This window comes from Pseudogracilibacillus sp. SO10305 (assembly GCF_037072005.1).
In the GTDB taxonomy this organism is placed as follows: Bacteria; Bacillota; Bacilli; order Bacillales; family Amphibacillaceae; genus Pseudogracilibacillus; species Pseudogracilibacillus intestinigallinarum.
This window is the reverse complement of the sequence record NZ_JAXHDE010000002.1, coordinates 1-115,343: the sequence shown is the minus strand read 5'-3', so window position 1 is coordinate 115,343 and position 115,343 is coordinate 1. Positions and strand designations below refer to the sequence as shown.

General features: G+C 37.5%; 111 protein-coding genes, 6 pseudogenes and 3 riboswitches (1 of these 120 running past the window's edge). Of the genes and pseudogenes, 95 read left to right on the top strand and 22 right to left on the bottom strand.

Going from position 1 to position 115,343, the window contains the following annotated elements; genetic code table 11:
• The 26 genes from SPD45_RS03180 to SPD45_RS03055 all read left to right on the top strand — a co-directional run.
• On the top strand, window positions 1-1,855 hold the 3' portion of the coding sequence (locus tag SPD45_RS03180) for a 3-hydroxyacyl-CoA dehydrogenase/enoyl-CoA hydratase family protein (RefSeq protein ID WP_336266202.1). The gene continues 545 nt to the left of window position 1, outside the view; only the last 1,855 of its 2,400 coding nucleotides appear in the window; the start codon falls outside the window, past its left edge; its stop codon occupies window positions 1,853-1,855.
• A 38-nt stretch (window positions 1,856-1,893) separates the two neighbouring features.
• Entirely contained in the window at window positions 1,894-3,069 is a 1,176-nt protein-coding gene (locus tag SPD45_RS03175) for an acetyl-CoA C-acetyltransferase (RefSeq protein ID WP_336266201.1), read from the top strand.
• A 231-nt stretch (window positions 3,070-3,300) separates the two neighbouring features.
• Window positions 3,301-5,085, top strand: coding sequence for an acyl-CoA dehydrogenase family protein (locus tag SPD45_RS03170; protein ID WP_336266387.1), 1,785 nt, complete (start codon window positions 3,301-3,303; stop codon window positions 5,083-5,085).
• A gap of 110 nt (window positions 5,086-5,195) precedes the next feature.
• Window positions 5,196-5,597 carry a hypothetical protein gene (locus SPD45_RS03165; RefSeq protein ID WP_336266200.1) on the top strand — a complete coding sequence of 134 codons (402 nt, stop codon included), beginning with the start codon at window positions 5,196-5,198 and terminating at the stop codon, window positions 5,595-5,597.
• 76 nt (window positions 5,598-5,673) lie between these two features.
• A riboswitch (TPP riboswitch) is annotated at window positions 5,674-5,782 on the top strand.
• 163 nt (window positions 5,783-5,945) lie between these two features.
• Window positions 5,946-6,557: a thiamine phosphate synthase gene (locus SPD45_RS03160; RefSeq protein WP_336266198.1), complete on the top strand. Its 612-nt coding sequence runs from the start codon at window positions 5,946-5,948 to the stop codon at window positions 6,555-6,557.
• Between the two features lies 1 nt (window position 6,558).
• Window positions 6,559-6,762 (top strand): sulfur carrier protein ThiS, encoded by a 204-nt coding sequence (thiS, locus tag SPD45_RS03155; protein ID WP_336266196.1) that lies wholly within the window; start codon window positions 6,559-6,561, stop codon window positions 6,760-6,762.
• Window positions 6,763-6,804: 42 nt separating this feature from the next.
• Window positions 6,805-7,569: a thiazole synthase gene (locus SPD45_RS03150; protein WP_336266194.1), complete on the top strand. Its 765-nt coding sequence runs from the start codon at window positions 6,805-6,807 to the stop codon at window positions 7,567-7,569.
• Complete coding sequence (locus SPD45_RS03145) at window positions 7,566-8,588, top strand: ThiF family adenylyltransferase (RefSeq protein ID WP_336266192.1); 1,023 nt, start codon at window positions 7,566-7,568, stop codon at window positions 8,586-8,588. Before SPD45_RS03150 ends, SPD45_RS03145 begins: the two co-directional genes overlap by 4 nt.
• A gap of 173 nt (window positions 8,589-8,761) precedes the next feature.
• Window positions 8,762-9,757 (top strand): thiamine pyrophosphate-dependent dehydrogenase E1 component subunit alpha, encoded by a 996-nt coding sequence (locus tag SPD45_RS03140; protein ID WP_336266191.1) that lies wholly within the window; start codon window positions 8,762-8,764, stop codon window positions 9,755-9,757.
• A complete protein-coding gene (locus SPD45_RS03135) occupies window positions 9,754-10,749 on the top strand; it encodes an alpha-ketoacid dehydrogenase subunit beta (protein WP_336266190.1) in 996 nt (331 codons plus the stop codon). The genes SPD45_RS03140 and SPD45_RS03135 overlap by 4 nt, the downstream gene beginning before the upstream one ends.
• 212 nt (window positions 10,750-10,961) lie before the next feature.
• Complete coding sequence (locus SPD45_RS03130) at window positions 10,962-11,873, top strand: nuclease-related domain-containing protein (protein WP_336266188.1); 912 nt, start codon at window positions 10,962-10,964, stop codon at window positions 11,871-11,873.
• A gap of 1,321 nt (window positions 11,874-13,194) precedes the next feature.
• The gene (locus SPD45_RS03125) at window positions 13,195-13,551 is read left to right on the top strand and encodes an arsenate reductase family protein (RefSeq protein ID WP_336266187.1); all 357 of its coding nucleotides are present in this window, start codon (window positions 13,195-13,197) and stop codon (window positions 13,549-13,551) included.
• A gap of 17 nt (window positions 13,552-13,568) precedes the next feature.
• Window positions 13,569-13,952, top strand: coding sequence for a glycine cleavage system protein GcvH (gene gcvH / locus SPD45_RS03120; protein WP_336266186.1), 384 nt, complete (start codon window positions 13,569-13,571; stop codon window positions 13,950-13,952).
• A 90-nt stretch (window positions 13,953-14,042) separates the two neighbouring features.
• The gene (locus tag SPD45_RS03115) at window positions 14,043-14,396 is read left to right on the top strand and encodes a toprim domain-containing protein (protein ID WP_336266185.1); all 354 of its coding nucleotides are present in this window, start codon (window positions 14,043-14,045) and stop codon (window positions 14,394-14,396) included.
• Between the two features lie 6 nt (window positions 14,397-14,402).
• The gene (locus SPD45_RS03110; RefSeq protein WP_336266183.1) at window positions 14,403-14,711 is read left to right on the top strand and encodes a thioredoxin family protein; all 309 of its coding nucleotides are present in this window, start codon (window positions 14,403-14,405) and stop codon (window positions 14,709-14,711) included.
• Between the two features lie 71 nt (window positions 14,712-14,782).
• Window positions 14,783-14,891: riboswitch (SAM riboswitch) on the top strand.
• An 82-nt stretch (window positions 14,892-14,973) separates the two neighbouring features.
• Window positions 14,974-16,005: a methionine ABC transporter ATP-binding protein gene (locus SPD45_RS03105; RefSeq protein ID WP_336266182.1), complete on the top strand. Its 1,032-nt coding sequence runs from the start codon at window positions 14,974-14,976 to the stop codon at window positions 16,003-16,005.
• Window positions 15,995-16,660: a methionine ABC transporter permease gene (locus tag SPD45_RS03100; RefSeq protein ID WP_336266180.1), complete on the top strand. Its 666-nt coding sequence runs from the start codon at window positions 15,995-15,997 to the stop codon at window positions 16,658-16,660. Before SPD45_RS03105 ends, SPD45_RS03100 begins: the two co-directional genes overlap by 11 nt.
• Window positions 16,661-16,675: 15 nt before the next feature.
• Window positions 16,676-17,530 (top strand): MetQ/NlpA family ABC transporter substrate-binding protein, encoded by an 855-nt coding sequence (locus SPD45_RS03095; RefSeq protein WP_336266179.1) that lies wholly within the window; start codon window positions 16,676-16,678, stop codon window positions 17,528-17,530.
• 211 nt (window positions 17,531-17,741) lie between these two features.
• Window positions 17,742-18,878: a hypothetical protein gene (locus SPD45_RS03090; protein ID WP_336266178.1), complete on the top strand. Its 1,137-nt coding sequence runs from the start codon at window positions 17,742-17,744 to the stop codon at window positions 18,876-18,878.
• Between the two features lie 212 nt (window positions 18,879-19,090).
• The gene (gene sufC, locus SPD45_RS03085; protein ID WP_336266176.1) at window positions 19,091-19,879 is read left to right on the top strand and encodes a Fe-S cluster assembly ATPase SufC; all 789 of its coding nucleotides are present in this window, start codon (window positions 19,091-19,093) and stop codon (window positions 19,877-19,879) included.
• 20 nt (window positions 19,880-19,899) lie between these two features.
• Window positions 19,900-21,207, top strand: coding sequence for a Fe-S cluster assembly protein SufD (sufD, locus tag SPD45_RS03080; protein WP_336266174.1), 1,308 nt, complete (start codon window positions 19,900-19,902; stop codon window positions 21,205-21,207).
• Window positions 21,207-22,430, top strand: a complete 1,224-nt coding sequence (locus SPD45_RS03075; protein ID WP_336266172.1) for a cysteine desulfurase — start codon at window positions 21,207-21,209, stop codon at window positions 22,428-22,430. Before sufD ends, SPD45_RS03075 begins: the two co-directional genes overlap by 1 nt.
• Entirely contained in the window at window positions 22,417-22,848 is a 432-nt protein-coding gene (gene sufU / locus SPD45_RS03070) for a Fe-S cluster assembly sulfur transfer protein SufU (RefSeq protein WP_336266170.1), read from the top strand. Before SPD45_RS03075 ends, sufU begins: the two co-directional genes overlap by 14 nt.
• A 22-nt stretch (window positions 22,849-22,870) precedes the next feature.
• Window positions 22,871-24,268: a Fe-S cluster assembly protein SufB gene (gene sufB, locus SPD45_RS03065; RefSeq protein WP_336266168.1), complete on the top strand. Its 1,398-nt coding sequence runs from the start codon at window positions 22,871-22,873 to the stop codon at window positions 24,266-24,268.
• Window positions 24,269-24,615: 347 nt separating this feature from the next.
• Window positions 24,616-24,969: a DUF2200 domain-containing protein gene (locus SPD45_RS03060; RefSeq protein ID WP_336266167.1), complete on the top strand. Its 354-nt coding sequence runs from the start codon at window positions 24,616-24,618 to the stop codon at window positions 24,967-24,969.
• Window positions 24,970-25,153: 184 nt separating this feature from the next.
• Window positions 25,154-25,618: a DUF2306 domain-containing protein gene (locus SPD45_RS03055; protein WP_336266166.1), complete on the top strand. Its 465-nt coding sequence runs from the start codon at window positions 25,154-25,156 to the stop codon at window positions 25,616-25,618.
• A gap of 72 nt (window positions 25,619-25,690) precedes the next feature.
• On the opposite strand, the gene SPD45_RS03050 is transcribed toward SPD45_RS03055, so the two are convergent.
• Window positions 25,691-27,445 carry a CocE/NonD family hydrolase gene (locus tag SPD45_RS03050; RefSeq protein WP_336266164.1) on the bottom strand — a complete coding sequence of 585 codons (1,755 nt, stop codon included), beginning with the start codon at window positions 27,443-27,445 and terminating at the stop codon, window positions 25,691-25,693.
• Window positions 27,446-27,758: 313 nt separating this feature from the next.
• Window positions 27,759-27,862, top strand: a riboswitch (TPP riboswitch).
• A 142-nt stretch (window positions 27,863-28,004) separates the two neighbouring features.
• Between SPD45_RS03050 and SPD45_RS03045 the strand changes: the two genes are divergently transcribed.
• From SPD45_RS03045 to SPD45_RS02965, 17 genes are all read left to right on the top strand, one after another.
• Window positions 28,005-28,610, top strand: coding sequence for an ECF transporter S component (locus SPD45_RS03045; protein WP_336266163.1), 606 nt, complete (start codon window positions 28,005-28,007; stop codon window positions 28,608-28,610).
• Complete coding sequence (locus SPD45_RS03040) at window positions 28,600-30,252, top strand: ABC transporter ATP-binding protein (RefSeq protein ID WP_336266385.1); 1,653 nt, start codon at window positions 28,600-28,602, stop codon at window positions 30,250-30,252. The genes SPD45_RS03045 and SPD45_RS03040 overlap by 11 nt, the downstream gene beginning before the upstream one ends.
• Entirely contained in the window at window positions 30,249-31,025 is a 777-nt protein-coding gene (locus tag SPD45_RS03035) for an energy-coupling factor transporter transmembrane component T family protein (RefSeq protein ID WP_336266162.1), read from the top strand. The genes SPD45_RS03040 and SPD45_RS03035 overlap by 4 nt, the downstream gene beginning before the upstream one ends.
• A gap of 90 nt (window positions 31,026-31,115) precedes the next feature.
• The gene (locus SPD45_RS03030; protein WP_336266160.1) at window positions 31,116-32,000 is read left to right on the top strand and encodes a LysR family transcriptional regulator; all 885 of its coding nucleotides are present in this window, start codon (window positions 31,116-31,118) and stop codon (window positions 31,998-32,000) included.
• 225 nt (window positions 32,001-32,225) lie between these two features.
• The gene (locus tag SPD45_RS03025; RefSeq protein ID WP_336266159.1) at window positions 32,226-33,221 is read left to right on the top strand and encodes an MsnO8 family LLM class oxidoreductase; all 996 of its coding nucleotides are present in this window, start codon (window positions 32,226-32,228) and stop codon (window positions 33,219-33,221) included.
• Window positions 33,222-33,288: 67 nt separating this feature from the next.
• A complete protein-coding gene (locus tag SPD45_RS03020; protein ID WP_336266158.1) occupies window positions 33,289-33,960 on the top strand; it encodes an amino acid ABC transporter permease in 672 nt (223 codons plus the stop codon).
• 73 nt (window positions 33,961-34,033) lie between these two features.
• Window positions 34,034-34,825 carry a transporter substrate-binding domain-containing protein gene (locus SPD45_RS03015; protein WP_336266157.1) on the top strand — a complete coding sequence of 264 codons (792 nt, stop codon included), beginning with the start codon at window positions 34,034-34,036 and terminating at the stop codon, window positions 34,823-34,825.
• A 117-nt stretch (window positions 34,826-34,942) separates the two neighbouring features.
• Window positions 34,943-36,274 carry an LLM class flavin-dependent oxidoreductase gene (locus tag SPD45_RS03010; RefSeq protein ID WP_336266156.1) on the top strand — a complete coding sequence of 444 codons (1,332 nt, stop codon included), beginning with the start codon at window positions 34,943-34,945 and terminating at the stop codon, window positions 36,272-36,274.
• A gap of 30 nt (window positions 36,275-36,304) precedes the next feature.
• Entirely contained in the window at window positions 36,305-36,847 is a 543-nt protein-coding gene (ssuE, locus tag SPD45_RS03005) for an NADPH-dependent FMN reductase (protein ID WP_336266154.1), read from the top strand.
• A gap of 109 nt (window positions 36,848-36,956) precedes the next feature.
• Window positions 36,957-37,847, top strand: a complete 891-nt coding sequence (locus tag SPD45_RS03000) for a DUF6612 family protein (protein WP_336266152.1) — start codon at window positions 36,957-36,959, stop codon at window positions 37,845-37,847.
• A 205-nt stretch (window positions 37,848-38,052) separates the two neighbouring features.
• Window positions 38,053-38,628: a hypothetical protein gene (locus tag SPD45_RS02995; RefSeq protein ID WP_336266151.1), complete on the top strand. Its 576-nt coding sequence runs from the start codon at window positions 38,053-38,055 to the stop codon at window positions 38,626-38,628.
• Between the two features lie 247 nt (window positions 38,629-38,875).
• Window positions 38,876-39,106 carry a transposase gene (locus SPD45_RS02990; RefSeq protein WP_442961985.1) on the top strand — a complete coding sequence of 77 codons (231 nt, stop codon included), beginning with the start codon at window positions 38,876-38,878 and terminating at the stop codon, window positions 39,104-39,106.
• A 321-nt stretch (window positions 39,107-39,427) separates the two neighbouring features.
• Entirely contained in the window at window positions 39,428-40,558 is a 1,131-nt protein-coding gene (locus tag SPD45_RS02985; RefSeq protein WP_336266149.1) for a winged helix-turn-helix domain-containing protein, read from the top strand.
• 315 nt (window positions 40,559-40,873) lie between these two features.
• Complete coding sequence (locus SPD45_RS02980; RefSeq protein ID WP_336266148.1) at window positions 40,874-44,386, top strand: adhesive domain-containing protein; 3,513 nt, start codon at window positions 40,874-40,876, stop codon at window positions 44,384-44,386.
• Between the two features lie 92 nt (window positions 44,387-44,478).
• Window positions 44,479-46,182: a hypothetical protein gene (locus tag SPD45_RS02975; protein ID WP_336266146.1), complete on the top strand. Its 1,704-nt coding sequence runs from the start codon at window positions 44,479-44,481 to the stop codon at window positions 46,180-46,182.
• 259 nt (window positions 46,183-46,441) lie between these two features.
• Window positions 46,442-49,729 (top strand): CapA family protein, encoded by a 3,288-nt coding sequence (locus SPD45_RS02970; protein ID WP_336266145.1) that lies wholly within the window; start codon window positions 46,442-46,444, stop codon window positions 49,727-49,729.
• 266 nt (window positions 49,730-49,995) lie between these two features.
• Complete coding sequence (locus SPD45_RS02965; RefSeq protein ID WP_336266143.1) at window positions 49,996-51,147, top strand: winged helix-turn-helix domain-containing protein; 1,152 nt, start codon at window positions 49,996-49,998, stop codon at window positions 51,145-51,147.
• A 12-nt stretch (window positions 51,148-51,159) separates the two neighbouring features.
• Here SPD45_RS02965 and SPD45_RS02960 read toward each other — a convergent pair whose 3' ends face one another.
• Both SPD45_RS02960 and SPD45_RS02955 read right to left on the bottom strand, forming a co-directional pair.
• Window positions 51,160-51,315, bottom strand: a complete 156-nt coding sequence (locus SPD45_RS02960) for a lmo0937 family membrane protein (protein WP_336266142.1) — start codon at window positions 51,313-51,315, stop codon at window positions 51,160-51,162.
• A 43-nt stretch (window positions 51,316-51,358) separates the two neighbouring features.
• The gene (locus SPD45_RS02955) at window positions 51,359-52,159 is read right to left on the bottom strand and encodes a sulfite exporter TauE/SafE family protein (protein ID WP_336266141.1); all 801 of its coding nucleotides are present in this window, start codon (window positions 52,157-52,159) and stop codon (window positions 51,359-51,361) included.
• A gap of 228 nt (window positions 52,160-52,387) precedes the next feature.
• Between SPD45_RS02955 and SPD45_RS02950 the strand changes: the two genes are divergently transcribed.
• From SPD45_RS02950 to SPD45_RS02935, 4 genes are all read left to right on the top strand, one after another.
• Window positions 52,388-53,077, top strand: coding sequence for a FadR/GntR family transcriptional regulator (locus SPD45_RS02950; RefSeq protein ID WP_336266140.1), 690 nt, complete (start codon window positions 52,388-52,390; stop codon window positions 53,075-53,077).
• A gap of 27 nt (window positions 53,078-53,104) precedes the next feature.
• Window positions 53,105-54,322, top strand: a complete 1,218-nt coding sequence (locus SPD45_RS02945; RefSeq protein WP_336266139.1) for a CynX/NimT family MFS transporter — start codon at window positions 53,105-53,107, stop codon at window positions 54,320-54,322.
• A 115-nt stretch (window positions 54,323-54,437) separates the two neighbouring features.
• Window positions 54,438-55,334, top strand: a complete 897-nt coding sequence (locus SPD45_RS02940; RefSeq protein ID WP_336266137.1) for an AEC family transporter — start codon at window positions 54,438-54,440, stop codon at window positions 55,332-55,334.
• A 232-nt stretch (window positions 55,335-55,566) separates the two neighbouring features.
• Entirely contained in the window at window positions 55,567-56,580 is a 1,014-nt protein-coding gene (locus tag SPD45_RS02935) for a nuclease-related domain-containing protein (RefSeq protein WP_336266136.1), read from the top strand.
• 172 nt (window positions 56,581-56,752) lie between these two features.
• Here the strand turns inward: SPD45_RS02935 and SPD45_RS02930 are convergent, their stop codons facing one another.
• The gene (locus tag SPD45_RS02930; protein WP_336266134.1) at window positions 56,753-57,691 is read right to left on the bottom strand and encodes an LCP family glycopolymer transferase; all 939 of its coding nucleotides are present in this window, start codon (window positions 57,689-57,691) and stop codon (window positions 56,753-56,755) included.
• A 267-nt stretch (window positions 57,692-57,958) separates the two neighbouring features.
• On the opposite strand from SPD45_RS02930, the gene galU reads away from it, so the two are divergent.
• The 10 genes and pseudogenes from galU to SPD45_RS02885 all read left to right on the top strand — a co-directional run bounded on the left by galU (window position 57,959) and on the right by SPD45_RS02885 (window position 65,335).
• On the top strand, window positions 57,959-58,825 hold the full coding sequence (galU, locus tag SPD45_RS02925) for a UTP--glucose-1-phosphate uridylyltransferase GalU (protein WP_336266133.1): 867 nt from the start codon (window positions 57,959-57,961) through the stop codon (window positions 58,823-58,825).
• A 14-nt stretch (window positions 58,826-58,839) separates the two neighbouring features.
• A complete protein-coding gene (locus SPD45_RS02920) occupies window positions 58,840-60,006 on the top strand; it encodes a nucleotide sugar dehydrogenase (RefSeq protein ID WP_336266132.1) in 1,167 nt (388 codons plus the stop codon).
• 117 nt (window positions 60,007-60,123) lie between these two features.
• Window positions 60,124-60,278, top strand: a pseudogene (locus SPD45_RS14385) (ATP-binding protein); the annotation flags it as partial.
• A gap of 112 nt (window positions 60,279-60,390) precedes the next feature.
• Window positions 60,391-60,642 carry a hypothetical protein gene (locus SPD45_RS02915; protein WP_336266131.1) on the top strand — a complete coding sequence of 84 codons (252 nt, stop codon included), beginning with the start codon at window positions 60,391-60,393 and terminating at the stop codon, window positions 60,640-60,642.
• Window positions 60,643-60,759: 117 nt separating this feature from the next.
• Window positions 60,760-61,077: pseudogene (locus SPD45_RS02910) on the top strand (ATP-binding protein); the annotation flags it as partial.
• 414 nt (window positions 61,078-61,491) lie between these two features.
• Window positions 61,492-61,848, top strand: a complete 357-nt coding sequence (locus SPD45_RS02905; RefSeq protein ID WP_336266130.1) for a RidA family protein — start codon at window positions 61,492-61,494, stop codon at window positions 61,846-61,848.
• A gap of 47 nt (window positions 61,849-61,895) precedes the next feature.
• Window positions 61,896-62,264: a Rid family hydrolase gene (locus SPD45_RS02900; RefSeq protein ID WP_336266129.1), complete on the top strand. Its 369-nt coding sequence runs from the start codon at window positions 61,896-61,898 to the stop codon at window positions 62,262-62,264.
• Between the two features lie 76 nt (window positions 62,265-62,340).
• Window positions 62,341-62,727: a Rid family hydrolase gene (locus SPD45_RS02895; RefSeq protein ID WP_336266128.1), complete on the top strand. Its 387-nt coding sequence runs from the start codon at window positions 62,341-62,343 to the stop codon at window positions 62,725-62,727.
• Between the two features lie 275 nt (window positions 62,728-63,002).
• Window positions 63,003-64,259, top strand: a complete 1,257-nt coding sequence (locus SPD45_RS02890; RefSeq protein ID WP_336266127.1) for an NRAMP family divalent metal transporter — start codon at window positions 63,003-63,005, stop codon at window positions 64,257-64,259.
• A gap of 188 nt (window positions 64,260-64,447) precedes the next feature.
• Complete coding sequence (locus SPD45_RS02885) at window positions 64,448-65,335, top strand: alpha/beta hydrolase (RefSeq protein WP_336266126.1); 888 nt, start codon at window positions 64,448-64,450, stop codon at window positions 65,333-65,335.
• Window positions 65,336-65,543: 208 nt separating this feature from the next.
• Here the strand turns inward: SPD45_RS02885 and SPD45_RS02880 are convergent.
• Window positions 65,544-66,662 (bottom strand): annotated as a pseudogene (locus tag SPD45_RS02880) (IS3 family transposase).
• 60 nt (window positions 66,663-66,722) lie between these two features.
• Here SPD45_RS02880 and SPD45_RS02875 point away from each other — a divergent pair.
• The 5 genes from SPD45_RS02875 to SPD45_RS02855 all read left to right on the top strand — a co-directional run bounded on the left by SPD45_RS02875 (window position 66,723) and on the right by SPD45_RS02855 (window position 74,512).
• Window positions 66,723-67,370, top strand: coding sequence for a DUF6119 family protein (locus SPD45_RS02875; RefSeq protein ID WP_336266384.1), 648 nt, complete (start codon window positions 66,723-66,725; stop codon window positions 67,368-67,370).
• Between the two features lie 408 nt (window positions 67,371-67,778).
• Window positions 67,779-69,512 carry a phospho-sugar mutase gene (locus tag SPD45_RS02870; RefSeq protein ID WP_336266125.1) on the top strand — a complete coding sequence of 578 codons (1,734 nt, stop codon included), beginning with the start codon at window positions 67,779-67,781 and terminating at the stop codon, window positions 69,510-69,512.
• Window positions 69,513-69,590: 78 nt separating this feature from the next.
• A complete protein-coding gene (locus tag SPD45_RS02865; protein ID WP_336266123.1) occupies window positions 69,591-70,916 on the top strand; it encodes a glucose-6-phosphate isomerase in 1,326 nt (441 codons plus the stop codon).
• 513 nt (window positions 70,917-71,429) lie between these two features.
• A complete protein-coding gene (locus tag SPD45_RS02860; RefSeq protein ID WP_336266122.1) occupies window positions 71,430-72,812 on the top strand; it encodes a GntP family permease in 1,383 nt (460 codons plus the stop codon).
• 14 nt (window positions 72,813-72,826) lie between these two features.
• On the top strand, window positions 72,827-74,512 hold the full coding sequence (locus SPD45_RS02855; protein ID WP_336266121.1) for a dihydroxy-acid dehydratase: 1,686 nt from the start codon (window positions 72,827-72,829) through the stop codon (window positions 74,510-74,512).
• Between the two features lie 463 nt (window positions 74,513-74,975).
• On the opposite strand, the gene SPD45_RS02850 is transcribed toward SPD45_RS02855, so the two are convergent.
• Together SPD45_RS02850 and SPD45_RS02845 are read right to left on the bottom strand one after the other, a co-directional pair.
• Window positions 74,976-75,464, bottom strand: coding sequence for a competence protein ComK (locus tag SPD45_RS02850; protein WP_336266119.1), 489 nt, complete (start codon window positions 75,462-75,464; stop codon window positions 74,976-74,978).
• A 71-nt stretch (window positions 75,465-75,535) separates the two neighbouring features.
• Complete coding sequence (locus tag SPD45_RS02845) at window positions 75,536-76,105, bottom strand: sigma-70 family RNA polymerase sigma factor (RefSeq protein WP_336266117.1); 570 nt, start codon at window positions 76,103-76,105, stop codon at window positions 75,536-75,538.
• A 317-nt stretch (window positions 76,106-76,422) separates the two neighbouring features.
• Between SPD45_RS02845 and SPD45_RS02840 the strand changes: the two genes are divergently transcribed.
• The 4 genes from SPD45_RS02840 to SPD45_RS02825 all read left to right on the top strand — a co-directional run bounded on the left by SPD45_RS02840 (window position 76,423) and on the right by SPD45_RS02825 (window position 80,745).
• Complete coding sequence (locus SPD45_RS02840; RefSeq protein WP_336266116.1) at window positions 76,423-77,259, top strand: helix-turn-helix domain-containing protein; 837 nt, start codon at window positions 76,423-76,425, stop codon at window positions 77,257-77,259.
• A gap of 293 nt (window positions 77,260-77,552) precedes the next feature.
• Window positions 77,553-78,203: an SDR family oxidoreductase gene (locus SPD45_RS02835; protein ID WP_336266115.1), complete on the top strand. Its 651-nt coding sequence runs from the start codon at window positions 77,553-77,555 to the stop codon at window positions 78,201-78,203.
• A gap of 245 nt (window positions 78,204-78,448) precedes the next feature.
• A complete protein-coding gene (locus SPD45_RS02830; protein WP_336266114.1) occupies window positions 78,449-78,592 on the top strand; it encodes a hypothetical protein in 144 nt (47 codons plus the stop codon).
• Window positions 78,593-79,296: 704 nt separating this feature from the next.
• Window positions 79,297-80,745, top strand: coding sequence for a bifunctional metallophosphatase/5'-nucleotidase (locus tag SPD45_RS02825; RefSeq protein ID WP_336266113.1), 1,449 nt, complete (start codon window positions 79,297-79,299; stop codon window positions 80,743-80,745).
• Between the two features lie 216 nt (window positions 80,746-80,961).
• On the opposite strand, the gene SPD45_RS02820 is transcribed toward SPD45_RS02825, so the two are convergent.
• Entirely contained in the window at window positions 80,962-81,189 is a 228-nt protein-coding gene (locus SPD45_RS02820) for a hypothetical protein (protein WP_336266111.1), read from the bottom strand.
• A 325-nt stretch (window positions 81,190-81,514) separates the two neighbouring features.
• Here SPD45_RS02820 and SPD45_RS02815 point away from each other — a divergent pair.
• Both SPD45_RS02815 and phnX read left to right on the top strand, forming a co-directional pair.
• A pseudogene (locus tag SPD45_RS02815) lies at window positions 81,515-82,630 on the top strand (2-aminoethylphosphonate--pyruvate transaminase).
• Between the two features lie 50 nt (window positions 82,631-82,680).
• Window positions 82,681-83,457: a phosphonoacetaldehyde hydrolase gene (gene phnX / locus SPD45_RS02810; protein ID WP_336266110.1), complete on the top strand. Its 777-nt coding sequence runs from the start codon at window positions 82,681-82,683 to the stop codon at window positions 83,455-83,457.
• Between the two features lie 66 nt (window positions 83,458-83,523).
• Here phnX and SPD45_RS02805 read toward each other — a convergent pair whose 3' ends face one another.
• A complete protein-coding gene (locus SPD45_RS02805) occupies window positions 83,524-83,991 on the bottom strand; it encodes a hypothetical protein (protein ID WP_336266109.1) in 468 nt (155 codons plus the stop codon).
• Window positions 83,992-84,435: 444 nt separating this feature from the next.
• Here SPD45_RS02805 and SPD45_RS02800 point away from each other — a divergent pair, with 444 nt between their 5' ends.
• From SPD45_RS02800 to SPD45_RS02775, 6 genes are all read left to right on the top strand, one after another.
• Window positions 84,436-85,254 (top strand): sulfite exporter TauE/SafE family protein, encoded by an 819-nt coding sequence (locus SPD45_RS02800; RefSeq protein WP_336266108.1) that lies wholly within the window; start codon window positions 84,436-84,438, stop codon window positions 85,252-85,254.
• 16 nt (window positions 85,255-85,270) lie between these two features.
• Complete coding sequence (locus tag SPD45_RS02795; RefSeq protein WP_336266107.1) at window positions 85,271-86,659, top strand: bifunctional metallophosphatase/5'-nucleotidase; 1,389 nt, start codon at window positions 85,271-85,273, stop codon at window positions 86,657-86,659.
• Window positions 86,660-86,859: 200 nt separating this feature from the next.
• On the top strand, window positions 86,860-87,045 hold the full coding sequence (locus tag SPD45_RS02790; protein ID WP_336266106.1) for a hypothetical protein: 186 nt from the start codon (window positions 86,860-86,862) through the stop codon (window positions 87,043-87,045).
• Between the two features lie 230 nt (window positions 87,046-87,275).
• Window positions 87,276-88,037: a sporulation protein YunB gene (yunB, locus tag SPD45_RS02785; protein WP_336266105.1), complete on the top strand. Its 762-nt coding sequence runs from the start codon at window positions 87,276-87,278 to the stop codon at window positions 88,035-88,037.
• Between the two features lie 316 nt (window positions 88,038-88,353).
• Window positions 88,354-89,874: a sodium-dependent transporter gene (locus SPD45_RS02780; RefSeq protein WP_336266104.1), complete on the top strand. Its 1,521-nt coding sequence runs from the start codon at window positions 88,354-88,356 to the stop codon at window positions 89,872-89,874.
• The gene (locus SPD45_RS02775) at window positions 89,861-89,974 is read left to right on the top strand and encodes a methionine/alanine import family NSS transporter small subunit (protein ID WP_336266103.1); all 114 of its coding nucleotides are present in this window, start codon (window positions 89,861-89,863) and stop codon (window positions 89,972-89,974) included. Before SPD45_RS02780 ends, SPD45_RS02775 begins: the two co-directional genes overlap by 14 nt.
• Before the next feature lie 71 nt (window positions 89,975-90,045).
• Here the strand turns inward: SPD45_RS02775 and SPD45_RS02770 are convergent, their stop codons facing one another.
• Complete coding sequence (locus SPD45_RS02770; RefSeq protein ID WP_442961979.1) at window positions 90,046-90,990, bottom strand: M23 family metallopeptidase; 945 nt, start codon at window positions 90,988-90,990, stop codon at window positions 90,046-90,048.
• Window positions 90,991-91,103: 113 nt separating this feature from the next.
• Here SPD45_RS02770 and SPD45_RS02765 point away from each other — a divergent pair, with 113 nt between their 5' ends.
• The gene (locus SPD45_RS02765; protein ID WP_336266102.1) at window positions 91,104-91,379 is read left to right on the top strand and encodes a YutD family protein; all 276 of its coding nucleotides are present in this window, start codon (window positions 91,104-91,106) and stop codon (window positions 91,377-91,379) included.
• Between the two features lie 71 nt (window positions 91,380-91,450).
• Here the strand turns inward: SPD45_RS02765 and SPD45_RS02760 are convergent, their stop codons facing one another.
• Together SPD45_RS02760 and SPD45_RS02755 are read right to left on the bottom strand one after the other, a co-directional pair.
• Window positions 91,451-91,783, bottom strand: coding sequence for a cytosolic protein (locus SPD45_RS02760; RefSeq protein WP_336266101.1), 333 nt, complete (start codon window positions 91,781-91,783; stop codon window positions 91,451-91,453).
• Window positions 91,784-91,876: 93 nt separating this feature from the next.
• Window positions 91,877-93,334, bottom strand: coding sequence for an amidase (locus tag SPD45_RS02755; protein WP_336266099.1), 1,458 nt, complete (start codon window positions 93,332-93,334; stop codon window positions 91,877-91,879).
• A 138-nt stretch (window positions 93,335-93,472) separates the two neighbouring features.
• Between SPD45_RS02755 and SPD45_RS02750 the strand changes: the two genes are divergently transcribed.
• From SPD45_RS02750 to SPD45_RS02740, 3 genes are read left to right on the top strand one after another with little or no spacing between them, the layout of a single operon-like run.
• Window positions 93,473-93,916 (top strand): DUF86 domain-containing protein, encoded by a 444-nt coding sequence (locus SPD45_RS02750; RefSeq protein ID WP_336266097.1) that lies wholly within the window; start codon window positions 93,473-93,475, stop codon window positions 93,914-93,916.
• An 11-nt stretch (window positions 93,917-93,927) separates the two neighbouring features.
• Window positions 93,928-94,569 (top strand): helix-turn-helix transcriptional regulator, encoded by a 642-nt coding sequence (locus SPD45_RS02745; RefSeq protein WP_336266096.1) that lies wholly within the window; start codon window positions 93,928-93,930, stop codon window positions 94,567-94,569.
• A 51-nt stretch (window positions 94,570-94,620) separates the two neighbouring features.
• Window positions 94,621-95,400 (top strand): TIGR01457 family HAD-type hydrolase, encoded by a 780-nt coding sequence (locus SPD45_RS02740; protein WP_442961978.1) that lies wholly within the window; start codon window positions 94,621-94,623, stop codon window positions 95,398-95,400.
• A 56-nt stretch (window positions 95,401-95,456) separates the two neighbouring features.
• Here the strand turns inward: SPD45_RS02740 and SPD45_RS02735 are convergent, their stop codons facing one another.
• Window positions 95,457-95,960, bottom strand: coding sequence for a phosphatidylglycerophosphatase A family protein (locus SPD45_RS02735; RefSeq protein ID WP_336266095.1), 504 nt, complete (start codon window positions 95,958-95,960; stop codon window positions 95,457-95,459).
• 205 nt (window positions 95,961-96,165) lie between these two features.
• Between SPD45_RS02735 and SPD45_RS02730 the strand changes: the two genes are divergently transcribed.
• Both SPD45_RS02730 and SPD45_RS02725 read left to right on the top strand, forming a co-directional pair.
• Entirely contained in the window at window positions 96,166-97,134 is a 969-nt protein-coding gene (locus SPD45_RS02730) for a 2-hydroxyacid dehydrogenase (protein WP_336266093.1), read from the top strand.
• A 50-nt stretch (window positions 97,135-97,184) separates the two neighbouring features.
• The gene (locus SPD45_RS02725) at window positions 97,185-97,610 is read left to right on the top strand and encodes a hypothetical protein (protein WP_336266092.1); all 426 of its coding nucleotides are present in this window, start codon (window positions 97,185-97,187) and stop codon (window positions 97,608-97,610) included.
• Between the two features lie 355 nt (window positions 97,611-97,965).
• Here SPD45_RS02725 and SPD45_RS02720 read toward each other — a convergent pair whose 3' ends face one another.
• On the bottom strand, window positions 97,966-98,190 hold the full coding sequence (locus SPD45_RS02720; RefSeq protein WP_336266381.1) for a NifU family protein: 225 nt from the start codon (window positions 98,188-98,190) through the stop codon (window positions 97,966-97,968).
• 186 nt (window positions 98,191-98,376) lie between these two features.
• Between SPD45_RS02720 and SPD45_RS02715 the strand changes: the two genes are divergently transcribed.
• From SPD45_RS02715 to SPD45_RS02705, 3 genes are all read left to right on the top strand, one after another.
• A complete protein-coding gene (locus SPD45_RS02715) occupies window positions 98,377-98,733 on the top strand; it encodes a HesB/IscA family protein (protein ID WP_336266090.1) in 357 nt (118 codons plus the stop codon).
• A gap of 236 nt (window positions 98,734-98,969) precedes the next feature.
• On the top strand, window positions 98,970-100,463 hold the full coding sequence (locus tag SPD45_RS02710) for an amidase family protein (RefSeq protein WP_336266087.1): 1,494 nt from the start codon (window positions 98,970-98,972) through the stop codon (window positions 100,461-100,463).
• Window positions 100,464-100,484: 21 nt separating this feature from the next.
• The gene (locus SPD45_RS02705) at window positions 100,485-102,416 is read left to right on the top strand and encodes a bifunctional metallophosphatase/5'-nucleotidase (RefSeq protein ID WP_336266085.1); all 1,932 of its coding nucleotides are present in this window, start codon (window positions 100,485-100,487) and stop codon (window positions 102,414-102,416) included.
• A 547-nt stretch (window positions 102,417-102,963) separates the two neighbouring features.
• On the opposite strand, the gene SPD45_RS02700 is transcribed toward SPD45_RS02705, so the two are convergent.
• Entirely contained in the window at window positions 102,964-103,956 is a 993-nt protein-coding gene (locus SPD45_RS02700; RefSeq protein WP_336266084.1) for an NAD(P)/FAD-dependent oxidoreductase, read from the bottom strand.
• A 183-nt stretch (window positions 103,957-104,139) separates the two neighbouring features.
• Between SPD45_RS02700 and SPD45_RS02695 the strand changes: the two genes are divergently transcribed.
• The 8 genes from SPD45_RS02695 to SPD45_RS02670 all read left to right on the top strand — a co-directional run bounded on the left by SPD45_RS02695 (window position 104,140) and on the right by SPD45_RS02670 (window position 107,774).
• On the top strand, window positions 104,140-104,451 hold the full coding sequence (locus tag SPD45_RS02695; RefSeq protein WP_336266083.1) for a YuiB family protein: 312 nt from the start codon (window positions 104,140-104,142) through the stop codon (window positions 104,449-104,451).
• Entirely contained in the window at window positions 104,343-104,768 is a 426-nt protein-coding gene (locus tag SPD45_RS14380) for a replication initiation protein (RefSeq protein WP_442961984.1), read from the top strand. Before SPD45_RS02695 ends, SPD45_RS14380 begins: the two co-directional genes overlap by 109 nt.
• Window positions 104,744-104,857, top strand: coding sequence for a hypothetical protein (locus SPD45_RS14375; protein WP_442961983.1), 114 nt, complete (start codon window positions 104,744-104,746; stop codon window positions 104,855-104,857). The genes SPD45_RS14380 and SPD45_RS14375 overlap by 25 nt, the downstream gene beginning before the upstream one ends.
• 96 nt (window positions 104,858-104,953) lie before the next feature.
• Complete coding sequence (locus tag SPD45_RS02690) at window positions 104,954-105,187, top strand: hypothetical protein (protein ID WP_336266082.1); 234 nt, start codon at window positions 104,954-104,956, stop codon at window positions 105,185-105,187.
• Between the two features lie 26 nt (window positions 105,188-105,213).
• Window positions 105,214-105,693, top strand: a complete 480-nt coding sequence (locus SPD45_RS02685; protein WP_336266081.1) for a DUF3967 domain-containing protein — start codon at window positions 105,214-105,216, stop codon at window positions 105,691-105,693.
• A gap of 91 nt (window positions 105,694-105,784) precedes the next feature.
• Window positions 105,785-105,970 carry a DUF6366 family protein gene (locus SPD45_RS02680; RefSeq protein ID WP_336266080.1) on the top strand — a complete coding sequence of 62 codons (186 nt, stop codon included), beginning with the start codon at window positions 105,785-105,787 and terminating at the stop codon, window positions 105,968-105,970.
• Between the two features lie 109 nt (window positions 105,971-106,079).
• Window positions 106,080-106,742 (top strand): hypothetical protein, encoded by a 663-nt coding sequence (locus SPD45_RS02675; protein WP_336266078.1) that lies wholly within the window; start codon window positions 106,080-106,082, stop codon window positions 106,740-106,742.
• Window positions 106,743-107,135: 393 nt separating this feature from the next.
• Window positions 107,136-107,774 carry a 3D domain-containing protein gene (locus SPD45_RS02670; RefSeq protein ID WP_336266076.1) on the top strand — a complete coding sequence of 213 codons (639 nt, stop codon included), beginning with the start codon at window positions 107,136-107,138 and terminating at the stop codon, window positions 107,772-107,774.
• A gap of 56 nt (window positions 107,775-107,830) precedes the next feature.
• On the opposite strand, the gene SPD45_RS02665 is transcribed toward SPD45_RS02670, so the two are convergent.
• The 3 genes from SPD45_RS02665 to kapB all read right to left on the bottom strand — a co-directional run bounded on the left by SPD45_RS02665 (window position 107,831) and on the right by kapB (window position 109,509).
• Window positions 107,831-108,304 carry a divergent PAP2 family protein gene (locus SPD45_RS02665; protein ID WP_336266074.1) on the bottom strand — a complete coding sequence of 158 codons (474 nt, stop codon included), beginning with the start codon at window positions 108,302-108,304 and terminating at the stop codon, window positions 107,831-107,833.
• Window positions 108,305-108,390: 86 nt separating this feature from the next.
• A complete protein-coding gene (deoD, locus tag SPD45_RS02660) occupies window positions 108,391-109,098 on the bottom strand; it encodes a purine-nucleoside phosphorylase (RefSeq protein WP_336266073.1) in 708 nt (235 codons plus the stop codon).
• Between the two features lie 15 nt (window positions 109,099-109,113).
• A complete protein-coding gene (gene kapB, locus SPD45_RS02655; protein ID WP_336266072.1) occupies window positions 109,114-109,509 on the bottom strand; it encodes a sporulation phosphorelay system protein KapB in 396 nt (131 codons plus the stop codon).
• Window positions 109,510-109,643: 134 nt separating this feature from the next.
• Here kapB and SPD45_RS02650 point away from each other — a divergent pair, with 134 nt between their 5' ends.
• Window positions 109,644-109,844, top strand: coding sequence for a hypothetical protein (locus SPD45_RS02650; protein WP_336266071.1), 201 nt, complete (start codon window positions 109,644-109,646; stop codon window positions 109,842-109,844).
• Window positions 109,845-110,009: 165 nt separating this feature from the next.
• Here the strand turns inward: SPD45_RS02650 and SPD45_RS02645 are convergent, their stop codons facing one another.
• The 4 genes and pseudogenes from SPD45_RS02645 to SPD45_RS02630 form a co-directional block, all read right to left on the bottom strand.
• Complete coding sequence (locus SPD45_RS02645) at window positions 110,010-111,182, bottom strand: MalY/PatB family protein (RefSeq protein WP_336266070.1); 1,173 nt, start codon at window positions 111,180-111,182, stop codon at window positions 110,010-110,012.
• 256 nt (window positions 111,183-111,438) lie between these two features.
• Window positions 111,439-111,771 carry a tyrosine-type recombinase/integrase gene (locus SPD45_RS02640; RefSeq protein WP_336266380.1) on the bottom strand — a complete coding sequence of 111 codons (333 nt, stop codon included), beginning with the start codon at window positions 111,769-111,771 and terminating at the stop codon, window positions 111,439-111,441.
• 13 nt (window positions 111,772-111,784) lie between these two features.
• Entirely contained in the window at window positions 111,785-112,186 is a 402-nt protein-coding gene (locus SPD45_RS02635) for a site-specific integrase (RefSeq protein WP_336266379.1), read from the bottom strand.
• A 51-nt stretch (window positions 112,187-112,237) separates the two neighbouring features.
• Window positions 112,238-112,330: pseudogene (locus tag SPD45_RS02630) on the bottom strand (hypothetical protein); the annotation flags it as partial.
• Between the two features lie 88 nt (window positions 112,331-112,418).
• Here SPD45_RS02630 and SPD45_RS02625 point away from each other — a divergent pair.
• From SPD45_RS02625 to SPD45_RS02615, 3 genes and pseudogenes are all read left to right on the top strand, one after another.
• Window positions 112,419-113,593, top strand: a pseudogene (locus SPD45_RS02625) (IS3 family transposase).
• 396 nt (window positions 113,594-113,989) lie between these two features.
• On the top strand, window positions 113,990-114,496 hold the full coding sequence (locus tag SPD45_RS02620) for a hypothetical protein (RefSeq protein WP_336266069.1): 507 nt from the start codon (window positions 113,990-113,992) through the stop codon (window positions 114,494-114,496).
• A 249-nt stretch (window positions 114,497-114,745) separates the two neighbouring features.
• A complete protein-coding gene (locus SPD45_RS02615; RefSeq protein WP_336266068.1) occupies window positions 114,746-115,177 on the top strand; it encodes a hypothetical protein in 432 nt (143 codons plus the stop codon).
• The last annotated feature ends 166 nt before the right edge of the window (window positions 115,178-115,343 follow it).

Below are 115,343 nucleotides of genomic sequence, written 5' to 3'. Positions count from 1 at the left end.
TGTATTAAACTTCATGAAACAATTTGGGGAAGATGTATTAGGAAAAGGTGTCGTCGTAGCAAAAGATACACCGAACTTTATCGGAAACCGAATTGGAACATACGGTTTATTAGTTACAGTACAAGAAATGTTGAAACAAGGATTAACGATTGGAGAAGTTGATTCTATTACTGGTCCATTAATCGGACGTCCGAAAAGTGCTACATTCCGTACATTAGATGTTGTCGGATTAGATACATTCATTCATGTTGCAAATACTGCATATGAAAAAGTAGAAGGCGATGAGAAGAAAGTATTCGAAATTCCATCGTTCATGAAAGAAATGAATGAGCGCGGTTGGCTAGGTGCAAAAGCGAAGCAAGGATTTTTTAAGAAAGAAAAAGGGGAAAAAGGCAGCGTCATTTTAGAGCTTGACCCAGAAACTTTCGAATATAGCGAACAAAAGAAATTAAAAACTGCTGCGGTGGAAATGGCGAAACAACAAAAAGGAACACGCAAGAAAATTAAAGCAGTCGTATCTCAACAAGGCGACAAAGCAAGTGATTTCTTATGGAGTATCTTAAAGCCAACATTATTATACAGTGCAGAGTTATTAGGTGAAATTGCAGATGATCTAACACAGATCGACAATGCGATGAAATGGGGCTTCGGCTGGCAATATGGTCCATTTGAAACATGGGATGCAATCGGTGTTCGTAAATCGGTTGAACGTATGAAAGCAGAAGGCGAAACAATTCCAGCTTGGGTAGAAACATTACTTGAAAAAGGAAATGAAACGTTCTATAAGGAAGGAAATGGAAACGTTTACTATTTTGATCAGGAAGATTATGCACAAGTTGAATTTAATGAAAAAGAAATTAATATTCGTCGTTTAAAAGAAACGAACGACGTCATTATGAAAAATAGTGGAGCAAGTTTAGTTGATATCGGAGACGGAGTAGCATTATTAGAGTTTACTTCGCCGAACAACTCCATCGGGCTTGACGTCATTCAAATGATTAATAAATCTATTGAAGAAGTAGAGAAAAACTACGAAGGACTTGTAATTGGTAACCAAGGGAAAAACTTCTGTGTTGGTGCGAACTTAGCATTAATGTTAATGGAAGCACAAGACCAAAACTTCTTTGAATTAGATATGGTCGTTCGTCAATTCCAAAACATGACACAAAATATTAAATATAGTGAGAAACCAGTAGTAACAGCACCATTTAATATGTCTTTAGGTGGTGGAGCAGAAGTCACTTTACCAGCTGCAAGCGTTCAAGCTTCTACAGAAACATATTTAGGATTAGTAGAAGTGGGAGTTGGATTAATCCCAGGTGGTGGAGGAACGAAGGAATTATATTTAAAGATGCTTCGTGACATGCCACAAGGTGTTAATTTTGACTTAATGCAAGTAGCGAATACAGTGTTTGAACGTGTGGCAACAGCTGCGGTATCCACTTCAGCAGAAGAAGCACGTGAAAATGGATTTTTAAATCGTTATGACGGCATTAGTGTGAATCCTGACCATCAGTTATATGATGCCAAACAACGTGTATTAGGCTTAAGCAAATTAGGTTATAAGGCACCGAAACCAGAAATGATTCCAGTTGTTGGTGATGCGGGATATGGAGCAATGGTGTTAGGAGCGAAAAACTTACACTTAAGCGGATATGCATCTGAACATGATTTAAAAATTGCGGAGAAATTAGCATATGTTATTTCTGGTGGCCGAATTAATGAAGGATCACTAATCGACGAAGAAACAATGTTAGCACTAGAGCGTGAAGCATTCCTAAGCTTAATCGGTGAGCCGAAGACGCAAATGCGTATGCAACATATGTTATTAAAAGGAAAACCATTACGTAACTAATCATAGATGAAAGTTTTGAAAAAGAAGGAGGAATTTTCGTGAGAGAAGCAGTCATTGTTGCAGGAGCAAGAACCCCTGTAGGACGTGCGAAACGAGGGTCACTTGCACATGTTAGACCAGATGATTTAGCTGCGATTACAGTAAAAGAAACATTGAAGCGTGCAAGAAATTACGACGGAAATATCGATGATGTAATTTTTGGTAATGCGATGCCAGAAGCAGAACAAGGAATGAATATGGCAAACAATATTGCCGGACTTGCTGGATTGAAAGAAGAGACACCGGCACTGACGATTAACCGTTATTGTTCGAGTGGATTACAAAGTATTGCATTCGGTGCAGAACGTATTATGTTAGGACATAGTGATACGATTTTAGCTGGTGGAGCAGAGTCGATGAGTTTAATACCGATGGGTGGACATGTCATTAAACCGAACTCTTCCCTAGTAGAAAATGCACCAGAATACTATATGGGAATGGGACATACGGCAGAAGAAGTTGCAAATCGATACGGTATTAGCCGTGAAGAACAAGACAGTTTTGCTGTAGAAAGTCATCGAAAAGCAGAAGCGGCAATTAAAGCTGGAAAGTTTAATGACGAAATTGTCCCTGTGGAAGTAACGAATCGCTTCGTCGGTGCGAAACATAAAATTGAAGAAACGACACGTATGTTTGAAATGGATGAAGGTGTTCGTCCAGGAACAACAGTAGAAGTATTAGGGAAATTACGACCGGCATTTAATGTTCGTGGTTCAGTAACAGCTGGTAATGCCTCACAAATGAGTGATGGTGCTGCATCTGTTTTATTAATGGACCGCGAGAAAGCAGAAGCTGAAGGTTTAAAACCGTTATTAAAATTCCGCTCATTTGCAGTTGCCGGTGTAGCACCTGAAGTGATGGGAATTGGTCCTGTTGCAGCTGTGCCGAAAGCGTTAAAATTAGCTGGTTTAGAACTATCAGATATAGGCTTATTTGAATTAAACGAGGCGTTTGCATCTCAATCGATTCAAGTAATGCGTACGTTAGACTTAGATCCAGAAAAAGTTAACGTAAATGGTGGAGCAATTGCACTTGGTCACCCACTAGGAATGACAGGAACGAAATTGACGTTATCGATCATGCATGAAATGATCCGTCGTAACGAACAATTCGGAGTTGTCACAATGTGTATCGGTGGCGGAATGGGTGCTGCTGGAGTATTTGAATTACTTTAATTTTGTGTAAAACTTTCCGCAAAAACCGCTGTTGCGTCTTATAACTCCCATTATCGATAGACCGTAATTTTTGCGGAAGTTTTCATATATGAAAAACCTCTTAAATATTTTCATATTATTCGTGGGGATTGTTGTGCCTTGCACACATCTCCCACACCCTTTTTTATAAAAATGGATGAAATGAGAGGAAACTAAATTTTATTGTATACATGAATCATGAAAACAGAAAGGATGTTAACGATGACAGAGAAATTAATTAAAGGTGGAGCATTTTTAATTGAAGACTTAACTGGTGAGGATGTCATCACACCAGAAGATTTCACAGAAGAACATAAAATGATTGCTAAAACGACAGAAGATTTCGTACAAGGAGAAGTTGTTCCTTTAATCGATAACTTAGAAAATCATGAATTCGAACATTCGGTAAAATTATTGAAAAAAGCTGGGGATTTAGGACTTTTAAGTGCTGATATTCCAGAAGAATATGGTGGGCTTGCATTAGATAAAATTAGTTCATCTTTAATTACGGAAAAATTTGCTCCTGCTGGTGGATTTTCAATTACACATGGTGCACACGTCGGAATTGGGTCCTTACCGATTGTATTTTTCGGAAACCATGAACAAAAGGAAAAATATTTACCGAAATTAGCGACAGGGGAGCTTATCGCTGCGTATGCATTAACAGAGCCTGGTTCGGGTTCAGACGCATTAGGGGCAAAAACGACAGCAAAGTTAAATGATGCTGGAACTCATTTTATTTTAAACGGGGAAAAACAGTGGATCACAAACTCTGATTTCGCTGATGTGTTCGTTGTATATGCTAAAATTGATGGCGAACATTTTTCTGCATTTATTGTAGAGCGTGAATTCCCAGGAGTTTCTGTCGGACCGGAAGAGAAGAAAATGGGAATTAAGAGTTCATCGACACGTACATTAGTATTAGAAGATGCGGAAGTACCGGTAGAAAACTTATTAGGAGAAAAAGGCCGCGGACATATTATTGCGTTTAACATTTTAAACGTTGGTCGTTATAAGTTAGCAATCGGTGGTGTTGGTGGTGCGAAGCGTGGTTTAGAATTAGCGACGAAATATGTTAATGAGCGTAAACAGTTTGGTACACCGATCTCGAGCTTTACTTTAACACAGGAAAAATTAGGAACAATGGCAGCAGAAACATACGCAAATGAAAGTGCTGTATATCGTACAGTAGGGTTATTTGAACAACGTATGGGATCACTGTCAGATGAAGAGTTAAAAGACGGTCGTGAAATTGCAAATGCGATTGCTGAATATCAAATCGAATGTTCCATGAACAAATATACAGCAACAGAACTATTAGACTATGTTGCAGATGAAGCGGTTCAAATGCATGGTGGATATGGTTTCATGGCAGAGTATGAAGTCGAGCGTATGTACCGTGACTCACGTATTAACCGTATTTTTGAAGGAACGAACGAAATTAACCGTTTAATTGTTCCTGGTACATTATTGAAAAAAGCTATGAAAGGTGAATTACCATTATTACAAGCAGCTCAAGGGTTACAGGAAGAGTTGTTAATGATGATGCCAGAAGAAGTTGGCACAGAGCCTTTAGAGCAAGAAAAATATTTATTGAAAAATGCGAAGAAAATCGTATTACTAGGTGCTGGATTAGCTGCTCAAAAATATATGCAAAAGCTAGATGGCGAACAAGAAATCTTAGCAAACTTAGCAGATATGGCGGCAGAAGTGTACAATATGGAAGCGGCAATTTTACGTACGGAAAAAGCAATCGGACGCGATGGTGCGGATAAAGCGAACTTGAAGTTATTATATACACAAGTATATGCACAAGAAGCATTCAACCGTATCGAAGCAGATGCAAAAGAAATCTTAATTGCAGTAGAAGAAGGGGATACATTACGTATGATGTTATCTTCTTTAAGAAAACTAACGCGTCATGATCCAATCAACGTCATTGCGAAAAAACGTGAAATCGCAGCAGAAATCATTGAAGCAGAAAAATATATCGTATAAAATATGCTTTCTTACGGTGTTCATAGAAAATGGTGAACACCGTTTTTCTTATGCATTTGAACCCCCTGTCTCTGCCGTGGGGCCAGATAGCTTTTAGCGTGATATTAAAAATGTCTCCTATCGTGATAAAGTTGCAAGAATGCGGCGTGAAGTTGCAAGAATACGACGCAAAGTTGCAAGAATATCGGTCGGAGTTGCAAGAATATGGCGTGAAGTTGCAAGAATATGGCGTGAAGTTGCAAGAATATCGGTCGGAGTTGCAAGAATATGGCGTGAAGTTGCAAGAATACGGCGTGAAGTTGCAAGAATATGGTCTGAAGTTGCAAGAATCTGGGTGGAAGTTGCAAGAATCTGGGTGGAAGTTGCAAGAATGTGGCTGCGCTAACGCTGAATCAATTGAGCAGTGGAAAAGCACAATCTTCGCACTAGTGGTTTTGATTTTAATAGGTTGGGAGCGGCAGTGGAGCTTTTTTACTTGCTGCCATCATAATTTTTTAGTGTTACAAGTTTAATAGACTAGGATGGGATTTTCCTTATTTGACATTTTTTCATTCCGTGATAAGATAAGGACGAACAAACAAAATTACATATGAACACTAGGGGTGCTTGTGTTACAAGCTGAGATCGGAGTATAACTTCGGGATTCTTACAACCTGATCTAGTTAAGACTAGCGAAGGGAAGTGATGTTTAGTATATATTTTCGGGGGAACTCGAAATTTTTGCATGGACCATATACATACTAGGCCACTTTCCTTTTCATTGGAGAGTGGCTTTTTCATTCTCCTAAAATATCTTTCTTACATTCAGAAGAATCCGAATTTTCTCACTCCATATTAATTATGAAAAGAGGTGAAGTACCTTGTTCCAGCTACATGCTATATCTTCAGGCAATGAAACGGCCACTAGTTTTGCGGAAAAAGCACGCGACATATATGACACCGTTGATTATATACATATTCGTGAACGAACTTGGACGGTGAAAGACTATGAAACTGCGATTCGACTTGTAAAAGCATATGATCCGACTTTACAAAAAATCATTATAAATGATCGTGCAGATATGGCGAGTATGTATGGTGTTCAACGCGTTCATTTACCAGAACATAGTTATGAACCAGCGCAAATCCGTGCTCATTTTCCTCATTTGGAATATGGTTGTGCCGTTCATCAAATTTGTTTTGCACAAAGTCGAGCACGGGAACAAGCGAAATATGTCATGTATGGTCATATTTTTCACACGACTTGTAAAAAGGACTTGGAACCTCGTGGTCTCCGCAAACTAAGCGAGCTCGTACATGCCGTTACGATTCCTGTCATAGCAGTCGGAGGGATTACACCGGACAATATTAGTGCTGTGATGGATACAGGGGCAGCAGGAGCTGCAGTCATGTCGAATATTTTTTCTGTAGAGAATGTTCGTAAAAGCGCACAAGCTTACAAGGATAAAATTTTAGAAAAAGGGAGTGAATGAAATGGATGTACGTATTAATGGGAATAAAATGAATATCCCACAAGATGTGAATACGATTTCTAAGTTGATTGCACATCTGAACATTTCGAATCCGGTTATTATCGTGGAACATAATGCACAAATTTTGCAAAAAGAAGACCATGCTACAGCACAAGTAGCACCGAATGACAACATTGAATTGATTCAATTCGTCGGTGGAGGTTAGAAAACGGTCACCTCTCAAATAAAAACAAAAAGGAGCATACATATGTTACAAATTGGACCATATCATTTTCAATCTAAAATATTTTTAGGGACGGGAAAGTTTTCGAATTTTGATATTCAAAAAGAAGCAGTTGACGCATCAGAAACAGAAGTTTTAACATTTGCTGTACAACGAATGAATATTTATGAGCCAAATCAGCCGAATTTTTTAGAAAAAATTGATTTACAAAAGTTCAAATTTTTACCGAATACTGCCGGTGCGAAAACGGCCGAAGAGGCGGTTCGAATTGCAAAATTAGCACAAGCATCAGGGATATGCCATATGGTGAAAGTTGAAATTATCGGTTGCGATAAAACATTATTGCCAGATCCAGTGGAAACATTAAGGGCAACGGAAATGTTACTGGAAGAAGGGTTTATCGTTTTACCTTATACATCAGATGACGTCGTTTTAGCAAAACGTTTGGAAAATCTTGGTGCACATGCGATTATGCCGGGAGCATCGCCAATCGGTTCGGGTCAAGGAATTGTGAACCCGTTAAATTTACAATTCATTATCGAACAGTCAGAGGTACCTGTCATTGTTGATGCGGGAATCGGGTCCCCGACAGATGTAGCATATGCCATGGAGTTAGGGGCGGATGGTGTGTTATTAAATACAGCTGTTTCAGGAGCAACAGACCCCGTTAAAATGGCAGTGGCAATGAAACTTGCGGTTCAAGCTGGACAGTTAGGATTTGAAGCAGGGAGAATTCCGAAAAAGACCCATGCAGTTGCAAGTAGCCCGCAAGAAGGGCTCGGGCTATGAGACAAGATCGATATTCTAGGCAAATATTATTTCCGCCCATTGGAAACGATGGGCAGGAAATATTGCGAAATAAACATGTGCTCATCATTGGTGTTGGAGCATTAGGTACGCAAAGCGCGGAAATGCTTACACGTGCTGGAATTGGTACATTAACGATTGTTGACCGTGATTATATTGAATGGAGTAATTTACAACGGCAATATTTATTTACAGAAGCAGATGCAGAAAATCGAATGCCGAAAGCTGTTGCGGCGAAGCGAATTTTAAGTGAAATAAATAGTGAAGTAAACATCCATGCACATGTGATGGATGTGACACCGAATGAACTTACATATCTTGCTGATGGAGTGGATGTCATTTTAGATGCGACAGATAATTTTGATATTCGGATGATGATAAATGATATTTCCCATAAAAAAGGCATCCCATGGGTATATGGTTCATGTGTTGGTAGTTATGGTGTTAGTTACACGATTTTACCAGGAAAAACACCTTGCTTACAATGTTTGCTTGGGACAATTCCGATCGGAAGCCAAACTTGTGATACAGCCGGGATTATCCAACCGGCAGCAGCACAAGTCGTGATCCATCAAACGACAGAAACTTTGAAATTACTTCTCGGGGATAACGACGTATTACAAAGGAAATTACTAGCTTTTGATTTATGGAAAAATGAAATCATGCAAATGGATATTCAATCGTATAAGAAAGCTGATTGTCCAACATGTGGCGAGTCCCCGACATATCCTTATTTGAGTTATGAAGAACAGACGAAAGTTGCCGTGTTATGTGGTCGATCATCCGTGCAAATTCGGCCACCTGAGATGCAACAGCGTAACTTGGCGCAAGTTGCCGAGAGCTTAAAACAAACTGGTGGGAAAGTCGAACTTAATGCATTTTTATTATCATTTACTTTTGAAGAAAGACGGATGGTGTTATTTAAAGATGGCCGTGCATTCATCCACGGGACGAATAATCAAGATTATGCCAAATCTTTGTACCATCGATATTTTAGTTAAGGAAGAAATTCGCTATCATGAGGTAGTTTATTGAAACAGTAGGGAGTAAAGTCGCGTCACTTTTTGCATAGAACGTTGTTCAACAAAGGAGGCAATTTTTGCTTGGAAAAGATGTTTTGTGTTAAGGGGTAAAGCATGCACGACGATAGGAATTATTTTTGACATAGAAAGGGATGAACAGAGTGCCATATGAGCGGAAAAACATAGATGAATGGTTCACATTATATGAAAAAATGGTGCGCATTCGACAGTTTGAAAATGAGGTAGAAAAAAATGTTCAGCATGGACATTTGCATGGAACGACTCATTTATATAATGGACAAGAGGCGGTTGCTGTCGGTGTTTGTTCTGCGTTGCAAAACGGGGACTACATATCAAGTACACATCGTGGCCACGGGCATGCGATTGCAATGGGGGCTGACATACATAAAATGATGGCGGAAATGTTCGGCAAAATAACGGGCTATAGTAAGGGAAAAGGTGGTTCGATGCATATAGCAGACATCGAGGAAGGGAATCTTGGCTCAAACGGCGTCGTTGGAGGTGGAATTCCAATCGCTGTTGGGGCGGGATTAAGTATGCAAATGCAGCAAAAGAACAATGTCGTCGCATGTTTTTTCGGGGATGGTGCAATCAATGAAGGAAGTTTTCATGAGGCGTTAAATATGGCATCCATTTGGCAAGTGCCTGTCATTTTCATTTGTGAAAACAATATGTATGGGATGTCGAGCGCAATTGGTGATATGACAAATATTGATCAGTTGTCAGAACGGGCTTTGGCGTACGGAATTCCTGGTGTGACCATTGATGGAAATGATGTTTTAGTTGTAAAAGAAACGATGGAAAGAGCTGTCGAACGCGCGAGAAATGGAGCAGGACCGACCTTCATAGAAGCGAAAACATATCGGTTCAAAGGCCATTCGAAAAGTGATAAGCAATTGTATAGGATGGAGGAAGAAGTCGAAGCATATAAAAAACGGGACCCCCTTATTCAATTGGAGCAAAAATTACTTAATGTTGCAATAGACGCAACAGATCGAATAAAAGCGATACACCATACTGTACAAAGAGAAGTTGACGTGGCAACGGAATTTGCAACAGTCAGTGACGAGCCTGGGATAGATGAACTATATAAGGATGTGTATGCGATTCGGGAGGTGGAACTATGAACGCGCAAACGACGACATATTTGGAGGCGATTCGTGATGCGTTACGAGTTAAACTGCGGGAGGACGAGAAGGTCCTTTTACTCGGAGAAGATATCGGTGTGTATGGTGGTGCTTTTGGGGTGACGGCGACATTGCTGGAGGAGTTTGGATCAGCTCGCGTGCGCGATACACCGATCAGTGAACTCGGAATGACAGGTGTTGCAGTCGGGGCTGCATTAACTGGCATGCGACCTGTCGTCGATATCCAATTTTCTGATTTCTTAACATTAGCCTTAGACCAAGTCGTAAATCAAGCTGCGAAAATCCGTTATATGTACGGTGGAAAGGCGACGGTGCCACTCGTTATTCGTACCCCATCTGGCTCTGGAACAGGTGCAGCTGCCCAACATTCTCAGAGTTTGGAAGCTTGGCTCGCCCATGTTCCAGGTTTAAAAGTAGTCCAACCTTCTACCCCATACGATGCGAAAGGACTACTCATAGCAGCGATAAATGATCCAAATCCAGTCATTTTTTATGAGCATAAATTATTGTATAAAAAGACTGGTGACGTACCGACAGATACTTATGAAATTCCTCTTGGTGTGGCAGATGTGAAGCGGGAAGGCACAGATGTCACGATCATTGCAACAGGTATCATGGTGCAAAAAGCATTACAAGCTGCAATGGACTGTGCTGCTCTCGGTGTATCAGTGGAAGTCATTGATCCACGTACACTCGTGCCATTAGATGAAGCGACGATTCTTAACTCTGTGGAAAAAACGGGACGTGTCATCATCGTCCATGAAGCGGTAAAACGTGGTGGAATTGGTGGAGAAATTACCAGTTTAATTGCCGAGCGAGCCTTTCATGCTTTACGTGCACCAATCATTCGTCTCGGAGGAGCTTTCGTTCCAATGCCATATAATGCAAAATTGGAGAGCCAGGCAGTTCCACAAGTAGAGGATATCGAACGAGCGATAGGGAAACTTGTCAGAGAAACGATTCGCTCATGAAAACTACGTCGAGATTTTTTGTTTCGATGTAGTTTTTTTGTAAATGGATAAAATTGAATTTTGTCGCATGTATTCGTGGTGAAAATGGTGAAACCTCTAGGTGATTTTTGCATTTTCGACCCTGTTTTTTGTCCGAAACAGCAGTTTTGTCTTTTTGCAATATTTGTATAACTAGTTATTGTAAGAAGAAAGGGTGTTAATGGAGGGAGAATATGAACGAATCCGTACAAAAATCATTGCAATTATACGTATATGAATTACTGCAAAATCGCATCGTTTTTTCGAAAGAGGATGAGCAACATTTTTACAAAGAAGTACAAGGATATCGAGGGGAACGTCGTTTTGAACAATTAGTTGTGGAAAAATTACAAGTTGATTATATCGCTTTGTATAGCTTACTCTTTGATAAAAGTGGTCGACTGTCGCAAATTGATTGCTTGTTAATTTTTGCAACGAAACTAGTTTTAGTAGAGGTGAAAAACTTTGAAAATGAATATGCATTTTTCGATGATCAGTTTACCTCACTTCGGACGAATAAAGTGATAGCAAATCCGTTGCATCAATTGAATCGCACAGAAATTTTGTTAAAGGAAATACTTTTATCTCTAAATATTCATCTACCTGTTCTACCTTATGTCGCCTTTGTGAATGATCGTTTCACATTGTACATGAAGCCAAATGACAAAATTGTTTTGCCGACACAATTGCACGGGTTTTTCTCGCATTTAAATAATGAGCGTGCAACCTTGAATGCTACGCACTTCGCTTTAGCTGAAAAATTACGCACCTTACATATAACAGAAAACCGGTTTGCTCGCATCCCTTCATATGAGTGGGCGACTTTGCGAAAAGGAATTACCTGTGTACATTGTCGCAGTTGGATGACGCGAGAATATCGGCATATGCGTTGTACCCAGTGCAAGTATAGAGAATCACTTGCTTCTGCTGTTGTCCGAAGCACTGTAGAATATGCCATCCTTTTTCCTGATGCCCCCATCACAACCGAGCGAATCCACGAATGGGTAGGAGAAATGGTGTCAATTCGAACAATACTATCAACATTGCAAATGTACTTTCAGAAGGAAAATAGTAGGAAGAATGCTAGCTATCAATTTATTACTTAATGTGTATGTAATGGCGCGGGGGATTGTTGGTGAACCCGCGGGATTGTGGTGTATATCCGCAAGTAATCGTGGAAATTGCCGTACACTTGCGTAATTATTGGTTATATCCGCAAGTTGTTGCAGAAATCGCCGTACACTTGCGTAATTATTGGTTATATCCGCAAGTTGTTGCAGAAATCGCCGTACACTTGCGGAATTATAGGTTATATCCGCAAGTTCTCGTTGAAATCGCCGTACACTTGCGGAATTATAGGTTATATCCGCAAGTTCTCGTTGAAATCGCCGTATACTTGCGTAATTACTGGTTATATCCGCAAGTTCCCGAGGAAATTGCCGTATACTTGCGAAATTATTGGTTATATCCGCAAGTTCCCGAGGAAATTGCCGTACACTTGCGGAATTATAGGTTATATCCGCAAGTTGTTGCAGAAATCGCCGTACACTTGCGGAATTATAGGTTATATCCGCAAGTTCTCGTTGAAATCGCCGTACACTTGCGGAATTATAGGTTATATCCGCAAGTTCTCGTTGAAATCGCCGTATACTTGCGTAATTACTGTTTATATCCGCAAGTTCCCGAGGAAATTGCCGTATACTTGCGTAATTATTGGTTATATCCGCAAGTTCCCGAGGAAATTGCCGTACACTTGCGTAATTATTGGTTATATCCGCAAGTTGTTGCAGAAATCGCCGTACACTTGCGTAATTACTGGTTATATCCGCAAGTTCCCGAGGAAATTGCCGTACACTTGCGTAATTACTGTTTATATTCGCAAGTTGTTGCGGAAATTGCCGTACACTTGCGTAATTACAGGTTATATCCGCAAGTTCTCGTTGAAATCGCTGTACACTTGCGGAATTATAGGTTATATCCGCAAGTTCCCGCAGAAACCCCCACACACTTGCGGAATTACAGGTTATATCCGCAAGTTCTCGCAGAAATTGCCGTACACTTGCGTAATTATAGGTTATATCCGCAAGTTCCCGAGGAAATTGCCGTATACTTGCGTAATTATTGGTTATATCCGCAAGTTGTTGCAGAAATCGCCATACACTTGCGAAATTATAGGTTATATCCGCAAGTTCCCGCAGAAACCCCCACGCACTTGCGGAATTACTGTTTATATCCGCAAGTTCCCGCAGAAATCCCCACGCACTTGCGAAATTAATCGGCATACTCACAAGCACCGCCCAAAACGAGCGCTAATTTACGAAATCCAAGTACACATCCACAAGTTTTAAGGAAAAAATTTATCTCTTTGTAGCGGGAGGAATTATTTGCTATAATCAGATTAGTAAATTTTTTATACGGAGGTTTACGATGGCACTAACATTATATTGGTACCCGAATTGTAGTACGTGTAAGAAGGCAAAAAAATGGCTAGATGATAACGGTAAAACGTATGAGCTAGTTCATTTAGTAGAGGAAACACCTTCAGAAGCGACGATTAAATCGCTTATTGAAAAGAGTGCACTAGAGCCGAAGAAATTTTTTAATACGAGTGGAAAAGTGTATCGCGAACAAAATATGAAAGAAAAAATTAAAGATGCAACACTCGATGAAATGGTTACATACTTAGCGTCAAATGGCATGCTTATTAAACGACCGATCCTGACAGACGGCACGAGCGTGACAGTTGGTTTTAAAGAAGAAACATACGAAAATACTTGGAAGTAACTTAGGAGGAGAAAAATATGTCATTACCAACAGAATTATTATATTCAAAAGAACATACGTGGGCACGAGAAGAAGGAAGCGATATTCGTGTCGGGCTTACTAAATTTGCCTTAGAAGAATTAGGAGACATCGTATTTGCGGAACTTCCAGAAATTGGTACGGAAATTGAAATGAACGAACCATTCGGAAGCGTAGAATCTGTGAAAACAGTATCGGAATTATATGCACCGGTTAGTGGTCGTGTAGTGGAAATTAACGGAGCACTACAAGATAACCCTGAAACAGTAAATGAGTCTCCTTATGACCAAGGATGGTTCATCGTCATCGAACCGACAAAGGACGAGCAGTTAGACGAGTTACTTTCAGCAGACGAATACGAAGCATTAATTTCAGCAGAATAATGGAAAAGCTATTCAACGATGGGCGGACAAAACACATCGTGAATAGCTTTTTGTTTTAAAAAGGTGCAATGAAAAGGATGCAATGATAAAATGAAAATAATTATTGTTGAAGGAAAACAAGATAAAAAACGGCTCGAAACGATTATCGATGGCCGTGATGACGTACAAATTTTATGTACATTCGGAACATTTAGTATTGAAAAATTTGATGAAATGCTTGAAACGTATGATTTAGACAATCATCTTGTTTATATTTTCGTTGATGAGGATCGTCCAGGGAAACAACTTAGAAAAAAGTTGAACGAAGAATTGCCTCATGCTGAAAATATGTATATTCCAGAAGAACATATTGAAGTTGAAGCAGCACCATACAATATTCTCGCAACAGAACTCGTCAAATTTCATATTCGAATTAACCCGATATATTTATTAAAAGATTGGTGAGAAAACATGCAAGAGATCAAACAATTACCATTAACGAAGGATGGTTTCCTTTTTATTCATACCCCCTTTTGTGGGACGTGTCATGTCGCAAGAAGTTTTTTACAAAAAATTGAAACAACACATAAAGAGGAAATTTTTCTAGAGATGAATGGCTCCCTATTTCCAGAATTCATGCAAGAGAATAAAATTGAAAGTGTACCGTGTTTACTCATTGTGAAAGATGGGGAAATAAAGGAGAAAATTTATACGTTTCATTCGGTTGCAAACATATATCATTATGTGTTTGAGTATAAACCTGAGTTATTTTCTAGGTAATATGCATTATCGTTGACAAAGATAACAAGGACTGATAAGATTCAATATAATAACCAATTGAATATAATTAACTCTTATGAAGAGCAACGGAGGGACTGGCCCTGTGAAGTTGCGGCAACCTTCAATTCTGAATTGAAAGGTGCTAAATCCTGCAAAGCACACCGCTTTGAGAAATGAGAGAACGTGAAGATATATAATCTTTTTGTTCTCTAGAGCAAAGAGATTTTTTTATTGGAATAAAAAGAAAAGGAGGGTACACATTTTGATTTCGATCAAAAATTTAAAGAAAACATTCACGATTGACAATCGGCCGATCAAGGCAGTTGATGATTTAACATTGGATATCGAAACTGGTGAAATATTCGGTGTGATTGGATATAGTGGGGCTGGAAAAAGTACGTTCGTTCGCTTACTAAATCGCCTTGAAGAACCGACAGCAGGAACTATTACAATTGATGGCGAGAGCATGACCGAATTAAATGCGAAAAATCTTCGTACAGCAAGACAAGATATCGGAATGATTTTCCAACATTTTAATTTATTATGGTCACGAACGACGGAAGATAATATTGCCTTCCCTCTCGAAATCGCTGGTGTGCCAAAAGCAGAAAGAGAAAAAAGAGTAAAAGAACTCATTCAATTAGTTGGATTAGAAGGTAGAGAAAAAGCGTATCCATCCCAACTTAGTGGGGGACAAAAACAACGTGTCGGAATCGCAAGGGCACTCGCGAATAATCCGAAAGTGTTATTGTGTGATGAAGCGACATCTGCACTTGACCCGGAAACGACGAACTCTATTTTAAATTTACTCGTAGATATTAACGAGAAACTCGGTTTGACGATTATTTTAATTACCCATGAAATGAACGTTATTCGAAAAATTTGTCACCGTGTTGCAGTGATGGAACATGGGAAAATTGTGGAACAAGGGAATGTGTATGACGTTTTCACGAATCCACAACATGGGGTGACACAACGATTCATTGGAGAGGTTGTGGAAGAGGGCCGGGAAGATGATACATTGGATGAAGTATTGGAGGAAGTAGAACGAAAAGGAAAAGTTCTTCGATTACGATTCCAAGGTACAGCAACAAATGATGCTCTTATTAGTGAAATTGCGAAAAACTACGATACTCAAGTTAATATTTTACATGGTAAAATTACGAAAACGACATACGGTACGGTTGGTTCACTTGCAATTCAATTAATCGGAGAGAAAACTGAAATAGAGAAAGTTGAAGCTTTTGTTGAAGCTTCCTCGGTAACAGTGGAGGTAATTCGCGATGACACTTGATTTTTCAAAACTTGATACGAGCCAATTGCTTGAAGCTACATATGAAACGTTTTACATGACAATCATCGCACTTATTGGAACTTTTATTTTAGGATTATTGCTTGGTCTATTACTTTATTTAACAGACAAAGATGGTCTATGGGAAAATAAAATATTAAATTTTATCATTGCGACATTTGTTAACGTCTTTCGTGCTATCCCATTCATCATTTTAATTTTATTATTGTTTCCATTAACGAGACTTTTAATTGGAACGATTCGGGGACCGAATGCAGCACTCCCGGCTTTAATTTTAGGAGCGGCACCATTTTACGGTCGTTTAGTGGAAATTGCATTAAAGGAAGTGAATAAAGGTGTTATTGAGGCAGCGAAAGCGATGGGATCAACGACGAGACGTATCATTTTTAAAGTGTTAATCCCAGAATCAATGCCAGCACTTATTTCAGGTATTACCGTTACAGCGATTGCATTAATTGGATACACCGCAATGGCTGGAGCGATCGGAGCAGGTGGACTAGGGAGTTATGCATATTATGCAGGATTCCAACGAAGAATTTTTGAAATTGTCCTCGTCTGTTCAATCATTATAGTAATTGTCGTTTTTATTTTCCAATTCATTGGAGATTTTATATCTAAAAAAATTGATAAAAGGTAAAGGGGAGAATGTTTCATGAGAAAGGTTTTAGCTTTATTCGCATTAATTTCAATTTTAGTTTTAGCGGCATGTGGTGGAGGAAACAATGACAACGCAAGTAGTAACAACGCAGGTAATAACGATGGGAACGCAGAAGAAGTGACAATTAAAGTAGGAGCTTCAAGTGTGCCACACGCGGAGATTTTAGAAGAAGCGGCACCAATTTTGGCTGAAGAAGGTATTACGTTAGAAATCGAACCATATGAAGATTACGTCTTACCAAATGATGACTTAGCAAGTGGTGATTTAGATGCGAACTATTTCCAACATATTCCTTATTTAGAACAAACTATTGAAGATACAGGATACGAGTTAACACATATCGGTGGAATCCATATTGAACCAATTGCGGCATATTCAAAATCTATTGATTCAATCGATAATATTAAAGATGGAACAGAAGTTGTATTAAGTAATTCTGTAGCTGACCATGGCCGTGTGTTACAATTATTCGAAGCAAACGAATTAATTACATTAAAAGACGGAGTAGAAGAAGGTAAGGCTGAGTTAGATGATATCGAAGACAACCCGAAAAACTTAACATTCTCTCCTGACTATGAGCCAGCTTTTTTACCAGAAATCTATGAGTCTGAAGAAGATGTATTAGTAGTCATCAACACGAACTATGCAATCGGTGCAGGACTTGATCCAGTGAATGATTCGATTTTCCGTGAAGGGGACGACTCTCCTTACGTGAACGTGTTAGCAGTTCAAGAAGGTAAAGAAGATGATGCAGCATTAAATAAATTATTAGAAGTGTTACGTTCTGAAGAAATTCAAGACTTCATGGTTGAGAATTACGACGGTGCAGTAGTACCAGTATCAGAATAATGTATTTCACTTACGTATAAAAAATTGCCTCCACGATTGTGGGGGTAATTTTTTTGTCGGGGTTTTGTGGTGGAGCGGGTAGGGGTTTCTTAAGGAGTGGTTGGAGTGAGGGTATACGGCTCTTAATTTCGCAAGTATTGGTAGGAATGCCGTTGGGGGCTAGCGGATATACTGCTTAATTCCACAAGTTAAAGGGGAAAAAGCGTTAAACTTGCGGATATATGCATTAATTCCGCAAGTTATAGGTGAAATCCCGTTCCACTTGCGAATATATGGCTTAATTCCGCAAGTTATAGGTGAAATCCCATTCCACTTGCGGATATATGGTTTAATTCCGCAAGTAAAAGGTGAAATCCCGTTGCACTTGCGAATATATGGCTTAATTCCGCAAGTTATAGCTGAAATCCCATTCCACTTGCGAATATATGGTTTAATTCCGCAAGTTATAGCTGAAATCCCATTCCACTTGCGGATATATGGTTTAATTCCGCAAGTAAAAGGTGAAATCCCGTTGCACTTGCGAATATATGGCTTAATTTCGCAAGTAAAAGGCGAAATCCCGTTGCACTTGCGAATATATGGCTTAATTCCGCAAGTAAAAGGTGAAATCCCGTTGCACTTGCGAATATACGGCTTAATTCCGCAAGTAAAAGGTGAAATCCCGTTGCACTTGCGAATATACGGCTTAATTCCGCAAGTTAAAGCAAAAATCCCGTTGCACTTGCGAATATATGGTTTAATTCCGCAAGTTATAGCTGAAATCCCATTCCACTTGCGGATATATGGTTTAATTCCGCAAGTAAAAGGTGAAATCCCATTCCACTTGCGGATATATGGCTTAATTTCGCAAGTAAAAGGCGAAATCCCGTTGCACTTGCGAATATATGGTTTAATTCCGCAAGTTATAGCTGAAATCCCGTTGCACTTGCGAATATACGGCTTAATTCCGCAAGTTATAGCTGAAATCCTATTCCACTTGCGGATATATGGTTTAATTCCGCAAGTAAAAGGTGAAATCCCGCTCCACTTGCGGATATACGGCTTAATTTCGCAAGTAAAAGGTGAAATCCCGTTGCACTTGCGAATATATGGCTTAATTTCGCAAGTTAAAGCAAAAATCCCGTTGCACTTGCGAATATATGGTTTAATTCCGCAAGTAAAAGGAAAAAAGCCGCCGCACTTGCGAATATATGAATCATTTCCGCGACTAAACAGCAACATTCCCACGACCCTTGTGAATATACAGCCTACTTCGGTAAGTAAAACCAAAACCGAGCACCTACGCATTCCACCCCCCACCCACAAACGAAAAATAAATACAACAAACGAAAAAATAAATATTAAATAATAACTATTATTGATAAAACGGACTTAAATGAGAATGGAAATAGAGTGAGTCAACGATTCATCCAATCACTCAATGAGAAAAAACTTAGAGAATACATAGTTTTTAAAACCGTAACATTTGAAAAATGCCACGCTATCGTTTAATATTGTAATGAGAATCAAACATAGGTTGAAATGACCTAAAAATTAAATTCATGTAGTGGAGGTATCTATATGTCAACAAATACTTTAGAAATTAAAGATCTTCATGTTTCAGTTGAAGGTAAAGAGATATTAAAAGGGATTACTCTTACGATAAAAAGCGGTGAGTTCCACGCTATTATGGGGCCGAACGGAACAGGGAAGTCAACATTAGCTTCTGCAATTATGGGGCACCCATCATATGAAGTAACAAGCGGTAGCATTTTATTAAACGGAGAAGAAGTGTTAGAAATGGAAGTAGATGAGCGTGCACGTGCTGGTCTATTTTTAGCGATGCAGTACCCGAGCGAAATTAGTGGTGTTACGACATCAGATTTCTTACGTTCTTCCATTAACGCTCGTCGTGAAGAAGGAGACGAAATTTCTCTAATGAAATTCATTAAAGAAATGGACGGTGCTCTAGACGAATTAGAAATCGACAAAAACATGGCACAACGTTACTTAAACGAAGGATTCTCAGGTGGAGAGAAAAAACGTAACGAAATTTTACAAATGAAATTATTAAATCCAGCAATCGCAGTATTAGACGAGATTGACTCTGGATTAGATATTGACGCATTACGTATCGTATCAGATGCAGTAAACAAAATTCGTGAAGAATCAAATATCGGATGCTTAATTATTACACACTACCAACGCTTATTAAACTACATCGAACCAGATTACGTACACGTTATTATGCAAGGACGTATCGTGAAATCAGGTGGCGTAGAATTAGCTGAGCGCTTAGAGAAAGACGGATATGAGTGGATTAAAGAAGAATTAGGGATTGAAGACGAAACTGTTGGACAAAACGCTTAATCGTTAGGAGGGATAGTTCAATGACTACAGTAACTCAAATACCATTCGATAAAGACTATGTTGAAAACTTTTCAAAAGAATTTAACGAACCAAATTGGATGACTGAACTTCGTTTAGAAGGGTTAGACTTAGCGAGCTCAATCGAAATGCCTAAGCCAGACAAAACGAATATTAATAGATGGAATTTCTTACAATTCAAGCATCGTGCTCAAGGAGAAAAAATTGCTTCTTTATCAGAACTACCTGAAACATTAGAAGCATTTATTGACCAAGAGAACAGACCTGAAAATATTTTAATTTTACGAAATGAAACAGTTGCGTTCAATTCATTAAATGACGACTTAAAAAATAAAGGCGTTATTTTTACAGATCTTTTCACAGCGCTTCAAGAACATGAAGCATTAGTGAAAAAATATTATATGACAAATGCAGTAACAGTTGATGAGCATAAATTAACTGCTTTACATGCTGCATTAATGAACGGTGGAGCATTCATTTACGTTCCAAAAGGCGTAAAAATCGACACACCACTTCAAGCAATTTTTTGGCAAGAAGATAATGAAACAGCATTATTTAATCATGTCATTGTTGTAGCTGAAGATGATGCTGAAGTGACATATGTGGAAAACTACATTTCTTCCAACGAAGAGGAAGACACGGTAGCGAATGTTATTGCAGAAGTATATGCGGGTGCAAATGCATACGTATCATTCGGAGCTGTAGACCACTTTGCAAACGGAACAACAACGTATGTAAACCGTCGTGGAGTAACTGGAGCTCAAGCAACAATTGATTGGGCTTTAGGACAGATGAACGAAGGAAATACAGTGTCAGAAAACGCTACTCATTTAGAAGGAGATGGATCTGTTTCAAACTTACGTACTGTAACAGTTGGTACTGGTAAGAACATCCAGAACTTCACAGCGAAAACAGTACACTTTGGCTTAGATACAGATGGTCAAATCTCACAACGTGGAGTGTTAAACGGGGCAACGACTGCAATCTTTAACGCTATCGGAAAAATTTATAACGGAGCTACTCGCGCGAACGCTGAACAGGAATCACGTGTATTAATGTTAAGTGCAGATGCTCGAGGAGATGCAAACCCAATTCTTTTAATCGATGAAGATGATGTAACTGCAGGTCACGCTGCATCTGTTGGTCGTATTGATGAAATGCAATTATACTACTTACAGAGCCGCGGAATCTCTCGTGCAGACGCGGAGCGTTTAATCATTCACGGATTCATGGCACCAGTAGTAGCAGAATTACCAATCGAAACGATTAAAAATCAGTTAACACAGTTAATTGAAGGGAAGATTAAATAATGGATATTCGAGCGATTCGTGAGCAGTTTCCAGTTTTAGATCAAGAAGTTAATGGACATCCACTAGTATACCTTGATTCATCGGCAACATCACAAAAGCCAATATCTGTTATTGAAGCAGTTGATCATTATTATCGAACTACGAACTCGAACGTTCACCGTGGCGTTCATACATTAGGTTCACGTGCGACAGACCTTTATGAAGGAGCACGTGAGAAAACACGTCGCTTTATTAATGCAAAAAGCACGTCAGAAATTATTTTTAACCGTGGAACGACGACAGGACTAAATATAGTAGCACAAAGCTATGGCTTAGCGAATGTAAATGAAGGGGACGAAATCGTCATTACGCCGATGGAACACCATAGTAACATCATTCCGTGGCAGCAAGTAGCAAAAATAAAAGGTGCAACGTTAAAGTATATTCCATTGCAAGAAGATGGAACAATTACATTAGAAGATGTCCGAAACACGGTAACAAATCAAACGAAAATCGTTGCAATCGCTCACGTATCAAATGTTCTTGGAACGATTAATCCAGTAAAAGAAATTGCGAAGATCGCGCATGAAAATGGAGCAGTCATTGTCGTAGATGGTGCACAAAGTGCTCCACATATGAAAATTGACGTCCAAGATTTAGATTGTGATTTTTATACATTTAGTGGCCATAAAATGTGTGCTCCGACTGGAATAGGGGTATTATATGGGAAAGAGGATTTACTAAATGCTATGGAACCAGTAGAATTCGGTGGAGAAATGATTGACTTCGTTGAAAAATACGATTCAACATGGAAAGAGCTACCTTGGAAATTTGAAGGTGGAACACCAATCATTGCTGGAGCAGTCGGTCTTGGTGCAGCAATTGATTTTCTTGAAGAAATTGGATTAGACGAAATCGCTGCATATGAAGAACATATTGCAAATTACGCGTACGATGCATTAAGTAATATTGACGGATTAACAATTTATGGACCGAGAAAACGAGCATCACTCGTTACATTTAATCTAGATGAAGTCCATCCACATGACGTTTCAACAGTGCTTGATACAGAAGGAATTGCGATTCGTGCTGGTCACCACTGTGCACAAGTATTAATGAAAGAATTACAAGTATCTGCTACAGCGAGAGCAAGCATGTACTTATACAATACAGAAGAAGAAGTCGACCGTTTAGTGGAAGGTCTTTTGAAAACAAAGGAGTATTTCGGAAATGTCTCATTTTGATTTAGACACACTCTATCGCCAAGTGATTATGGATCATTACAAACATCCGCGTAATCGTGGCACTTTTGAAGACGAATCTTTAACGGTAGAAATGAATAACCCAACTTGTGGAGATAGAATTTTTCTTCAGTTTAAACTTGATGGCGATATCGTAGAGGACGTTAAGTTTACAGGAGAAGGTTGCTCGATCAGTCTTGCTTCTGCATCGATGATGACTCAAGCGATTAAAGGAAAAACTGTCGAAGAAGCGCTCGCAATGTCGGAGCTATTTTCACAAATGATGCTTGGGAAAGAAATAGATTTTGATGATTTTGGATTAGAAGATATTGAAGCATTACAAGGTGTCTCGAATTTTCCAGCGCGTATTAAATGTGCAACATTAGCATGGAAAGCGATGGAACGAGTACACAAAAAGTAAAAACTTTAAGGAGGTTTTTTACGTGGCTAAAAATGTACCTGATATTGGTGAATATAAATACGGTTTCCAAGATAAAGACGTTTCGGTGTTCCGTACGGAAAGAGGGTTAACGAAAGCTGTCGTGGAAGAAATTTCACGAATGAAAAACGAACCTGAATGGATGTTAGAAGAACGTCTAAAAGCATTAGACATTTTCTACTCAAAACCGATGCCTCAATGGGGTGGAGACTTATCTGAGTTAGATTTTGATGAAATTGTTTACTACGTGAAACCAACGGAACAACAAGGAAGAACTTGGGATGAAGTACCTGATGAAATTAAACGTACGTTTGACGCATTAGGAATTCCTGAGGCAGAGCAAAAATATTTAGCTGGGGTTTCTGCTCAGTACGAATCTGAAGTAGTATACCAAAGCTTAGAAGAAGATTTAGAGAAATTAGGAGTAATCTTCTCAGATACGGATACAGCTTTACAAGAGCATGAACAATATTTTAAAGAGTATTTCGGAAAAGTTGTACCAGCTTCAGACAATAAATTTGCTGCATTAAACACAGCAGTTTGGTCTGGTGGATCTTTCATCTACGTACCAAAAGGGGTAGAAGCGAAAGTACCTTTACAAGCATACTTCCGTATTAACTCTGAAAATATGGGTCAATTTGAAAGAACACTTATTATCGTGGACGAAGGTGCATCTGTACACTATGTGGAAGGATGTACAGCTCCGACATATACGACAAACTCATTACACAGTGCGGTTGTAGAAATTTTCGTTAAGAAAGATGCTACATGCCGTTATACAACAATCCAAAACTGGGCGAACAACGTGTACAACTTAGTTACAAAACGTGCAACGGTGGAAGCGAACGGTTCAATGGAGTGGATTGACGGTAATATGGGGTCGAAATTAACGATGAAATACCCATCTGTTTTATTACGTGGAGAAGGTGCACGTGGTGTGACAATTTCCATCGCTTTAGCTGGAAAAGGTCAGCACCAAGACGCTGGTGCAAAAATGTACCACTTAGCACCGAATACTTCCTCTTCCATCGTTTCGAAATCTATTTCAAAAGATGGTGGAAAAGTATCGTACCGCGGTATCGTTCACTTCGGACGTAAAGCAGAAGGAGCACGCGCGAATATTGAGTGTGATACGTTAATCTTAGATAATATTTCAACGTCAGATACGATTCCGTACAACGAAATCTTAAATGACAATATTTCTCTTGAACACGAAGCGAAAGTATCAAAAGTTTCAGAAGAACAGTTATTCTACTTAATGAGTAGAGGACTGGAAGAACAAGAAGCAACAGATATGATCGTCATGGGCTTCATCGAGCCATTCACAAGAGAATTACCAATGGAATATGCAGTAGAAATGAACCGCCTAATTAAGTTCGAGATGGAAGGTTCGATCGGTTAAAACACGAAAACCCTTGTCACAGTAAAGTTTGTGATGAGGGTTTTTTTGCTGAAAAATGTTTCGTGCCAAGTATGTGCCAAGTAATCTAATACGAGATTACTAAAATCTAGCTGAATGTATGCTTTTCCATGCAAAAAAATCCTGTCATCTTACATATGGTGACGGGATTTTTTGTACGATCCACTGCGTGCGTTCGTCAGTGAGAATTTGCTCCCACATTTATATAGCGATACAATAAAATAATGCTATACTAAAAATAATTACAAATGATCTATATAGAAAAAATTGCAACAAAGTTGAACGATTATCATTGAATATTTTAGCGATGAATGAATGGAGGAGTTTAAATGAAAAAACATAAAATTTATACGATGAGTTTTGCGAGCGTGTATCCGCATTATATAACGAAGGCGGAGAAAAAAGGGCGGACAAAGGAAGAAGTAGATGAAATCATTCGATGGTTGACAGGTTATAGTCAGGAACAACTCGAAACAGAACTTGATAAACAAACAGATTTTGAAACGTTTTTTGCACATGCACCAGAAATGAATGAGGCGAGAACACTTATTAAGGGAGTCATTTGTGGGGTTCGCGTGGAAGAGATTGAGGAACCGTTGATGCAGGAAATTCGTTATTTAGATAAATTAATTGATGAATTGGCCAAAGGAAAAACACTGGAGAAAATTTTACGGAAAAATTAATATAAAACAGATGATGACTTAATTCTTAATCAAATCATCGAAGTCACAAAAAAACTAGCTTGTAGGATAAGCTTGTAAAGGTTTAAAGTTTCTAAAAGAAAATTAAGGTACAATCGTTTCCTTTAAATGACGAAACGATTTCTGGAGTTAACCCATTCATTTAAAAAATATAAAGGAGAAAACAATGACTGTATTTAGTTTGTTTATCGTATTACATATTGTATCTGGGAGTATTTGTTTGCTCGTTGGCCTTATGGCAGTATTTGCAAAAAAACACCGTGGTTGGCATACGTATTTAGGGGAGATCTACCATACTTCCTATGTAGTAGTGTTTATTTCAGCTATTGTCACGTCCATCATCCATTGGGAGGCATCATCTTATTTATTTTATATTGCGATTTTTTCATATTGTTTTGCTTTATTCGGTTATATGGCAGGAAAAAGACGAAGAAAAAATTGGATTGTTCGACATATTGCAGGCATGATCGGTTCCTATATCGGTATTGTCACTGCAGTCCTTGTAGTAAATATTTCGGAGCAACCACTTTTTTCTAATTTATCGCCCGTCTTCTTTTGGATAACGCCGACAATTATTGGCACACCGATCATTATTATCGTAGCAAATAAAATGAAACAGACGATGACGTAAACAATAGGAAAAAGCACCCCTTTCGTTAAACAAAAGGGGTGCATATCGATACTACTATAATGTTCATTTATATTATTTTACGTTCGGGATAACTGGTAACATAATATGAGATGGATATGTTTCATTATGATAGATTGTTTGTGTCGCTGTTTGCATATCATCTGAATGGATCACAGTTTCACCCGTATTCGGATTTACATCAAAACGTGGGAAATTACTTGATGAAATTTCGACGCGAATGCGATGACCACGTTTGAAAACATTACTCGTCGCCCACAAGTTAATTTCATATGGAATGATTGCACCGTCCACATCACCTGCTTTTTCATTACCATGACGATATCGAGCGCGAATGATGCCATCGGTTAAATTATAAGCTGTTCCATCTGGGGCAACATCGACTAATTTTGCTGTGAAGTCTGTATCTTTTGCATCTGTTTTTGCCCACAGCTTTACGGAAACAGGTCCAGTTACTTCTAATGGTGCGTCAAGGACATCTGAGGTATACACTAACACATCTTCACGTTCTTCTACCGTGCGTTGATCGTATGGTCCCTCGACTGCCACTCCTTCATATAGTGTGCCACCGCCAGTTGTTGGAACAGGATTCGTTGGATCGTATACAAATTGATCGACATGTTTCTCGTCATTCTCTGGTTTTTCCGTTGTCAAATGACCGTCACCAAAACGTGTATTTGCTTTTCCATTACTATGCAAATAAAACGGTGTATAGTTGGTATTCGGTAATGGCCATTCATCAGCTTCTTGCCATTGATTCACACCCATAGTAAAAATTTTAACTGCAGCTTCTTCAGCGAAACCTTTATCTTCCTTCTTTAACCAATGATCAAACCAACGGATATGTAATGCAGTTAAATCTTCTTTTAAATCGATGAAATGTTCGGACGCACTCATGCCAAATGAACGGTCCCCAATCACATGTCCAAAATTACCATGTGCCCACGGTCCAATCACTAATTTTTGCATATAATCAGTTTTAGCACGCATATTTTTAAAGTTTTCAATCGTACTATATAAAAAGCAATCATACCAACCAGCAAGATGATACGCAGGAACTTGTATGTTCGGGTATTTCTCTAATAAGCTATATGTTTCCCAAAATGCATCATCGTCTAATTCATGTGTGATCATGTCGAGAAAATCACCTTCTAAACCGAACTCTTTTAAAATAGACCAATCTTTGATAGGTTTTGTTTCATACCATTTCTCAATTTGGTCGACTTCTTGTGCCCATTTTTGCATCATACGATAATATGTTGCTAGGTCATCCTTATATGTTCGTTTTAATAAGTCTGGCACGAATGTACCTAAAATGAGCGATTGAAACAAGCCGACTAGAAAGGCACCGTTTTGATATGTCGCACCTGATCTACTATCGTTTAATGTTTGGGCAGGAAAAATTGCCTTCAAATGTGGCGCTTTTTCTGTTGCAGCTAATAATTGTGTGTATCCATAATAAGAAAGGCCAAACATCCCGACGTTTCCATTTGAGTATGGTAAGTGAGCTGCCCATTCAATCGTATCATATCCATCTTTCGCTTCGTTCGTAAACATCGAAAATGTACCTTCAGATGCAAAACGTCCACGAACATCTTGAATGATGACGATATATCCGTGATCAACGAAACGATGTGTATCTAAATAGCGATGCGAATAAAATGGATCATGTTTTCCGTATGGGATGCGCGTAAGTAAAATCGGATATGTCCCTTCTTTTTCCGGACGATATATATCTGCATATAAGGTCGTTCCATCCCGCATCGTCGCCGGAACATTTCTTTCTACGATAATATTTTTTGTTGCCATGTTATATATTCTCCTAACCTCACATACTTGTATTCAATAGCTATTTATTGAGCAATAAATGGAACGATATCATAGTGATGACAATCGTATCGTTCCATTCAAATATTATAACATAATACAAAAAAGTTTGGGAACACCGTATAAACGAAGGAAGTCGTATAAATCCTCGTCATACAGGTAATTAGAGCTGTTTCATTTCATTTACATTTATTTGTGTCCGTTTTCTCGTATTTACGATCAGTGAAATTAAGAAGGGAGCTTGACAGTTCCTCTGGAATCCCGTACAATCATAGTTATAAAATTTCATATATTTAAAAAGCACTAGGGGAGCTATGTTGAATGGCTGAGAAAGGTAATCCTTGACCCTTGGCACCCGATCTAGATAATACTAGCGTGGGGAAGTGTGGCCGGGCATATACAGTATATGTGTTATTTTTGTATATTTATATATTCGACTGCATTTCCTAATCGGGAATGCAGTTTTTTTATTTGTGAAAAAGAAAGGAGCGATCAAAAAAGGAACGACAAAAATAATAATAATCAAGGAGTGTATGGACGTATGACGAAAAATTGGAAGTTGAAAGAAATTGTAATGTTGTCGATTATTTCGGTTGTTGCTGGGGTACTATATATGTTTTTCGTTTTGTTTGCATCTACTTTACGAAATATATTAACCCCGATCGGACTTGCGCCATTTAGTTTTGAATTTGTATTTGGATTATGGTTTATCGGATCTGTCGTTGCCATGTATATTATTCGAAAACCTGGGGCAGCTCTTTTTACAGGAATTATTTCAGCGGGGGTTGAAATTTTAGCAGGGGGTCCTGGTGGGGCGAAGATTTTGTTAATTGGGCTTGTCCAAGGAGCAGGGATTGAGACGGCATTTCTATTAACGAAATATAAAAACTATCACCTTCGCGTACTAATTTTGTCAGGAATGATAGCAGCTATATATAGTTTTATTTATCAATTATTCGCTTCTGGAAATATGGCTCTTGCTCCAACCGTGCTTATCGGCATGCTTTCCATTCGGTTAATAAGTGGGGCATTTCTAAGTGGAGTACTCGGAAAATGGATAGCAGATAAGTTAGCATTTACAGGTGTATTAGATGGTTATGCATTAGGCAAGGAGGTTAGAAAAAAACGTGAAAAAGATGCAGCATAAGCGTGTGGAAAACGAGAAATATTCAAACGAAAACAATCAACATGCAAAAAAATTGCCATTTATAACGATAGAAAATTTTTCGTTTGCTTATGAATCATTGGATGAGCCTATTTTACGAGGACTAGATGTTATCTTGCATGAAAACGAAGTGACATTGCTCATGGGTCCGAGTGGTTCTGGTAAAAGCACGTTATCCCTCTGTTTAAATGGGCTATACCCAGAAGCGGTGGAAGGAGAAACAGCTGGCACGATAATGTTTCGTGGAGCACATTTGCAAGACGCACAAGCTGGTGCTTGGAGCAAACATATCGGTGTCGTTTTTCAAGATCCTGAAGCGCAGTTTTGCATGATCCATGTTGCCGATGAGTTAGCATTTACATTAGAAAATATGGCGATCCGTGAACATGAAATGGACGAAAAAATCGATGAGATACTTTTACTAGTCGGCATGGAAAAATTTAAATATCGGAAACTACACGAATTATCTGGGGGAGAAAAACAAAAAATTGCTTTAGCTGCAGTTCTTTTATTGGAGCCGACATTGCTTATTTTAGATGAAGCAACCGTTAATTTGGATCCACATGCAACAGAATCATTCATAAAACTTATTCAACAAATTCAAGAAGAACGGCAAATGAGTGTGTTCATTATCGACCATCAAGCAGATGCATGGTTGGATATGACAGACCGTGTCTTATTATTAGGAAAAAATGGTCGCTTGCTACAAGATGCATCCCCAGAAGAAATGTTTACGACTTATAAGGAACAAGTGGAAGAAGCGGGCATTTTTATACCGAAGAAGTTCTCTAGACATTCTTTTGGAATCGATCTGCATGCTCGCAAGCTTCCGACCGCACAAAAACAAGAGCATCCTAAAGACAATGAAACCGTCATGCGCCTTGAAGATATAACATATAAACGAAAAGCGCGGACCATTTTACAACAGATTTATATGGCTATTCCGAAAGGGGCTTTCATTTCTATCCTTGGAAAAAATGGGGCCGGAAAATCGACTTTACTTGAGTTGATGGCTGGCATTATGACCCCGACAAAAGGGGAAGTCTATTTTCAACATCGTCCTTTACAAAAATGGAAAGAAATGAAACTGCGGCATAAATTAGGTTTCGTGTTTCAAAATCCGGAACATCAGTTTATAACAGATACGGTTTATGATGAACTCGTCTTTTCCATGCGGCTAAATGACGAACAACTAGAAAAAATGGAGGCGACCGCCACCTATTTACTCGAACATTTTCAACTAGAAGAGGAAAAACATCGGAATCCATTTTCGTTAAGTGGAGGGCAAAAGCGAAGGCTAAGTGTTGCAACCGTACTTGATGACACGCCAGATATTTTATTATTTGATGAACCGACATTCGGGCAAGATGCGGAAACAACAGCACGGCTAATACATACGATGTTTGAGTTAAGAGAGAAAGGGATTACGATCGTTATCGTCACGCATGATATGGATCTTGCTGCAATGAGTGACACGGTATACGTGCTCCATGAAGGGGAAATCGCCTTTCATGGCACCCCTGACACATTATGGGAAGAGGAAGGGCTATTACACGCTGCCCATTTACGTCGTCCATTCGAAGTAGAAAAAGCGCAATGTAAGAGAATAGGAGAGATAGGATGAAAAAAGTTAATCCCGTTGTGAAGTTGCTGGCGATTTTAGTGCCAGGATTATGTCTCAGTCTTTTTTATGATTGGTTTACACCACTTTTTTATCTCCTATTTTTACTGCTTATGACATTTGGCTATGGGAAAATCCCTTTGAAAAAAGGAGTGAAAATTTTCGCTATATTTTTATTGCTTTCATTTGGCTTCGGTTGGACGGCTGCATTGTATGCAAATGATGGTTTTGCTGGTGGGGATGTTATTTTCACATTTGGTTGGATGACCTTAACGACTGGCGGCCTTCAAACAGGGTTAAGTATTATGTTTCGTTCGCTCTGTTTTTTAATGATGTCCATGATGTTTATTTTTACGACAGATACGACACAGCTCATGATGAGCTTTATTCATCAATGTAAACTGCCACCGAAGTTTGCATACGGTATTATTGCAGGATATCGTTTTTTACCAGTATTTCAACATGAATTTCAATTATTGCAAAAAGCACACCAAATTCGTGGGGTTGGGAGATTGAAAGGGATAAAAGGAAAAATACATCAATTTCAGCGCTATTCGATTCCACTTTTGGCAAATGGGATAAGAAAAGCAGAACGTGTCGCCATTGCGATGGAGTCAAAAGGTTTCACTGGCGACCGGAACAGAACGTACTATCATCGAACTTATGTAACGGCACGCGATTGGATATTTTTCGCGATGATGATTGGTATGCTAGTAGTAGGTGCATTTATTTCTTATAAGCTTGGATACTTGAAAATATTTAATAAGCAATTTTAAAGAATCTAGTATCATGCTAGATTCTTTTTCATAGATTATTCGTAGTAAATTGATATACTTAATAATAATTAATGATTAGGAGGTTCTACGTTGAATATTCAAAACTTAGAAGCTTTTTTATATGTGCATCATTTTGGAAGTGTAAATAAAGCGGCAGAGGCATTGTTTTTGACGCAACCATCTGTATCTTCGCGCATTCGTACATTGGAAAAAGAGTTGAATGTCGCATTATTTGAACGAGTCGGACGGTCCCTCGTCATGACGAAAGAAGGAAAAGCGTTTATTCCTTATGCTGAATCGATCGTACAGGCATACAAAAGTGGCCAGAAACGAATGAAGGAAACCGCGGCTACAGACCATATTGTCATTGGAGTAACTGGACTCATCGCCAACTATGTCATGCCTTACGTCTTACCAAAATTTAAATTAGCCTATCCGAATGTCCAAATTACGATGCATACGGGAACGACGGAAGAAATTGAAAGTAAAGTATTGCACAGGGAAGTAGATGTTGGCTTTGTGCGGGCGAGTGCCCATCCATCTTTAGAAAAAACGGCGATCTTACAAACACCGATTCGTTTATTCGTCTCCCACCCACATCATTTTGAAAATGTGCCAAATATAAGCATGGAACAGTTACAAGAGGAAACGATCGTATTTTATGAATGTGGGTCATTAGATTGGACGAAAGTGAAAAATTTATTTTTCAATGCTGCTCATGTACCGACGATTACGTATGAGGTAGATAGTTTAGAAACCGCGAAAGGATTAATACTAGAAAATGCTGGCATCGGATTTTTACCAGAAATATGTGTACGAAAGGAAGTAGCTGACGGTAAAGTAACCTCCCTTGATGTTCCAGTCGTCGCAAAGGAATCGTTAAAAGCGCAAATGATTCATTATATCGGCGAAAAACCGCCATACTTTGATAGTTTAGCAACATGGACGAAGGAGATTGATAGAGTTTCTCTATAAGAAAGCAGATTAAAATCTATTACACGAATAAAAATTGCTATGATATACTATTTGTAACATTTAATCCCGAGTAATTGAATGTTAAAACTAATAATAAAAGGTGGATGACGATGACCAGTCATAAAAAGCTTTATATATTTCGTCAAAAAATACCGTGTTGTCATTGTTTCATTGGGCATTGTTAATGGAATGGCTATGTAAAAATGATGAACGGAGGAAGAGCATATGACATATAAAATTGGGATTTTAGATCAAAGTCCGATTTTTCCTAATAGAACAGCTCAAGATGCTTTAAAAAGTACGGTTGAGTTAGCACAAAAAGCAGAAAGTTGGGGCTATCACCGGTTTTGGGTGGCGGAACATCATCAGTCAGAAGATGTTGCAGGTGCATCACCAGAAATATTAATGAGTCATTTGTTGGCACAGACAAATAAAATAAAAATCGGTGCTGGTGGGGTCATGTTGCAACATTATAGCCCATATAAAGTTGCAGAAAACTTTCATGTGATGGAAGCATTGGCTCCTGAACGAGTGGAATTAGGCATCGGCAAAGCACCAGGAGGGTTGAATGCTTCAACCGCTGCATTACGATATGGCGGAACGGGTAACGACACTTCTTTTGAAGAACGATTCACATTGCTACAGCAATTTTTAAGTGGCAATATACCAGAAGATCATGCTTTATCGGAGGCAGTAGTACATCCGAAAATAGCACGCACATTGCCGACATTTTTATTAGGTGCAAGTGTAAACAGCGCTCGATTCGCTGCACGGCTCGGTGCGAATTTTGTTTTTGCCAGTTTTTTAAATGGGGATGAAACATTGCTCGAAGAAACGATGAAAGCATATCGGGCACTACATCCACATGGAAAGTTTATTATCGCGGTTGCTGCGTTCGTCGGCACAGATCAACAAGCAGCAGAAGAAGAAGCGGATAAATACAATATTTATAAAGTGACATTCGAAAGTGGGCGTGCCCTTTCTGTCGTTTCCTTAGACCAAGTGGAAGCTTTATGGCGCCAAACGAATGAACCATTCGAAGTGCACGAACAAAAAGTGCAAAAAATAGCAGGAACACAAAAGCATGTGAAAGAGGAATTCGGTCGGCTTGCGAGAACTTTTGATGTCGATGAATTTATCGTACACACTCCCGTACTTGATGAAGCGAAAAGATTACAATCGTTTGAATTGTTAAGCGTCTTAAATAAACAATACGTGTAAAAAATTATGTAATAGAAAATGACTACTTGCTTAAATGATAAGCAAAAAAATTGGAGGTGTGTCGTCATTGAATATCGATATCCGTTACGTGTTTGAAATCATTCCAGAGTTACTCACTTATTTACCAATTACATTGTATATGACGTTTGCAGCGATGGCGATTGCAACAGTCATTGGAGCGATTATCGCGGTTATTTTAGTAAATAGAACTCCTATTTTCATGCAACTGGCAAAAATTTATATATCATTTTTTAGAGGCACACCGATTTTAGTGCAATTATTAATGATTTATTTTGGTTTGCCGCAAATTTTTCCAATATTCAATGACCTAGGGGCAATCGTTTCGGCTATCGTCGCATTCGGATTAAATACTTCCGCGTATTTGGCGGAAATTTTTCGAGCGGGACTAACTTCTGTTGATAAAGGGCAGGAAGAAGCAGCGATTTCTGTCGGGATGACATATTTCCAATCATTGCGTAGCATCGTGTTGCCACAAGCAATTCGAAATGCACTTCCAGCAACGGGAAATATGTTTATCGGTCTCATTAAAAATTCGTCCCTCGCCTTTACGATCGGCGTGACAGAATTACTCGCTCAAGGAAAAATGCTCGCATCTGCAAACTTGAAGTTCTTTGAAGCATATTTAGCGGTCGGCCTCATTTATTGGGTGCTTACCTTATTGTATAGTCAGTTGCAAAGTTGGTATGAACATCGATTAAGCAAACCGTATCAAGTGTAAAGAGTTTTTCTAGAACGTCAACGTGGAAGAAAAAAATAGGGTACAAACAAAGAGGTTGAAGGAGGATGTTTACATGAAACGTATTAGTTTATTATTGCTAGTAATTGGAGTCCTTTTTTTAGTGGCATGTGGTCAAGAAGATACGAAGGAAGCGGCAAGTGCAACAGATGAAAAAGTAATCAAAGTTGGGGCAGTGCCTGACGGTTTTCCTGTTTCATATAAAGAAGATGATGATTTAAAAGGATTTAGTGTCGACATTATAAAGGAAATTGCGAAGGAAGCCGGATATGAAGTGGAATGGGTAACATCAGATTGGAATGGCGTGCTCGCCAATTTACAATCTGGAAAAGTAGATACAGCGATCAACTTTGCAGCTACACCAGAACGTGGGGAAACATACAATTTCACGGAACCATATTATAGTTCAAAAGCAGTTATTGCAACGGCAGAAAAGAACGATACATTAAATGAAGTAGAAGATATAAAAGGAAAAGATATAGCGAGCATGATGGGGACGAATTTTGAAAATGTGCTTGCGGCAGAGTTTCCGGACCTTAACTATGAATTAATTACGTATGAATCAAATGATGTTGTGTATACAGATATCGCTTCTGGAAAAATTGATGGGCTCATCTACGGTCGTGAACAATTATTGGCACAAATTAGTGAACGTGAACTCCCATTACGTATCGTTGGGGAGCCATTTGGAGATCAACCAGTTGCATTGCCATTTCAAAAAAACGAAGAAAATGATGCCTTAATCGAGGAATTAAATGAAGCGACCGTACGATTAAAGGAAAATGGGAAGTTCTCAGAAATTTCCTTAGAATATTTTGACGTCGATTTACTAGAAGATGAAAAATAATGATTAGTTATGATATGAAGTAGGGGGCCGAGACAGTGAGATAGTTCATGATTGAACCATATTGTACTGTTACGCACCCAACCCCACTTTTCTTAAAAATTGAAAGGAAGATGTGCAATGACAAAAAAAGATGTGAAACTCGGTGTCCTGATTCAAGGTGCTGGTGGTCATATGAACGCATGGAAAGCAGAAGACGTGCCAAAGGATGCAAGTATTAATATAAACCATTATATAAACGTATCACAAAAGGCAGAAAAAGCTGGACTTGACTTCATTTTTATCGCAGACGGTTTGCATATTCATGAAAAATCGATTCCACATTTTCTGAACCGATTTGAACCATTAACATTGTTATCGACACTTGCCGCAACGACTGAAACGATCGGGCTCGTTGGTACGGTATCAACGACATATAGTGAACCATTTAATATTGCACGGCAGTTTGCTTCCTTAGATATATTATCGGCTGGTCGTGCTGGATGGAATGTCGTCACAACCCCCTTAGAAAACACGGCGAAAAATTTCCAAAAAGGGAACCATCCAGCACATTCTCTTAGATATGAAATGGCCGATGAATATGTAGAAGTAGTAAAAGGGTTATGGGATTCGTGGGAAGATGATGCATTCGTTCGAAATCGTGAAACAGGAAAGTTTTTTGAGGAAGAAAAAATGCACCGCGTCCATTATGAAGGAACGTATTTTCAAGTGGAAGGACCATTAAATATTCAAAGATCCCAACAAGGCCAGCCAGTTATATTCCAAGCAGGTTCTTCTAAAACAGGCATTGAATTTGCTGCAAAACATGGGGAAGCCATTTTTACGAATAAAACGACAGTGGAAAGTGCACAAGCATATTATAAAGCAGTAAAAACTGCGGCGATCCAACACGGTCGAAAAACAGAGGATATCGTTATTTTACCAGCATTAGCGCCGATCGTCGGTGCAACAGAAGAGGAAGCAGAAGCGGCATATGAACAAATCAAACATTTCGTTACAATCGATGATGCATTAGCATATCTCGGACGATTTTTTGATCATTTCGATTTCACCCAATTTCCACTCGATGAACCTTTTCCAGATATTGGCGATGTCGGGAAAAATAGTTTCCAATCTACGACAGACGATATTAAAAAATTAGCGAAAGAAGAAAACTTAACATTAAGAGAAGTTGCCTTACGTATCGCGACACCGAAACATGCGTTTATCGGTTCATATGAAAAAGTGGCACATGAAATGATTAAATGGATCGACGAAAAAGCAGCAGATGGCTTCGTGTTAAGCATGCCGGTATTTGGCGAGCAATATGACGCATTTTTACAGCATGTCTTACCAATATTAGAAGAAAAAGGTTATTATAATAACGAACCGAAAAAATCGACATTACGTGAAAATTTAGGCTTACACATTCCAAAGAATCAATTTACGAAACAAGCAAATGTTTCGCGGTAAAAATTTCCGCAAATAGAAAGGAGTATGAACGTGAGCGACATCGTTTTTATATCAGGTAGCCCGAGAGCACATTCTCGTTCGGAACGTATTTTATTTTATCTTGCCTCCTTGTTACAAGAAAAAGGATATACGACGACACATATTTCTGTAACAGATATTCCAGCAGAAGATTTATTGTATGCTAATTTTAATAGTGACGTCATTCAACAAACAAATGAAAAAATTGCCAACGCAAAAGGAGTTATCATCGGCACTCCCGTATATAAAGCAGCATACAGTGGGGCATTAAAAACATTGATTGACTTGCTCCCACAAGATGGATTACGTGGAAAACCCGTTTTGCCGATCATGTCTGGTGGAAGTGCTGCTCATCTATTAGCAATTGATTTTGCCTTTAAACCATTGATTCACGCAGTAAAAGGGGAACCAGTGCAAGGATTATATTTTCAAGATGGACAAATCGATGCAACGAAATCGAATCCAATTCAAGATAGTGGCATGCTAGAAAGAACAGAAAAACAAATACAATTATTCGAACAAAAATTAAAGGAAATATATTATGAAATAGTATAAAATAAAACGTCTAGAACCATTTTCTAGGCGTTTTATTTTTTTATTTAAAAAATTTCAATATTAACTCATGAACATGGTAAGATAGAATATATAGAAATGGAGGGTCATGATGAAGAAAGGCTTAAAAATCAATCTTGTCCTATTAGCTGTTGCCTTTGTTTTATTCGCTTGTAGCAATAAATCGAATGAACAAAACACAGATACGAATACAAATTCCGAAGTGACGAACGAACAAAAAGATACGAAAAAAGAAACATCATCGAAAAATTCATCCACTAAGATTGATCAATTGATGGAAGAAACATCAGATGTCAATAAAGGATTAGATAGCTTTACAATGATTGAAGAAACGAATACAATCGAAACATTCCAAGAAGAAGAAAGCCATCTTTATACGAAAGAAGCATCAGATGTCGTGTTTGAACCATTTCAACTGGAAGTAATGATCGAACAAAGTCAGCCGAAAGGATTTACGGAAGAAGAACAGCAATCTTTCGAATATAAAGGAGGATTTTATATCGTCGACGGAAAAACGTATATGAAATTGGACGGCGATACATGGAGTGAAACAGAAAATAGTTTGACCGATGAGGAATTTCAAGAACAAGAATTGATTGTTTTTGATCGAATAACAGAGACATATCGTAATGCTGCTGAAAAGGAATCATTGGATGAAACAGAGGATACATATGTCATCACATTTGAATTACAACCACAGCAAGCGACAAAAATGGATAAAAATGCGGAACAACCAGCATTTGAAGCATTAAACAATACATATAAAGTAGAAGAAATGACGGTACAAATAGCGATTGCTAAGGAAACAAAGTACATAATGGAAATCGCTATCGATAAAACATTTACATATGATGAAGATTTCAATATTGAAAAAGATAAAATGACGGTACAACAAAAACAAGTTCAAACATTTTCCAATCAAAATACGATTGAAGCAGTTACAGTACCGGCTGACATAAAACAAAATGCAGAACCGATGTAATTCACGGTCAAAATTGACAACATACGAAATGGAATGTACGATGTCTGTTTCGTATGTTTATTTCTATTTACCTATATTTTCATTGTATAATATTGTAAAATAGGAAAAACGAAATAAAATATAAGATAAATAACTAATAATTGTTCCTATGTGGTATAATGAAAAAGAACTAAAAAATGGGGCTGTCTAAAGGAAGGGTGGAATAATGCGTACACTTACAATATTAGAATTAGAAGAGAAGTTTTCTCATGTTCAATTACATACATCCAATATGCGCATATTTTCACTTCTCGTTAGTGATGCGAAAAATACGATGCTGGAAACGAAGCAATTTATATTGAAATGGTTAGAAGAAAACGGACAATTTCCAATGTTTATATATTTGAATGCATACGACGATATGGATTTAGCAAATGATTTAAAACGTAAAAATATCGATATCAAAGAAAAAACGGTCGACACACAAGCGATGTTTAAAATTAAACTGACAGAAAAGTCACATATCGAAGCAATAATAGGGGAATATTTTTGCATGTCCTCCCATAGTGAGTTAATGATCATCACTAGCCCATCTGTTGAAATAACGATGAGTGACACGATGCATATTGCGTCTGCGATGATCCCGGAAAATGAATTTGTTATCATTGTTGAACATGATGGGCAAGGATTACAATTATTAACGACAAAACAAGAATGGTTTTCAAAGGAAGGTCTAGAACAAACTATATCGAGATTAAAAGATCATACATACACGATAAATTATTATGGCTTAACAAAATAAAGTCCTCTCGTATATTTATACGAGAGGGCTTTTTTATTATTATGCATTAGAACACCCCTGGCTCTTCTGGGGTTCTAAGTTGCAAGAATCCGGCCCGAAGTTGCAAGAATATGGTTCGAAGTTGCAAGAATATGGGTCGAAGTTGCAAGAATATGGCCCGAAGTTGCAAGAATATGAGTAGAAGTTGCAAGAATATGGCCCGAAGTTGCAAGAATCCAGGTCGAAGTTGCAAGAATCCAGGTCGAAGTTGCAAGAATGTGGTTCGAAGTTGCAAGAATGCAACCATAAAGCTAATCACCTCCCACAAAATGGAAATAGGAGGTTTTGGTGTAGAGAATATTTTATGGATACAGTAGGAAGAAACAAAAATCAAATCCAGGAATATATAAGAAATCAGCTGAAAGATGATTATATAAGCGATCAACTAACATTATTCGAATACGATCCATTTATGGGACAACGAAATAAAAAAAGATAGCAATAAAAGATTCTTAAAGAATTCGTGCGTGGATGTGGTGCATAAGGGAGACCGTTCAGTGTGCCTTTTAGGCTGAGGCCGGTAATGAAGGCTTTCAACCGCAGAGCAAACCACCAGCTCGGTAGTGACCCCACAAAGTTAGAGTTTTGAGTAGCATGAAAATAAGCATTATTAACTAAAAAAAATCTCGAAAATAAGAGTAAGGAATCATTTTGGCATAAAGTGGTAAATTAAATGCATATTTATGATAAACTGTTAAGAATAACTTGTTTATTTTTTGTTTAACAATGATAAAGGTTTTAGGGATTTGGAGGGAGAAAAATGATACGAGCAGTCGTAATTGATCGTGACGAAACGTCGGTACAATTTTTAAGTGAGCAGCTAACGAATATACATATTGTAAAAGTATTCACTTCGAATGCATTTACATTACAAACATTAGAAAAATTGCGACCAGAAATTATTTTTATGAATATTCATGAACCAACATGTATTCATATTGACCTCATTCAATATATATCGAATCATCAGTTATTAGCGCATCTCGTATTTATAAAAGAAGATGAGCAAGCATTAGCACAGACGTATGTACATGAAACACCGGTGAAATATATCGTAAAACCGTACACGAAAAAGCAGTTAGAAAAGTTAATGATAGAAATTAATGATGATATCATTTATCCAAATTATCCTGTAACTGAATTATGTTTATTTAAATATTTTCATATAAAAAAAGCAGGAAATAACTTATTAAATATAAAATGGCGCACAGCAAAAGCACGTGAATTACTTATTTACTTGATTCAACATTATGGTGAAACCGTTCGGAAAGATGTATTAGTCGAATTATTATGGCCTGATGCGTCTGTCGATAAAGCGTATGATAATTTATATGCATCGATTTATTATATACGAAAATTACTTTCCGAATTACATATTGGTATCCATATTAATACACATGTGAATGGGTACGAAGTAGAATTTCATAATGTGACATGTGATGTGATGGAGTTTGACCAATTATATGAAGAAATCATGAGCGATATACGTCAGGAAGTGGACAAACAAGTTTTAATTCATAAATTCAACCGATTAAAACAATTGTATAGTGGAGAATATTTAGAAGAAGAATCTTACGTATGGAAAGAACATTTAAAGGAAAAATGTCGCATCCAATTTTTATCCATTGCTCGTAAAATAATTCAATTGTTTATAGAGCAGGACGATGTGACAAATGCAATTTTACTTTCATTAGATATCCAAAAACTGTATCCGTATATGGATTATTCTTATTTTGCTTTAATGAAGTTGTATAGTAAGTATGGCGATATGGAAAATGTCGAACGGCAATATATGAAGTTAAAGGCGATGTTATATGACGAATTTAATACAGAGCCAAATGAATCGATTAAAATGTGGTACCAAAATTGGATTAAAATGCAGTACGCTTAAAACCTTACTAGAAAGATAGTAAGGTTTTTTATTGTGGACAGTGTTTAGAAATTGTAAAGAAATTGTAAAGAAATTGAAAAGAATTTGAAAAGGTTTTGAGAAGAGTTTGTAAATGTTTTGTAAATGTTCAGACTATTATGATGTAAGTTAGGTGATTAGGTCGTTCCTTTATGCTATTTGTATGTGAGAATTATCTAAATATTCTAATCATTGTCAAGGGGGGAATGTGGTGGAGAAATGCATGATTGGAACTATATGTTGCGTTAGAGCGACAAAAAGCGAATAGATAATTATATTTTGAGGAGGATGCGATTGATGTCCAAGAAGAATTTTGACTATAAAAGACGGCTAAATATACATAACAAACGCCGCAAAGGGTATATTCGTAAGACTGCGGCAGTTGCTGCAACAACGTTAATTTTATCATTCCCGTTAACGACAGCCTTAAACAACTTGAATGTGCCGGGGTTTGAGAATCATTATGTAAGTGCGGCTACATTAGCAGAAGTTAATTTACTTCAATCGACTAATGTTACCGCAACAGCAAATGATACAAACGATTTTGCGTTAGAGGTTAGTGGTCAATCATTAGCAAATCTTGAACTATTAGGACCAGACAGAGTAGCAGTTTTCCAACTAGACTTATCTGGGTTATCACAAGAAGTTCAAGACCAAATTGAAATTGTTGCAAGTGATGCGAATGTTTCGGTTGATTTAACCGCTGTAACAATGGATGATTTACCAGTTCTGAATGAAGCTATTGGAGGAATTACATCAACAGCTACTGGGTTAGTGGGAAATATTTTGAAAGTAGTGGATGATCTTCAAAGCTCAATTATTCCAAACAGCCTTTTAACAATAGAAGGTATTTCCGAATTAGAACAGGCGTTAGCAGCATTAAATAATTTAGATCAAGCGATTTCTGATGTATTACAATATAATACAACTCAAGCTGTTACAATCGGAGAGAATGGAGAGTTAATAGTAGACTTTTCAGATGGACTTGGACAACATTTAGAAACAGCCGTTAATGATGTTGTAATCGAGACATTGGAAAATCTAGTAGGTGCTCTAAATGGCGTGAAATTAGCAATACTCCCAGGAGCAGAAAGTGTACCGGGTGTAGGACTGATAATCAGTGGTCTTAATAGTGCAATTAATGGGGTGCTGGGAGGAGTTACTAGTTTAGTAGGTGAAGTAACAGGGGTTTTAGACCAGTTAACAGATGGTCTGCTTGATTTATCTACAGATTTAGCACATGTACAAGCGTTAGGAAATTTCACTGTATCTATTCCATCTGTAAAAGTTAATAATGCTAATAGTTGTACGATTGGTGATGTAGGTGAACAAGGAGCACAAGTGAAAGGTGCAATTGTTTCAGATAACGCAATTGATTTAACACTTTTAAGTTCCTTAGAAGCAAGTGATGATATTACTGTAACAGTTGAAGAAGGAGAAGACTGTTCATTATTAGCTGATCAGTATAATCCTAGTTATGATAGCCTCACAATTTTACCTGGTGAAACAGAAGTGTTAGAACAAACGGGTGATACAGATTTACCGGAGGAAACTACATTTGAAATTACTGATGGTACTGATTTTCCTCAAGGATGGGTAGTAGAGATTGATCCAGACACAGGAACAGTAACTGTGACGGCACCCGAAGATGCGAATCCTGGTGATACAATAGATATTCCTGTTACAATTACGTACCCTGATGGATCAGAAGATGAAACAACAATTAGTGTGACGGTCGATGTAGACGATGCTGATGCTGACGCCGATGCCGACGCTGATGCTGATGCCGATGCCGACGCTGACGCCGATGCTGATGCCGATGCCGATGCTGACGCTGATGCCGACGCCGACGCTGATGCCGATGCCGACGCTGACGCTGATGCTGATGCCGACGCTGATGCTGATGCCGACGCTGATGCTGATGCCGACGCTGATGCCGATGCCGACGCAGATGCGGACGCCGATGCTGATGCGGATGCTGACGCTGATGCGGATGCTGACGCGGATGCGGATGCTGACGCCGATGCCGATGCCGATGCCGATGCTGATGCCGACGCTGATGCTGATGCTGATGCCGACGCCGATGCTGACGCCGATGCCGATGCGGATGCTGACGCCGATGCTGATGCTGACGCGGACGCCGATGCTGATGCCGACGCCGATGCCGACGCCGATGCTGACGCTGATGCCGACGCTGATGCTGATGCCGATGCTGATGCCGATGCCGATGCTGACGCCGATGCTGACGCCGATGCTGACGCCGATGCCGACGCCGATGCTGACGCAGATGCCGACGCCGATGCTGATGCTGATGCCGATGCTGACGCCGATGCTGATGCCGACGCCGACGCTGATGCTGATGCCGACGCTGATGCTGATGCCGATGCTGATGCCGACGCCGATGCCGATGCTGATGCTGACGCCGATGCCGACGCCGATGCTGACGCCGACGCTGATGCCGACGCGGACGCTGATGCTGACGCCGATGCTGATGCTGACGCCGATGCTGATGCCGATGCCGACGCTGATGCCGACGCTGATGCTGATGCTGATGCCGACGCAGACGCCGATGCTGACGCCGACGCTGATGCTGATGCCGACGCCGACGCTGATGCTGACGCCGATGCCGATGCCGATGCTGATGCCGACGCTGATGCTGATGCCGATGCTGACGCTGATGGAGACGGAGATGATGATGTAGTAATCGTTATTGAAGCACCTATTGCAGATGATATTTATGAAGATCAGACGACGATTACAGGTGAGGCTATTGAAGGTGCAACGGTTATTGCATATGTTGATGGAGAAGAAGTTGGCAGAGCGATAGCTGGTTCAGCTACATTCGCGTTATTCAGTTCATTAGAAGTAATTGAAAATAATGGTGTATTCACACTTGAATTAGCTGAAACATTACCAGCGGGTACTGAAATTACTTTAGTACAAATTGTAGATGAGCAAGTAAGTGAAAGAACAACTATTAATGTATTACCAATTGATGATACGGACGCTGACGCCGACGCTGATGCCGATGCCGACGCCGATGCCGACGCCGATGCCGACGCCGATGCTGATGCCGACGCTGATGCTGATGCCGATGCTGATGCCGACGCCGATGCCGACGCCGATGCTGACGCCGACGCTGACGCCGATGCTGACGCTGATGCCGACGCTGACGCCGATGCCGACGCTGATGCCGATGCTGACGCTGACGCCGACGCTGATGCCGACGCCGATGCTGATGCCGATGCTGACGCCGACGCCGATGCTGATGCTGATGCCGACGCTGATGCTGATGCCGACGCCGACGCCGACGCCGACGCCGATGCCGATGCCGATGCTGATGGTGATCTTGATATAGGAAGCGTCGATGATGTTACTGATGGTGACACAACAGTAACTGGAGATGGTGGAATACCAGGAGCAACAATCGTTGTAACAGATGCTGATGGAAATGAATTAGGTAGAGCAACTGTAAAACCTGATGGTTCCTTTGAAGTAGAGTTAAATAGAGCCGCAAAAGCAGGCGAAGAATTAACTGTACAACAATGGAAAGGTAATGAATCAGGAGATCCAGTCATTGTTGAAGTTCAGTCAATAGGTAATGGTGATTCAGATGAAGGGGTAGAAATTATCCCTAATGGCAACAATGGTGGTTCTGGATCATCAGGTACAACGGACGGAAATGGACAAATTTTACCAAACACGGCAAGTGACACATTCAACTGGTTATTAGGTGGATTAGTCGCATTATTTGCTGGATTAGGTGGAATTCTATCAACGAAGAGACGCCGCGATAGCGAAAACAGGTAATAAATCTTGATAAAATATAGCCTATATTTCATAATGAGATATAGGCTATATTAATTTAGAAAATTCAGAAAAATAGAATTGGAGGGTTCGTTTTGATTGCTCAAACAAACTTAAGTTATATAACGACAGCATTAACAGACTTAAAAGAAAAAATTGCCCCCATGATTCAACCAATCCAAATCGAAGCAGAAACAAAATTTATTTGCTTCTTATCGATCGGAAATCCTTTTATTCGCGCAAGAGTATTATGTGAAATCAATCAATCTTTTGATAAAGTGTTTCAAAACTTAGAAAAAAAAGCGATACAACTTGTGAGGAAAAATCATTTAGATCCTGAATGGATGAAGATAGATTACGTAACGAATGTGGAACAACTTCCATTTCAGCAATTAGAACAAAAAATCGCCAATACTCGTCGTAATTATTTTCGCTATGGCATTGCTTTTGATGAGCAATTTCAACTTGCTTTTTTAGAACAAGAAATTAATGGGAATGCCTTAATCCGTCAACTCCCAAATAAAAAAATCGGCCTTCACGATAAAAATGTGAACCATTATTTGAAAGTAAAACAGAGTAATAAACTCCTATTTATGAAAGAGCATTATAGGAATAAAAATGTATACATATTTGAAACAAAAAGTTATTTTAAAGAACGCACAGAAGAATATATTCACGAATTATATAATGGATCATTGTCGAATGGTTTAAGGAAAACAACAAACATGAAAGATGAAGTAGCACATCTTATTGAAAAGTCGACGCAGTTTTTAACGAGACAAGTAGGAGAAAATGGAAAATTCCAATATGGCTATTTTTCTGCATTCGGTAAGTCAATTGCAAACTACAACATTTTACGCCACGCTAGTTCGTTATATGCAATGATGGAAGGGTATGAAATAATACGCGATGAAAAGGTAGTACAAGCAGTGGAGCGTGGATTAAATTATTTAATTGATAGTGCCATTGTATATAAAAAAGAAGATACAGCCTTTGTCGTCGAACATGCGAACAATGGAGAGATAAAATTAGGGTCCAATGCGACGGCAATTTTGGCAATGACTAAATATATGACGGTAACAGGGAATGACAATTACTTAGAAATCGCTCAAGCATTAGCTCGTGGCATAATTGAAATGAAGCTACCAGATAGTAGTTTTATTCACGTCCTTCAATATCCAGGTTTTGAAATAAAAGAGATGAATCGGATTATTTATTATGAAGGGGAAGCAATTTTTGCCTTATTGCGTTTATATGCTTTAGATAAAGAGTCACAATGGCTAGAGGAAGTAAAAGATTCTTTCGATTATTTTATAAAAAAAGATTACTGGAAATATCATGATCATTGGTTAAGTTATGCGGCAAATGAATTAGTTACTTATGCACCTGATGATGCCTATTTTGAATTTGGTTTAAAAAATTGTCATAATCGTCTTCAGTTTATTTATCATCGTGAAACGACATTCCCGACATTTTTAGAACTAACGATGGCTGCATATAAAATGATTCATCGTATGAAAGAATTAGGAAAAGAATATTTATTAAATAACTTCGATGAAGATTTTTTAGTAGAAACGATTGACCGTCGTGCAGAATTTCAGCGGGTTGGATTTTTTTATCCGGAACAAGCGATGTATATGAAACAACCAAGTCTTATTTTAGATGGATTCTTTATCCGTCACCATTCGTTTAGAGTTCGTATTGATGATGTGGAGCATTATTTATCTGGATATTGCCAATATTATCATGAACGGATAGGGAAACAAACGAACATCGAAGCACCTATATTAGATGTTTAATAGAAAAAGTCATGATACAGATGGATGAGGAAAAGAACTAAGCAGAATTAGCACGTGGCATCATTCAAGATGATGAAGAGGTTGCTGATTAAGAAAGCAATAAACATGTCAATTTTTTAATGGTTATTGTTATAACATTTGTTCTCGCAATTACGATTAATATTGGCTGACCTTTATATCGTATCGTGAAATTAATGATGTAGAGTAAACGAGATAGGGGGACTGTCTCGTTTTTTACTAATAGAAAAGAGGGTTTATCATGCCAACAGTATACACGAAGGATGTAATAGAAAACTTATTTGATGGATATTGGTATAGAGAACCTACCAGTAAGTGGTTTATCGAAACTGTAACAATTTCAAAGACGGATGTGAATAGAGAAAGGAAACGAAAGAAATTATTTATTGCAATTGATTCAGATACATGGCATCTAGGTTCAGGAAATCAAGGGATTTATGCTGGATGGACAGATACTCATACTATCGTGACAACATTTCAGCATAAGATTGATGGTGTCATTGCACAAAAGCCGATTCCTTCGTTAGATGAAAACATTCCACAATTTATTACGGAAAATACATATGAAGTAATACAAATTCTCGGTAATTATGCATACGAAAAATTTACTGGGAAAATGATTGCAATCACAGGTACCGCAGGAAAGTCCACATCGAAAAATTTATTAAATCATATATTAACAAACTTCGATTCTGTCATTGCGACTAGAGGAAATCATAATACAAGAACAGGAGTCCCATTAACAATTGCATGTGCTGTCAGTAATCCTAATTATTTGGTAGTTGAATCAGCTGTATCTGGATTGTGGATGAAACAAGGGGGGATTTTAAAAAATTATCCTCCGAATGTAGCACTTATTACATCTATCGACGGTGGACAAGCGAAGACAGCATATGAAACAGCGAAATTAAAAGCACGAGTTGCAGAAGGAATGAATAACGAGGGTACAGTCATTATTAACAAAGAAACGAAAGAGTTTGACGTATTAAAAGAGTCTGTAGAAAGATATAATGAGAATATTTTAACATATGGAATCGATGATACGTGTGACAGCTTTTTAATAGATTATAAAGAATTACGAAGTGAAGCGAAAGTTCATGTGCAAATATTAGGGGAAGAAGTGACATTTACTACATATTTATTAGGTAAAGCAATGGTACAAAATATAATAGGGGTACTAACTGTTTTAAAACATTGGAATTTTCCTTTACAGGAAGTAATTCCTTTTGTTGAAACATATAAACCAGCAGAAGGAATACAAACGTTCGAACAGATCTCCCTACCAAATGGAAAACAATGTACGATGTTAGATGATAGTTGGAATGCTACAGGCATTGCTATGATTGAAACAATCAATTTATTTGGTCGTCAAGCACCATATTATAGTGGAAAGAAAATTGCCATTTTAGGCCGAATTGAATATTTAGGGGATGCAGAGGCGAAAAGGCAACATGAAGCATTGGTAGACCCAATTTTACAAGCAGGAATTGATCTTGTATTTGCACATGGACCAGAGATGAAATATTTATTAAAAAAATTACCCGAAACGATTATTGGAGGGTATTTTGAAAATAGTAAATTACTCTCGGAGGCAGTTGCACCTCTTATAAAAGAAGATGACTTCTTACTTGTAAAAGGTTCGCCTCGTTCTAGTGATTTTAAGTTTGTGAAAAAGCATTTATTGACATCACTACATGAGAAAAAAGGAAATCTTTTATACTCTATTGACCATCCATATGCAACAGCATCAGGTGCCATGACTTTTGAGCTTGAATCAAATGTTGTTGTTGGAATGAGTGGAAACCCACAAGCAACACAAAATCACGGAGTCGGTCATTTATTATTATTGCAAATTATAATGGAAAAGTTATTCGCAAAAGAATTAGTTGTGAATGAACGTTACAAGCCGGGACGTCAAGCATTGAAAGAAACAACTTCCACTAATGCTGTTCCGTTAGTGGAGGGAGAGGAGATTGCACTTGGAGATATTTTATCCACGGCGATTATACAATATGCACCAAACACATTATTAATGTTAGCGAATCAAGTAATAGGGAATAATAATAAGGCAATGGCGATGATTCAGGAAAAAGGAAAGCATTTAAGCATTTCTCAAGCTGCGATTGGAAATGTAACAGGACGTCGTATTACGAACAAAAAACAGCGTATGACCCTGCTTGATCTGTATAAAGCAGCAAAAGTACTTTTTGATGGATATTCTACGACTTTAAATTGGTTTGCACAAAATATATGTTTTTACCGTAAGGAAGTATATGAGGCAAAAACGAATTTATTTCATAAAGGAATTATTTCACATGGAATCTTTTACGGTCATTTACATTCGATAGGGGCAGTTTTAACACAAAATAATGGAAAGAAATATGTCACCGTCGTACTTGGTGCAAAAGATATGTATGATCGGGATCGATTAATTCAAGCATCTTTGGATAGCATGAAGAAGAAAAAATATGATACTCCTGTCGTTGCTGATCAAACGGAAAAAACTCCCTACAAAATAAACATGATTGGTGATACATATTTTGGTGAATTTTATACGCGAATCCGGAAACGTCAAGGTCGTTTAGATGGATTACAGAAATATGGTAGGGCATATTCGTTTGATCGTATACGCCCTTTAATAGAAGAAGGAGATTTCAATATATGTAATTTTGAAGCGGCTTTATCAGAGAGCGATGATTATTTTTTACGAAGAAGAAAACCGTTCGTTTTACTTGCACATGTAGATAAAACGGTTCCCGCTATTAAACAAGAGAAATTTGACCTTGTAACACTAGCAAACAATCATTTAATGGATGGAGGGAAAGATAATTTAGTAGAGACAATCGAACAATTCAAGGGTGCAAATATTGCTACCGTTGGGGCAGGGAATACTCAGGAAGAAGCAGAAAAGCCTTTTGTTAAAATAGTGAACGGAAAAAGGTTCGTTATATTTAACGCATATTGGCATCGAAATAGTATGTATGTCGATTTTGACTTTTATGCGCTTGGGCCTAATCCAGGAGTCGCGAATATGAGTGGGAGTTTATTTGAACAAATAAGGTTTGAGAAAAAGAATCATCCAGAAAGCTTTATTATCGTTATTCCGCATTGGGGCGGTGATTTTAAAACGGTATCGAAAAAGCAACGTCAATATGCTCATTCATTAGTGGAAGCTGGAGCAGACGTTATTATTGGACATGGTGCACATATGATTCAAGAAATTGAAAAAGTACATGATACATATGTCGTGTATAGTATAGGGAATGGCGTGTTTAATAGTGATGGAGAGTATAATCGTAGACATGTTGCTCCATATAGTTTATTTGTACAACTCATATACGAAGACAATCGTTTTGAGTTACGTCTTTATCCAATTTATACGAATAATTTAAAAACGTTTTGGCAACCAAAGTTTGTGGATAGAAAACAATTCGAACATTGTACATATATATTAAAAAGCTTCCAATCGACCCAATTAACAAAAATGCAAGATGAACAAGAGAGATATTATTATGTACTTGATTTGTAAAAGGAATAATACGTAAAACATGAGGTGCTTTTTAGTGACCTATAAAATCTTTCTTGTTTCATTCTATTTTTTATGTTTTCTGTAAATTATTGACAGTAAAACGAATCTAAAGACTTATTAATCTTTCCGGTTTATTTGCATGAAATAAGTATAAGTGTTCATTCTGTAACATAAAAGTAACGATATTGAAACAATTATGTTAAGATAATTAATAAGTCAATGTTTATTTATTGCAATCATTTAGTTACAGACTTGAGGTGGATAATATGCTACGAGCAGTTATTATTGATCATGAAGAAGAAGCGGTACAGTTTTTGCAGGAACATTTTTCTAACATTCATGTTTTAAAAGCTTATGCAACAAAGGATTTCGATACTATGGAGTTAGCAGATTTAGAACCTGAAGTCATTTTCATGAACATCGATGTACCTAAATGTGTAAACATCAAGATTATTCAATACTTGGCAAATCATCAGTTAACTGCACATTTAGTATATATTCGCGAAAATGAAGACAAAGATAAAAAGAATATTCTTCAAGGGAAAGCAATTAAATATATTGAAAAACCATATACATATGAAAAGATTAAGCAACTAGAAGAAGAAATTAAAAAAGACATCATGTTTCCAATTTATCCTGAAACAGAAGTGAATATGTTTAAAAGGTTTCACTTTAAAAAGGACGGAAAAGAAATCACAAATATTAAGTTTCGTACGGCAAAAACACGAGAATTACTTATATATTTAATTCAACATGGGGATGAAATCGTCCATAAAGAAACATTAATTCAACTATTATGGCCGGACATGCCTATGGAAAATGCGTATGATAATTTATATGCGGCAATTTATTATTTACGAAAATTATTACGTGAATTAAACATTGGTATTCATATTCATACGAGTGTACAAGGATATGTAGTGGAATACCATAATATAACTTGTAATATGATGCATTTTGGACAGTTGTATAATGATATTTCGAATGATTTAGCAGATGGTTGCGATAAATTACTTATCTTAAAAAAGTTTAATGTATTGAAAAACATGTACATCGGGGATTACTTAGAAGATGAGCCATATGAATGGAAGAAAAATTTACAAGAGAAATGCCGTTTACAATTTTTGTCGATTGTTCGTAAAATAATAAAATGTTTTGTCGAGCATGGGAAATATATGGAAGCAATCATTTTCACAAAAGAAATTCAAATGCAGCATCCGAAAGTTGATTATACATATTTGGCTTTAATGAAGTTGTATCACATCATTGGAGAATTAGGCTGTGTGACAGACCAATATGAGAAGTTAAAGACGATGTTAGAGGAAGAATTTGGTTCAGAACCGAATAAAATGATTCAAGATTGGTATGATAATGGCTTACCAATTGATGGTACATTACAAGGAACGAGCGTTTATTAGCTCGTTCCTTTTTCATGTGCCTTTTCGTCCAAATATGAGATTGATAATGAGTAAAATAATGGCGACAACTAATAAGAAGTGAATGATGGCGCCACCGACTTTTGCAACTAACCCGACAACCCAAAATAAAACGAGTAAACCTATGAGTGCCCAAATAATATTTGCCATAGTCTCACGCTCCTTTGTTCTATTTTTCCCTTTCAGAAAAATTTTAAACTAAAGATGGAAGCAATTTTATTGCATTAAATAGATTGATACAAATAATGATGAAAATGACAGTCGTAAATACGCGGTCAATCATTGTGTTCGTAACTCGAGATAAAAGGGCACTACCAGTTAGTCCACCGACGACACCTCCGATGACGATATACGGAAGCATCGTTAAATCAAGTTCAGTAAAACCTGTCGTCACACTTGTCGTAATAATCGAAGACAGCTGGGAAAAGAAGATGATAAAAAGCGAGTTTATACTCGATTCTTTCGCTGTCATAGAAAAACAGAGTGATAGAATCGCGACGTTAAATGGTCCTCCACCAATACCGAGAAAGGCAGCTATGAGTCCGAGTGTAAACCCAATCATTAAAATGAAGGGCGCTTTTTCCAATGTAAATGTACGCCACACGTATTTTTTCTTTTGATATATGTAAATGAGTATCATTAAAAATGCTAAAATTATCGATTGCATCATCGCGAGCATATCTGGTTGTGCAAATGATTCGAGAAGGCGGTTGAACATGCCTTTTCCAATAATGCCACCGATACTCGATGCAATAGCTAATAAACTTGCAATTTTGAAACGAACTTGTAGTTTTTTCGAAAATAGCATGGTGATTAATGACATGGCAGCCATCGCAAAGACGGTCGATGCGGATAACACACTAATCGTCGATACGTCATCAAGGCCGATTGTGTCAAGGATTGGTTTAATGATGACTCCCCCACCAATGCCTGCCATCGAACCGAGGATAGATGCGAAAAGTCCGATGATGAAATAAATGATAAAAATGGCCATCTCCTCCAATTTGTCCAATGTGTTTATTATCGTGGAATTATAATCGATTGTAAATAGAAGGGGACTTTTTTAACGGAAATCGACATTATAGATGTCTGAAGTGGAAACTTTGACATTTGCTCAATTTGTTTGTTAATATATCCAATATACCAATCATCCTACAACTTTTAGTTTGTCGGAAAAAGAACGAGATTTTTTAAAAGAGAACATGAAGCGGGAGGTGTTTCGATGGTCATTAAAAAGACGAGCCGTATGTCATTAGTCGAGCAAGTGGCAGAACAAATTGAGTCGTTAATTGAGGAAGGACATTGGGCTGTTGGGGAAAAAATTCCACCTGAAATGGTGTTAATGGAACAGTTTGATGTAAGCCGAAATACATTACGCGAAGCGATTCGAGCACTTGTGCATGCGGGATTACTCGAAACGAAACAAGGAAGCGGGACGATTGTACGAGCGGAAAATACGCTTGGTGTTGCATTGGAACGCCATGCAAAAAAAGCGGCAATGATAGAAACGTTAGATGTTCGATTCGCTTTGGAGAAACAAGCAGCAAAATTAGCCGCAGAACGTTTTGAAGAGGTGGACTTTACAAAGATGCATGCAACATTGGAAGCATGTCAACATGCGGCAGACAAAGAAGACCGCGTGGCATTTATACAATCAGATATTTTATTTCATTCGAGTATCGTAGAAGCATCAGGAAACCAATTATTATTCGATATGTACAAGCCGTTATTTGATGTCGTGTACGATTTCGTTGAACAGATGATAGAACTCGAGAAAGATTTATTACATGATAATGAGTTTCATATAGGGCTCGTTCGGGCGATTGAGGCTGGAAATGTCGAAGCAGCAGGCGCCATCGTCGGTAAATATTTTAATGAATTACGTGGCTATGTGGAAAAAGTAGAAGGATAGTATTATTTATTAGTATGGAGGGTTAGCATGTCTAACGAAAGTTTAGCGGCAAAAGATAATAAAGCGGCATGGCTCCTTTTAATTGGAGTAGTGCTCGTAAGTACGAATTTACGTGTCCCGCTCACATCAGTCGGGGCACTTATTACGTTCATTCGAGATGATCTCGGTATGTCCAATGCAGTAGCAGGAGCAATTACGACGTTACCACTTTTAGCGTTTGCGTTTTTAAGTCCATTTGCCCCAAAAATTGCAAATCGTATTGGAATGGAATGGACAATTTTCTTATCGATTATTTTATTGTTGATTGGTACGGGTATTCGTTCCATCACAGGAGTAGGGTTTTTATTTGCGGGAACATTGTTCATTGGACTAGCTATCGCGGTTGGAAATGTCCTTATTCCAGCTATTATTAAAATGAATTTCCCACTGAAAATAGGGTTAATGACAGGGATTTACGCCATTTTTATGAATGTATTCGGTGCACTTGGTTCAGGTTTAAGTGTGCCCATTTCAAATATGGGCGACTTTGGTTGGAAAGGTGCGCTAGCATTTTGGGGTGTATTAGGCATTATTTCATTATTATTATGGATTCCTCAATTAAAAGGTGCAAACAAATCAGAGCAAGTGCAAGTGAGAACGAAAGAAAAAAGTAATTTATGGCGTTCACCGCTCGCATGGAAAATTACGATTTTCATGGGGTCACAGTCACTTATTTATTACACACTTATCACATGGATGCCAGATATTTTAATTTCTAAAAATTACTCAGCATCGATGGCAGGGTGGATCGTGTTTTTAATGCAGTTTGCGTTAATCCCATGTACGTTTGTCGTCCCGATCATTGCAGAGAAAATGAAGGACCAAGTCGGCCTCAGTATCGCAACGGCGACCGCATTTATTTTAGGGATTTTAGGGTTATTACAAGGCAGTGCCTTCATCATCCCAATTGCAGCCGTTTTACTTGGAGTTGCTGGCGGAAGTGCGTTTAGTTTATCGATGATGTTTTTCACTTTACGTACGAAAGACGGAAAAGAAGCAGCAGAAATGTCAGGAATGGCACAATCATTCGGATATTTACTTGCAGCAACAGGACCAGTCCTTGTCGGTGCTTTACAAGATGCGACAGGTGGATGGACGATTCCTTTAGGGTTACTTATTATTGTAGCAATTGTCATTATGATTAACGGTATGTCCGCAGGGAAAAATGGACAAGTGTCGTATGTACAAAAACGACGAATCAGTTAAAGCACGCGTGTAAACAAAAAAGATGATTTTGGAGGAAGGGGCAAAATCATCTTTTTTTAACATTTCTTATAGTATAATAGAAATATTGAATATTTACATATTAAGGATGTCATACATGGGATTATTTATTAGCGTTATTTTACCAATTATTATGGTGTTTGCTGTCGGCTTCATTTTACAGAAATTCCGCGAAGTCGATGTACGTTCTGTTTCTACTTTAAGTTTATACATATTGTCCCCGGCATTAGTGTTTGTCGGACTATACGATGCCGAATTTGACGATAGTTATATCGTTATTTTTGTTTTTATGTTCGTATTATTATATGTCATGGTCGGGCTAAATAAAATATTAGCGAAAATTTTTAAGTGGGAAACGAAGACGGAAAGCGCCGCAATTTTAGCAACTGGATTTATGAACTCCGGAAACTACGGATTACCTGTTGTTTTATTTAGTCTTGGGGAGCAGGCTGTTCCATATGCGATTTTTATTATGGTCGTACAATCATTGCAAAATAACTTCTTTGGAATCTATTATGCATCAAGAAATACGAGTGGTGTGAAAACGGCTTTATTAAATGTGATGAAAATGCCGACGACATATGCTGCATTTTTAGCGATTGGCTTTCAATTATTAGATGTGTCTATTCCGAATGAAATGTACTCGACACTTTCTATGGTCGGGGATGCAGCGATTCCCGTAATGATGCTTATTTTAGGGTTACAACTCGGTTCGATGACGAAAATAAAAATGAACTGGGAAGTCATCATATCAAGTGTCGTCTTAAAAATGGCTATCGCTCCAATTGTCGCCATTTTATTTGTATGGATGTTTGATGTCGATCCACTCATCGGATACATTTTAATAATCATTGCAGGTATGCCAACTGCAGCGACGACAACGATGTACGCAATTGAATTTGATACGGAACCAGATCTCGTATCAAGCATTACATTCATTTCGACAGTAATTAGTGTTGTCTCGCTAAGTGTTTTATTGAATGTTGTGTTGTGAGGAAAACGAATTTGCTAAGGTGGCAAATTCGTTTTTTTTAATTTATTTAAATTTGAAATTTAGACACAATTCCGTTTAAATTTTCATATTTCTTGGGTAAAAACCACCGTAAAATATAAAAAGGTATACTAATTTTTATGAGAAAGTAAATTTTACAAAAATGGCTTCATGACAGTGATTTGTCACATTTCACTATATCGTTTACATTAGTATAAAAAGGGTGGGGATACTGATGTTGCGAATGAAACCACAAATATTATTAGCATATGAAGCGCTCATAAGAAATATTTCCCAAGGGTACATGGGAAAAGAAGAAATTTTAGCATCATATTATAAATATCGTTCCGGATTTACTGGAGAGCAAAACTTAGATTATAAACTGAATCTACTGCCAAGTTACTATGAACAAATTTCAGATATACGATTGAAAGGTATGAAACAAACAAGGTTTCAAATGGATAAAATATTACTCACATCCAAAGTAATCATTGTTCTAGAATCAAAATATATTCGTGGGGAGATCTTATACCAAAAGGATACGCGCCAATTAGTGCAAATTTTTGATGGGAAAACAAAAGCTTATAAGGATCCCGTTCTTCAAGCATTTACACAACGAAAAAACTTGAAACATTGGTTAGCACTTCATGGCTATCACGTCCCAATAGTCGCACTGGCTGTCTCGACAAACGATGAAGCTCTCTTAAAACATGATAGTGAGAACGATGAACTGTCGAACTGCTTCGTTACACTGGAAGAAGTTATTTATCGAGTAGAAAAAATATATCAATCATTCAACAATGACATGCTATCAACCGTCGACATTAAAAAAATTGCTCATCTATTAAAAAAGGAAAACGATCCACTTCTCATCAACGTGCTAGATCAACATCATATACGAACAAGTGAACTTGAATTTGGGATTCGCTGTACAATATGCAACCGAAAAATGTCACGTACCTACGGCACTTGGCGCTGTAGTTATTGTGAAATCAATGATAAAGAAGCACATATACAGAAATTATATGATTATTTCCTGTTGATTGGGGATACGATGAACAACGAACAGTGCCGAGTATGGTTGCAATTGGGCCGTGAAAAAATGTGGTTAGTTAGTCGTATTCTAAAAAACTCACCATTTGAAGCAACTGGGAAAACAAAGTTACGCAAGTACCATCGCCCAGCCTTCGACCAATTTCCACAAAATGCCTCAGTCGACCTTTGGAAAAGAGCGAGCGTAAGTAGATAATGCTCTCCCTGGGGATGGGGTTGCAAGAATGCAGGGTGAAGTTGCAAGAATGTGGGGTAGAGTTGCAAGAATACGCACAAAAGTCATAAAATCCCAACCAAACAATCTTACATCATAAACAAAAACCCTCCTGTTCATCGTGATCAGCACCACAATGGACAGGCGGTTTTCATTAGTCTAACTCCAGGTGTTCGCGGAGTTGTGTAGAAACTTCATTTAATTCTTCATCATTCATAATATAGTACCAAACGCCATTAATCATCTGGCCTTCTCCACGTTCGAAGTATAATTGCTGAACGTCTTTCACTGCGCCACGGTAATTCTTCTGAATATCTACCATATCATCGAAATCTAAATTCGTACGCACGTTAGCACTGATAGAATCAAAGATATCTTTATAGTTCATAATACTACTGACAGATGCACCTTCTTTCATCACTGCCTGTACAATTTGTTTCTGACGATCTTGACGACCGAAGTCTCCACGTGGATCTTGTTTACGCATACGGACATAAGCCAGAGCATCTTCACCGTTTAAATGGATATTACCTTCGCTGAAACCATCAAATGCGATAGAGTTATTTACATCGACACCACCGACCGCATCTACTATCTCTTTAAAGCTTTCCATATTTACTTGGACTGCATAGTCTAAAGGAATGTTCATTAAATTCTCTGCTGAATCTAGTGCCATCTTAACGCCACCGAATGCATATGCGTGGTTTAACTTATCTTCATTTCCTTGTCCGACTATCTCTGTTAATGTATCCCGTGGAATACTTACCATCATTGAGGAGTCTTTCTTCGGGTTTAAAGTCATTACGATCATTGTATCCGAACGACCACCGTCTCCTTCACGAGCATCTACCCCTAATAGTAAAATACTAAAAGGATCTTGATTGCCGAATGCAATCTCGGAATCTCGCATATCAGATTTAGGACGTTCAGGGATAATCTCGTGAATATCTGATGCCGTACGCTTTATGTCGATATAAACTTTAGCAATTAATGCTCCGATTGCTAATACAAAAATTCCAATAATTAATAGAAGCCATTTTTTCCATGTCATACCTTTTTTCTTTGCTCTTTTTTGTTTTCTACCATTTATCATAGTTGAGTGTTTCTCCCTTCAAGAGTATATAAAAATATTTAGTGTTTTTGATAAGACTTTGATAAATCGATAATTTGTATAAAAAAATAATAGATACTACTAATTTATTATATTATAAAATATATCTTCAAGAATAGCTATTATTATTGAAGTTATAATGAAGTTGAAAATTTAAAAATTAAAATGTTATCATGATTCTATAGATTGCTATCACAAGATAATAAGGCTTATAATTATAATTGGGTTGATAGAAATGGAGGAATTTGCATGAAACGAGTAAAAAAAGCTATTATTCCTGCTGCAGGTTTAGGGACTAGATTTTTACCAGCGACTAAAGCAATGCCGAAAGAAATGCTACCAATTGTCGATAAACCTACAATTCAATATATTGTAGAAGAAGCAATTGCAGCTGGAATTGAAGATATAATAATAGTTACAGGTAAAACAAAACGCGCAATAGAGGATCACTTTGATTCGAATTTTGAATTAGAGAAGTCACTTGAAGAATCGGGGAAGATTGAATTATTAAGAAAAGTACGTGAGGCTGAAATTGATATTCACTATATTAGACAACATGAACCAAAAGGTTTGGGGCATGCTATTTGGTGTGCGAGGAAATTTATCGGTGATGAGCCTTTTGCCATATTACTTGGTGACGATATAGTCGTGGCTGAAACCCCTGGTTTAAAACAATTGATTGATCGTTATAATGAAACAGGGGCATCCGTTGTCGGAGTGCAAAAAGTAGACGAAAATGAAACGGATAGATATGGTATAGTTGATCCCTCTGAAAAAAATGGCCGATTATACAAAGTTAATCAATTTGTGGAGAAGCCTAAAATTGGTTCTGCACCTTCAAATTTAGCAATTATGGGAAGATATGTCTTAACATCGGAAATTTTTAAACATTTAGAAAAACATCAAATTGGTTCAGGAGGAGAAATTCAATTAACGGATGCGATTCAAATGTTAAATGAAGAAGAGCCAGTATATGCATATGATTTTGAAGGAAAACGCTATGATGTTGGAGAGAAATTAGGCTTTATTCGGACTACAATTGAATTTGCAATTAATAATGAAGAATTTGGCGATGAAGTAAAGGAAATGTTAAAAGATATTGTTACAAAACTATAAGGGGTATGGGTAAATTGAAAATCACAGTCGCTGGTACTGGTTATGTTGGGCTTTCAAATGCTGTTCTTCTAGCACAACACAATGAAGTAATCGCATTAGATATAATTGAAGAAAAGATTGATTTAATTAATAATAAAAAATCACCGATTGTTGATCCTGAAATTGAGGATTTTTTGCAAACAAAGAATTTAAATTTAACAGCTACAACTGACGTAGAAGAAGCGTTAAAAGATGCGGAATATGTTATTATTTCTACACCGACGAACTACGATCCAGAACAAGATTACTTTGATACGAGTTCGGTTGAAACAGTTATAGGAAATGTTTTAAAATATAATCCTAATGCAACAATGGTTATTAAATCAACCATTCCTGTAGGATATATAAAAGCAATTAACGAGAAGTTCAATACGAACAATATCATTTTTTCTCCTGAATTTTTACGTGAAGGACGAGCATTATATGATAACTTATATCCATCACGTATTATTGTAGGAGAGAAATCAGAACGTGCAGAGGTTTTTGCAAATCTTTTAGCTCAAGGAGCCGAAAAGAAAGACATTCCTATTCTGTTTACGGATTCGACAGAAGCGGAAGCAATTAAATTATTTGCGAATACCTATCTAGCAATGCGTGTATCATTCTTTAATGAATTGGATACTTATGCAGAATTAAAAGGATTAGATACACAGCAAATTGTGGAAGGTATAGGGCACGATTCACGTATTGGGGATCATTATAATAATCCTTCATTCGGATATGGAGGATATTGTTTACCAAAGGACACGAAACAGCTACTTGCAAACTTTAAAGATGTTCCAAATAATATAATTCAAGCAATTGTCGATGCGAATGATACTCGAAAAAAGCACATTGCAGATCAAATCATTTCACGTAAACCTGAAACAGTCGGAATCTATCGTTTAACGATGAAAACGGGTTCTGACAACTTTAGACAGTCTGCAATTCAAGATGTCATTCATCACATTAAGAACGAGGGAATTGAAGTAATTGTCTATGAACCTGTTCTTGAGGAAGAATTATTTGATGGATTAAAAGTAGTAAATGATTTTGAAACATTTAAATCTATTGCAGATGTTATCGTAGCAAATCGACTTGACGATGCATTGACGTCCGTGAAAGATAAAGTATATACACGGGATGTTTTTAGTAGGGATTAAATATATGAGTAGATTATTGGGCAAATAACATCCAATAATCTACTCTTTTTGTTAAGCATTTTATAAAAGTATCTGTCTTATGGTGTTGAAAATTTTATGAAGACTTGACGGTTACACCCTAAAGAATGGGGCGAATTACTGGAGGACCAGCTATAAGTGCAGGAATATTAGATCGGAATATGCACCGGGTTGAAATAATTCATTTGAATGAGAACAGTTACCGGATGAAACATAGAGAAACTATATTTGAACAAAAAAGTGTTCCAAATTAATTAACGAAACTGTAACATATTACTTGACGGTTACACGGTCACAAGCTTCTAAACAAATTGATGAAAATTAAGGCTTTACACGTGGTGTATCTTATTATGGAGGGGAAAATAAATGAACCAACAAAACTACAATGAAATGAAAACGCTTAAAATACCAGGAGTGCCAGAGTCTTATGAAGCTTTATTTATGAATCGATCATTCAAAGATAAGGAGTATGGTGAATTATTAAGAATCTTACTAGATCATGAAGAAAGCATCCAAAAAAGTAATAAGTTAGGTAGGTTATTGAAGCAGGCAGCATTTCCGGAAGAAGCATCGATCGAAAATATTCTTTATGACGCAGACAGAAAATTGAATAATTGAATAAGGATTTACTAATGAAATTATCAACCGGTAACTAAATTCAAGAAGGACGTGACATCGCATTTAAAGGTGTTTCTGGTGCATGGAAGATATGGTTAGCAATTACAATCGTGTCGACAATTTTATCTCGTGAAACATACTCGGTTACCCGACTTCTTAGAGGTATTTAAAATCGCTAGGCATCAAGCAGATGGAAGTTATACGAAGCTAATGAAAAAGTTAATTAAAGGGCATGTTTTAATTCTTGGTGAATGGCTATTGTTTGAATTAACAAAAGATGAAGCAACACTCATACTTGAAATTATCAATGCACGTCATACTGCGAAGAAATCGAATATATTATGTTTGCAATTAGATATTCAGGAATGGTACGAAAAACTAGGTGATGATACATTGGCAGAGGTTATTTTGGACCGCATCATTCACAATTCATAAGGTATTTTTTAGACGGCTCTTTCCCTATGAGGGAAAAATTTGGGATTAAAGAAACACAATAAACCGAAATAAGGCACAGTTTTCAAACGAAATTTGTACCATTTGAATACATTGTAACACCGCTGCATGTATTGGTACATTTATATGCAAAGAGTGGTAAAAAACATCCACAATACGCTATTTATAGGAAGAAACTATATACTTATAACAAAAAAGAATTTGCAACTATAATTATAAACTATTATACTATCTATAAGTAACCGCTTACAGTGTATTGAAATGTTTCGTAGGGGAGTTATCGAACAATGAAAAATAAGTAGATTCTTTTGGATTGAATTTTCAGAAGTTTCAAACTTTAATTACCTTGTACTATTTTTAAAACATGATATCAAAATAAGTAAGGAGGATATAAATATGAATGACGATATAGTAAGAGAAAAAAATTGGGTACCGTTTCGAAAGGCAGGTCCTTATATTTTTGTATCTGGCATAGTTGGGACTAAAAGTGATGGAACAATTAGTACTGACCCAGTAGAACAAGTAGAAGATGCATATGCTAATTTGGCTCAAGTTTTAGATCAAGCGGGTGCAAAAATGGAGGATCTTGTCATGTTGACTCAATGGTATGCGGACAGAATTTATATTCCTGAAGCACTACGTTTACGTCACGAATCATTCACCATGCCTTTCCCTGCAAGTATGGGCATTTGTTCAGAGCTCTCGCATCGATTATATATGATAGAGTTAGAAGGAATAGCCTACTTAAAATAATAAGTTGAATTTTCGGAATAGTTAAAATTTATTGGAGGTGTATTAAAGTGAAAAAAAATGAATATTTGGTTATGCCCAATGTAAAGAGTGGGAATTGGGTGCCATTTAAGGAAGAGGATTCACTTGTTTTTTTATCTAGTCAAACCGGAAATACGGATAGTTATAGTGATGATGCTAAAATTCAAATTCAACAAACATTTGATAATTTCGATGTTGCACTAAAAGAGGCAGGGGTTAAACGAGAAGAGGTAGTACAAGTTACATTACGAGTTTCTGATCGTTACTATTTAAAAGAGGTAGTTCGTTTGAAGAATGAATTTTTCAAAGAGCCCTTTCCAGCAACTATTTGTTTAATTCAAGAGTTCGGACATCCTAATCATATTGTAAACCTAAGTGGAGTTGCATATAAAGGGTGAAATTAGTTGTTTATAGGATATAAACGAGATCTAAAACTAGTAGATTAATACATAAAATAGTAAGGAGGAATATAAGATGAGCTCTAAAGAAGAAACATTACCTAAACTTCCAGATATTGTAGGAAGAACCAATTGGTTGCCATTCAGACAAGCTGGTCCATTTATTTTCATTTCAGGTATTTGTGGTACAAAAGAAGATGGTTCAGCTTATAGTGATCCAAAGGAGCAATTAGCAGCAGCATACCGAAATTTTGATGCAGTATTAGAAGAAGCTGGAGCTAAACGTGAAGATGTTGTTATGTTTAATCAATATATAGGCGATCGAATGTATGCACCTGAATGTTTACGTTTAAGAAATAAGTTTTTTGAATCGTCATTTCCTGCAACAAATGATGTTGTAGTAAAACTTGGTCATCCTTCACATTTTGTAGAGTTACAAGGAGTAGCTCACCTTAAGGGCTAGACTCTCTAATAAATGCTAGTCAATCAGTACTTTTTAATTAAGTTTTATTAACGAATCTTTTGAGAAATGTAAGTTAATACATTTCTCAGAAGATTCGTATAGGATATGTCAGAAACACTCTGCTTTAATTTTATGAAATTATAGAATGGGTATATCATGGCATATTTTATTTATAAGATGGATTATTGTTATTAATCTTTTATATGTTAGGTCTGGATAAGTAAAACCCTATGTATACATTAAATTCAGAGTGAGTAGTTAAAGGGGGAACTGGTATGAGTGAAAATCTTGGAAAGACAACAAAAATGACATGGAAGGAAAGGATGAATAATATTGGTCCTACTGCATTTGTTGCCGCAGCTGGAATAGGGCCAGGATCAGTGGCAACCCTTAGTGTAATTGGGGCTTCCTATAAATATGCTCTTTTGTGGATGTTAGTTTTCTTTTTCTTTTTTTGGATAGCTCAAAGTGACATGGTTGCAAGGCTATCTTTAGGAGGAGGAAAGACACTCCAGGAAGCAATACGTGAAGATATAGCAAATCCGGTTTTACGAAATATTACAATATGGCTGATAGTTATTTCAGTTTTTATTACATGTATTATATATGTCTACGGGAGTATTATGGGTGTTGGTATGGGATTAAGTTTCTTTTTCCCGAATTTACAAATCGGACATATGGCTGCCATTTCAGGAATAGTAGCTATACCAATCATTTTAGCAGGTAATTTTAGAGCAATTGAAAATTTATTAAAGTATTTAATCTTAGGGTTTACATTGAGTTTTTTAATCACAATATTATTAACTAGTCCAAATATAGGTGAAGTATTAAAAGGAGCATTTATCCCTTCTGTTCCGACAGGGGCTGGTCCTCATATGTTGTCATTAACAGGTACAACGATGATTACTGGTTATCTCTTCTTTGTACAGAGTACAGCACTTAGAGAAAGATGGTCAGGACCTAAGGATCTTTATAAAGCTCGAAATGATATTTATATTATGGCTCCGATTATGATAGGAGTATCTGCAATGATTATGATTACTGCAGCAGCGACCTTATATGGTAAGGAGGTAGATGTCACTTCTGCGACAGTACTCGGGGAACAACTTGTTCCTTTATATGGAAATAAGGCTAAAATAGCTTTTGCAATTGGACTTTTTTCAGCTGGTTTCTCGTCTGTAATCGCAGCAGGTATGGGGCCAGGTGTTGTTATTCCAAGCATTTTAGGGCTTGATCCAGGTCTGAAAACAACACCATTTAGGGTATTGGTCGTAATCAACATATTAGCTGCTTCCATTATGGCCTTTCTAGGGACACGTCCGGTTGTTTTAGTAATGGCATCCCAGGCTTTAGGAGCATTGTTTTTACCTATAGCAGCATTTGTATTATTAATGTTAGCAAATAACAAAAAACTTATGGGTAAATACACCAACTCGTTACTAATCAATATTGTCGGTATTCTAGCAGTGTTATTCTCACTTATCATGTCATTTACTTCAATTGGTCCGATGATTTCAAGTATATTTCAATAGAATTTAAATATTTTAGGTTAGGATGAAATATTAAATGAATTTTTAACACTTTGGAGTATTTAATTTATAATCACTGTCTCAATAGGATAGTAAAGTCATTTAGATATAAAAGAAAGAGTGGCATTCATAGTTGACCTGTCTCTCTTTTAGTAGTTGATTTATACCAGGTTTTGTGTGGAGGGAATAGAATGAGTAAAGAGATATTTATGGAAAGAAATATAGTTGTAGGAAAAACAGATAGAGAATACTTAACGGCAGATTACTACAGTCCTGTTGAAGGAAAAGATTTACCTATATTATTGCTAATTCATGGTGGAGGATTTGAGTCTGGATCGAAAGAAAAGTATAATGAGTGGGGACCTTATTTAGCAAAAGAAGGCTATGCTGCTTTATCGATAAACTATCGATTAGCGACACCTAATGATGCATCCTGGCCAGGTGTAGTTGACGATGTTCAATCAGCTATAAATTGGTTGGTAAGTAACGCAAATGAATTAGGAATAGAACCCCTTAAAATGGCCATCATTGGAGATTCAGCAGGGGCTCATATAGGAGCGCTTTATATACTTCAGCATCCTGTTAATGCTAGTTTTAAAATACGGGCAAGTATAGGTATATATGGTGTGTATGATTTATTAGGGGATGATCTACGAGAAAATGAGGAGTTTAAGAAGCTTGCAGAAAAACTTATTGGGTCAACAATGATAGACAATCCAGAGAAGTATAGGTTAGCATCTCCTAATTACTATATTGAAGAGGCAGTCATTAATCCTGTTTTTAACCCTAGCTTTCTTCTAATATGGGGTGAAACAGATAAGTTAGTCCCACCTAGCCAATCTAAGCAGTTTGCAAAAAACCTCGAGGCATTTGGTTTAGAGGTAGAAACCCTTTCAATTCCAGATAAAGGACATTTATGGTTTAATATAACTGCTAATTTAGAAGGCGGCAGTATCAATGATTATCCTAACACAATTGTCGCTCCAAAAATCCTTGAATTTCTTAAAAAGAATCTAACGATTGAACAAGTAGGTAATAACTCTGAAGCACTTATTAAAAACATTAGTAAATACAGATAAGTTGAGAATAGTATGAGTGAAGATGATGTTGAATTGAGATAAACAGAAGAAATTGGCTTTAATTCTATCACATAAAGGATTAAAGCCGTTTGTATTATTCTTTTTTATTACTTAAAATCAACTGTAAATGGAGAAATGGATAATGAAACGTTGGAACAATATAATAAGAGTTGGAATGTCAACCCTAAACTGAACAATTCTTTTAAGGTTATTTTGTATTTAATAACTTGTATTCGGCAAGCGTTAAATAATTTAATGAATCTATGAATCCGAATTTTGTTGAACCAATGAACATAATCAAAAAGTTCAAGCTCAAGTGCTTGTTGGCAAGGGAAATTGGTACCATTGACAAACTCTATTTTAATAGTCTTAAACATTGCTTCGGCGAAGGCATTGTCGTAGATTGAGCCTTTTCACTTAAAGATTGTTCAATCCTGAAAACTTCCGGTGCTTCGTCAATGAAATAATTCTTACACTCATTACCACGATCCTTGTGAAATATTTCAAGTCGATTTAGTTTGTATTAGACAGAAGGAAAAGCACAGTGAGCTAATGCTACAGTCTTATTAGGACCAGCACTATAGCCGATGATTTCACAGTTGTATAAGTCTATCAAAATGCAGATGTAATAACATTTCTTATCAACACGCACATTGGTTAAATTACTGACAACAACCTTTAATGCATGTTCCTGATCAAATTCACGATTCAATACTTTTTCAACTTCAGATTCATTATAGATTGATTTTGTTGGTTTAAATTTGGCTACAGTGTATTTAGACACAAAACCTTGTTCTTTCATGATTCGGACAATATGACGGCGAAACACGGTCCAGTCAGGTTTTGCAAGTTCCTTTTTGACTTTTCTTTGACCATAGATATTACGGCACTTTTTTGAAGATGTCCACAATTAAAATTGTTAATTTTCCATCGTTATTTTTACGATTTTTGGATTCATATTAATACGTACTTCTTTGAATTTGCAGGACACCACACATAGATGATATCGAGTATTTATGACTGTTATTTCTGATTACATCTACTTTCGTCCCATTATCAGCGCGGTGGCTTGCTTTGAAATATCATTCTCCATCGCTAGTTACTTATTTTCCTTGTGTAATTTAAGTAAATCTTCTTGTTCAAGTGTTCGATTTCCATTCTCTTCAAACGACCCAGAATCCTTATGCCGGCGCACCCATTTATCAACGGCAGATGGTGTCAGTTCGTATTCTTAAATAATTTCGTTCCAGGGTTTTCCGGTGGCATAAAGCTTAACAACTTGTTTTTTAAATTCCTTAGTAAATGTTCTTCTTTTTCTTTTAGTCATAATTGATTCTCCTCTGTTTTCTGTTGAATCAAGTTTATATGACCTTAATGAAACTGTCTAATTAAGTGTAACCTATCATTTTATTCTATTAGAAAATCAAAGACAGATAAAGTCTATACGTATGATTTAAAACAAAATATGGCAATACATTCTTGGTCTTTGTATAACTGTATTAACATTGAATTTAATATTGACAATAAAACTTTCATAAAACATTCTGGTTCTTGGTTTGAAGTTGATAATAATTATGTTGAAAAAGTAAATAAATTCATTTCAAATATACCAAACAGCGAGGTAGTGTTACCTCCTTTTTTAGAAGAGTATACTACTCAAGAGTGCTATAATAAAATAGTCGCCGAGATTGGCGAAGATATAGTATGTATGGACAGGAAATTTGTTTATATCGAAAATAGTAAGTTCGAATTTTGTGACTTGTTGTCAAAGGATAAATATATTATACATGTAAAGCCTTGGACAAGGTCTGCAACTATTAGTCATTTGTTTTCACAAGGTAGAGTAAGTGCGGATATCGTGTTTAGTGATGAATCAATTACTCAACAAATTAACGATAGTATTAAAGAAGCAGGTGGTATGGAGGCGTATTTTATTAACCAAAATGATAATAACCTACAGTACAAGATTGTTTTTGCGATTATATATGAATGGAATAAAACGATGGCTGAGAGATTACCGTTTTTCTCAAAGTAAAATTTTATGCATAATGTTTTCTTATTACAAAGCAGAAAATTTAAAGTGGAAAAATTACACATACCTAAATTAATAAAAAATATTACACCAGATAGCAAAGTAGTATAAAGGAACCGGAATAGGTTTAAATATTTTGAGGTTAGGTAAAAACAATGTATGTTTGATTGATGTGAATTGTTATTTGAAATAATTAATCAGTATATATTATTAAATTATATAAGTTGAAGTTAACAGAGGTCAAATATTAAAAGTTGAGCTCTGTTAATAAAATTTATGCATGATAAAGTTATTTTTGGTTATTAATTAGTGTTCTTTTAAAAATTTATCATTTTAGATATTATTCGGTAATTCGACCTATATATGGTATAATATATGTTTATTATGTGTAATATTTTAGGAGGATGTGGCGTGGGTTTTAGAACGTTATATGAAACTTGGGTAAACTTTCCAAACTTAGATGGAACATTAAAAGAAGACTTACTAAATATACAAGATGAAAAAGAAATGGAAGAGCGTTTTTATAAAAATTTGGAATTTGGAACAGCTGGTATGCGAGGATTGCTCGGTGCAGGAACAAATCGAATGAATATATATATGGTGCGTAAAGCGGCATTAGGTTTAGGACGATATATAGAGTCAAAAGGCGATGAGGCGAAAAGTCGTGGTGTCGTTATTGCGTATGATAGTCGTCATATGTCACCAGAATTTGCAACGGAAACAGCAAAAACAATTGGTAATTTAGGGATTAAAGTATATTTATTTGAAAGTTTGCGTACGACACCGGAACTATCGTTTGCAGTTCGTTATTTACATGCCTTTAGTGGTGTCGTTATTACAGCGAGCCATAATCCGTCAGCTTACAACGGTTTTAAAGTGTATGGAGAAGATGGAGCACAAATTGCATCAGAAGCAGCAGACGCAATTGTAGCAAATGTGGATGCAATTGAGAATCCTTTAACGATCAAGGTGACAGACGAACATTCGTTAGTGGAACAAGGTCTATTAACGATGATTGGCGAAAAGGTGGACAAGGCTTATTTAACGAATCTACAAAATCTTGTAGTAAACCCAGCGTTAGTAGAGGAAATGTCTCGTGAACTATCCATCGTTTATACCCCTTTACATGGAACGGGAAATCGTCCAGTGCAGGAAGCACTTAAAATGGCAGGTTTTTTAAACGTATCTGTTGTGGAGAATCAAGCGCAACCCGATGGAGATTTTCCTACGGTAGATTATCCAAATCCTGAAGAAGCTTCAGCATTTGCGCTTGCAATGGAAGAAGGGGAAAAGCAAAATGCGGACGTGTTATTAGCGACAGATCCAGATGCAGACCGTGTCGGAGTAGCAGTGCTCGTTGAAGGAACTTATAAATTATTAACTGGAAACCAAATTGGGGCAATTTTATTACATTATTTAATTACGGAGAAAAAAGCACAAGGGACATTAGAAGATAATGCGGCAGTGTTAAAAACAATTGTAACCTCTGAATTAGGTAGCGATATTGCGAAGGCACACGATGTAAAAACAATTGATGTATTAACAGGATTTAAATATATTGCAGAAAAAATGAAAGGTTTTGAAGAGACGAAAGAACATACCTTCTTATTCGGATATGAGGAAAGCTATGGTTATTTAATTGGAGACTTTGTTCGTGATAAGGATGCTGTTCAAACTTGTTTATTAATTGCGGAAGTAGCAGCCTTTTATAAAAAACAAGGCAAAAATTTATATGACGGTTTACAACATATTTTTGAAACATATGGGTATTATGTGGAACATTTACAATCGATTACATTGGAAGGAAAAGATGGTACAGCACAAATTCAGGCAATCTTAGAAGATTTCCGAAATAACCCTCCAATTAAATTAGCCGATACCAACGTAAACGTGCGTGAAGACTATGCAATACAACAGCGTTTTGTTGTAGCGAATGGTGCAGTAGAGGAAATTAAGTTGCCCAAATCGAATGTGTTAAAATATATATTAGATAATGGTGCATGGGTCTGTATCCGCCCATCTGGAACAGAGCCGAAAATTAAGTTTTATTATGGGGTGAAAGAAGCGTCATTAGAGGAAAGTCATGCACTTATTCGAAAATTACAAAGTTCGATTGAGAAACGTTTAGTTACTTTTTCCAATTAAAAGATAGCATTTGTGGATTATTTACTAGGAAAATAGTAGTATATAACTATCATTTTATTTTCATTTAAGGAGTTAACAATGGCATATTTAAATTTTTCATATGAGCATGTGTTACGTTTTGTTTCGCAAAAAGACATAAATAGTTATGAGCCACTTGTCCGTCATTATCATGATTTAATTCATTCAAGAAATGGAATTGGAAATGATTTTCTCGGTTGGTTAGATGTTCCAGCAGATGAGGTGGAATTAACACGCATGAAAGCTGTCGCTGAACGAGTAAAAAAGGATTCGGACGTATTACTCGTTATCGGTGTTGGCGGTTCATATTTAGGAGCGCATGCGGCAATTGAAATGTTAGGTGATACATTCGGTTATTTAGGGCGTAAAAAAGCGGATATACCAGAAATTATTTTTACCGGTCATCATATTAGTGCAACATATAACAAGGAATTGTTACGTGCTTTAAAAGATGTGGATGTATCTATTAATGTCATTTCAAAAAGTGGCACGACGACTGAACCGGGCATTGCGTTTCGAATTTTCCGTGCGTTTTTAGAAGAAAAATACGGTGAAGAAGAGGCAGCAAGACGTATTTATGTTACTACAGATAAGTCTGAAGGTGCGTTAAAAACGTTAGCTGATGAAAAAGGCTATGAAACATTTGTTATTCCTGATGATATCGGTGGGAGATATTCTGTGCTGACACCTGTCGGATTATTGCCGATGGCTGTAAGTGGGATTGATATTGATGCAGCAATCGCAGGAGCAAGGCAAGCGGCGGAAGATTTAGCTACACCGACAGTACAACATAATATTGCCTATCAATATGCCGTCATTCGACATCTTTTATACGAGAAAAATTTTACAACAGAAATTTTATCAAACTATGATCCGAAACTACGGTACTTTTCCGATTGGTGGATACAATTATTCGGAGAAAGTGAAGGAAAAGATGGGAAAGGTATTTTCCCTGCGGTTGCTAATTTTCCAACAGATTTGCATTCATTAGGACAGTATATCCAGGACGGTAGGCGCCAATTGTTTCAAACGATTTTGCGTGTGGATGAAGAGGCTGAAACGGTAGTCGTGGAACGTGATGAAGCAAACTTAGATGGATTAAATTATTTAGTTGGCAAATCGCTGAATGCAATAAACCGTGTAGCTAGTGATGCTGCATTGAAGGCGCATGTCGATGGCGGTGTGCCGAATATGGTGGTAGATTTACCGCGTCTTGATGCCTATACATTTGGCTATATCGTTTACTTTTTCAAAAAAGCTTGTGCGATGAGTGGTTATTTATTGGAGGTAAATCCGTTTGATCAGCCTGGTGTGGAAGCATATAAGACGAATATGTTTGAAATGCTCGGAAAGCCCGGGTATGTTAGTAAAAGTAAACTACGATAACTATAATGAACCCCAATAGATAGCTTAAATATTTAAGCAGATAATTGACTGGCTTGTTCCTAGAATTGTACGGACTCATTCCAGTCAATTTTTCTTTTATTCGTTTATTACTTTTATTGATTTAGTGCGTATTTTAGCATGTTAAATGAATTATAAATAACATAGTAATACATATTATCCTTTTTTGTTGATAATAAATATTAGTGTCAATAAACTTCTTACATCATGTATGATTCAGAATGCTTTTTAAATGTTGTGTACTACTATTCACTCAAACTTAGTTCATTTTTTCATACGTTCAAATCCTCTTTCTAAACACTTCTAATACTTATCAATTTTATAAATAATACATAATAGTTCCATAATATCGCCTTTTGTTGAACTTTTTCTTCCCTTTATACAATTTGTAGACTTTTTTGACAACTTTTTATAACGGTTGATATGATAATAACACTTGTCGAAAATCTAGCAATAAATTTTGGGGGAGAATTTACGAACGGAGGAAGGGAACATATGGTATCATTTATTTTAGCACTTATTATTAGTTTATCTGTATTAGTTTTTCTTATTATGAAATTAAAGATTAATCCTTTCATTTCATTGTTTCTCGCAGCTTTAATATTAGGGTTAATATCTGGTATGCATTTACTAGATGTGATTGCAGTGATCAATAATGGTTTTGGATCAACTTTAGGAAATATTGGAATACCTTTAATTTTAGGAGCGATATTGGCAATAGGTATTATTGATTTACGGGCAGCAGATGTCATTACAGCTTTTTTTGATAAAATATTTAAAGGAAAGCGTATGGAATTAGCGCCTGCATTATCGGCATTCGTTATTTCCATTCCAGTGTTTGGGGATATTACGAACTTATTAGTTGCGCCTATTGCATCCCGAGTTGCAAAATTAAAAAATATTTCCATGACAACGATGGTAGCATTTACAGGTTTAGGATTAATATTAACACATGGTTTAGTACCTCCGACACCTGGAATTTTAGCGACGACTTTAGAGTTAGAAGCTGATTTAGGATTCGTTATTATATATGGGTTACTAACTAGTTTTGTAGCGTTTTTTATGACGTGGTTCATTTTTAAGAAATGGACAGAAAAAGAGTTTGTTGCACCATTAGAGAAATTTTCTGGGGTAGATGATACAGGATCGAAGAAGCATTTTCCATATATCTTAGCGTTTTTACCAATCTTAATCCCGATTATTTTCATTGGTTCATCTTCTGTAGCTAACACATTATTGGCAGAGGGGACAAGCTTACATAATCTAATGAACATTTTAGGTGATCGAGTTGTCGCTTTATCTAGTGGAGTGATTATGACATGTATTCTTGCCTTTCTATATAAACAAAATGTATATGAAGCTGCCAGGCGTGAAGATAAAAATATAAAAAAAGATACACCGTTTTTACAAATCATTATGGAATCATGGGTAAGTCGTGGATTAGCTGTTGCTATTTTGCCTTTATTAGTCACTGCAATGAGTGGTGCGATTGCTGCGCTTATTAGCGAAAATGAACATGTCGAGACTATTGCCAATTCCGTTGCAGAAAGCAATATTCCAGTTATACTTATTCCTTATTTATTAGCAGCAATACTTGTAGCAACCGTAGGATCGATTACGACAGCAGCACTTACAACAGCAGGTATTTTAGGACCTGTTTTAACGTTGCTAGGATTATCGCCTGAAGCGGCAACATTAGCAATCGGTGCAGGGTCATTAGCAGTTATCCATATGAATAATAGCGGATTTTGGATACAGCTACATTTATTTAATGTTAATACGAAACAAGGATTGAAATATATTACGTTACCAACATTTGTCGCATCAATCATTGCGATTGCATTTATTACATTATTACATACAATCAATGTTATTTAGGAAGAAGGTAAAAAATGAGCAAAATAGATGGGAAATATTTACGTTCGAATGATATTGAAAGTTCAATCGCTAGAGCGTTTATGCAAGGGGCAGGTTTTAAAGAGGTAGATATGCGTAAAAAGCCTGTCATCGGTATTTGTAATAGTTGGAGTGAATTAAATCCGTGTAATATGAATTTACAACATATTGCACAGTATGTGAAAAAGGGAATTGAAGAGGCTGGTGGTATCCCAGTGGAGTTTCCGACTATTTCGATTCATGAACAAATAAACAATCCATCTTCATTATTATTAAGAAACTTAATGACGATGGACGTGGAGGAAATGATTAACCGTAGTCCAATTGATGGGGTCGTTTTATTGAATGGTTGTGATAAAACAGTACCAGCACAATTAATGGGCGCGATTAGTGCAGGAAAGCCGATGATATCTGTACCTGCTGGTCCACGTGGAACGTCGATGTGTGGTGGGAAACCTATAACGATCCATAGTTTATGGGAACAAAAAGAAAAGCGTCAAAAAGATGAAATTAATGATCATGATTGGGATGCATATATGAGTAAGCTTATACCTACTCCTGGAACGTGTAATGTAATGGGAACAGCTTCCACAATGGCTGCGATTGTGGAAGCTTTAGGTTTATCAATCCCAGGTACAGCTTTTTATGAAACGATGAGTAACGAGAGGGAAGAAGCATCCATTGCAACTGGTCGTTTAGCTGTGGAGGTGGTGAGAGAAAATCGTACACCAGACCAATTCGTTACTTTAAAGTCATTAGAAAATGCATATCGAGTCGTTAGCGCTTTAGGTGGTTCAACGAATGGAATTATCCATTTAGAAGCTATTGCAGGTAGAGTCGGTTTACATTTAGGTATCGAACGACTAAAAGAATGGAGTGAAACGACCCCACATTTAGTAGCGGTAAGTCCATCGGGAGCTTATTCGTTACAGGATTTTATTGAGGTAGGTGGGATTCCTGCTTTAATGAAACATTTACAATCATTCATTCATCAAGATTCTGTTGTTATTACTGGGGAGAAATGGAATGATGTGTTAGCAGACATCGAGATTAAAGCATCCTCAGTGTTACATACTATGGAACAACCAATTAATGAAGATGGTGGGATTGCAATTTTAAAAGGATCGTTAGCGCCGACTGGAGCGGTATTTAAACGTTCTGCAGTACCAGAGAAATATTGGATCCATCGTGGACCTGCATTAGTTTTTGATGGAATGAAAGAGATGAATGCAAAAATTAATGACCCAGAATTACCAGTAGATGAGAATAGTGTGATTATATTAAGGGGGATTGGCCCTGTAGGTGCACCGGGCATGCCAGAAACAGCAAAAGTGCCGATACCTAAAAAGCTATGGGAACAAGGCGTTACAAATATGGTTCGTATTTCTGATGGTAGAATGAGTGGTACTGCAGATGGTGCCGTTGTTTTACATGTTACACCTGAAGCGGCAGTTGGTGGACCGATCGCATTTGTTGAAAATGGAGACATGATTGAACTAGATGCTGTTAAAGGATTATTAAATGTTTGTATAAGTGAAGAACAATTACAAGAAAGAAAAGCAAATTTTGTAACAAAACAAGGTGCCAAAAGAGGTTATGAATGGTTATATCATCAACATGTCATGCAAGCTGATAAAGGGGCAGATTTTGACTTCTTAACGAAAAATGGCCGTGAAAACTAATGTAAAATAATTTGAAAAAGAAGCCGCGATGGCTTCTTTTTTGTGTCGTGCGTATAGATCTTTTGGTGTGAAAGAACTGACCTTAACGATTCTGTCTAATCTAGTGTAACCTGTCCAAGTCCAATTATTGCTGGAATACTTGCAGCTATTGTTGGGAAAAATTTGTTTAAGACTGAGTAAAGAAAAGGTGAATTTGGTATGTTTATCAAATTCACCTTTTCTCTACTATATTCATTTTGTGGCTCTAAAGACCGCATTTTGTATTTTCTTTTTGAAAAGAACTGTGGTGGAATATTTTCTAGTTGTAATAGGGCTTAATCAAAATATGTAAAACATATTTTCGGTTCCTTTATCTTACAATCTTCAGCTGTTCTATTAGTGGTAACTATAAAAAATATTGCAGTTATGAAGTAAATTTTTATTAGACAATAATATGGTATATTGTGTTTGTATATATTTTATTCTATGTAATTCTTTTCATTCGCTCACTTGGATTAGTTTGCTGTATAGTAAGAAGTGCTAATGCTCTGTTATAAAGGTTTTGGAATGATACTTTGCTGCAAGGAACTTCCATTTGCATACCATTCATTAAGTACACATTACAGTGATTTTTATTTTTTGAAGAGTGTATATCTAAGATGTGATTAGCTGAAAACCAATGATTATTTAAATTGTGATTACCATGTGTATGGAAGAAACAAATATCTTTCGTGTCGCTAAATAAAATGGGGGTTTTTCGTAAAAAAGCAGTCATTTTGGCAATGACTTTTTTTCGTGCTTCATATGTAGTTAATCCAATAAATAAGCAACTTTCATGAACGATGGACATCATACTCTGTTTTACATATAGAGTCTTCATTTCTTCGATAACAATCGTCTCATAGTCCATAGAATATCCAGGAAGCAATGCAACAGAAGAAGAATTCAACATATAATTTTCTAAAATCTCCATGATCATCTCTCCTTTGATATTTAAAATACAATAATATTATAGGTCTATTTACTTACTTTGTCCAATTAATTTTAATATTCAGATAATTCATTGAGCATCTTTCGAATTTCCTCATGATGAAGCTTTTCTTTTACCGCGCGTCCCCAACCTTTTACTGCATCCGCAGATACATTTTCTAATTCCATTATTTCTTTGATAGATAATTCCGCAATGATGAAGTATTTCACCCACTTCCATTGATTTTCAGTTAGTTTTGATTGAATAGTTTTCCAAAATTCTTCGTGATAAATATACGTTTTTCGTATGATTTCATCTGTTAAATCTAGTAGAGGAATATTTGTATGTCTTGTATGGTTGCCATTCGTTAATTGTTTCTTTACTTCCTCGATATAATGGGTATCTTTTTCTTGTGTGCGGACCTTTTTCCTTAATAAATCCAATAATTTAAAACGAATTTTGTAGTTGATGAATGTTCCAATATTGCCTTTCGTATCATCAAATTCCTTATATGCCTGCCAAAGTGCCAGCATTCCTTCAGTATAATATTCATCATAGTCTGCGTAATGAATATTCAAGCGTTGGATCTGGAAGTAAATTCTTTTTTCGTTCATTTGTAAAAATGTTTCGAAATCATGTTGCAAATTCGCTCCCTCCTATAAGTTTTTTATTATTTTAATAGGAATATCGAATTAATGCACACTCTCTTAAACTAGTTCTTATGACCTTTTTGGTGTATTTTTATTAAAAAATTCGTGTTTTTTCATTATTTTTAATGAGAAATTGGGATAATTTATGGTAATTATTGGCAAAAATGCAAATTAAGCAATGTTTTATAAAAGTTAGTATCGAAATTCTATCAAGTATTTTTTCTATCACTCTTTTTCTGAACTTCTTTCGATTGTAGAAGTGACAATAATTTTCACATTGTATTTTGAGTCACAAAGAAGGAGAGATAAAAATGAACGTATTACTTTTGAATGATGAAACGATGCGGAATTTAGTAAACTTTACATCGATAGAAGAAATGAATGAGGCTGTGAAAGAACATAAGCGAACATATGATTTAAGTAAAACTGATCGAGACATTTTACATATGATTAGTCAATATGCATGTAAATATATTGGTGTTTGTTATTTAAGTAAGCAAAAAATAGCGGAGGCATCGGGGTTTACGTCAAGAAGAACGGCCATCCGTGCATGCAATCGTCTGGAACAGTTGGGTGTCATCAAACAATATGAAACGAGACGTGTAAAAGGAGACAAGCGCCGTTCGGTAAACATTATTGTCATTCAAAGAATCAAAGGGGAAAAAGTGGAAGATAATCCACCTATAAAGCAAGAGTCACAACGGGAAGTCACAGGGGAAAGTCACACCAAAGAAGCTCTTTACCAATCTCCTAATAAAGCTTATACATATAAAGATACATGGGAAGAAACGGAATATGCGTATAAAAGAGGATTGAAGTTAACGATTCCGGAAGTGTTTTATAATGCGTTTACCCCATTTTTTAATGCAAGAGAATTATACGATATATATGGTATATTACTTCGAGCGAAAGCAACGGTGAAAGAGCGGGTGTTTAGTTTAGAAGATAAAGCAGAAGAATATATTGATTATTTTTATAATGTTATTCGTTTATATAAATGGGGGAAGGTAACTAATTTAAAGGGATATTTATATCGTACATGGGAATGGTTGTCGAAACAGCTATATCGTCAGGAAAAGAATCGAGGAAAGCTTGAACAGTCGTATCTTTATTTGTCAGATGAGGAGTGGGTGGAAGAGAAAAGCTGAAATTATACTTTTACCTCATATGCGTTTGATTTTATAGAAACAAGGAGGGGCATAAATATTTTGGGGAATTTTCTATCCTTATTTATATGGTTAAATAAGTTAATTATGATTACTTTGTTTTTTCGATAAAAGTAACATGTACTTCGATTTGATAAACATATAATACTATATAATTGTCTGTTTAAATATTTCTTCTATCTTTTTGAGACTCAGGAAGTTATTGTAGTTTTTCATTTGATTAAAATTTTACTTCTTATTTGTTATAATGAGTAAAAGAAAGGGGATGTTTTGTAATGAAAGTGTTAGTTGTTGGGGCGAATGGCCAAATTGGAAAACATTTGATTACATATTTGAACGGACATACATCAATTGAAGCGCGAGCGATGATTCGTGACGAAGTGCAAGCATCATTTTTTAAAGAAAATGGTGCAGAAGTGGTCGTTTGTGATTTGGAAGAGGATGTACCGGTAATCGCAGAGGCTGCGAAAGGTTGTGATGCGCTCGTGTTTACAGCTGGATCTGGTCCTCATACGGGGAAAGACAAAACATTAATGGTTGATTTGGATGGGGCAGTAAAGACAGTTGAAGCGGCAAAAGTTGCGGCAATTAAACGATATGTCATGATCAGTTCTTTTGATACGACGAGAGCGGCGATTCAAGAAGCACCGGAAGGGTTCGCTCCATATGTTGTTGCAAAACATTATGCGGATGAATGGTTACGTGCGACAGATTTAGATTATACAATCATCCATCCAGGAAAATTAACGAATGAAGCACCGACTGGAAAGGTCGAAGTCGCTGAAGAAGTTAATAGAGATGAAGTTGCTCGTGCAGATGTGGCGAAAGTAATTTTAGCCGTGTTAGAACAAGATGCGACAATTGGCAGGGAGTTTCAAGTTGTGCGTGGAGATGTCGATGTGGAGGAAGCGGTAAGGAATTTATAATTGGTGCGGGATTTTGAATAAGGTTCAAAGGTTTCTGTAAAAGATATAAGTTAACGTATGGACGAAAAGATAGAGTTGGAGTAGAAGGGAACATTTACTACATAAATGAGTGTAAGAACATGTGTTCATTTATGTAGGATGTTCCTTTTGTTTTAGGATGAAATAAATAGGCAGTTAACCATTTATGGGTGGATGATTGTCATAGAAAATCCTTTTCCAATGTATTGGGAAGGGAGGTAATAATTATGGATGACTTCTTTGGTATTTTTAAAGAAGTGTTGAAAGGAATCGTACGTGCGATTAGTGCACATCTATTTTTGAAAACTTTTTTAAACAAAGAGAAAACCACCCGACGCCGTGACAAGCAAAAGGGTGGTTCTCAAAAATAAATTTATTTATGACAACCATCGCCTGTACGGCTGAGGCTGCAAGAGGGAGGATGACCGTCCTTCCTCTTTTCTTATCTATATCCATTTTAACGTAAAAACATGCATAAATCAATGGACTTTACTTTATAAAGTAGAGTTTACACAATTAAATAAAGAGTAGTATAAAGAGATAGAACGAGAGGCAAACTTATTTTCAGGTGCAATTTTATTACCGTTTGATGTTTTTCTGAAGAATTTCATTTGATTGAATGAAAAACAAATCCTGATGCACACAAGGAATTAAAGGAGAAGTGGTCTGTCTCATTACAAGTATTAGGTTACAGAGCGGTTGAACATGCTTTGATCCATGCGAAAGAACATCGGAATTTTGATGCAACATTGGCATCGAAGGGGTTATTTGAAACAGGAATCGTTAGATGATGTTATAGCTATTTAACGACCACAAAAAATGAAGTCTATTTTCGATTTAGTAATACGTGAAAATATTGTTGATATTCATTTATTTAAAAGTTATTTACCCAAAAAAATGGATGAAGAGCATGTCGAGTCCGTTACCTTTTAGTAAAAAGAATTGCTGCAATCATGGTTGTAGCAATTCTTTATTTTAGAAAGAAATTCATGAGATATGTAAGAAATTCCCATGTGTAAAATTAATTTTTTAGGGTACATAATACGTAACAAATAGAGTTTTGGGGGTTATGGTTGTGTATGAGCCGAAGCGTTTGACGATCATCCAGATGAACGATACACATGCATATTATGATTTGCATCCGGAGTTGTTTCTTGAAAATGGAAAAGAAGTATTTCGGGATTGTGGTGGGTATGCGCGCATTGCGACAATTTTAAAAGAGGCTAGGAAAGAAAAGCCTGATGGAGTGCTTGCGCTCGATAATGGCGACACTTTTCACGGGACATATCCTGTTGTGCAGTCGAAAGGGGAGGCGCTCGTGCCAATTATGAATGCGCTTCAATTGGATGCGATGACGGCACATTGGGAGTATGCGTATGGACCGAAGCAGCTTGAAAAATTGGTGCATTATTTAAAATATCCATTACTTGCGTGTAATTGTTATTTGAAACAAACGGATGAGTTAATGTTTCCGTCTCATATGACGATAGAACGAGCTGGATTGAAAATTGGCGTTATCGGGATTGCTGAACATATTGTCGATAAGACGATGCCACCTGAATTTTCTGAAGGGGTGTATTTTACGCGTGGTACAGAGGAGTTGCCACATATTATTGCGACCCTTCGTACGGTGGATCGTGTCGATTTAGTTGTCGTTTTATCTCATTTCGGTTTTCCACAAGATGTAAAACTTGCTCGGGAAGTGGACGGAATAGATATTATATTAAGTGGCCATACACATCATACACTTCGTAAGCCTGTCGTGGAAAATGATACGATAATTATGCAATCTGGTTGTCACGGGGCACATGTTGGACGGCTTGATGTGGAAGTTGGGTTTTGTGGGGTGGAACATTTTGAACATCGTTTAATAGAAGTGACGGAAGAGGTGACGCCTGATCCTGACGTGGCGAAGCTTGTGACGGAGTTAGAGAAACCGTATAAGGAAAAGCTCGATGAAGTTGTTGGAGAAACAGGAGTAGCGTTACATCGGTATGGGCAGTTAGAGTCGACGATGGACAATTTTTTATTGGAAGCTTTGTTATGGGAGACGGAAGCGGATGTTGCGTTTTCCAATGGTTGGCGCTACGGCGCACCAATTGCACCTGGTCCGATTACGATGCGTGATATATGGAATATCATCCCGACGAATCCACCTGTTTCAGTCGTCATGTTAACTGGCGCGGAGATATTATCTATGCTGGAGGAAAACTTGGAGCATACATTTGCGGCTGATCCGTATGAACAGATGGGTGGCTATATGAAGCGTTGTTTAGGATTGAAAATGTATGTGAAATTGGAAAATCCACCAGGAATGCGTGTGCAAGATTTGTTTATTGGTGACGAGCGGTTGGATAGGGAGCGAACGTATAAAGGGGCGTTTGTGACGGTGCAAGGTGTTCCGAAAAAGTATGGAAAAAATCGTTCGAATTTAACTGTGCGTGCGGTAGATGTATTAAGAAAATATGTGGAAGAGTGCCAAGTTGTTTCGCCGCGGCTTCGTGGTACGGTGACGGTTGTGTAAATTAAAAAACTCCCAATTCGTTTCTACTCCTAGACTGTTAGGAGGCAGGACGATTGGGAGCTTTTTGAACATGAAATAATGAGGTTTTATGGCTGTTTTTTATTTTTTGCTTTAAAACTTCGATGAAAATCTTTTCGTTTTGTCTTTGAATAAAGATATTCACCATGATTATTTAAAGCGGTACTATCGCATTTTCAAAAAGTTTCTTTGTACGTTTTACTTCACATGTAATTTAATTTTGAAATGTAAAATTCGGTAATCAATGACATCGGCAACACGATAATAAATGATTCTAATTTTTATGCCGTCTCCATGTTTATTGTGCACATAAAAATAATCTCGACCATCCATGACTGCGTCAAGTTCATTCATGATGAATTGTTCAGAAATATCTTCGCGTAAAAAACGATTTATTTTCTCAATCACTTCATCTCTAATATTCATTTTTTCCACCTTATTAACTTTCTCGTATTCTTTTTATTTGTTTATTTCCTATTGTGATGTCATAAACTTCGCAAGCGATCCTCCTTCCGTGAGCAAAATTTGATAAAGAGAGCGGTTTCATTTTTGTTTTTTCGCTCACAAACTAATTTTTCGACCCTTCCGAACGGGTCGCCCCTTCCCTATATAGATTATTCTACGTTTATATGCTAAAATCCTTTTAATTTCCACAAAATGTTTCAAAATGTTTTTTTAAGGTGATAAACATAACAATTTTTTCGTATTAGCGATACGTTAAATTTACAATCGTTTCTTACAATAAAGATGAATGTTTGATGTAAAAGGAGCGAACGACATAAAATTATTAACACCTGGACCATTAACGACGAAGTGAGTGTGAGAGGTGATGTTAAAGGATCGATGTTCGGGGGATGATGCGTATAAACAGATGACGCAGCAGATTCGTGGGGATCTTTTACAGTTAGCGAATGTTAGTGAAGAAGAATATACGACCGTATTAATGCAAGGGAGTGGAAGTTTTGTCGTAGAGTCTGTATTGACATCCGCGATAAAGCCGACAGATACGTTGCTCATTATTACGAATGGGGCGTATGGAAAACGGATGGTGGAAATGGCAGATGTGCTCGGTTTGTCTTACATCGAATTGGCGTGAGATTTTGATGAAGTGCCAAGGTTGGAAGTGATTATGTCGACATTGGAAGTAAATGAACGAATTACTCATGTTGCGGTCGTTCATTGCGAGACGACGACTGGTATGTTGAATCCAATTCATGCGATAGGAAAAGTTGTCAAAGCTCAAGGGAAGTCGTTTATTGTGGATGCGATGAGTAGTTTTGGTGGGGTACCCGTTGATATGGTCGATGCTAATATTGATTTTTTAGTAAGTAGTGCGAATAAATGTATTCATGGGGTGCCTGGGTTTGGATTTATTATTGCAAAACGTCCTTCCTTGATGGCATGTGAAGGAGTGGCACGAAGTTTATCATTGGATATTTTTTCACAGTGGAAGACGATGGAAGTGGATGGGAAATGGCGGTTTACTTCACCGACCCATGTCGTTGCTGCTTTTTATGAAGCGTTAGGTGAAATGCAGGAAATGGGTGGTGTGCGTGCCCGTTATTTGCATTATAACATGTTGAATACATATCTTCGTTCAGAGATGGTGCGTTTAGGGTTTCATCCATATATTGAGGAGGAAGTTCAATCGCCGATTATAACGACGTTTTATTATCCAGAGGGGAGTTTTCAGTTTGCTCCTTTTTATGAGGCGATGAAAGAGAAGGGGTTCATTTTGTATCCTGGAAAACTAACTGACGTCGATACGTTTCGTATAGGAAATATTGGGGATATCGTTTTAGAAGATATGAAGCTATTAGTGAACGAAATCGAATGTTACATGAACGAAAAGGTATTGCAAAAATAAGCCGATACATTAAAAAAGTAATTGCAAGATAAAATGGGGAGGAATTTTTCATGAGTAAGACATGTGTTATTTTTGATTGGGCTGGAACGACGGTCGATTTTGGAAGTTGTGCACCGGTGGAAGTTTTTTTGACGATTTTTGAAGAGGCGAGGGTGCCTGTGACGTTTGAAGAGGCGCGAAAACCGATGGGCATGTTAAAGGTGGAACATATTCGCACGATGCTAGAAATGCCGCGGATTCAGTCGGCGTGGGAGGAAGTGCATGGGGCGTTACCGAAAGAAGCGGATGTCGTCCGTTTATATGAGTCATTTGAAGGGCAATTATTTAATACATTACGGCAGTTTACGACACCTATTTCTGGGGTGGTGGAGGCTGTTCATGCATTGCGAGCAAATGGTGTAAAAATTGGTTCAACGACTGGCTATACAAGGGAAATGATTGATATTGTAAAAGTGGATGCGGCGGAAAAAGGGTATGCACCAGACTGCATTGTAACAGCAGATGAGGTAAGTGGGCATGGTCGGCCAGCACCTTTTATGATCTATGAAAATATGAAAAGTTTAGATGTAGCCGATGTGCGAAACGTTGTGAAAGTTGGCGACACGAAGGCGGATATAGAAGAGGGCTTGCATGCGGGTGCTTATACGATTGGTGTAATTGTTGGGAGTTCAGAAATGGGATTAACAGAGGCGGAGTTTGCAAAGTTGAATGAGGAAGAAAAACGAGCGAAAATTGCGGAAGTCCGGGAGCAATTTTTATCTTATGGGGCAGATGCGACAATTGAAACGATGGCGGAGTTGCCGAAGTTAGTGCGTGAGTTAGTTTAGTAGATGTTGGATTAAAAAAATAGCTACTGGATAATATGTTTATCCAATAGCTATTTTTATCTATATTTATTCGATGACTTCGTTAAAGATTTGACCACCATCAAATTCGATGATTTTTAATTTGCTTACTTTTTTAGAGAAGATGGATTTATGTGTTTTGTTGCCTTCTGCATCTTTTATTAATAAAATACGTTTACCATAATTATCTTCAATGATTTCGATTTGTGCTTCTGATAAATCTATTTCTTCTTCTAATGTAGCAAATTCTTCTAACGCTTTAAGGTCATCACTAATCTTAGTTGTATCTTCGTTCTCTAGAGACTCTTTATATTCATTTGTAAGAGTTTCTTTATCTTTGCCTTCATTTTCATTGTTTGCAACTTCGTTTGCTTCATTTTCTGAGGCATCATTTACGACTTCATTACTTTCGACTTGTGTATCATCTATTTCCACACTTTCGACTTTCGAGGAACCAAGTTGTCCACCACATGCAACGAGAAATAAAGCGATTGTGAATACCGTAATATTCTTCAATTTATGTTATTCTCCTTTTTTTTACATTTGTTCTTGCTTCATATACATCATAACAAATATGGATCGTAAATCAATGCTATTTGCCTAAAAAGTTAGAAGAAAAATTGTTCTGACAATTGAAAAGCCTTTCATTTCACTTGACAGTCACAAATGTAGTAATGATAAGGTTTTCATAAAGTTTTCATAAAAATATTTTGGTCGCGTTTTCATGAGTGGATAGGTATTTTAGACTAGGTGAGATGTGGAGTTTTTGCTTCGTTTTTGGGTGTGGTTTTTGCATGTGAAAATGGTTATTTTTGAGGGGGATTTGGCTGGGGTTTTTTTCATTTCAGTTTTTAGAAAAGTGTGTTTTTTGTATAGATTTTCATGTTATTTTGTAGCAATCATTTTTTACAGGTGTTAAGATTAAGAGTAATCAATTTAAAAAAGGATAAGTGATGTAAATTGGTCATAGTTTTGGCGTTGATTATCGGATTTTTATCTGCTTTTGTTGGAAGTTTGATCGGACTTGGTGGTGGGATTATTTTTGTCCCGGCGATGTTATATTTGCATGATTTATCGGCTAGTTTTGCTTGGGCGACTCCACAGACGATCGTTGGAATTTCGTTAATTACGATGGTGTTTACAGGGTTGTCCTCGACATTAGCTTATTATAAGTTGCGCCGAGTCGATGTGAATACAGGAGTGTTATTTTTAATTGGTAGTTTACCAGGAAGTGTCTTCGGAGCTTGGTTGAATACAAGATTAGATACGGATTCATTTTCGCTTTATTTTGGTATTTTAATGTTAATCGTGTTTGGGATGATGTTAGTCGATCGCGAAAAATTATCGAAAAATCGTTCGTTAGAAATAACAGATCGCACGCGCACGTTTACGATTGACGGAGAGACACATCATTATAATGTGACACTCGTTCCGGCATTAATTTTATCGTTTGCGGTTGGAATGTTGTCAGGTTTATTCGGCATTGGTGGGGGAACAATAAGTGTACCAGCGATGATTTTGTTTTTCGGTATCCCTGTACAAGTGGCGATTGCGACATCGATGTTCATGATATTTTTTATTAGTTTAATTAGTTCTGTTTCGCATATTGCACTCGGGCATATCGTTTGGGGGTATGTAATCTTTTTTGTGATCGGTTCTTATATTGGTGGAACAGTTGGGGCAAAAACGAGCAAATTATTTAAAGGAAAGACGTTGGAATGGATGTTGAAAATTGTGATCGTCATTGCGGCGGTTCAATTAATTTGGGAAGGGTTGTAAGAAGGAGCTTACATAGATGAAGGAAACAATTCATATTTTATATACGAATGATTTACATAGTTATTTTGATCATTGGTCACGAGTGGCGACGTTTGTGAAGTCTCGCCGTGATGATGCAGAGTCGCGTGGGGAGTTTCATATGACTGTTGATATTGGGGATCATATGGACCGTGTACATCCTCTCACAGAGGCGACATTAGGGCGTGCGAATGTCGATTTATTAAATGCACTATCTTATAATGTTGCAACACTCGGTAATAATGAAGGCATTACGCTTGCACACGATGGGTTGTACCATTTATATGATGAAGCGGATTTTCATGTTGTCTGTTCGAATTTGGAGTGTGTTTGGTCCGATACACCGAGCTGGTTGGAGATGCATCATATAGAAGATACGCCTTCAGGACTTCGGATTGGATTTATCGGTTTAACGGCAAGGTTTAATCCGTACTATCATTTATTAGGTTGGAATGTGACGGAAGTTTTCCAAGCAGTGGAACGTGAATTGGAAGCGATGCGTGATAAAGCAGATATTTTTGTATTGTTATCACATGTCGGGATTTATTTAGATGAACAAATTGCGGGGAAGTTTTCTGCACTGGATGTCATCATCGGTGGTCACACACATCATTTATTACGAGAGGGAGAAATTGTCGGCGAGACGATTTTAACGGCAGCAGGGAAACAATGTTATTATGCGGGCGAAGTGACACTCGTATATGATCATGATGCTCAGATGGTCGTGGAGAAGGCGGCGCAGGCTGTGCCCGTGGAAGATTTACCACGTGATTTGGAAACCGAGGAATTATTAGAAAAATTGAACCTCGATGCACGAGGTGTGTTAGACGAGGTGCTATGTACGTTGGATACACCGATCGAGACGAATTGGTTTAAAGAAACACCGTTTATGCGTAAATTTACCGAACAGTTGCGGTTATGGACGGATGCGGATATTGGTATGTTGAATGCAGGATTATTAGTAGAACCGTTTGAAGCTGGACCTGTTACGTATGGGGATGTCCATCGGATTTGTCCACATCCAATTAATCCGGTCGTCGTGTCGCTGACGGGAGAGCAAGTGATGCATGTAGTGGAAAGTGCTCTATCGAAAGAGTTAGTCGGATTGAAATTACGCGGATTTGGTTTTCGTGGGGAGGTTGTCGGTCGCCTCGTATTTGCAAATTTACATGTTGAAACGTATTTTGATGAGGACGGGGTTGAGCGTGTAGAGGAAGTGCTGTTTGATGGGGTGCCGCTTGAGCCGAAGCGGACATATCGCTTGGCGACGGGGGATATGTTTTCATTCGGCCGTCTCATGCCGGAAATTGCGAACGCGGAGGAGAAGCAATTGTTTTTACCCGAGTTCATAAGGAAAATTTTAGTGCATACATTAATGGATTGGTGAGCGATAGTTGCTCGTCCTTTGGGCGGGTACCTATCGTTTTTTTGTTGTAGTGGGGTTGTTGGTGGGTGTTGGGTGTGGAGTTGCAAGAATAGGGTGTGCAGTTGCAAGAATATGGAGTGTAGTTGCAAGAATATGGAGTGTAGTTGCAAGAATATGGAGTGTAGTTGCAAGAATATGGTGTGAAGTTGCAAGAATAAGGTGTGAAGTTGCAAGAATGCGGGTTGAAGTTGCAAGAATGCAGGTTGAAGTTGCAAGAATCTGGTGTGCAGTTGCAAGAATATGAGGTAGAGTTGCAAGAATCTGGTGTGAAGTTGCAAGAATCTGGTGTGAAGTTGCAAGAATATGGGGTAGAGTTGCAAGAATCTGGTGTGAAGTTGCAAGAATAAGGTGTGAAGTTGCAAGAATATGGGGTAGAGTTGCAAGAATGAGGTGTGCAGTTGCAAGAATAAGGTGTGAAGTTGCAAGAATGCGGCATAAAGTTGCAAGAATGCCGCACAAACTTGCAAGATTCCACACAAAACTTGCAAGATTCCTAGATCATCAACTTATTTCGATTCAACCGAAAATATAGTATAAAACATCAGTTTTGTTCATATAAATGAATCGAGGTGGTGCAATGCGGAGACGCCAGTTTTATATGACGCGGAAACATGTATTTTACTTGGCACTCATTTTATTTTTTGCGACAGTTTTGACGATGTTAATTATTATCGATCGAAAAATTCGTCCAGTATTAATGGATATTGCGGAATTAAAAACGATTGAGTTTGCCACGCGAACGATTAATTCTGCGGTAAAATCGACGGAAAATATAACATTTGATGATTTAATTGATGTGCAATTTGATCAAAATGGCAATGTCGCCACACTCGGATGGAATTCGGAAGCGGTGAATAGGGCGTTACGGTCGGCGACGGAGCGAGCGGAGTATTTTTTGTATGGGATGAATAAAGGAGAACAGCTCGATTTAGATGATCCCAATATGAAGCCGATTGAGTTTGGGGATACGGTAGGAGATTTAGCAGCTAAAGATCCGACGGTCGTTGAAATTCCCATTGGGCAGGCGACAGGGAACACAATTCTTGCTAATTTAGGACCGAAAATTCCTGTTCACTTTGAGATTGTTGGAAGTTTACGGTCGGATGTCGTCCATGAAGTGAAGGAGTTTGGGGTCAATGCGGCACTCGTTGAAATTTATATCCCGGTCGATGTGTCCATTCAAATTGTGATTCCATTTTTGACACAGACGGCAGAAGTGAGCACGCGTGTTTTCATTGATTCGCGCGTCATTATGGGAGATGTACCGGAGTTTTATAATGCTGGTAGTGGAGATGAAGGACCGAGCATTTCTGTGCCGAAGCAGAAGAATAGTGAATAATATCCGATAAAATAAGCGACTGAAATTATAAGAGGGGCGTGCACCATCCATTATCAAGATAAAAACGAAGGGCGCGCACCTCTTGTCAATATCAACAAAAAGTTTCAACGAAATTCAATTTTAGACAAAATGTGCAAACCCTTATGGGATAAGGAATGCTGGGCGTTTCTTGTCATCCCACAATCTATAGCGCTTACAATTCGTTTTGACATTATTTTCGACCGTTGCTATAATAATGGAAATCAGATAATTCTATCATTTTATGACGTCATAGTTATAATTGTTAGAAAATTCCAACTAAAAAGGAGGTTGTTTTATGGAAGAACGTTCACAATGGGGGACGAGAGCCGGTTTTATTATGGCTGCAATTGGATCCGCAGTAGGGTTAGGTAATATTTGGCGATTTCCAGCTGTAGCGTATGAAAATGGTGGAGGGGCTTTCTTTATCCCGTATTTATTCGCGTTACTGACAGCGGGGATTCCGATTTTAATTATGGAATTTACGATGGGGCATAAATATCGTGGTGCAGCACCGCTTACGTATCGTAGAATGAATAAAAAAGCAGAAGGAGTTGGCTGGTGGGCTGTTATGGTTGCCTTCGTTATTGCGACTTATTACTCCGTTATTATCGCATGGGCAATTTCATACACGATTTTCTCATTCAATCTAAAATGGGGTGAGGATCCAACAGCGTTTTTAGTCGGTGATTATTTACAAGTAGCAGATCCAGGAACATTTGGAGGGTTAGTACCGGGGGTTGCAATTCCGCTCGTTGTCGTTTGGGCAATCGTATTATTCATTTTATTTTTAGGTGTAAAACGAGGTTTAGAAATTGCAAACAGAATTATGATCCCGACATTAGTAGTTGTTTTCTTAATTATCGTTTTTAGAGCAATTACATTACCTGGAGCACTAGAGGGACTTGATGCGTTCTTCAAACCAGACTTCTCACAAATTTTATCTGGGGAAGTATGGGTCGCGGCATATGGGCAAATTTTCTTCAGTTTATCCATTGCATTTGCGATTATGATTACGTACTCGAGTTATTTACCGAAAAAATCTGATATTACGAACAACGCATTCATTACAGGATTTAGTAACTCAGGTTTCGAATTACTTGCAGGGATTGGAGTTTTCTCAGTCCTAGGATTTATGGCGGCGCAACAAGGAGTCGCTGTCGATGAAGTTGTAGAAGGAGGAGTTGGGCTTGCCTTCATGGTATTCCCGGCCATCATTAATGAATTCCCAGCATTCAATGAATTTTTCGGGGTATTATTTTTCCTATCCCTCGTATTAGCTGGATTTACTTCTCTATTATCAATTTGTGAAACGTATATTGCCGGATTGCAAGACAAATTCGGTTTATCGCGTACGAAGGCCGTACTGTTTGGTGGGGGAGCATCAGCGCTAATCGCATTTATTTATGCTACACGTGGCGGATTAAATTTCTTAGATGCTGCCGACTATTTCATTAACCAATTTGGTGTGGCAGTACTTGGACTTGTGGAAGTTGTATTAGTTGCATGGGTTTTCCGTAAGTTGAAAACATTTAAAGACCACGCAAATGAAATTTCTGATATTCGACTAGGAAACTGGTGGACGATTAGTTTAGGTGTCATTACGCCAATCGTATTAGGTTATATGTTATTCGATTTATTTAGAACGAACTTACTAAGACTCTTCCCGACAGATAATGGAAACTATGAAGGATATCCAGATTTCTTCATTAATTACAGCGGATGGGCAGTCGCTATTGGAGCGCTCGTCATCGGTATCGTTATCGGATTATTACCGTGGAAGAAGAACCCTGAAGAAGGTGATTATGATGACCGCTAGTTCAGTAATAATGATGGTAATTGGAATTGTCATTATATGGGGTGGGCTCGTTGCAAGTATAGTAAATGCAGTGAACAAGGCCCGCAGCAATAAAAATTAAAAAATTTCAAAAAACCTGGAAATGAGTGGAAGAAACTCATTTTCAGGTTTTTATATGGGTGCTCGTATCTTTTATTCCATCCTTTCCCAACGTTGCAAATACGGAAATGGATCAAAGGCCCATTCATTTTTTCCGTTATATTGGTACATGCCGTAATGTAAATGTGGGGGAAATTTTCCCGATGTACCGGGTGGACCATAACCGGTAGCACCGACCGTGCCAATAATGTCACCAGGTTTGACAATCTTTCCAATTTCAATGCCATCTTCATAATTTTGTAAATGTGCATAATAGTGATAAATATTGTAAATATCGCGAATACCGACGCGCCAGCCGCCATATAAGTTCCAACCTTTTAATTCAACGACCCCATATGTCGTCGATTTTACAGGGGTACCGTAATGAGCAAAAATATCTGTCCCTTCATGGATGCGGTTCCCACCGAAACCACGGCCGGCTCCCCAAGAACTTTTATAATTGTAAATGTAATTCGTGTCGACTGGGAAGGAGCGGTCTGTTAAAATCGTCGTTTTGAAAAATTGAAACACTTTGGCATTATTCATAATCGTTTTGACGGTTAAATCTTTTTTGTAATATTCCCAGAGGGCAATTTTGATATCTTCTTCTTTGATACCGTCCTTCGTTATATAGGAAGCCATCGTGTATAGTACGTCTTCGGGATCATTTGGGTCTGCCAGGCCATCACCGTTTCCGTCCAATCCGATACCATTTGATGCACGGATGATGGCGGCATTTTTCTCGTGTAGATTGCCGATGCCGTACCACTTGACAGGCTCAAATGTTATGGCGATGAGCGGCTCTTCCTCATTTGATTGTTTATTTCGTTCGTACTGATCAATTGCGGCAATATAATACCATGGTACATGCGAGATGGCGGCAGTTTTTTTATAAAGCTGTAATCGTTGTTCATATAGTTTTTGTTGATCATTGGCGTTTGTTCCTTCTGGAAAAAGGACGATGGTAGTAAGGATAATGATAAAAATGAGACGAAACAATGGAATGCGCTCCTTTTTATTCTTGTTTTTCTAACTTTTATGGTACTCTTTATATATTGTGAAGACTTTTTTATTTCATACATAATTTGTTATATAGATGAGGTGAACTCAAAATGATTGAACTTAATGGTAAAAAATATGAAATAGTGGAAAACGTTCGTGAAGGTTTTGATGAGGAAGCGATCGGGGAAAGATATACAGATGTATTGAAGAAGTATGATTATATCGTTGGAGATTGGGGTTACAGCCAGCTCCGTTTAAAAGGATTTTATAATGCGGAGCGTTCGAAGGCAACATATGATTCAAGGATTGATATGGTGGAAGATTATATTTTAGAATATTGTAATTTTGGTTGTGCGTATTTTATTTTGAAAAAAGTGGATGAATAGGGAGCGATAGTGAATCTCCCTCGTAAACTGACGTTGAAAAGCCACCTAGTGCGTTTGCTAGGTGGCTTTTCTCATTCATCGTGTAGTGGATGGGCGCCGGGCATTTGACGTGGTAAGTCATCGTGCCGATCTTTATCCGCATATGTGTAGGCACTAATGCTACGTTGTCCTTCGCGCCATTTCGTTGATTTTCTTTCGACAAGGGCATCTTTTCGAATTGGGGAGCCGAACGGGCCGTCAGGAAATTCTTCGGGGACGACGATATCTTGCATATTCTCTTCGTTTGATAATGGCTCAAAATGGTCTAATTCCTCGGTGCGTTCAAACACGGCACCTTTTTCTTCCCGGCGACGTTCACGCTCATCTTCGCCTGCATCATATACGACTCGTTTTTCTTTGCTCATAAAAATATCATTCCTTTTATCGAATAGTGTACGAAAAAAGGAATGATTTATACGTATAATAATAAAAATGTTGAAAGCTTATTGCGTTACTTTTTATGGTTTGTCATAAACCGTGCTTCGTTTGTATCCGCCAAAATGTTTTTCAATTTTTTCACCGAGAAGGAAGATCGCATCTTCGTTTCCAACTTTACTCATAATTTGAATGGCGATTGGCAATCCATTATGATCGGTGCCAACTGGGATGACTAATGATGGTAAACCCCACACGTTCGCATAAACGGTATATGGTAAATATTGCAGAAACGTTCGTTTAATCGAAAAAATCTCTTTATATGTTTCGCCATGTTTTAATGCACCAGTATGGTAAACAGGGAAGACGAGTAGACGATTTGATAAATAACTATCTAATGTTCGGTCGCCTTCATTTAAAAATTGCTCCATCTCTTTCAATCTTTTTTGTGACGGTTTGAACATATTCGCACCGACGAGTGACCATAATAAATATGGATGATGTTTCGTATTTCGTTTCAGTTTTGACTTCATATATTCTTTAAAAATGTTGATACGATCGGTGTTAAAAGCAAGTGTTGTTATTTCTCTTCCCCCATCATGTGACATGATTTCTTGCCAAATTGTTGCACTATCATTAAAAAATGGCGGAATCGTCGTTGTACTATTGTACGTATGGGAAACGAGTTCATATACTTCTCCAAGTAATTCCGTCGTTTTTTCTGATAATGGAAAACCGATATCAGCGGGTAAAACATCAACTTGCATTCGTTCATATAACGCTTTTCGTGGTTGCTCTTGTTGAATCAATCGGTACAATAATTTCATATCGCGGACAGATTTTCCGATAGGACCGATTGTTGACATACGAGCTTTTAAGTGATGTGTATCTGGTGGGAAATGTCCTGTTGTGGAAACTTGATTTTTTCCTGGCTTAAAACCGACTACCCCGTTAAAATGGCTTGGAAAGCGAATCGAGCCCCCAATATCTGAGCCAATCCCAATCGGTGCACCACCGACTCCGATAAGGGCACCTTCTCCACCACTTGAACCTCCAGCAGTTCGTTTCATATCCCATGCATTATTCGTCCGTCCGAACAGTGTGTTGTCTGTTTCGTGGCAAAAGCATAATGCGGGTGTGTTCGTTTTACAAAGAATGATTGCACCAGCACGCTTTAATTGCTCTACGACATGTGCGTCATTTTTTACAATAATATCAGCGCGATGACTAATACCACCTGTTGTTTTCATCCCTGCAACATGAATCGATTCCTTTATGCTCACAGGGACACCGTACAAAGGTTGAAATTTTAAGTTTACTTCGTCAATATTTGCGTCTTTTTCCTTTGCTTCTTCTATAGCTGCATCGAATCGTTCTTCTACGACAGCATTTAACATAGGATTGACTGCCTGTATATGGTCGATATATACACGTATAACCTCTTCACTCGATACTTTTTTCGTTCGAATTAATGTACTAATTTCTGTGGCGTCTAAATGTAATAAATTATTTTTTATGTGAAGAGCTATTACATTCGTCATGGCAACCATTCCTTTCCATTTTCCTATAAGAATAGTATATCATGGAAACAGAAGAATTCTAATTATTACAACATTTTTAAACTAATTGTAAAATATGATATGATATAGGTAGGAATGGAAGATAGCGAGGGATATGAAATGTATTTTGTAAATCGAAGTGAAATTGAACAAACAGTAACACATATTGATGAATTAATTACGATTGCACAAGAGACGAAATCTTTTGCAAGCGACATAGAAAAATTAGGCTTAGAGCGTGTAGTACACGTCGTTATTGAGTCGATTTTAGATGTTGGTAATATGATGATTGATGGATTTATTATGCGTGATCCGGGAAGTTATCACGATATTATCGATATTTTAGTAGATGAAAAAGTGATTTCCGCTGAGGAAGAAGTGGCATATAAAGCGGTCATTGATTTACGTCAAATGCTCGTACAAGATTATTTAGCGATCGATCATACACATGTCGAAAAAACATTTTTTGATCAATTGCCTGTTTTAAAAATGTTTAGTACACATATAAGACAATATTTGGTGAATGAATTAGGAGTTGCAAATGCATTTTCAAATGAATCCTAGGGGATGATTACGTGGCAAGAAAAACGACGAAAGAAAAAATTTTACACATTTTAAAAAAGGACGACGAAGTGACCATTAAGGAATTATTGGAATATTTTACGATTTCGGAAGTAGCGATTCGCCGTCATCTAAATGATTTAATTCGGCAAAAATTTGTCCGTGAACGTGTCGTCAAACAGGAGATTGGGCGACCGTTTCATACGTATGCATTGACAACGAAGGGACATGAAACGTTTCCGAATCAATATCAGGAACTTCCGGTTGAAATTTTGCGTGATGTAGAGGAATTGCAAGGGCCGGAAGCGGTGAATGATCTTTTAAAGCGTCGGGTGGATCGTGACGAGGACGAGATTAAAGCGAAAACAGATGGTGCTTCATTTGACGAAAAAATTGCGTTAATGGCCGATGTCCAGGAGCGTAAAGGGTATATGATTGAATATGAAAAATTAGCGAATGGTCAATATTCATTCAAAAATTTTAACTGTCCGATTTATAATGTATCTTCTAATTATCGTCAAATTTGTCATTATGAAAAAGATATGGTGCGAAATGTATTTCCAGGTAGTCATGTTGTCGCTGATGCTTGCATGACGAGTGGCGACAAATATTGCTGTTGGTATATTTCACAACCAGAAGAAAAAGAAGAGGCGTAGTCGTAAATTGCTCGCCTCTTTTTCTTGATATATTTTAGGGGGATTGGTGTTTTGAGTTATAAAGGATATTTAATTGATTTAGATGGCACGATGTATCGTGGGAAGGCTCCGATTGATGGGGCGAGTGCTTTTATTAAAACGTTGCAGGAACGACATATTCCGTACGTATTCGTGACGAATAATTCCTCGGCGACAGAAGAGATGGTCGTGGAAAAATTGGCGACGTTTGGTATCGATACAACGCCAGACCATGTGTTAACATCGGCTAGTGCGACAGCGAAATACATTGCTCGAGAAAAACAGGGTGCTACATGTTATATTATCGGGGAAAAAGGATTGCATGAAGCTTGTGAAAAAGTCGGTCTGAAAGAGAGCACATTAGACGTCGATTTTGTTGTGATGGGAATCGACCGAGAGATTTCATATGAAAAATTAAAAACGGCTGCATTACATGTACGCGATGGTGCGACATTTATTTCGACGAATAAAGATGCAGCGATTCCGACAGAAGAAGGGTTATTACCTGGCAATGGTTCACTAACATCTGTCGTATCAGTGAGCACAGGCGTGGCACCAATTTTTGTTGGAAAACCGGAACCGATAATTATGGAAGAAGCGCTTCGTATGATTGGACTGGATCGAGAAGAAGTACTCATGGTTGGGGATAATTATACGACTGACATTTTAGCTGGGGTGCATGCACGGATGGATACTTTGATGGTGTTAACTGGTTTTAGTTCCCGTGAAGATGTGGCGGACGTGCCGAAAGCGGAGAAGCCTACTTATATTATGGACGACCTTTATAGTTGGATAGAGGAAAAGATGTCGTAAAAAAAACTTGCCTACAGCGTTTGCTAATGTGTGACGCTAGGCAAGTTTTTTTATGTTTATCCTTCGACAATATCTCCTGCAGTGGAGTGGGCAAGCCTTGAAGCTGCTGCCGCTGCAATCGCACCGACGATATCATCTAAAAAGGTATGGACTGTTCCATTTTCATGTTTGTTTAATTGACGTAAGATTCCCGGCTTTTTCTTATCGACATATCCGTAACTTGTAAAACCGATGGAACCATACACATTGACAATCGATAAGGCGATTACTTCATCGATGCCATATAATCCTTCATCACGATGGATGATATCTTGTAAGGGTTCAGATAATAACCCTTTTTCTGCAAGTTCATCAAGTTCAATCCCCGTTAGAATCGCATGTTGCACCTCGCGTTTCGTTAGGACACGGTTAACGTTATGGACACAATCTTCCATCGTTAATTCTTGATAATATTTTACTTGTAAATAGTAAACTAATTCTGCGATATCTTGAATTTCTACACCACGATCCATTAATTTTTGACGGGCAATTTTTTCTAATTCAGTCTGTTTTTCAGCCATCTTTACCAACTCACTTTCAACGTAAAAACCATTTCTACTAGTATATTGCAAATAGAGTGAAAATTATGCTATATATGTAGTGTAACATGGATGAAGTGGAATCCATAATGAATGATACTTTTGGCTTAGGTGAAGAGGACGGAATATTCAGGCGAATGATTGGTCCATATGATACACTAAAGAAAAGTTTTAGGAGGGTGAGAAAATGGGGAAAAAGAAAATATACATAACGAGAAACATTCCTGCGCATCTCATTGCGCCTTATGAAAATGAATTTGACATTTCGATGTGGGAAAGTGAAACAACGCCAGTCCCACGTGATGTGTTATTTCAAGAAGCAAAAAAAGCGGACGGAGTTATTTGTTTATTAACAGAAAAAATGGACGCCGAGTTTTTTCAAGCGAATGATCATTTAGAAATCGTTGCGAATAATGCGGTTGGCTATGATAATGTCGATATTACGGCAGCGAGAAAATACGGTGTAACAATAACGAACACGCCGGATGTATTAACGGAAACGACGGCAGACTTGGCGTTTACATTGTTGATGTCGACAGCGCGACGCATTGTCGAGGCATCGAAAACGATTGAAGAAAATAAATGGGGCGACTGGTCACCATTTACGCTCGCCGGAGCAGATGTGTACGGGAAGACATTGGGCATTGTCGGGATGGGACGAATCGGTGAAGCAGTTGCACGCCGGGCGAACGGATTTCAAATGGATGTGCTATACCATAACCGTTCGCGAAAAAAAGAGGTAGAGGCGGAACTTAATTTGTCGTATGCGAATTTTGATGAGTTATTAGCACAATCAGATTTTGTGTTGTCACTCGTTCCGTTAAGCGAAGCGACAGAAAAAATGTTCGATGAGGACGCTTTTGCAAGGATGAAAAATTCAGCCATTTTTATTAATGTATCTCGTGGGGGTGTCGTGGATGAAGCGGCTCTATACGACGCGTTGAAAAATGGCACCATCCGTGCAGCCGGCTTGGACGTTTTTGAGAAAGAGCCTATCTCCGCAGATCATCCATTCGTTCGTTTAGATAATGCCGTGCTGCTCCCGCATATCGGTTCTGCCTCGGTGGAAACGCGGGAAGCGATGCTGAATTTATGCTTGAAGAACGTCAGTGCCGTGTTGCGTGGTGGCGCACCAGTAACTGAGGTGACAGAATAGGGGATGGTAGTGGGTTTGGAGAGGATATATTCGCAAGTTGGTTGAGATTATTGCGTTCACTTGCGGAATTCCGTGATATATTCGCAAGTTCTTCGAGATTTCTGCTTGCACTTGCGGAAATCTGTGATATATCTGCAAGTTCTCCGAGATTTTCGCCTGCACTTGCGGAATTAAGTGATATATCCGCAAGTTGCTCACGATTTTCGCCTGCACTTGCGGAATTAAGCGATATATTCGCAAGTTGCTCACGATTTTCGCCTGCACTTGCGAAATTAAGCGATATATTCGCAAGTTCATCGAGATTTCTGCTTGCACTTGCGAAATTCCGTGATATATCCGCAAGTTGGTCGAGATTTTCTCGTTCACTTGCGGAATTAAGCGATATATCCGCAAGTTCTTCGCGATTTCCGCTTGCACTTGCGAAATTAAGTGATATATCCGCAAGTTCATCGAGATTTTTGCTTACACTTGCGTAATTAGTTGATATATCCGCAAGTTTCCCGCGATTTCCACCTACACTTGCGGAATTAAGCGATATATTCGCAAGTTCCCCGAGATTTTTGCTTACACTTGCGTAATTAGTTGATATATCCGCAAGTTCCCCGTGATTTTTGCCTCCACTTGCGAAATTAAGCAATATATCCGCAAGTTCCCCGTGATTTTTGCCTCCACTTGCGAAATTAAGCAATATATCCGCAAGTTTCCCGCGATTTCCACCTACACTTGCGGAATTAGTTTCTCTGTTTCACTATGTACAGCCTACGTATCCATTTTTCATAAAAAAATAATGCCTACCCAAATAGGGATAGACATTATTGTAATGAAGTATTATTAAAATACTTGTTCGATTTCTTTTACGCCAGGGATTTCTGTTGTTAGCGCACGTTCGATTCCAGCTTTTAGTGTGATTGCTGAACTTGGGCAGTTTCCGCATGCACCCATTAGGCGTAATTGAACGACACCGTCCTCGTCAACGTCCACTAATTGAACATCTCCCCCATCACGTAATAAAAATGGGCGTAATTTATTTAATACTTCTTGAACTTGTTCATGCATTGTCATCGGAATTCCTCCTAATATATTGTAAAATTAAATTATTATATAAGTTAAGCTATTTTTATTTTACCGTGTTTCTTGCAAAATGTAAATGAAAACAGTTCCCAATTAGCAAGATGAATAGCTTGAATGATTAGAAATGGATTTGTATAATATAAAGTAAGTGATAGAAAAGGAGGGCTTACATTGACGATTCAAATTACAGATGATGCACGCAATCAAATTAAAGAAATGATGAAAGAAGAATCAAGTGAAGCTATGTTACGTTTCGGTGTGAAAGGTGGCGGATGTAGTGGCCTTTCTTACGCGTTAGGGTTTGATGAGGAAGTGAATGAGGAATTGGAATTTGTAGAGGAAGTGAATGAAATTCCTGTCATTATTACAAAACAAGATATTCCAATCATTGAAAATACAGTCATTGATTTTAAGCAAAATATGATGGGTGGCGGGTTCAGTATTAATAATCCAAATGCTGTCCTCTCTTGTGGCTGTGGCTCGTCTTTCCGTACTGCGGAAGAAGCTGGAGCGCCTGGCGACTGCTAGAAGTAGACATACAAAACAACTTTTTAACGATATTTTCGTTGGAAGTTGTTTTTTTTCGCGAACAATTACGCAATAATTTTTTACACCGTAAAAGATGGCGCTGAGAAAATAGGTATCAATTTTCTTAAAATAAAAAATACATAGTACAAAATGGTCGTTCGCTTTTTTGTGTGAATTCGTATATTTCTATGTAAAAAGTTGCTATGATAAAGGGAGAATATAAGAGGGGGATTTTTGTGAAACGAGAAGAATTTATACAGTTAGATGGCGTCGCACTTGCGAAAATGTTGGAGGAAAAAGCGGTGTCGCAAGAGGAAGTGTTACAGGCGAGCTTCGAGCAATTAGAAAAAGTGCAGCCAGAATTGAATGCGGTTTCTTATGTAAGAAAGGAAAAGGCGTTTGCAGAAGGAGCGGAAGGACGAAAAGGGGCTTTCGCCGGCGTACCAACAGCATTAAAAGATATTTCACAGACGATTGCTGGGGAACCGACGACTGGCGGGTCGCGTTTAATGAAAGATGCGATTGCACCAGTAACAGCGAATTTTACGAAAAGCTTGCTGCATACGGGTGTCATTTCTGTCGGAAACTCAACGACACCAGAATTCGCATTAAAAAATATTACAGAAAATAAATTACACGGACCTACTCGAAACGCATGGAATAAAAATCATGCACCAGGTGGATCAAGTGGTGGGGCGGCCGCACTTGTATCATCAGGTGTAGTGCCTATTGCGGGAGCGAGTGATGGCGGTGGTTCGATCCGAATTCCGGCATCTTTTAGTGGACTAGTTGGCTTGAAACCGACACGGGGCCGTACTGCGGTAGGACCTGGATCTGGACGAAATTGGCAAGGTGCCGCGATTGAATTTGTGTTAACAAAATCTGTACGAGATAGTGCTCGGATGTTGGATGAACTGCAAGTCGTACAGCAACAAGCTGCATTTCAGACTCCATTATTTACGGAAGGGTATGAACGAACAGCGAAAAAAGGATTTACTCGTCCATTAAAAATTGGCTTTACAGTGAAATCGCCTGTCGGTACTCCAGTGAGTGAAGAGGCGAAAGAGGCTGTTTATACAACGGTAAAATGGTTAGAGAAAGCCGGCCATGAAGTGGAAGAAGTGGATAATGGCGTGGATGGTCATGAATTAATGCGTAATTATTTTTTAATGAACAGTGGAGAAATGGCGACATTAATGCATAATTTGGAAAGCATGGTTGGCAAACCAATTACGTCAGACGATGTAGAACTGGAAACTTGGTTATTAAATGTAGCAGGAAAAAATGTATCGGCGGCAGAATTTTCTAGTAGTCTAGCATCATGGGATGTAGCGGCAGAACAAATGGCAATTTTTCATGAAACGTATGATTTTTATGTGACACCTGCAGCAGCGTTTGGAGCGCCTGAGATTGGAGAGTTAACTGCTTCGGATGAAAAAGCTGCCAAATTAATCGAAGCGATGGATACGATGAAAACGGCAGAGGATCAGCAAGCACTTATTTATGATATGTTTTTACCGAGTTTAACGTACACACCGTTTACACAGTTAGCGAACCTAACAGGTCAGCCGGCGATTAGTGTTCCGGTACATATGACAGAGGAAGGATTGCCGATTGGGGTACAATTCGTCGCACCGAAAGGGTATGACCATACATTGTTACAAATTGCAACCGAACTAGAGAATTCAGATATTTGGGTCGGTTTACGTGGGAATCCTTATTTTGCATAAGAGAAAAAGGGGGCAATGGGGATGCGAAAAATTTTGATTGGAGTGGCACTTGTTTTCTTCGTCATTTTTGGAAAAACAGATGTGTTTGCAGCAGAGGAAAATAAGGTGACCATTTTATTTACACATGATTTACACGATAATTTATATCCGTTTGAGGTAGAGCGGGAAGGCGTCAAACAATTAGTTGGTGGTATGGCACGCATGTTTACTGCAGTGGAAAACGAGCGTAAAGAAAATCCTGATGCATTTTTAGTTGATGCTGGGGATTACTCGATGGGGACCTTGTTTCAGACCATTTTTACGACTCATACACCGATGATGCAAATTATGGGGCAGATGGATTATGACGCGATCACATATGGAAATCATGAGTTTGATTTCCGTGCCGAAGGGCTTGCAGAGGCATTAAAATCAGCGGTCGCACGTGATATTCCTTTACCGAAAATTGTCGCTTCGAATGTCCATTTTCCAAAAGACGATGATGGCAAAATGGCGGATGATATTGCATTTTTGAAAGAAGCGATGGATGAGTACGGAGTGTTACCATATGATATTATCGAGAAAAAGGGGGTGAAAATTGGTGTGATTGGATTGCTGGGGGAAGATGCGGCATCTAACGCGCCAATGTCTGGCGTCACTTTTGACGATAATGTTGAAACAGCGAAAAAGACGGTTAAAATTTTGCAAAAAGAAAATGTGGATATGATCATTGCGTCGTCACACTCAGGAACATCCGAGACGAAAAAGGTGTCTGAAGATGAGGTATTAGCAGAAAAAGTTCCTGAAATCGATGTGATTATTAGTGGACACACACATACGACATTGGAAGAGCCAATTATAAGTGGGGATACGGTTATCGGCTCTGCTGGCGAATATGGTGAAAATCTAGGTAAGATGGAACTCGTGCAAAAAGAGGATGGTCGTTGGGATTTAACGAAATATGACCTCATTCACATTGATGAAACGATTGAACCGAATGAAAAAATTGCTAAAATGATTGATGGGTTTAAAGAGGTTGTACAAGAAGATTATTTAAGTATGTTTGATTTAGACTATGATGAGGTGATTGCAAATTCTCCATTTGATTTTACTGAGTTCTCATCTGTTGGGAAAAAATTAGAGGAAACGACGATTGGAAATTTAATCGGCGATGCGTACATCGATACGATTAAGCAAATCGAAGGGGAAGATTACGAAGAAATTACGGCGGCAGTTATTCCCTCTGGTGTTATTCGAAATTCTTTTTATAAAGGAGCTATTACAACGTCAGATGTGTTCAACGTAAGTTCGCTCGGAATTGGGGCGGATGGAACATCAGGCTACCCGGTTATTGACGTGTACATTACAGGAAAAGAATTGCGCACGGTCGCGGAGGTGGACGCATCTGTTGCGCCGATTATGCCGTCCGCACAGTTGTATGTGTCGGGGTTAACTTATACATTCAATCCAAATCGAATTTTATTTAATAAAGTGACAGATGTCGCGATTCAGAATCCGGATGGAACGCTTGAAGAGATTGAAGATGACAAATTGTATCGCATTGTTGCAGGATTATATTCCGCACAAATGTTACCTGTCGTCGGGGAAAAATCATTCAACCTGCTATCAGTGGAACCGAAGACGAAAGACGGCGAAGTGATTACAGATTATGAGGCGCAAATTTTGCACTTAGAGGATGGCAGTGAGGTGAAAGAGTGGTATGCGATTGCTGCTTACTTACAATCATTTGCTCCGGTGGACGGTATTCCGCAAGTGCCAGCTGATTATGCACAACTAAAAGATAGAAAAATTATGGATGATGATAAAAGTTTATCCAGTATTTTAAGTAAACCAAACGGGATTGTGCTTGGTTTGTACGGAATTGTTGCTGGCGTTGTATTGGTGCTCGTGTTCGGTATTCGTTGGCTAGTAAAGCGTCGGAAGAAGAAAAAAATACATCAAAATGTTGCGTGATATATCCGCAAGTTCATGGGGATTTATCTGATTACTTGCGGAATTATGAGATATATCCGCAAGTTCCCGGTGATTTATCTGATTACTTGCGGAATTATGAGACATATCCGCAAGTTCCCGGCGATTTATCTGAGTACTTGCGGAATTATGAGATATATCCGCAAGTTCCCGGCGATTTATCTGATTACTTGCGGAATTACGTGATATATCCGCAAGTTCATGGGGATTTATCTGATTACTTGCGGAATTACGTGATATATCCGCAAGTTCGTGGGGATTTTTCTGATTACTTGCGGAATTATGAGATATATTCGCAAGTTCGTGGTGATTCAGCTGAGTACTTGCGGAATTATGAGACATATCCGCAAGTTCGTGGTGATTTATCTGAGTACTTGCGGAATTATGAGATATATCCGCAAGTTCTCGGCGATTTCACCAAATACTTGCGTAATTACACGATTTATTCACACCAACTAGAACTAAACCCATGCCACCTCACAAAAAAAACTAGCTCCTACCGCATCGAGGATAGGAGCTAGTTTTCATTTTAGAACATCGACGTGGAATGCTTAGGTTGGACACGTGCTTTCGGGTCGATGAATTGCATTGCGTTGTTTACAGCAGTCGGTCCTTCCCCGAATCCTGTGGCGATTAGTTTTACTTTTCCGTCAAACGTGTTAATGTCTCCAACCGCGTAAATTCCTGGAATGTTTGTTTCCATTTTTTGGTTGACGACGATACTGTTTCGTTCGATATCAAGGCCCCAATTAGCGATTGGACCAAGTTTGGAAATGAAACCGTAGTTACAGATGACTTCGTCTACGTCTAATTTAATAATTTTTTCGCCTCTAGTTTCTTGTAAAACGAGACGTTCAATTTTCTCGTTGCCTTCAATGTCTGTTGGCACGAAAGGGGTTAATTTTTCCACTTTAGAATTGTCTAATTGCTCGATACTTGATTCGTGTGCACGAAATTCGTTACGACGATGGACTAAAGTTACTTTTTCGGCGATTGGTTCTAACATTAATGCCCAGTCCACTGCAGAGTCACCGCCACCTAAGATGGCAACTTTTTTATCTTTGAAAGCGTTCATGTTCTTCACGTAATAGTGTAAATTATTCCCATCGAAGCTTTCTGACTCGCCAATATTTAAACGACGTGGTTCAAATGCACCGTTTCCAGCCGTAATGATCACGACTTTGGAAAAATGTTCTTCACCCGTGTTTGTCGTTAATTTGAATGTGCCATCTTCTAGCTTTTCTAATTCTTGTACTGCTTGGCTTAAACAAATGTCTGCGTCGAATAATTTTAGTTGTTTTTCTAAATTATCGACTAATTCTTGTGCACGGATTTTTGGAAATCCCGCAACATCATAAATATATTTTTCAGGGTATAAAGCAGTTAATTGCCCGCCGGTATGTGGCAAGCTTTCAATTACTTTCACGCTAGCAGCGCGCATTCCCCCATAAAAAGCTGTAAATAATCCAGCTGGACCTGCACCTAACACAGTTATATCATATACTTTTTGTTGCTCAGTCATCATTTTCCCTCCAACTATTCCGACCGTTATACAATCTATTTCATAATACCATAAAACTGGCTATTCTTAAAATCAATATGTTTGAGGAAATAGAGCGATAGTCTTTGCATTTTGTGCAGGACAATTATAAAATGTAAGAAGAGAAAAAAATGCGTCGTTTTTAGCATGAGAGGAGAAAGGCTTTTGATTCAATTAATTGTATCGGTGCTGTTATATTTCGTTATCTTTTTCGGGATTGCATTTATTTTAAATATGTTATTACGTAAAACATGGTTAATGGCCATTTTATATCCGTTTATCATTTTGTATGTTATTAGTAATAACTCGTTTGGATCTTATTTTAGTAATACAGGAGAAGCATTTGCGCAAGTTGGTAGCACGATTCAATCTTTAAACACGGTCGATGTGATTGTGTTAGGATCTGGATTTGCTGGTGCAATCGTTTCTGGTATTGTTATAAAAATGTTACGAAAAACTGGCTATCAAATGTTCTAAAGTATTTAAGGTGGAGCGTATCGACGTTTCACTTTATTGAGTTTATCCGTGTGTTTCAGCGTATCCATTATAAAGAGGGGAAATTTGAGTTCGAGTGGTCTAATTCGCTATTACAACACATACTTGACCTAAAAGATAATTTTGTATTAACTGATCTAGCGATAACGAGTAAATTTAAAAGTGGTTTTTCATGGATATTGTATGACTTTCTAAAAGGTAGTTACGGTGCATGGCATAAAACACTTTCAAAAGAGGAAGTAATGCGTTTATTTAACGTAGAAAATAGACAGACATATATAAAAACACATCTGAATTAAAACGTGGTGTTATTGATATTGCTATTGCCGAAATAAATGAACATACAGAATTCGAGTGCTGGTATACCGAAAAAAAAGTAGGTCGCTAAATTACTCATTTTACGTTACATTTTTCAAAAGGAAGAAATGAGATTGGAGCAACAGAAAAGCAATTAGCACTACTACGTAACATGTACGAAAATGTAATGAGCGATATGCTGTCATTCATTTCACTTGAAAACGACAATTTAGCGTTACAATCACGTAAGTTATTACAATCGGTACAAGAAATTGATATAGAAGTGAAAAAAGGCGGTTTAACAACAGAAAAAGCAGATATATATATTAAAAACATGAAAATTTATATCAATCAGCTCGAAACAATAAAAGAGAGAGATGGAAAAGAAGAGATATATTTCAACTGGTTAAAAGATGAATGAGATAAACCTGAAAGCGAGTTGATCGAATGAGCGAAGAAAAAGCGTATTGGACACACGAAATCGCAAAGTACTTAGATATTTCATATGGTACACTAAGAAAATGGTGTATTGAACTCGAAAAGCAAAATTATAAGTTTGCAAAAGGCGAAAATAATAGTCGTGCGTTCACAGTACGAGAACATGATTTATTAATCAATATAAAACAACACCTTCGAACGACTAATTCGACTATAGAAAGTGCAGTACAACAGGCTTTAAAAGACCTTGAAAGCCTACCTTCGAACGGTCAACGAACGCCCTTAAAAACCCTCGAACGAGGGTCGTTCGAGCAAGAGTTTATGAAGTTAAATAAACGATTAGATCAGCAAGAAGAATTTAATCAAAAAATATTAGAAAGAATGGAAGAAAGAGATAAAAATTTAATGATTGTTTTGAATGAAATACAGCAAAATAAAAAACTTGCTCCAGCTAAAAAAGAACGTAAAAAGAGATGGTGGATATTTTAGAAAAAAATAAAAAGATATATTTTTATTGCGGAGTTTATATTTATCTAGTGTTTATTTCAAAAAAATGGAATTTAGAATAAGGAGAGATAAAATGACTAAAGAAAATGAAAGTCCTGAGGAAAGAAGAGAAAGACTTAGACAAAAGGAATTAAAAAATCCGTCAAGTAGTATTCACGGGAGTAATCTTGCTGACCTAGTTGGTGGCTTGGGTTGGAAGGGATTCTTATTATTAATTATTTTATTAATTATAATTTTATTAATATTTGTAGTGACGTAATTTATTAAAATAAAGACTATTAAGAGATTTTGTATGAAAGCGTTTTACTTTGGCGAATAAGGGTAATTAAATCATAGAAACATAATTTTATTATAAAGGAGAGTTTTAATTGTTAAAAAGAATACTTATGTTAGCAGTCCCTTTAATTCTTATTTTAGGTTTTTCGTTTAGTGTAACGACAAGTGCAGAGACTAATAGTAAAAATAATGTGGAAGTTATTATAACGAATGATGACACAGGAGAAACAAAGAACATAGATCCAAAAGAAATAAATAAATTAAATATTAATGAATTAGATACTGTTAATAATAATATTAATGAATCAGATATCGTTAATAATGTAGAAGGTTATGAAGTATTTATACCTATTGAAAGTGACGAATCATCAAGCGGTATTACTCCATTTTATGAAAATGGTTCTTCAAAAGATGAAGGCGGGGTAAACGCAAAGCTATTTATAGATTACAGCAAGAAAAGTAATGGCCAAATAAGAGTGAATTCAGTTAGTGGTAGTTGGACTCCAAATGATAATATATATAAGGTATCAAATAGAAAAGTTATAGCACATAATGGTGGTTTACCAGGAACAGGACTTAAAAAACTTTCAAAAACACCTACAAGCAATAGCTTTTCATATAAAACTGGTTGGGGATTCCAAAATACACCAGATGGTCCAGACGGCCCTATGGCAGAAAGTACTGCAAAAATAAAAGTAAGTGGAATGAGTGGAACAAGTCATACAATTACAGTAAGAACTTATACTGATTATTAATGAAAATATTAAGATATTCTCTTAATTAAAAGTTTAAGAGAATATCTTTTACTAATTTTATGAATAAAATATCAGTGCCAATTGATTTAATTATAAGTAAACTTTTGTGACTTCATCACGACCATGGCCCAACTTGTGCGACACTTGAATTCTCGCTTGTCTTTCAGTCAAGCCTTTTTGAATTTCTTCGTTATAACGATCACGAGCATAACGATGTCGTAGTCCGTGGAACGTGCAGTCCGTTTTTTCACGACCTTCGATCTTCGCTATCTCTTTTTGAACGTTATCTTCAAACTTCTCTCTGTGATTAGCGATCCAGTCTTTTATAATACTTTTTTTATGTATAATTTTTTTCAACTGGGCAAAAATGACACGAAAGAGAGGTGTCAAAAAATGGTTGGAAAAATGATTATGTCGATTTTATTTATAACGGCAGTATATACGACGTTTACAGATGTGACGAATATGTCTGTTGGTGATGCAATGAGAAAATATGAGGAAAAAGTGGAAAGCGGAACTAGTATGATAACGGAAAAAATGTTAGAACAATTTCACAAAATCGAGAACTTGAAAGAAGAGGCTGTTAATGGACAAAAAAGTAATGTGCTAGACTTGGAACAATTTCCGGTGAAAAAGGTAGTTGCGACAGGGTATACAGCAGGGGAAGAGTCTACAGGAAAAACGGAGGGAGATCCCGCATATGGCATTACATATGCCGGGGTGCCAGTCGTGCGTGATCTCATTTCTACTATTGCGGCTGACTTGGACGTCTTTCCACTTGGGACAATTTTGTATATTCCCGGATATGGCCTCGGTGTGGTGACAGATATTGGTGCGGCGATTACTGGAAATAAAATTGATTTATATTTTGATACGGTGAGAGAAGTGTATGATATATGGGGCAAGCAGGAGCTTGATGTGTACATCATTAAAGAAGGGGACGGAGCTATTACAGAAGAAGAGATTGCTGCGTGGAATGATGGGGAAGTCCAAGAAGTATTTCAAGTAAACAGTATGGAAAGAGATTCATAAAATCGGTCACGCGCCATTGTTAGAAAAAGCGAATGCTATGATACGCATTCGCTTTTTTAGTATAGTAGATGAAGAAGAAAAGCGACACCGACACCGGTTAATGCACCGAAAAATACTTCAATCGGTTTATGGCCGAGTAATGTTTTTAATTCTTGACGCTTCTCATATATTTCTTTATTTTGCCAATCGCTCATTTCTTTTGTGAATGCTTGAATATCTTTCACGAGCATATTGAGTAATGCGGCATGTTCTCCAGCTTCTCTTCGAACACCTGAAGCATCAAACATCGTGATGACACTGAAGACGAATGCGATGGCAAACGGAACAGAACTAACGCCAGATGTGATGCCAATTGCTGTTGTTAACGCGGCAACCGCAGCAGAATGACTGCTCGGCATACTTCCGGTTCCAAAAATGAGCCCTGGGGAAAATTCGCGTGTTGCAATAAAATGAATCGGTACTTTTACAACTTGGGCAAATACGATGGCTGCTAATGCAGCGACGAGTGGGAAATTTTCTAATAAAGCCATAGTCATCACCTTTTCACATAGTCTTGGTGTAAAAAACGTTCAAGCTCGTACGATCGACTAGCTTGAACGTTCTGTATTTGTCCATATTATTCTGTTACAGTTTCTAATGCGAGTTCCATCATGTCATTGAATGTCGTTTGACGCTCTTCGGCAGTCGTCGCTTCCCCTGTAATTACATGATCTGACACCGTTAAAATTGTTAAAGCACGGCGATCGTATTTCGCTGCTAATGTGTATAATGCAGTCGTTTCCTTTTCTACACCTAACACATTATATTTAGCTAAAAGTGCATTCACTTCTGGACCGTTGTCACGATAAAATACGTCTGAAGTAAAAACATTTCCGACATGTGCTTTTAATTCTTTTTCTTGTGCGATATCATATGCTTTTTTCAATAAGTCAAAATTAGCGATTGGAGCATAATCAATGCCACCGAAAACATTACGGTTTACTTGTGAGTCTGTTGCAGATGCTTGTGCTAAAATAATGTCACGAACATGTACATCTTCTTTCATGCCACCACAAGTTCCAACGCGGACTAAGTTTTTTACGTCGTATTCGTTAATAAGTTCTTCTACGTAAATAGAGATCGAAGGAACGCCCATCCCAGTTCCTTGTACAGAAATACGTTCTCCTTTATACGTTCCTGTAAATCCTAACATTCCTCGGACAGTATTATATTGTGTAACATCTTCAAAATACGTTTCGGCAATATATTTTGCACGAAGTGGGTCTCCTGGAAGTAAAATTGTTTCTGCAATATCTCCTTTTTTTGCACCAATATGTATACTCATATTTATTCGCTCCTTTTAGTTTGTATATATTTTATTATAATAGTGTTCTTCTAAATCCGCTATCCTTTCTAAAGATAATTGATTAAATGGGGTGTTTTCTGCTTGTAACTCTTCCTTTTTACGTTGTACAGCATCTTGTAAAGAGTCGGCATATGTTGGAACGTCGCCTGCAAATGGGACAGTGTCACGTTTGCGTGCGTTAAATTTTTCCCTTTCTGCTAGTGCTTTACGTTCATGGAATGCTACACCATCTACTTGACCACGATTATGCAAGTCACCTTGTGTCGGATGTTCTAATACTGCTAATGTTTCGATGAGTACAAAGTTCCTTTTGTCTTGAATGACTTTTCCGATATATGTGCCTGAATTGTAACGAGTTTCCACGATTTGTCCAATTTCAATCGTTTGCATGTAACAAATCCTCCTAAAAAAATATGATATAACTTTATTTTGACAAATTTATCACAAATTTGCGAATAAAACACAGTTTATATATACATGTTTAAAAGTTTTGCTATAATAGTACAGGAAGGACGTGATACTGAATGTTTATGGAATTTTTGTATTTCCCAGAAGATAAATCGGAATATATTCCAGCTTTTATAATGTTAGTACTTATTATGATTTTAGCGATTGGTACGATGTATCTTTTTTATAAAAAATCGAAAAAAGATGAGAAGATGATCGATGATTTTGATGTAGATCAGTATCGAATTGATAAACACGATGACCGTAAGGACAATTAATAAAACTCCTTTTTCACTACATAATGTGGTGGAAGGGGAGTTTTCTTATTTTGATTGCAACTATAATCTTGAATGACGCTAGGAAGCATGACCGTCTTTCAACACGGGTAAAAAAATGACAGAGGATTTTGTTACATACAATCCTCTGTCATTGTTATTTATTATTTAGGCAAGTGCGTTTACTGCATGAATGATTCGGTCGAGTCCTTCTTGTAGCGTCGCTTTTGGGCAAGCGATATTGATCCGCATGAAATTTTCTCCTTCTGTACCGTAAGATGAACCAGCGTTTAAACCGACCTTCGCTTGTTCAATCATGAAAGCTTGTAATTCTTTATCAGTGAGACCGAGTTCATGGCAGTCGACCCAAAGTAAGTACGTCGCTTCAGATGCAATCACTTTTAATTTTCCGTTCGTTTCATTTTCAATTCTCGTCGTTGCATATAATTTGTTCGCTTCAATTACTTTCATTAATTGGTCTAGCCATGGTTTTCCATTTGCATATGCTGCATCTAGTGCGATGACCCCCATTGTATTTAACATATTAAAACCTTGTAAACCGAGTTCAGCATTAATTTTTGCGCGCATTTGGTTATTTTTCGTTACGATATACGATGCTTGTAATCCTGCTAAGTTAAATGTTTTCGTCGGCGACATGCATGTAATCGTTCTTTCACGTGCTTCCTCTGAAATCGATGCGAATGGAATATGTTTATATCCATCAAATACGAGGTCTGCGTGAATTTCATCGGAAAAGACAAGTACATCATGTTGTTCACATAGTGCAGCAATTTTTGTTAATTCCTCTTTCGTCCATACACGGCCGACAGGGTTATGTGGTGAACAAAGAATGAATGCTTTTACCGTTTTTAATTTTTCTTCTAAATCGTCAAAATCAATCGTGTACGTTTTTCCGTCATACTTTAGTGCGTTTTCCACGACTTGTCGGTTGCCATTTTTAATTAAATTGAAAAATGGAGTGTAAACGGGTGTTTGAATTAAAATATTGTCGCCTTCATTTGTAAAAGTTTGAATGGCGATGTGTAAGCTTGTGATGACACCAGGACTAAATGAAAGCCAGTTTGTCTCAACGTCCCATCCATGTTTCAGTGAAATCCAGTTCGTCACATTGTTACGAATGTCTTCTGTAATAACGGTATATCCATAAATGCCATGTTGTGCGCGTTCTTTTAAAGCGTTATTCACTGCTTCAGGTGCTTTAAAGTCCATGTCAGCGACCCACATTGGCAATACTTCTTCACTGTTAAAAATTGCTTTCCGATTGTCCCATTTCATGGATCTTGTCTGTTCTCTATTATGTACTGTTTGAAATTGGCTCATTTTTATTGCCTCCAAATTAGGTTTTTTTCTATTATAACGGAAAATTGCGAAAAAAAGAAGTCAAATACAACTATATTAGTCGGAATTGAATGTGTTTTACCTGTTTCCCCATGGAATGCGCCGACCCGCAATATTCAACGATAAAACTGAAAAAAAGGACAAAAAAAGAGCAAAGCAATTATATGCTTTGCCTACAGGGGGAGTAAAACAATAGCTACCCCTAATGCTTACAGTATCAAAGCCTACAGGCTATATTTTATTTTTCTGCCCCAGAAACTGCCCCAGCTTGTAAAGATTGACTGAATGAAACGACAGCTTGTTCCTCCAATTCCTCAAATGAATGTGAGTATGTTTCAAAAATAGTTTCTGGAGTATTACCGAGTCTATCTGCGACTGTTTTTACTTGATACCCTTGACTCAAAAGAATTGTACAATGAGTGTGTCTCAAACCATGACCCGTAATTTTATTAATCTCAATATCATCTTTTTTCATGTTGCGGTAAATTCTCCTAATCGCAATTGACAATAGTTCTTTATAATAATTCATAGATCCATCATTGTTTAGAAAAACAAAACTACATTTTCTAATTGTTCACCAAGTTCTAGTTTACGCTGCATACACCATGCTCGATATTTTTTAATTGTTTAATTACAAGTTCATCTACTTTAATAGTACGAAAACTATTTTCCGTTTTAGTTTTACGAGTTCCGAGCGTATCTCTAGTACGTTTTACTGATACAGTATTTTCTTTAAAATCAATATCTTCCCAGTACATTCCAATAGCTTCTCCAGAGCGCATACCAGTGTAAGCCAACAATAGAATAATGGTATAGTCTGAAACTCTTTCTTTTTTAGCATAACGCAAAAATATATTTAATTCTTGTGGTGTAAGAAAGTTGGTAAGTCTTTCAGGTTTCTCAATAGGTGCGCTTCTTATTCTGTTTCTATCCAGAATATCATCTTCTACCTCAGCATTAAGTGCAGTTGAAACAGTAGCATGCATACTACTAATAGAGTGCGGCTTAAAACCTTCTTCTTTTAACACATTCAAGAAATTATTAATGTAGATTGTTTTTGTTATGTCTTTCAATTTAATATTACCTATTAACCTTTTTATATGCTTTTCAATCGTGTTTTTACGTGCTTCTTGAGTAGATGGATAGGCTACACTTAATTAGACAGTTTCATTAAGGTCATATAAACTTGATTCAACAGAAATCGGAGGAGAATCAATAATGACTAAAAGAAAAAGAAGAACGTTTACGAAAGAGTTTAAAGAACAGGTTGTCAACCTACACGCTACTGGAAAGCCAAGAAATGAAATTATCAAAGAATATGATCTAACGCCTTCTGCTTTTGATAAATGGGTTCGCCAGCATAATGGATCTGGTTCGTTTGAAGAGAGGGACAATCGCACACCAGAACAGGAAGAACTAATTAAGCTTCGCAAAGAAAACCAACGTTTAGCAATGGAAAATGATATTTGCACCTAAAGGTATAAAAGTATCTACGCATTAAAATGCTAGATACTCTAAAAAGCAAGCCGCGCTGATAATGGTTTGATGCGTAGATGTGATTCGAAATAACGCTCACAAATACTCTATATCAGCAATGTGCGAAGTCCTTCAACTCCCTAAAAGTACGCACTATTATGAAACAAAAGAACGTAATAACCAGGAAGAGATATTGACAATGCTAATTGTTAAATCTTCAAAGATAGTCGTAATATTTACGGTCAAAGAAAAATAAAAGTAGAGCTAGCTAAGCTTGGCTGGCAAGTATCCCGTCGTCGCATTGGCCGAATTATGAAAGAACAAGGTCTTGTTTCGAAGTATACAGTAGCCCAGTTTAAACCAATGAAGCAAGCTGTAAATGAGTCTGAAACTGGCAATGTATTGAATAGAGAATTCAATACAGATAAAGCATTAAAAGTAGTTGTCAGTGATTTAACATATGTCCGTGTCGGACATAGATGGCATTATATTTGTCTTTTAGTAGATTTATACAACAGGGAAATTATTGGTCACAGTGTTGGTCCACAGAAAACTGCTGCCTTAGTTCAACGTGCTTTTGCATCTGTACCATACAATCTAAATCTACTTGAATTATTTCATACAGACAGGGGTACCACAGGGGTACCGAATTTAAAAACGAATTAATTGATGATGCACTTGAAGCCTTTGGGATTGAACGATCATTGAGTGAAAAAGGAAGCCCTTATGACAACGCCGTCGCTGAAGCAATGTTTAAAACAATAAAAACTGAGTTTATTCATGGCACTATTTTCCCTTGTCAACAAGCTCTTGATCTTGAACTTTTCGATTATATAAATTGGTTTAATAATATTCGAATTCACGGATCATTAAATTATTTAACACCTGCGGAATACAAGTTATTAAATGCACAATAACCTTAAATAAATTGTTCAGTTTAGTGTTGACATTCCAAATTGTTAGAATAAAGACCTGTGTACTGTACCAACGGGCTATTTTGTTGAAGATGAATAATAAAATAATAAGAATAAAAGAATCCAGAGGCGGATATTAAATAAATGTTTTAAAATTTAATTTACTTTGATTCACAAAAAGTTGCAGGATACAGTTCCTTATTAAAAGGTGAAAGACATGTAGATATTAGGAAAGTCAGGAAAAACACCTCTAAATCTGTACGTGGGGGGCTTCCTATTGCATCAGGAAACTATGATAATGTCGATGAAATCGAGGGAGAAATTGTTGACAATCCAATTTTTGATTGTAATGAATTTGAAGAACTACTTAGAGAAAATAGTAAAGATAACTATTTTGATATGACAGAAAATGAAGAGTTTGATTTTGAAACCATCCCTAGAAGAGCAATTATTCGTTTTGAAGGTGAATTTAATATTCTAGAAGAATTCGATATGATGGATTTAATTAACGATTTTAAACCTATGTTGACTACACAAATGGGTCTAGAAAATAATGAAGAGGAAGAAATATTCAATAAAGTTTTCGGAAAGGATAGTACAAAGATTCCGGTGTTTTTTGAAAGCGATAACTTCGGTAGTAGGGTTGGTTTTTCTAAGGTAAATTCAAATGATTTAAAATACCAATTGACAGAGTTAGAAGACTTTGAGGATGAAGAAGTGACCATAGTTGCTAAAGTATTGACCCGTAAAGAAGTTAAAAATAAACCTGTAATTGTATTTGATGTAATGAAGGACTTATTTTCCTTAAATAGAACTATAAGAAGACAAATGGATGATAAGGGTATTGAAAACATCAAGAGTGAAGAAGATATGGTTACTTTAGAAGTCTTAGCAATTTATCAGTAAGAAACTTTTAAAGTACCTTCAAAATTATATTCGATAAGGGCGTAATTGTTGAATAAGCACTGTATCTGAATCAGGCCATTTAATCGAATAACCTGTGTTGAAACTTGGTTATGTATTATCTTACTAAATTAAGTTGGGATTTCTAAAGGGAGAAGGAACATTATAATTGGTGTTATTTTTATAGCTATTTCAATAATAGGTTATTTTTTGATACTTAATAGCCAAGTAAAAAATAAAGGTGCTATTCTCTTGGAAAAAGCCATTACAGCGTTGCTTTCTGCCCTGTTGTTTTCTCTACTATTAGCGTATTTGCAATATACACCAGTTGAAGAACAAGAAGTCAATGTTGGATACTTCTCTTTTGGAAGTCTATTTGTGGTATATTTTATGTATTCGTTGCCTGTATTTTTAATTTGTGGAGGGCTCTATTCCTTTTTTGCAGACATATATCTAAATAATGTTCATTATTGTAGCATACTTCTAAAGTACATTATTGGATTCCTAACATATTTGGTGGGTGGCTTATTAATTGTTGGATTGTTTTTTGGAATTATATTACTAATTGATGGAAGTATTAACGAATGTTTTGTATTAAGTATTTTCAAAGTTAGTGCCCTACCATCTTTATTGTTTTACCACATTTCTTTGCTCTACAAAAAGACATTAAATTTCGTTAAATAGGAAAGTTTCATCTTCCGTTAACGGACGCAGTTGTTGAAGAATCGCTGTGCCAGAATTGGGCCAGATTGTTAAGCAACAAAAGGAGTTGATTATATGTTAAGTCTGGTTGTTTTGACAGTGATTTTCATTATTGTAATTGTCCTTATTTCATTGATATTTAAAGACA

Coding starts and splice junctions, on each gene's coding strand:
- SPD45_RS03170 (WP_336266387.1), top strand. CDS start 3,301: ATGTTAACGATGACAGAGAAATTAATTAAAGGTGGAGCATTTTTAATT.
- SPD45_RS03165 (WP_336266200.1), top strand. CDS start 5,196: ATGTCTCCTATCGTGATAAAGTTGCAAGAATGCGGCGTGAAGTTGCAA.
- thiS (WP_336266196.1), top strand. CDS start 6,559: ATGGATGTACGTATTAATGGGAATAAAATGAATATCCCACAAGATGTG.
- SPD45_RS03150 (WP_336266194.1), top strand. CDS start 6,805: ATGTTACAAATTGGACCATATCATTTTCAATCTAAAATATTTTTAGGG.
- SPD45_RS03145 (WP_336266192.1), top strand. CDS start 7,566: ATGAGACAAGATCGATATTCTAGGCAAATATTATTTCCGCCCATTGGA.
- SPD45_RS03140 (WP_336266191.1), top strand. CDS start 8,762: ATGAACAGAGTGCCATATGAGCGGAAAAACATAGATGAATGGTTCACA.
- SPD45_RS03135 (WP_336266190.1), top strand. CDS start 9,754: ATGAACGCGCAAACGACGACATATTTGGAGGCGATTCGTGATGCGTTA.
- SPD45_RS03130 (WP_336266188.1), top strand. CDS start 10,962: ATGAACGAATCCGTACAAAAATCATTGCAATTATACGTATATGAATTA.
- SPD45_RS03125 (WP_336266187.1), top strand. CDS start 13,195: ATGGCACTAACATTATATTGGTACCCGAATTGTAGTACGTGTAAGAAG.
- gcvH (WP_336266186.1), top strand. CDS start 13,569: ATGTCATTACCAACAGAATTATTATATTCAAAAGAACATACGTGGGCA.
- SPD45_RS03115 (WP_336266185.1), top strand. CDS start 14,043: ATGAAAATAATTATTGTTGAAGGAAAACAAGATAAAAAACGGCTCGAA.
- SPD45_RS03110 (WP_336266183.1), top strand. CDS start 14,403: ATGCAAGAGATCAAACAATTACCATTAACGAAGGATGGTTTCCTTTTT.
- SPD45_RS03100 (WP_336266180.1), top strand. CDS start 15,995: ATGACACTTGATTTTTCAAAACTTGATACGAGCCAATTGCTTGAAGCT.
- SPD45_RS03095 (WP_336266179.1), top strand. CDS start 16,676: ATGAGAAAGGTTTTAGCTTTATTCGCATTAATTTCAATTTTAGTTTTA.
- sufC (WP_336266176.1), top strand. CDS start 19,091: ATGTCAACAAATACTTTAGAAATTAAAGATCTTCATGTTTCAGTTGAA.
- sufD (WP_336266174.1), top strand. CDS start 19,900: ATGACTACAGTAACTCAAATACCATTCGATAAAGACTATGTTGAAAAC.
- SPD45_RS03075 (WP_336266172.1), top strand. CDS start 21,207: ATGGATATTCGAGCGATTCGTGAGCAGTTTCCAGTTTTAGATCAAGAA.
- sufU (WP_336266170.1), top strand. CDS start 22,417: ATGTCTCATTTTGATTTAGACACACTCTATCGCCAAGTGATTATGGAT.
- SPD45_RS03060 (WP_336266167.1), top strand. CDS start 24,616: ATGAAAAAACATAAAATTTATACGATGAGTTTTGCGAGCGTGTATCCG.
- SPD45_RS03055 (WP_336266166.1), top strand. CDS start 25,154: ATGACTGTATTTAGTTTGTTTATCGTATTACATATTGTATCTGGGAGT.
- SPD45_RS03050 (WP_336266164.1), bottom strand. CDS start 27,445: ATGGCAACAAAAAATATTATCGTAGAAAGAAATGTTCCGGCGACGATG.
- SPD45_RS03045 (WP_336266163.1), top strand. CDS start 28,005: ATGACGAAAAATTGGAAGTTGAAAGAAATTGTAATGTTGTCGATTATT.
- SPD45_RS03040 (WP_336266385.1), top strand. CDS start 28,600: ATGCAGCATAAGCGTGTGGAAAACGAGAAATATTCAAACGAAAACAAT.
- SPD45_RS03035 (WP_336266162.1), top strand. CDS start 30,249: ATGAAAAAAGTTAATCCCGTTGTGAAGTTGCTGGCGATTTTAGTGCCA.
- SPD45_RS03025 (WP_336266159.1), top strand. CDS start 32,226: ATGACATATAAAATTGGGATTTTAGATCAAAGTCCGATTTTTCCTAAT.
- SPD45_RS03015 (WP_336266157.1), top strand. CDS start 34,034: ATGAAACGTATTAGTTTATTATTGCTAGTAATTGGAGTCCTTTTTTTA.
- SPD45_RS03010 (WP_336266156.1), top strand. CDS start 34,943: ATGACAAAAAAAGATGTGAAACTCGGTGTCCTGATTCAAGGTGCTGGT.
- SPD45_RS03000 (WP_336266152.1), top strand. CDS start 36,957: ATGAAGAAAGGCTTAAAAATCAATCTTGTCCTATTAGCTGTTGCCTTT.
- SPD45_RS02995 (WP_336266151.1), top strand. CDS start 38,053: ATGCGTACACTTACAATATTAGAATTAGAAGAGAAGTTTTCTCATGTT.
- SPD45_RS02985 (WP_336266149.1), top strand. CDS start 39,428: ATGATACGAGCAGTCGTAATTGATCGTGACGAAACGTCGGTACAATTT.
- SPD45_RS02980 (WP_336266148.1), top strand. CDS start 40,874: ATGTCCAAGAAGAATTTTGACTATAAAAGACGGCTAAATATACATAAC.
- SPD45_RS02970 (WP_336266145.1), top strand. CDS start 46,442: ATGCCAACAGTATACACGAAGGATGTAATAGAAAACTTATTTGATGGA.
- SPD45_RS02965 (WP_336266143.1), top strand. CDS start 49,996: ATGCTACGAGCAGTTATTATTGATCATGAAGAAGAAGCGGTACAGTTT.
- SPD45_RS02960 (WP_336266142.1), bottom strand. CDS start 51,315: ATGGCAAATATTATTTGGGCACTCATAGGTTTACTCGTTTTATTTTGG.
- SPD45_RS02955 (WP_336266141.1), bottom strand. CDS start 52,159: ATGGCCATTTTTATCATTTATTTCATCATCGGACTTTTCGCATCTATC.
- SPD45_RS02950 (WP_336266140.1), top strand. CDS start 52,388: ATGGTCATTAAAAAGACGAGCCGTATGTCATTAGTCGAGCAAGTGGCA.
- SPD45_RS02945 (WP_336266139.1), top strand. CDS start 53,105: ATGTCTAACGAAAGTTTAGCGGCAAAAGATAATAAAGCGGCATGGCTC.
- SPD45_RS02940 (WP_336266137.1), top strand. CDS start 54,438: ATGGGATTATTTATTAGCGTTATTTTACCAATTATTATGGTGTTTGCT.
- SPD45_RS02935 (WP_336266136.1), top strand. CDS start 55,567: ATGTTGCGAATGAAACCACAAATATTATTAGCATATGAAGCGCTCATA.
- SPD45_RS02930 (WP_336266134.1), bottom strand. CDS start 57,691: ATGATAAATGGTAGAAAACAAAAAAGAGCAAAGAAAAAAGGTATGACA.
- galU (WP_336266133.1), top strand. CDS start 57,959: ATGAAACGAGTAAAAAAAGCTATTATTCCTGCTGCAGGTTTAGGGACT.
- SPD45_RS02915 (WP_336266131.1), top strand. CDS start 60,391: ATGAACCAACAAAACTACAATGAAATGAAAACGCTTAAAATACCAGGA.
- SPD45_RS02905 (WP_336266130.1), top strand. CDS start 61,492: ATGAATGACGATATAGTAAGAGAAAAAAATTGGGTACCGTTTCGAAAG.
- SPD45_RS02895 (WP_336266128.1), top strand. CDS start 62,341: ATGAGCTCTAAAGAAGAAACATTACCTAAACTTCCAGATATTGTAGGA.
- SPD45_RS02890 (WP_336266127.1), top strand. CDS start 63,003: ATGAGTGAAAATCTTGGAAAGACAACAAAAATGACATGGAAGGAAAGG.
- SPD45_RS02885 (WP_336266126.1), top strand. CDS start 64,448: ATGAGTAAAGAGATATTTATGGAAAGAAATATAGTTGTAGGAAAAACA.
- SPD45_RS02865 (WP_336266123.1), top strand. CDS start 69,591: ATGGCATATTTAAATTTTTCATATGAGCATGTGTTACGTTTTGTTTCG.
- SPD45_RS02860 (WP_336266122.1), top strand. CDS start 71,430: ATGGTATCATTTATTTTAGCACTTATTATTAGTTTATCTGTATTAGTT.
- SPD45_RS02855 (WP_336266121.1), top strand. CDS start 72,827: ATGAGCAAAATAGATGGGAAATATTTACGTTCGAATGATATTGAAAGT.
- SPD45_RS02850 (WP_336266119.1), bottom strand. CDS start 75,464: ATGGAGATTTTAGAAAATTATATGTTGAATTCTTCTTCTGTTGCATTG.
- SPD45_RS02840 (WP_336266116.1), top strand. CDS start 76,423: ATGAACGTATTACTTTTGAATGATGAAACGATGCGGAATTTAGTAAAC.
- SPD45_RS02835 (WP_336266115.1), top strand. CDS start 77,553: ATGAAAGTGTTAGTTGTTGGGGCGAATGGCCAAATTGGAAAACATTTG.
- SPD45_RS02830 (WP_336266114.1), top strand. CDS start 78,449: ATGGATGACTTCTTTGGTATTTTTAAAGAAGTGTTGAAAGGAATCGTA.
- SPD45_RS02820 (WP_336266111.1), bottom strand. CDS start 81,189: ATGAATATTAGAGATGAAGTGATTGAGAAAATAAATCGTTTTTTACGC.
- phnX (WP_336266110.1), top strand. CDS start 82,681: ATGAGTAAGACATGTGTTATTTTTGATTGGGCTGGAACGACGGTCGAT.
- SPD45_RS02795 (WP_336266107.1), top strand. CDS start 85,271: ATGAAGGAAACAATTCATATTTTATATACGAATGATTTACATAGTTAT.
- yunB (WP_336266105.1), top strand. CDS start 87,276: ATGCGGAGACGCCAGTTTTATATGACGCGGAAACATGTATTTTACTTG.
- SPD45_RS02780 (WP_336266104.1), top strand. CDS start 88,354: ATGGAAGAACGTTCACAATGGGGGACGAGAGCCGGTTTTATTATGGCT.
- SPD45_RS02775 (WP_336266103.1), top strand. CDS start 89,861: ATGATGACCGCTAGTTCAGTAATAATGATGGTAATTGGAATTGTCATT.
- SPD45_RS02765 (WP_336266102.1), top strand. CDS start 91,104: ATGATTGAACTTAATGGTAAAAAATATGAAATAGTGGAAAACGTTCGT.
- SPD45_RS02760 (WP_336266101.1), bottom strand. CDS start 91,783: ATGAGCAAAGAAAAACGAGTCGTATATGATGCAGGCGAAGATGAGCGT.
- SPD45_RS02755 (WP_336266099.1), bottom strand. CDS start 93,334: ATGACGAATGTAATAGCTCTTCACATAAAAAATAATTTATTACATTTA.
- SPD45_RS02750 (WP_336266097.1), top strand. CDS start 93,473: ATGTATTTTGTAAATCGAAGTGAAATTGAACAAACAGTAACACATATT.
- SPD45_RS02735 (WP_336266095.1), bottom strand. CDS start 95,960: ATGGCTGAAAAACAGACTGAATTAGAAAAAATTGCCCGTCAAAAATTA.
- SPD45_RS02730 (WP_336266093.1), top strand. CDS start 96,166: ATGGGGAAAAAGAAAATATACATAACGAGAAACATTCCTGCGCATCTC.
- SPD45_RS02720 (WP_336266381.1), bottom strand. CDS start 98,190: ATGCATGAACAAGTTCAAGAAGTATTAAATAAATTACGCCCATTTTTA.
- SPD45_RS02705 (WP_336266085.1), top strand. CDS start 100,485: ATGCGAAAAATTTTGATTGGAGTGGCACTTGTTTTCTTCGTCATTTTT.
- SPD45_RS02700 (WP_336266084.1), bottom strand. CDS start 103,956: ATGACTGAGCAACAAAAAGTATATGATATAACTGTGTTAGGTGCAGGT.
- SPD45_RS02690 (WP_336266082.1), top strand. CDS start 104,954: ATGAGCGATATGCTGTCATTCATTTCACTTGAAAACGACAATTTAGCG.
- SPD45_RS02685 (WP_336266081.1), top strand. CDS start 105,214: ATGAGCGAAGAAAAAGCGTATTGGACACACGAAATCGCAAAGTACTTA.
- SPD45_RS02680 (WP_336266080.1), top strand. CDS start 105,785: ATGACTAAAGAAAATGAAAGTCCTGAGGAAAGAAGAGAAAGACTTAGA.
- SPD45_RS02670 (WP_336266076.1), top strand. CDS start 107,136: ATGGTTGGAAAAATGATTATGTCGATTTTATTTATAACGGCAGTATAT.
- SPD45_RS02665 (WP_336266074.1), bottom strand. CDS start 108,304: ATGGCTTTATTAGAAAATTTCCCACTCGTCGCTGCATTAGCAGCCATC.
- deoD (WP_336266073.1), bottom strand. CDS start 109,098: ATGAGTATACATATTGGTGCAAAAAAAGGAGATATTGCAGAAACAATT.
- kapB (WP_336266072.1), bottom strand. CDS start 109,509: ATGCAAACGATTGAAATTGGACAAATCGTGGAAACTCGTTACAATTCA.
- SPD45_RS02650 (WP_336266071.1), top strand. CDS start 109,644: ATGTTTATGGAATTTTTGTATTTCCCAGAAGATAAATCGGAATATATT.
- SPD45_RS02645 (WP_336266070.1), bottom strand. CDS start 111,182: ATGAGCCAATTTCAAACAGTACATAATAGAGAACAGACAAGATCCATG.
- SPD45_RS02635 (WP_336266379.1), bottom strand. CDS start 112,186: ATGCATGCTACTGTTTCAACTGCACTTAATGCTGAGGTAGAAGATGAT.
- SPD45_RS02620 (WP_336266069.1), top strand. CDS start 113,990: ATGACAGAAAATGAAGAGTTTGATTTTGAAACCATCCCTAGAAGAGCA.